The 114,094-nt window shown below is 70.4% G+C and carries 108 protein-coding genes, 3 tRNA genes and 1 pseudogene (2 of these 112 cut by a window edge); 52 read left to right on the top strand and 60 right to left on the bottom strand.

All coding sequences use genetic code 11. The features are described 5' to 3' along the window. From OG490_RS19050 to OG490_RS19025, 6 genes are all read left to right on the top strand, one after another. Positions 1-171 carry the final stretch of an ABC transporter permease gene (locus OG490_RS19050; RefSeq protein ID WP_330297493.1) on the top strand. Its footprint begins 2,676 nt before the window's first position, so only the last 171 of its 2,847 coding nucleotides appear in the window; its start codon lies off the left edge, out of view; it ends in the stop codon at positions 169-171. Between the two features lie 118 nt (positions 172-289). Then, positions 290-829, top strand: a complete 540-nt coding sequence (locus OG490_RS19045; protein ID WP_330297492.1) for a bacterial proteasome activator family protein — start codon at positions 290-292, stop codon at positions 827-829. 183 nt (positions 830-1,012) lie between these two features. After that, on the top strand, positions 1,013-1,912 hold the full coding sequence (locus OG490_RS19040; protein WP_330297491.1) for an NTP transferase domain-containing protein: 900 nt from the start codon (positions 1,013-1,015) through the stop codon (positions 1,910-1,912). Then, positions 1,909-3,279, top strand: a complete 1,371-nt coding sequence (locus tag OG490_RS19035) for a molybdopterin molybdotransferase MoeA (protein WP_330297490.1) — start codon at positions 1,909-1,911, stop codon at positions 3,277-3,279. The genes OG490_RS19040 and OG490_RS19035 overlap by 4 nt, the downstream gene beginning before the upstream one ends. Then, positions 3,267-4,367 carry a potassium channel family protein gene (locus tag OG490_RS19030; protein ID WP_330297489.1) on the top strand — a complete coding sequence of 367 codons (1,101 nt, stop codon included), beginning with the start codon at positions 3,267-3,269 and terminating at the stop codon, positions 4,365-4,367. Before OG490_RS19035 ends, OG490_RS19030 begins: the two co-directional genes overlap by 13 nt. A 54-nt stretch (positions 4,368-4,421) precedes the next feature. Further along, on the top strand, positions 4,422-5,399 hold the full coding sequence (locus OG490_RS19025; RefSeq protein ID WP_330297488.1) for an NAD(P)H-quinone oxidoreductase: 978 nt from the start codon (positions 4,422-4,424) through the stop codon (positions 5,397-5,399). A gap of 37 nt (positions 5,400-5,436) precedes the next feature. On the opposite strand, the gene OG490_RS19020 is transcribed toward OG490_RS19025, so the two are convergent. The 3 genes from OG490_RS19020 to pdhA are packed head-to-tail and all read right to left on the bottom strand — an operon-like array spanning position 5,437 to position 8,995. Then, positions 5,437-6,819: a dihydrolipoamide acetyltransferase family protein gene (locus OG490_RS19020; RefSeq protein WP_330297487.1), complete on the bottom strand. Its 1,383-nt coding sequence runs from the start codon at positions 6,817-6,819 to the stop codon at positions 5,437-5,439. Further along, on the bottom strand, positions 6,819-7,832 hold the full coding sequence (locus OG490_RS19015; protein WP_330297486.1) for an alpha-ketoacid dehydrogenase subunit beta: 1,014 nt from the start codon (positions 7,830-7,832) through the stop codon (positions 6,819-6,821). The genes OG490_RS19020 and OG490_RS19015 overlap by 1 nt, the downstream gene beginning before the upstream one ends. Then, positions 7,829-8,995: a pyruvate dehydrogenase (acetyl-transferring) E1 component subunit alpha gene (gene pdhA / locus OG490_RS19010; protein ID WP_330297485.1), complete on the bottom strand. Its 1,167-nt coding sequence runs from the start codon at positions 8,993-8,995 to the stop codon at positions 7,829-7,831. Before pdhA ends, OG490_RS19015 begins: the two co-directional genes overlap by 4 nt. 310 nt (positions 8,996-9,305) lie before the next feature. Here pdhA and OG490_RS19005 point away from each other — a divergent pair, with 310 nt between their 5' ends. Both OG490_RS19005 and OG490_RS19000 read left to right on the top strand, forming a co-directional pair. Then, a complete protein-coding gene (locus tag OG490_RS19005) occupies positions 9,306-9,749 on the top strand; it encodes an Lrp/AsnC family transcriptional regulator (RefSeq protein WP_443065839.1) in 444 nt (147 codons plus the stop codon). 120 nt (positions 9,750-9,869) lie between these two features. Beyond that, on the top strand, positions 9,870-10,289 hold the full coding sequence (locus OG490_RS19000) for a hypothetical protein (protein ID WP_330297484.1): 420 nt from the start codon (positions 9,870-9,872) through the stop codon (positions 10,287-10,289). A gap of 3 nt (positions 10,290-10,292) precedes the next feature. Here the strand turns inward: OG490_RS19000 and OG490_RS18995 are convergent, their stop codons facing one another. Both OG490_RS18995 and OG490_RS18990 read right to left on the bottom strand, forming a co-directional pair. Beyond that, entirely contained in the window at positions 10,293-10,880 is a 588-nt protein-coding gene (locus tag OG490_RS18995; RefSeq protein WP_330297483.1) for a TetR/AcrR family transcriptional regulator, read from the bottom strand. Then, positions 10,877-12,448: a 3-hydroxyacyl-CoA dehydrogenase gene (locus OG490_RS18990; RefSeq protein WP_330297482.1), complete on the bottom strand. Its 1,572-nt coding sequence runs from the start codon at positions 12,446-12,448 to the stop codon at positions 10,877-10,879. The genes OG490_RS18995 and OG490_RS18990 overlap by 4 nt, the downstream gene beginning before the upstream one ends. Before the next feature lie 157 nt (positions 12,449-12,605). Here OG490_RS18990 and paaN point away from each other — a divergent pair, with 157 nt between their 5' ends. Next, on the top strand, positions 12,606-14,288 hold the full coding sequence (paaN, locus tag OG490_RS18985) for a phenylacetic acid degradation protein PaaN (protein ID WP_330297481.1): 1,683 nt from the start codon (positions 12,606-12,608) through the stop codon (positions 14,286-14,288). Positions 14,289-14,381: 93 nt separating this feature from the next. Then, positions 14,382-15,443 carry a DNA polymerase III subunit beta family protein gene (locus OG490_RS18980; protein ID WP_330297480.1) on the top strand — a complete coding sequence of 354 codons (1,062 nt, stop codon included), beginning with the start codon at positions 14,382-14,384 and terminating at the stop codon, positions 15,441-15,443. A gap of 8 nt (positions 15,444-15,451) precedes the next feature. Here the strand turns inward: OG490_RS18980 and OG490_RS18975 are convergent, their stop codons facing one another. From OG490_RS18975 to OG490_RS18965, 3 genes are read right to left on the bottom strand one after another with little or no spacing between them, the layout of a single operon-like run. Beyond that, positions 15,452-16,240, bottom strand: coding sequence for a TrmH family RNA methyltransferase (locus OG490_RS18975; RefSeq protein WP_330297479.1), 789 nt, complete (start codon positions 16,238-16,240; stop codon positions 15,452-15,454). Continuing rightward, on the bottom strand, positions 16,237-17,514 hold the full coding sequence (locus OG490_RS18970) for an HTTM domain-containing protein (protein WP_443065838.1): 1,278 nt from the start codon (positions 17,512-17,514) through the stop codon (positions 16,237-16,239). The genes OG490_RS18975 and OG490_RS18970 overlap by 4 nt, the downstream gene beginning before the upstream one ends. Further along, complete coding sequence (locus OG490_RS18965; protein ID WP_330297478.1) at positions 17,511-18,209, bottom strand: DUF5819 family protein; 699 nt, start codon at positions 18,207-18,209, stop codon at positions 17,511-17,513. Before OG490_RS18965 ends, OG490_RS18970 begins: the two co-directional genes overlap by 4 nt. Positions 18,210-18,353: 144 nt before the next feature. Here OG490_RS18965 and paaA point away from each other — a divergent pair, with 144 nt between their 5' ends. From paaA to OG490_RS18935, 6 genes are all read left to right on the top strand, one after another. After that, complete coding sequence (gene paaA / locus OG490_RS18960; RefSeq protein ID WP_330297477.1) at positions 18,354-19,376, top strand: 1,2-phenylacetyl-CoA epoxidase subunit PaaA; 1,023 nt, start codon at positions 18,354-18,356, stop codon at positions 19,374-19,376. After that, a complete protein-coding gene (gene paaB / locus OG490_RS18955) occupies positions 19,373-19,657 on the top strand; it encodes a 1,2-phenylacetyl-CoA epoxidase subunit PaaB (RefSeq protein ID WP_030153111.1) in 285 nt (94 codons plus the stop codon). The genes paaA and paaB overlap by 4 nt, the downstream gene beginning before the upstream one ends. Continuing rightward, positions 19,654-20,397: a 1,2-phenylacetyl-CoA epoxidase subunit PaaC gene (gene paaC, locus OG490_RS18950; protein WP_330297476.1), complete on the top strand. Its 744-nt coding sequence runs from the start codon at positions 19,654-19,656 to the stop codon at positions 20,395-20,397. The genes paaB and paaC overlap by 4 nt, the downstream gene beginning before the upstream one ends. After that, entirely contained in the window at positions 20,388-20,918 is a 531-nt protein-coding gene (gene paaD, locus OG490_RS18945) for a 1,2-phenylacetyl-CoA epoxidase subunit PaaD (RefSeq protein ID WP_443065961.1), read from the top strand. Before paaC ends, paaD begins: the two co-directional genes overlap by 10 nt. Continuing rightward, entirely contained in the window at positions 20,919-22,070 is a 1,152-nt protein-coding gene (locus OG490_RS18940; protein ID WP_330297474.1) for a 2Fe-2S iron-sulfur cluster-binding protein, read from the top strand. It begins immediately after the preceding gene. Positions 22,071-22,203: 133 nt separating this feature from the next. Beyond that, positions 22,204-23,346 (top strand): acyl-CoA dehydrogenase family protein, encoded by a 1,143-nt coding sequence (locus OG490_RS18935; RefSeq protein ID WP_330297473.1) that lies wholly within the window; start codon positions 22,204-22,206, stop codon positions 23,344-23,346. Between the two features lie 21 nt (positions 23,347-23,367). Here the strand turns inward: OG490_RS18935 and OG490_RS18930 are convergent, their stop codons facing one another. From OG490_RS18930 to OG490_RS18905, 6 genes are all read right to left on the bottom strand, one after another. Continuing rightward, positions 23,368-23,712, bottom strand: coding sequence for a rhodanese-like domain-containing protein (locus tag OG490_RS18930; RefSeq protein WP_330297472.1), 345 nt, complete (start codon positions 23,710-23,712; stop codon positions 23,368-23,370). 65 nt (positions 23,713-23,777) lie between these two features. Then, a complete protein-coding gene (locus OG490_RS18925) occupies positions 23,778-24,626 on the bottom strand; it encodes a hypothetical protein (RefSeq protein WP_330297471.1) in 849 nt (282 codons plus the stop codon). 96 nt (positions 24,627-24,722) lie between these two features. Next, positions 24,723-26,162 (bottom strand): DUF2252 domain-containing protein, encoded by a 1,440-nt coding sequence (locus OG490_RS18920; protein ID WP_330297470.1) that lies wholly within the window; start codon positions 26,160-26,162, stop codon positions 24,723-24,725. 42 nt (positions 26,163-26,204) lie between these two features. Next, on the bottom strand, positions 26,205-26,864 hold the full coding sequence (locus OG490_RS18915) for a response regulator transcription factor (protein ID WP_330300976.1): 660 nt from the start codon (positions 26,862-26,864) through the stop codon (positions 26,205-26,207). Positions 26,865-26,887: 23 nt separating this feature from the next. After that, the gene (locus OG490_RS18910; protein WP_330300975.1) at positions 26,888-28,588 is read right to left on the bottom strand and encodes a sensor histidine kinase; all 1,701 of its coding nucleotides are present in this window, start codon (positions 28,586-28,588) and stop codon (positions 26,888-26,890) included. Positions 28,589-28,814: 226 nt separating this feature from the next. Next, positions 28,815-28,897, bottom strand: a tRNA-Leu gene (locus OG490_RS18905). Between the two features lie 293 nt (positions 28,898-29,190). Here OG490_RS18905 and OG490_RS18900 point away from each other — a divergent pair. From OG490_RS18900 to pknB, 6 genes are all read left to right on the top strand, one after another. Continuing rightward, complete coding sequence (locus OG490_RS18900; RefSeq protein WP_330297469.1) at positions 29,191-30,054, top strand: DUF3662 and FHA domain-containing protein; 864 nt, start codon at positions 29,191-29,193, stop codon at positions 30,052-30,054. Positions 30,055-30,064: 10 nt separating this feature from the next. Continuing rightward, positions 30,065-30,571, top strand: a complete 507-nt coding sequence (locus OG490_RS18895; RefSeq protein ID WP_330297468.1) for an FHA domain-containing protein FhaB/FipA — start codon at positions 30,065-30,067, stop codon at positions 30,569-30,571. 141 nt (positions 30,572-30,712) lie between these two features. After that, positions 30,713-32,191, top strand: a complete 1,479-nt coding sequence (locus OG490_RS18890) for a PP2C family protein-serine/threonine phosphatase (protein ID WP_330297467.1) — start codon at positions 30,713-30,715, stop codon at positions 32,189-32,191. A gap of 31 nt (positions 32,192-32,222) precedes the next feature. Next, a complete protein-coding gene (locus OG490_RS18885) occupies positions 32,223-33,647 on the top strand; it encodes an FtsW/RodA/SpoVE family cell cycle protein (protein ID WP_330297466.1) in 1,425 nt (474 codons plus the stop codon). Beyond that, on the top strand, positions 33,644-35,110 hold the full coding sequence (locus OG490_RS18880) for a peptidoglycan D,D-transpeptidase FtsI family protein (RefSeq protein ID WP_330297465.1): 1,467 nt from the start codon (positions 33,644-33,646) through the stop codon (positions 35,108-35,110). Before OG490_RS18885 ends, OG490_RS18880 begins: the two co-directional genes overlap by 4 nt. 215 nt (positions 35,111-35,325) lie before the next feature. Continuing rightward, positions 35,326-37,350, top strand: a complete 2,025-nt coding sequence (gene pknB, locus OG490_RS18875; protein ID WP_330297464.1) for a Stk1 family PASTA domain-containing Ser/Thr kinase — start codon at positions 35,326-35,328, stop codon at positions 37,348-37,350. Between the two features lie 113 nt (positions 37,351-37,463). On the opposite strand, the gene OG490_RS18870 is transcribed toward pknB, so the two are convergent. From OG490_RS18870 to OG490_RS18845, 6 genes and pseudogenes are all read right to left on the bottom strand, one after another. After that, a complete protein-coding gene (locus tag OG490_RS18870; RefSeq protein ID WP_330297463.1) occupies positions 37,464-38,180 on the bottom strand; it encodes a class E sortase in 717 nt (238 codons plus the stop codon). 10 nt (positions 38,181-38,190) lie between these two features. Beyond that, positions 38,191-39,051: pseudogene (locus OG490_RS18865) on the bottom strand (class E sortase); the annotation flags it as partial. After that, positions 39,006-39,644 (bottom strand): aminodeoxychorismate/anthranilate synthase component II, encoded by a 639-nt coding sequence (locus tag OG490_RS18860; protein ID WP_330297462.1) that lies wholly within the window; start codon positions 39,642-39,644, stop codon positions 39,006-39,008. The gene OG490_RS18860 and the pseudogene OG490_RS18865, both read right to left, overlap by 46 nt. Further along, positions 39,641-39,769 (bottom strand): hypothetical protein, encoded by a 129-nt coding sequence (locus OG490_RS18855; RefSeq protein WP_330301201.1) that lies wholly within the window; start codon positions 39,767-39,769, stop codon positions 39,641-39,643. The genes OG490_RS18860 and OG490_RS18855 overlap by 4 nt, the downstream gene beginning before the upstream one ends. Before the next feature lie 137 nt (positions 39,770-39,906). Further along, the gene (locus tag OG490_RS18850) at positions 39,907-40,653 is read right to left on the bottom strand and encodes a class E sortase (protein WP_330297461.1); all 747 of its coding nucleotides are present in this window, start codon (positions 40,651-40,653) and stop codon (positions 39,907-39,909) included. Beyond that, positions 40,622-41,398 (bottom strand): DUF881 domain-containing protein, encoded by a 777-nt coding sequence (locus OG490_RS18845; protein ID WP_330297460.1) that lies wholly within the window; start codon positions 41,396-41,398, stop codon positions 40,622-40,624. Before OG490_RS18845 ends, OG490_RS18850 begins: the two co-directional genes overlap by 32 nt. A gap of 91 nt (positions 41,399-41,489) precedes the next feature. Here OG490_RS18845 and crgA point away from each other — a divergent pair, with 91 nt between their 5' ends. Next, positions 41,490-41,744, top strand: a complete 255-nt coding sequence (gene crgA / locus OG490_RS18840) for a cell division protein CrgA (RefSeq protein ID WP_330297459.1) — start codon at positions 41,490-41,492, stop codon at positions 41,742-41,744. 129 nt (positions 41,745-41,873) lie between these two features. Here crgA and OG490_RS18835 read toward each other — a convergent pair whose 3' ends face one another. Both OG490_RS18835 and OG490_RS18830 read right to left on the bottom strand, forming a co-directional pair. Continuing rightward, on the bottom strand, positions 41,874-42,770 hold the full coding sequence (locus OG490_RS18835; RefSeq protein ID WP_330297458.1) for a rhomboid family intramembrane serine protease: 897 nt from the start codon (positions 42,768-42,770) through the stop codon (positions 41,874-41,876). A gap of 152 nt (positions 42,771-42,922) precedes the next feature. Beyond that, positions 42,923-43,450: a peptidylprolyl isomerase gene (locus OG490_RS18830; protein ID WP_330300974.1), complete on the bottom strand. Its 528-nt coding sequence runs from the start codon at positions 43,448-43,450 to the stop codon at positions 42,923-42,925. Positions 43,451-43,625: 175 nt separating this feature from the next. Between OG490_RS18830 and OG490_RS18825 the strand changes: the two genes are divergently transcribed. Beyond that, positions 43,626-44,393 carry a DUF5324 family protein gene (locus OG490_RS18825; RefSeq protein ID WP_330297457.1) on the top strand — a complete coding sequence of 256 codons (768 nt, stop codon included), beginning with the start codon at positions 43,626-43,628 and terminating at the stop codon, positions 44,391-44,393. Between the two features lie 103 nt (positions 44,394-44,496). Here OG490_RS18825 and OG490_RS18820 read toward each other — a convergent pair whose 3' ends face one another. Next, positions 44,497-44,973: a LysM peptidoglycan-binding domain-containing protein gene (locus tag OG490_RS18820; RefSeq protein ID WP_330297456.1), complete on the bottom strand. Its 477-nt coding sequence runs from the start codon at positions 44,971-44,973 to the stop codon at positions 44,497-44,499. 111 nt (positions 44,974-45,084) lie between these two features. Next, the gene (locus OG490_RS18815; RefSeq protein ID WP_330297455.1) at positions 45,085-45,564 is read right to left on the bottom strand and encodes a MarR family winged helix-turn-helix transcriptional regulator; all 480 of its coding nucleotides are present in this window, start codon (positions 45,562-45,564) and stop codon (positions 45,085-45,087) included. Between the two features lie 101 nt (positions 45,565-45,665). Between OG490_RS18815 and OG490_RS18810 the strand changes: the two genes are divergently transcribed. Further along, the gene (locus tag OG490_RS18810; protein ID WP_443065837.1) at positions 45,666-47,195 is read left to right on the top strand and encodes an MFS transporter; all 1,530 of its coding nucleotides are present in this window, start codon (positions 45,666-45,668) and stop codon (positions 47,193-47,195) included. A 155-nt stretch (positions 47,196-47,350) separates the two neighbouring features. Here the strand turns inward: OG490_RS18810 and OG490_RS18805 are convergent, their stop codons facing one another. Further along, positions 47,351-48,169: an isocitrate lyase/PEP mutase family protein gene (locus tag OG490_RS18805; RefSeq protein WP_330297454.1), complete on the bottom strand. Its 819-nt coding sequence runs from the start codon at positions 48,167-48,169 to the stop codon at positions 47,351-47,353. 462 nt (positions 48,170-48,631) lie between these two features. Then, a tRNA-Ala gene (locus OG490_RS18800) sits at positions 48,632-48,707 on the bottom strand. A gap of 160 nt (positions 48,708-48,867) precedes the next feature. Between OG490_RS18800 and OG490_RS18795 the strand changes: the two genes are divergently transcribed. Continuing rightward, a complete protein-coding gene (locus OG490_RS18795; protein WP_330297453.1) occupies positions 48,868-49,419 on the top strand; it encodes a helix-turn-helix domain-containing protein in 552 nt (183 codons plus the stop codon). Positions 49,420-49,451: 32 nt separating this feature from the next. Then, positions 49,452-50,714 (top strand): serine/threonine-protein kinase, encoded by a 1,263-nt coding sequence (locus OG490_RS18790; protein WP_330297452.1) that lies wholly within the window; start codon positions 49,452-49,454, stop codon positions 50,712-50,714. Between the two features lie 220 nt (positions 50,715-50,934). Here the strand turns inward: OG490_RS18790 and OG490_RS18785 are convergent, their stop codons facing one another. From OG490_RS18785 to dnaA, 11 genes are all read right to left on the bottom strand, one after another. Continuing rightward, positions 50,935-52,221, bottom strand: coding sequence for a hypothetical protein (locus OG490_RS18785; RefSeq protein WP_330297451.1), 1,287 nt, complete (start codon positions 52,219-52,221; stop codon positions 50,935-50,937). Between the two features lie 226 nt (positions 52,222-52,447). Then, positions 52,448-52,582 carry a DLW-39 family protein gene (locus tag OG490_RS18780; RefSeq protein ID WP_208809277.1) on the bottom strand — a complete coding sequence of 45 codons (135 nt, stop codon included), beginning with the start codon at positions 52,580-52,582 and terminating at the stop codon, positions 52,448-52,450. Between the two features lie 145 nt (positions 52,583-52,727). Beyond that, positions 52,728-52,801 (bottom strand) — tRNA-Ile (locus OG490_RS18775). A gap of 107 nt (positions 52,802-52,908) precedes the next feature. Then, the gene (locus OG490_RS18770) at positions 52,909-53,556 is read right to left on the bottom strand and encodes a DUF3566 domain-containing protein (protein WP_330297450.1); all 648 of its coding nucleotides are present in this window, start codon (positions 53,554-53,556) and stop codon (positions 52,909-52,911) included. Positions 53,557-53,558: 2 nt separating this feature from the next. Next, positions 53,559-56,192, bottom strand: coding sequence for a DNA gyrase subunit A (gene gyrA / locus OG490_RS18765; protein ID WP_330297449.1), 2,634 nt, complete (start codon positions 56,190-56,192; stop codon positions 53,559-53,561). 40 nt (positions 56,193-56,232) lie between these two features. Continuing rightward, on the bottom strand, positions 56,233-58,287 hold the full coding sequence (gyrB, locus tag OG490_RS18760; protein WP_330297448.1) for a DNA topoisomerase (ATP-hydrolyzing) subunit B: 2,055 nt from the start codon (positions 58,285-58,287) through the stop codon (positions 56,233-56,235). A 398-nt stretch (positions 58,288-58,685) separates the two neighbouring features. After that, on the bottom strand, positions 58,686-59,183 hold the full coding sequence (locus OG490_RS18755) for a DUF721 domain-containing protein (RefSeq protein ID WP_330300972.1): 498 nt from the start codon (positions 59,181-59,183) through the stop codon (positions 58,686-58,688). Positions 59,184-59,326: 143 nt separating this feature from the next. Continuing rightward, positions 59,327-60,475 (bottom strand): DNA replication/repair protein RecF, encoded by a 1,149-nt coding sequence (recF, locus tag OG490_RS18750; RefSeq protein WP_330297447.1) that lies wholly within the window; start codon positions 60,473-60,475, stop codon positions 59,327-59,329. A gap of 104 nt (positions 60,476-60,579) precedes the next feature. After that, on the bottom strand, positions 60,580-61,455 hold the full coding sequence (gene gnd, locus OG490_RS18745; protein ID WP_330297446.1) for a phosphogluconate dehydrogenase (NAD(+)-dependent, decarboxylating): 876 nt from the start codon (positions 61,453-61,455) through the stop codon (positions 60,580-60,582). Positions 61,456-61,751: 296 nt separating this feature from the next. Next, entirely contained in the window at positions 61,752-62,882 is a 1,131-nt protein-coding gene (dnaN, locus tag OG490_RS18740; RefSeq protein ID WP_330297445.1) for a DNA polymerase III subunit beta, read from the bottom strand. A gap of 889 nt (positions 62,883-63,771) precedes the next feature. Next, positions 63,772-65,556, bottom strand: a complete 1,785-nt coding sequence (gene dnaA, locus OG490_RS18735; protein WP_443065836.1) for a chromosomal replication initiator protein DnaA — start codon at positions 65,554-65,556, stop codon at positions 63,772-63,774. A 400-nt stretch (positions 65,557-65,956) separates the two neighbouring features. Between dnaA and rpmH the strand changes: the two genes are divergently transcribed. The 9 genes from rpmH to OG490_RS18690 all read left to right on the top strand — a co-directional run bounded on the left by rpmH (position 65,957) and on the right by OG490_RS18690 (position 72,383). Next, entirely contained in the window at positions 65,957-66,094 is a 138-nt protein-coding gene (gene rpmH / locus OG490_RS18730; RefSeq protein WP_100597229.1) for a 50S ribosomal protein L34, read from the top strand. Between the two features lie 22 nt (positions 66,095-66,116). Beyond that, positions 66,117-66,491, top strand: coding sequence for a ribonuclease P protein component (gene rnpA / locus OG490_RS18725; protein WP_330297443.1), 375 nt, complete (start codon positions 66,117-66,119; stop codon positions 66,489-66,491). Beyond that, a complete protein-coding gene (gene yidD, locus OG490_RS18720) occupies positions 66,488-66,769 on the top strand; it encodes a membrane protein insertion efficiency factor YidD (protein WP_075970728.1) in 282 nt (93 codons plus the stop codon). The genes rnpA and yidD overlap by 4 nt, the downstream gene beginning before the upstream one ends. A gap of 3 nt (positions 66,770-66,772) precedes the next feature. Beyond that, positions 66,773-67,879, top strand: coding sequence for a membrane protein insertase YidC (gene yidC / locus OG490_RS18715; RefSeq protein WP_330297442.1), 1,107 nt, complete (start codon positions 66,773-66,775; stop codon positions 67,877-67,879). A 15-nt stretch (positions 67,880-67,894) separates the two neighbouring features. Next, positions 67,895-68,404 (top strand): Jag family protein, encoded by a 510-nt coding sequence (locus OG490_RS18710; protein ID WP_330297441.1) that lies wholly within the window; start codon positions 67,895-67,897, stop codon positions 68,402-68,404. A 135-nt stretch (positions 68,405-68,539) separates the two neighbouring features. After that, positions 68,540-69,250, top strand: a complete 711-nt coding sequence (gene rsmG, locus OG490_RS18705) for a 16S rRNA (guanine(527)-N(7))-methyltransferase RsmG (RefSeq protein ID WP_330297440.1) — start codon at positions 68,540-68,542, stop codon at positions 69,248-69,250. Positions 69,251-69,481: 231 nt separating this feature from the next. Continuing rightward, the gene (locus OG490_RS18700) at positions 69,482-70,573 is read left to right on the top strand and encodes a ParA family protein (RefSeq protein WP_330297439.1); all 1,092 of its coding nucleotides are present in this window, start codon (positions 69,482-69,484) and stop codon (positions 70,571-70,573) included. Continuing rightward, a complete protein-coding gene (locus OG490_RS18695; protein WP_330297438.1) occupies positions 70,570-71,664 on the top strand; it encodes a ParB/RepB/Spo0J family partition protein in 1,095 nt (364 codons plus the stop codon). Before OG490_RS18700 ends, OG490_RS18695 begins: the two co-directional genes overlap by 4 nt. A gap of 101 nt (positions 71,665-71,765) precedes the next feature. Then, positions 71,766-72,383: a GNAT family N-acetyltransferase gene (locus OG490_RS18690; RefSeq protein ID WP_330297437.1), complete on the top strand. Its 618-nt coding sequence runs from the start codon at positions 71,766-71,768 to the stop codon at positions 72,381-72,383. 74 nt (positions 72,384-72,457) lie between these two features. On the opposite strand, the gene trxA is transcribed toward OG490_RS18690, so the two are convergent. From trxA to OG490_RS18655, 7 genes are all read right to left on the bottom strand, one after another. Beyond that, positions 72,458-72,799, bottom strand: coding sequence for a thioredoxin (trxA, locus tag OG490_RS18685; RefSeq protein ID WP_330297436.1), 342 nt, complete (start codon positions 72,797-72,799; stop codon positions 72,458-72,460). A 54-nt stretch (positions 72,800-72,853) separates the two neighbouring features. Next, on the bottom strand, positions 72,854-73,813 hold the full coding sequence (gene trxB / locus OG490_RS18680; protein ID WP_330297435.1) for a thioredoxin-disulfide reductase: 960 nt from the start codon (positions 73,811-73,813) through the stop codon (positions 72,854-72,856). Between the two features lie 125 nt (positions 73,814-73,938). Beyond that, positions 73,939-74,889, bottom strand: a complete 951-nt coding sequence (locus OG490_RS18675; protein WP_330297434.1) for a hypothetical protein — start codon at positions 74,887-74,889, stop codon at positions 73,939-73,941. After that, a complete protein-coding gene (sigM, locus tag OG490_RS18670; protein WP_330297433.1) occupies positions 74,886-75,587 on the bottom strand; it encodes an RNA polymerase sigma factor SigM in 702 nt (233 codons plus the stop codon). The genes OG490_RS18675 and sigM overlap by 4 nt, the downstream gene beginning before the upstream one ends. Before the next feature lie 25 nt (positions 75,588-75,612). Further along, positions 75,613-77,337, bottom strand: coding sequence for a protein kinase family protein (locus OG490_RS18665; protein ID WP_330297432.1), 1,725 nt, complete (start codon positions 77,335-77,337; stop codon positions 75,613-75,615). A gap of 117 nt (positions 77,338-77,454) precedes the next feature. After that, positions 77,455-79,632 (bottom strand): murein biosynthesis integral membrane protein MurJ, encoded by a 2,178-nt coding sequence (murJ, locus tag OG490_RS18660; protein ID WP_330297431.1) that lies wholly within the window; start codon positions 79,630-79,632, stop codon positions 77,455-77,457. Positions 79,633-79,678: 46 nt separating this feature from the next. Beyond that, complete coding sequence (locus tag OG490_RS18655; protein ID WP_330297430.1) at positions 79,679-81,958, bottom strand: DUF6049 family protein; 2,280 nt, start codon at positions 81,956-81,958, stop codon at positions 79,679-79,681. 185 nt (positions 81,959-82,143) lie between these two features. Between OG490_RS18655 and OG490_RS18650 the strand changes: the two genes are divergently transcribed. Continuing rightward, positions 82,144-83,610, top strand: coding sequence for a CCA tRNA nucleotidyltransferase (locus OG490_RS18650; RefSeq protein ID WP_330297429.1), 1,467 nt, complete (start codon positions 82,144-82,146; stop codon positions 83,608-83,610). 65 nt (positions 83,611-83,675) lie between these two features. Here the strand turns inward: OG490_RS18650 and OG490_RS18645 are convergent, their stop codons facing one another. From OG490_RS18645 to OG490_RS18635, 3 genes are all read right to left on the bottom strand, one after another. Beyond that, the gene (locus OG490_RS18645) at positions 83,676-84,956 is read right to left on the bottom strand and encodes an MFS transporter (RefSeq protein WP_330297428.1); all 1,281 of its coding nucleotides are present in this window, start codon (positions 84,954-84,956) and stop codon (positions 83,676-83,678) included. 106 nt (positions 84,957-85,062) lie between these two features. After that, entirely contained in the window at positions 85,063-86,145 is a 1,083-nt protein-coding gene (locus OG490_RS18640; RefSeq protein ID WP_330297427.1) for an inositol-3-phosphate synthase, read from the bottom strand. A 49-nt stretch (positions 86,146-86,194) separates the two neighbouring features. Next, positions 86,195-86,797 carry a PadR family transcriptional regulator gene (locus OG490_RS18635; RefSeq protein ID WP_327253820.1) on the bottom strand — a complete coding sequence of 201 codons (603 nt, stop codon included), beginning with the start codon at positions 86,795-86,797 and terminating at the stop codon, positions 86,195-86,197. 273 nt (positions 86,798-87,070) lie between these two features. Here OG490_RS18635 and OG490_RS18630 point away from each other — a divergent pair, with 273 nt between their 5' ends. Both OG490_RS18630 and OG490_RS18625 read left to right on the top strand, forming a co-directional pair. Then, complete coding sequence (locus tag OG490_RS18630; RefSeq protein ID WP_330297426.1) at positions 87,071-89,623, top strand: transglycosylase domain-containing protein; 2,553 nt, start codon at positions 87,071-87,073, stop codon at positions 89,621-89,623. Positions 89,624-89,714: 91 nt separating this feature from the next. Continuing rightward, positions 89,715-91,175 (top strand): glycosyltransferase family 87 protein, encoded by a 1,461-nt coding sequence (locus tag OG490_RS18625; RefSeq protein WP_330297425.1) that lies wholly within the window; start codon positions 89,715-89,717, stop codon positions 91,173-91,175. Between the two features lies 1 nt (position 91,176). On the opposite strand, the gene OG490_RS18620 is transcribed toward OG490_RS18625, so the two are convergent. The 3 genes from OG490_RS18620 to OG490_RS18610 all read right to left on the bottom strand — a co-directional run bounded on the left by OG490_RS18620 (position 91,177) and on the right by OG490_RS18610 (position 93,849). After that, on the bottom strand, positions 91,177-92,208 hold the full coding sequence (locus OG490_RS18620) for an alanine racemase (RefSeq protein WP_330297424.1): 1,032 nt from the start codon (positions 92,206-92,208) through the stop codon (positions 91,177-91,179). A gap of 67 nt (positions 92,209-92,275) precedes the next feature. Beyond that, a complete protein-coding gene (locus OG490_RS18615) occupies positions 92,276-93,394 on the bottom strand; it encodes a lipid II:glycine glycyltransferase FemX (protein WP_330297423.1) in 1,119 nt (372 codons plus the stop codon). Between the two features lie 131 nt (positions 93,395-93,525). Next, complete coding sequence (locus OG490_RS18610) at positions 93,526-93,849, bottom strand: hypothetical protein (protein ID WP_330297422.1); 324 nt, start codon at positions 93,847-93,849, stop codon at positions 93,526-93,528. Between the two features lie 249 nt (positions 93,850-94,098). Here OG490_RS18610 and rpsF point away from each other — a divergent pair, with 249 nt between their 5' ends. The 4 genes from rpsF (at position 94,099) to rplI (ending at position 95,811) form a co-directional block, all read left to right on the top strand. Then, complete coding sequence (rpsF, locus tag OG490_RS18605) at positions 94,099-94,389, top strand: 30S ribosomal protein S6 (protein WP_004950685.1); 291 nt, start codon at positions 94,099-94,101, stop codon at positions 94,387-94,389. Positions 94,390-94,462: 73 nt separating this feature from the next. Further along, a complete protein-coding gene (locus OG490_RS18600) occupies positions 94,463-95,065 on the top strand; it encodes a single-stranded DNA-binding protein (RefSeq protein ID WP_330297421.1) in 603 nt (200 codons plus the stop codon). A gap of 44 nt (positions 95,066-95,109) precedes the next feature. Further along, positions 95,110-95,346, top strand: coding sequence for a 30S ribosomal protein S18 (gene rpsR, locus OG490_RS18595; protein WP_005315025.1), 237 nt, complete (start codon positions 95,110-95,112; stop codon positions 95,344-95,346). A gap of 18 nt (positions 95,347-95,364) precedes the next feature. Next, entirely contained in the window at positions 95,365-95,811 is a 447-nt protein-coding gene (rplI, locus tag OG490_RS18590) for a 50S ribosomal protein L9 (RefSeq protein WP_330297420.1), read from the top strand. Positions 95,812-95,896: 85 nt separating this feature from the next. Here the strand turns inward: rplI and OG490_RS18585 are convergent, their stop codons facing one another. Continuing rightward, positions 95,897-97,234 (bottom strand): MATE family efflux transporter, encoded by a 1,338-nt coding sequence (locus tag OG490_RS18585; RefSeq protein ID WP_330297419.1) that lies wholly within the window; start codon positions 97,232-97,234, stop codon positions 95,897-95,899. A 452-nt stretch (positions 97,235-97,686) separates the two neighbouring features. Here OG490_RS18585 and dnaB point away from each other — a divergent pair, with 452 nt between their 5' ends. Then, a complete protein-coding gene (gene dnaB, locus OG490_RS18580; protein WP_330300971.1) occupies positions 97,687-99,150 on the top strand; it encodes a replicative DNA helicase in 1,464 nt (487 codons plus the stop codon). A gap of 10 nt (positions 99,151-99,160) precedes the next feature. Then, positions 99,161-100,558 (top strand): serine hydrolase domain-containing protein, encoded by a 1,398-nt coding sequence (locus OG490_RS18575; RefSeq protein ID WP_330297418.1) that lies wholly within the window; start codon positions 99,161-99,163, stop codon positions 100,556-100,558. 9 nt (positions 100,559-100,567) lie between these two features. Here OG490_RS18575 and OG490_RS18570 read toward each other — a convergent pair whose 3' ends face one another. Genes OG490_RS18570 through OG490_RS18560 form a run of 3 tightly spaced genes read right to left on the bottom strand, consistent with a single transcriptional unit; the run spans position 100,568 to position 103,188 of the window. Further along, entirely contained in the window at positions 100,568-101,740 is a 1,173-nt protein-coding gene (locus OG490_RS18570) for a winged helix DNA-binding domain-containing protein (protein ID WP_330297417.1), read from the bottom strand. A 57-nt stretch (positions 101,741-101,797) separates the two neighbouring features. Further along, a complete protein-coding gene (locus OG490_RS18565; protein ID WP_330297416.1) occupies positions 101,798-102,262 on the bottom strand; it encodes a GNAT family N-acetyltransferase in 465 nt (154 codons plus the stop codon). A gap of 17 nt (positions 102,263-102,279) precedes the next feature. Further along, positions 102,280-103,188: a GNAT family N-acetyltransferase gene (locus tag OG490_RS18560; protein ID WP_330297415.1), complete on the bottom strand. Its 909-nt coding sequence runs from the start codon at positions 103,186-103,188 to the stop codon at positions 102,280-102,282. Positions 103,189-103,322: 134 nt separating this feature from the next. Here OG490_RS18560 and OG490_RS18555 point away from each other — a divergent pair, with 134 nt between their 5' ends. Then, the gene (locus OG490_RS18555; protein ID WP_330297414.1) at positions 103,323-103,973 is read left to right on the top strand and encodes an HAD family hydrolase; all 651 of its coding nucleotides are present in this window, start codon (positions 103,323-103,325) and stop codon (positions 103,971-103,973) included. 58 nt (positions 103,974-104,031) lie between these two features. Then, the gene (locus OG490_RS18550) at positions 104,032-105,318 is read left to right on the top strand and encodes a globin domain-containing protein (protein WP_443065960.1); all 1,287 of its coding nucleotides are present in this window, start codon (positions 104,032-104,034) and stop codon (positions 105,316-105,318) included. 32 nt (positions 105,319-105,350) lie between these two features. Here the strand turns inward: OG490_RS18550 and OG490_RS18545 are convergent, their stop codons facing one another. The 4 genes from OG490_RS18545 to OG490_RS18530 all read right to left on the bottom strand — a co-directional run bounded on the left by OG490_RS18545 (position 105,351) and on the right by OG490_RS18530 (position 108,005). Continuing rightward, complete coding sequence (locus OG490_RS18545) at positions 105,351-105,830, bottom strand: NUDIX hydrolase (protein ID WP_330297412.1); 480 nt, start codon at positions 105,828-105,830, stop codon at positions 105,351-105,353. A 119-nt stretch (positions 105,831-105,949) separates the two neighbouring features. Then, entirely contained in the window at positions 105,950-107,125 is a 1,176-nt protein-coding gene (locus tag OG490_RS18540) for a cystathionine gamma-lyase (RefSeq protein WP_330297411.1), read from the bottom strand. Further along, complete coding sequence (locus OG490_RS18535; protein WP_330297410.1) at positions 107,122-107,613, bottom strand: low molecular weight protein-tyrosine-phosphatase; 492 nt, start codon at positions 107,611-107,613, stop codon at positions 107,122-107,124. Before OG490_RS18535 ends, OG490_RS18540 begins: the two co-directional genes overlap by 4 nt. Before the next feature lie 11 nt (positions 107,614-107,624). Further along, complete coding sequence (locus OG490_RS18530; protein WP_330297409.1) at positions 107,625-108,005, bottom strand: phage holin family protein; 381 nt, start codon at positions 108,003-108,005, stop codon at positions 107,625-107,627. A 90-nt stretch (positions 108,006-108,095) separates the two neighbouring features. On the opposite strand from OG490_RS18530, the gene OG490_RS18525 reads away from it, so the two are divergent. The 4 genes from OG490_RS18525 to OG490_RS18510 all read left to right on the top strand — a co-directional run bounded on the left by OG490_RS18525 (position 108,096) and on the right by OG490_RS18510 (position 110,371). Beyond that, positions 108,096-108,413 carry a cupin domain-containing protein gene (locus tag OG490_RS18525; RefSeq protein WP_330297408.1) on the top strand — a complete coding sequence of 106 codons (318 nt, stop codon included), beginning with the start codon at positions 108,096-108,098 and terminating at the stop codon, positions 108,411-108,413. Between the two features lie 163 nt (positions 108,414-108,576). Further along, complete coding sequence (locus OG490_RS18520; RefSeq protein ID WP_330300970.1) at positions 108,577-108,795, top strand: DUF5326 family protein; 219 nt, start codon at positions 108,577-108,579, stop codon at positions 108,793-108,795. A 258-nt stretch (positions 108,796-109,053) separates the two neighbouring features. Continuing rightward, entirely contained in the window at positions 109,054-109,824 is a 771-nt protein-coding gene (locus tag OG490_RS18515; protein ID WP_443065835.1) for an IclR family transcriptional regulator, read from the top strand. Between the two features lie 97 nt (positions 109,825-109,921). Further along, positions 109,922-110,371 (top strand): SsgA family sporulation/cell division regulator, encoded by a 450-nt coding sequence (locus OG490_RS18510; protein ID WP_330297406.1) that lies wholly within the window; start codon positions 109,922-109,924, stop codon positions 110,369-110,371. Positions 110,372-110,542: 171 nt separating this feature from the next. Here OG490_RS18510 and OG490_RS18505 read toward each other — a convergent pair whose 3' ends face one another. Then, positions 110,543-112,042 carry a YibE/F family protein gene (locus OG490_RS18505; protein ID WP_443065834.1) on the bottom strand — a complete coding sequence of 500 codons (1,500 nt, stop codon included), beginning with the start codon at positions 112,040-112,042 and terminating at the stop codon, positions 110,543-110,545. A 178-nt stretch (positions 112,043-112,220) separates the two neighbouring features. Between OG490_RS18505 and thiC the strand changes: the two genes are divergently transcribed. Next, positions 112,221-114,008, top strand: coding sequence for a phosphomethylpyrimidine synthase ThiC (thiC, locus tag OG490_RS18500; protein ID WP_330297404.1), 1,788 nt, complete (start codon positions 112,221-112,223; stop codon positions 114,006-114,008). A 63-nt stretch (positions 114,009-114,071) separates the two neighbouring features. Here the strand turns inward: thiC and OG490_RS18495 are convergent, their stop codons facing one another. Further along, positions 114,072-114,094 carry the end of an FkbM family methyltransferase gene (locus tag OG490_RS18495; protein WP_330297403.1) on the bottom strand. Its footprint extends 886 nt past the window's final position, so only the last 23 of its 909 coding nucleotides appear in the window; its start codon lies off the right edge, out of view — the gene reads right to left on this strand; the stop codon is at positions 114,072-114,074.

Here is a 114,094-nt window from a genome sequence, read left to right as displayed (position 1 = left end):
ATGGTCCGCAGCAGTATCGAGCACGGCTACGCGGAGACCGTGCCCTACATGCCCATCGCGGTGCCGTGGGCCACGCTGGGCGGGCTGCTGATCGTGGTCCCGGTGGGCGCGGCGCTGCTGGCGGCCCTGGTCACGCGTTCGAGCGGAGCGCTCGCCCGCCGCGAAGCCTGACCGCTGCCGGACGGCACCGCGACGGCGACCGGCGGATGTTGGTGCCCCCGCACAGGGTGGATCACGCCTGTGCGGGGGCACACCGTGTGAAAGCGAAGGTGTGCGAGAGAATGACGGCATGGAGATGCCGAGGAGTGAACGGTCGCAGGACAGCCCCCCGCCCGGCCTGATCGTGGGGCAGGACGGGATGCCGGTCGGCGGCGCCGATGACGAGTCGCGCGAGGTCCCGGTGACGGAGATGGTCGAACAGCCCGCCAAGGTCATGCGGATCGGCAGCATGATCAAGCAACTCCTGGAAGAGGTCCGTGCCGCGCCTCTGGACGAGGCCAGCCGGGTCCGTCTCAAGGACATCCATGCCGCGTCCGTGAAGGAGCTGGAGGACGGTCTGGCTCCCGAGCTGGTGGAGGAACTGGAGCGCCTGTCCCTCCCCTTCACCGAGGAGGCCATCCCCTCCGAGGCGGAACTGCGGATCGCCCAGGCCCAGTTGGTGGGCTGGCTGGAAGGCCTGTTCCACGGCATCCAGACGGCCCTGTTCGCGCAGCAGATGGCCGCGCGGGCCCAGCTGGAACAGATGCGCCGCGCCCTCCCGCCGGGGTCCTCCCACGAGGACGACGACGAAGGCCCCCACGGCGCCATCCGCTCGGGCCCGTACCTCTAGGTCCCAGCCCTGTCCCCCTTCCGGGGCCGGCCACTCCCCTCGGGGTACGGCCGGCCCCGGAGTCGTTTCCCGACCCCGTCGACGCCCGCCCATGGAGCGGAGCGCCCGACCTCACCTCCGGTCCGTAAGGACCCGGTAAGCGCCGGAACCCGCCGGCAACACAACCCCCGCATACTCGGAACCATGACCTACGACGCCCTCGTCCTGGCCGGCGGCGCCGCGCGGCGACTCGGCGGGGCCGACAAACCCGGCCTCCTCGTCGGCGGCCGCCCCCTCCTCGACCGCGTCCTCGACGCCTGCGCCGACGCCCGGACCACCGTCGTCGTCGGCGGCCGCAGGCCGACGGCCCGGCCCGTCCACTGGGCCCAGGAGGATCCCCCCGGCGGCGGACCCGTCGCCGCCCTGGACGCCGGACTGCGCCACACCACGGCCGCGCGGGTCCTCGTACTCTCCGCCGACCTGCCGTTCCTGGACCGGGAAACGGTCCGGGCCCTGCTCGACGCGCCCGGCGGCGACGGAGCGATGCTCCGGGATCCCGGCGGCCGCGACCAGCCCCTGGTCGCCGCCTACCGGGCGGAGCCCCTGCGCAGGGAAATCGCCCTGCTGGCCGCCGAGCACGGCACCTTGACCGGTCTGCCGCTCCGCGCCGTCACCGCCGAACTCGACCTCATCCCCGTCACCGCGGCAGCGCCACTCGCCTCCTTCGACTGCGACACCTGGGACGATCTCGCCGCTGCTCGCGCCCGGATCAGAGAGCATGGAACCGTGCTGGAGCAATGGATCACCGCCGTCAAGAACGAGCTGGGCATCGACATCGCCGTCGACACCAAGACCCTGCTCGACCTCGCCCGTGACGCCGCCCACGGCGTCGCCCGGCCCGCCGCCCCGCTGACGACCTTCCTCGTCGGCTACGCGGCAGCCCACGCCGAAGCCACCGGCGCCGACCCCGCCCGGGCCGTCGCCGAGGCCTCGCGCAAGGCCGCCGACCTGGCCTTGCGCTGGGCCGCCGAAGCGGCCGAAACGGCCGGCTCCGAAGGCCCCGGCTCGCAGGGCCCCGGCACCGAAAAGACCGGCTCCGGATGACCGCCGACGCCCAAGCCAGGGACACGGCCGGGGACACGGCCGGGGACACGGCCGGGGACACCGCCAGGGACACCGCCGCGGCCGACGCCCGTAGCGCCGCCGACCGGGACCTCGACCAGGCCCTCGCCCTGGTCACCCGCAACCCTGACGGCGGCGGCCACCGGGCCGCCCCCTGGCTCCGCGCAAGGGAGGCCGCCACCCGCGCCGGTTCCGGCGTCCGGGGCCGCACCCACCGGGTCCCCCTGGCCGCCGCCCTCGGCGAAGTGCTCGCCGAGCCGCTCGACGCCCTCAGCGACCTGCCCTCCTTCGACACCTCGGCCATGGACGGCTGGGCCGTCGCCGGGCCCGGCCCCTGGAGCATCCGCCCCGGCCAGGACGCACTGGCCGGCTGCGAACGTCCCGCGCCCCTCGCGGACGGCGAGGCCGTACGGATCGCCACCGGCGCCCGGATCCCCGCCGACACCACCGCCGTCATCCGCAGCGAGCACTCCCGTGCGTCCGGCACCCTCCTCTACTCCGACCGGCCCGTCTCCACCGGCCAGGACATCCGCCCCCGCGGCCAGGAATGCCGCTCCGGCGACCTGCTGCTGCCCAGCGGATCCCTGGTCACCCCCGCCGTCCTCGGCCTCGCCGCGGCCGCCGGGTACGACGAGCTCACCACCCGGACCCGGCCGCGCGTGGAGATCCTCGTCCTCGGGGACGAACTCCTCACCGAAGGCCGCCCCCACGACGGCCTCATCCGCGACGCCCTCAGCCCCATGCTCGGCCCCTGGCTGACCCGGCTCGGCGCCGAGGTCGTCGCCACCCGCAGGCTCGGCGACGACCCCGCCGGAGCCGAAGCCCTCCTCAAGGCCGTCACCGGCTCCGCCGCCGACGTGGTCATCACCACCGGCGGCACCGCCTCCGGCCCCGTCGACCACGTCCACCCCGTACTCGCCCGGGCCGGCGCCGAACTCCTCGTCGACGGGGTCGCCGTGCGCCCCGGGCATCCGATGCTGCTCGCCCGCCTCGGCGACCGCGGCGACGGCCGCCACCTCGTCGGCCTGCCCGGCAACCCCCTCGCCGCCGTCTCCGGGCTGCTCACCCTCGCCGAACCGCTGCTCCGGGCCCTGGCCGGGCGCAGCGTCCGCCCCCGGTACACCGCCCCCGTGCGGGGCGACGTACCCGGACACCCCCACGACACCCGCCTCGTGCCGGTCCTGCTGACCGACGAGCACGCCGTACCGCTGCGCTACAACGGCCCGGCGATGCTGCGCGGGGTCGCCGCCGCGGACGCGCTGGCCGTCGTACCGCCGCACGGTGCGCGCTCCGGGCAGGAAGTGGAGATCCTCGACCTGCCGTGGGCCTCGGGGGGATGTTTCACGTGAAACTTCACGGCTCCGACGCGATGGCGCGCGGCGCCGACGAGAAACTCGTCTCGCGCCGCATCAAGCTGCCCAGGCGGGTCGTCGAGAAACCGCTGCGGCAGGTCACCCGGCGGCTGCTGATGGCGCTCTTCGTAATGTGCCTGACGGTCCTGATCGTGTGGATCGACCGCGAGGGCTATCACGACAACGCCAACGACAAGGTCGACTTCCTCGACTGCGTCTACTACGCGACCGTCACCCTGTCGACGACCGGCTACGGCGACATCGTCCCGTACAGCGACAGCGCGCGGCTGGTGAACGTCCTGCTCATCACGCCGCTACGGGTCCTGTTCCTGATCATCCTGGTCGGAACCACCCTGGAGGTCCTCACCACACGGACCCGGGAAGAGTGGCGGCTGAGCCGCTGGAGGAAGAACTTGCGTGACCACACGGTCGTCGTCGGCTTCGGCACGAAGGGCCGCTCGGCCCTCCAGACCCTGCTGGCCACCGGACTCCAGAAGGAGCAGGTCGTCATCGTCGACCCCAGCGCCAAGGTGATCGACATCGCCAACGCGGAAGGGTTCACAGGGGTCGTCGGCGATGCCACGCGCTCCGAAGTCCTTTTGCGCGCAGAGCTGCAGAAGGCCCGTCAGGTGGTCATCGCCACGCAGCGGGACGACACGGCGGTCCTGGTCACCCTGACGGCGCGCCAGCTCAATCGCGGCGCGAAGATCGTGGCGGCCGTCCGGGAAGAGGAGAACGCCCCGCTGCTGCGCCAGTCGGGCGCCGACGCGGTCATCACGAGCGCGAGCGCGGCGGGCCGGCTGCTCGGGCTGTCGGTACTGAGCCCGAGCGCGGGCACCGTAATGGAGGACCTGATCCAGCAGGGCAGCGGTCTCGACCTGATCGAGCGGCCGGTCAACCGGTCGGAGGTCGGCAAATCGGTCCGGGACACCGACGACCTGGTCGTCAGCGTCCTGCGCGGCCACCGCCTGCTCCCGTACGACGACCCGCACGCGAGCCCGCTCCAGCTGACGGACCGTCTCATCACCATTGTCCGGGCGAGGCCCTCGGCGACCCCACCGGTGGTCCTGGGCCCCGTGGAGTAACTCGCCCGCCCCGGAGGGCCGCACACCGGCGCACGGCCCGGTAGCCTCCGGGCCATGCATGCGATCACCATCGAACAGCCCGGCGGCCCCGAAGCCCTGGTGTGGGCCGAGGTACCCGACCCGGTGGCCGGCGAGGGCGAGGTCCTCGTCGACGTCGCGGCCAGCGCCGTGAACCGCGCCGACGTCCTGCAGCGGCAGGGCTTCTACGATCCTCCGCCGGGCGCTTCGCGCCACCCCGGCCTGGAGTGTTCCGGACGGATCTCCGCCGTCGGCCCCGGGGTCTCCGGCTGGTCGGTGGGCGACGAGGTGTGCGCGCTGCTCGCCGGCGGCGGGTACGCCGAGCGGGTCGCCGTTCCGGCGGGCCAGCTGCTGCCGGTACCGGCAGGCCTGGACCTGGTGACGGCGGCGGCGCTGCCCGAGGTGGTCTCCACGGTCTGGTCCAACGTGTTCATGGTGGCCGGTCTGCGCCCCGGCGAGACCCTGCTCGTGCACGGCGGATCGAGCGGCATCGGGACGATGGCCATCCAGCTGGCGAAGGCGGTCGGCGCTCGGGTGGCGGTGACGGCGGGCGGCAAGGAGAAGCTGGCCCGCTGCGCGGAGCTGGGCGCGGACATCCTGATCGACTACCGCGAGCAGGACTTCGTGGCGGAGGTCCGGGCGGCCACGGGCGGGGCCGGGGCGGACGTGATCCTGGACATCATGGGAGCGAAGTACCTCTCCCGGAACGTGGACGCGCTGGCCGTGAACGGCCGCCTCGCGGTGATCGGGCTCCAGGGCGGCGCCAAGGCGGAGCTCAACCTCGGCGCACTGCTGGCGAAGCGGGCGGCGATCACGGCGACCTCCCTGCGGGCACGGCCGCTGGAGGAGAAGGCGGCCATCATCGCGGCGGTACGGGAGCACGTGTGGCCCCTGATCGCCACGGGCCGCGTCCACCCGGTGGTCCACGGCTCCTTCCCGATGCGGGAAGCCGCCGAGGCGCACCGGGTGCTGGAGTCGAGCGCACACGTGGGCAAGCTGCTGCTGACCACCTGAGCGCGGCGGTGGCGGATCCCGCCACCGCCGCCAGGACCTAAAGGCTGCGCAGCAGTACCGCCGGGGACTCGACGCAGTCGGCCACGTACCGCAGGAAGCCGCCCGCCGTACCGCCGTCGCAGACCCGGTGGTCGAAGGTCAGGGACAGTTGGACGACCTGGCGGACCGCCAGCTCGCCCTGGTGCACCCACGGCTTGGGGATGATCCGGCCGACGCCGAGCATGGCCGCCTCCGGGTGGTTGATGATCGGCGTCGAGCCGTCCACCCCGAAGACCCCGTAGTTGTTCAGCGTGAAGGTGCCGCCGGTGAGGTTCGCCGGGGCCAACTTGCCCGTGCGGGCCAGCTCCGTCAGCCTGCCGAACTCCGCCGACAGCGACTCGGCGCTGCGCCCCTGCGCGTCCCGGACCACCGGGACCATCAGGCCGCGCTCCGTCTGCGCCGCGAAGCCGAGGTGCACGGCGGGGAGCCGGACGATCTCCTTGGCCGCCAGGTCCACCGTGGAGTTGAGCTCCGGGTAGCGCGCCAGCGCCGCCGTGCAGATCCGGGCCAGCAGCGCGAGCACCGAGATCTTGGGGCCTCCGGCGGCGTTCATCGCCGCCCGCGAAGCCATCAGTTCGGTGGCGTCCGCGTCCACCCAGCAGGTGGCGTCCGGGATCTCCCGCCGGCTGCGCGACAGCTTGTCCGCGACCGCACCGCGTACGCCCTTGAGCGGGATCCGCGTGGCGCCTTCCGGCGCGCCGGACGGGGCCGGTGCGACGGCGGCGGCTGTCGCGACCGGCTCCGGCGCGCGCAGGGCCGCCTCGACGTCGGAGCGCAGGATCAGCCCCTCGGGGCCGGAGCCCGCCAGTGCGCGCAGGTCCACGCCGTGGTCCCGTGCCAGCTTGCGGACCAGCGGTGAGATGACCGGTACGGGCCCACCGCCCACCAGCAGCGCAGCCGGGGCCGCGGCCGCGGCCGGGACGGGTACCGGGGCCGGGGCGGAGATCGGGGCGGAGACCGCAGCCGGGGCCGCGGCCGCAGCCGCGGGGACCGGTACCGGCGCGGCGGAGCCAGGTCGCACCCGCCTCCGACGCGCCGGACGCGAGTGGTCCGAGCCGTAACCGATCAAGGGCCGGGGCGCGGTCGCGGAGTCCGGGGACCCCTCGGGGGCCACGGCATCGCCCGGCACACTCTGCGTCCCCACCGCCACGGTGATCAGCGGTGCGCCGACCGGCAGTTCCGTCCCCTCCTCGCCGAACCGGGCGGTGACGACACCGCCGTAGGGGCACGGCACCTCCACCATCGCCTTGGCCGTCTCGACCTCGACGACCGGCTGGTCGATGGCGACGACGTCGCCGACCGCCACCAGCCAGCGGACGATCTCCGCCTCGGTGAGCCCTTCCCCGAGGTCCGGCAGTTTGAACTCCATCACCTGCGGCATCAGTTCTCCCACTGCAAACGGGCCACGGTGTCCAGGATCCGGTCCACGCCGGGGAGGTGGTACTTCTCCAGCATCGGCGGCGGATACGGGATGTCGAATCCGGTCACGCGCAGCACCGGCGCCTCCAAGTGGTGGAAGCACCGCTCCGTGACGCGGGCGGCGATCTCCGCGCCGGGTCCGCCGAAGCCGCCCGACTCGTGGACCACCACCGCGCGCCCGGTCCGGCGTACGGAGGCCACGACGGTCTCCTCGTCGAAGGGGACGAGCGAGCGCAGGTCCACGACCTCCAGGTCCCAGCCCTCCTCGCGCGCCGCTTCGGCCGCCTCCAGGCACACCGGCAGCGAGGGCCCGTAGGTGATCAGCGTCGCGCTCGTGCCGGCGCGCCGGACGAGGGCCTTGCCGATGCCGGGCACCACCGCGGGCGCCTGCGGCGACCAGTCGGCCTTGGACCAGTACAGCCGCTTCGGCTCCAGGAAGATCACCGGGTCGTCGCTGGCTATCGAGGCGCGCAGCAGTCCGTACGCGTCCTCGACCGTCGCCGGAGTCACGACGGTGAGCCCGGGGGTGGCCACGTAGTACGCCTCGGAGGAGTCGCAGTGGTGCTCCACGCCGCCGATCCCGCCGCCGTACGGCACCCGGATGGTGATCGGGAGCGGCATCGCGCCGCGCGTGCGGTTGCGCATCTTCGCCACGTGCGAGATCAGCTGCTCGAAGGCCGGGTACGCGAACGCGTCGAACTGCATCTCCACGACCGGCCGCAGCCCGTACATGGCCATGCCCACCGCCGCGCCGAGGATGCCGGCCTCCGCGAGCGGGGTGTCCGTACAGCGGTCCTCGCCGAACTCCTTCGCGAGCCCGTCCGTGATCCGGAAGACCCCGCCGAGCGCCCCGACGTCCTCGCCCATGACGTGGACGGTCGGGTCCTCGGCCATCGCGTCGCGCATCGCCCGGTTCAGGGCCTGCGCCATGGTCGCCGGCTTCGTGGTCACCGGCTTCGCCGCCACCGTGGTCATGACGGGTCTCCCTCTTCCAGCTCTGCCGCTTCCTGCTCGGCCGCGTCCAGCTCGGCACGGAGCATGGCCGCCTGTTCGCGCAGTCGGCCGGTCTGCTCCGCGTAGACGTGTGCGAAGAGGTCCATCGGATCGACCACCGGCTCCGCGTTCATCCCGTCCCGCAGTGCCGCCGCCATCTCCTCGGCCGCGTCCTTGGCGGCCTGGATGCCCGCCTCGTCCAGCAGCCCGCGGGCGGTCAGCTCGCGCTCCAGCAGCTCGATCGGGTCATGTGCCTTCCAGGCCTCGACCTCGGCGTCGCCCCGGTAGCGGGTCGCGTCGTCGGCGTTGGTGTGGGCCTCGATCCGGTACGTGACGGCCTCGATCATGGTCGGTCCGCCACCGGACCGGGCCCGCCGGACCGCCTCGGACAGCACCTCGTGCATGGCGGCGATGTCGTTGCCGTCGACGAGGCGGCCGGGCATCCCGTACCCCACGGCCTTGTGGGCCAGGGTCGGGGCGGCGGTCTGCTTGGCGAGCGGGACGGATATCGCGAAGCCGTTGTTCTGGACGAGGAAGACCACCGGCGCCTGCCAGACGGCGGCGAAGTTCATGGCCTCGTGGAAGTCGCCCTCGCTGGTTCCGCCGTCGCCGACCATGGCGAGGGCGACCACGTCGTCGCCGCGCAGTCGGGCGGCGTGCGCCAGGCCGACCGCGTGCGGCAGCTGGGTGGCGAGGGGGGTCGACAGCGGGGCTATCCGGTGCTCGCGCGGGTCGTACCCGGTGTGCCAGTCGCCCCGCAGGAGGGTCAGCGCCTGTACGGGGTCCAGGCCGCGGGCCACGGCCGCGAGGGTGTCGCGGTAGCTCGGGAAGAGCCAGTCCTGGTCCTCCAGGACGAGGGCCGCGGCGATCTCGCAGGCTTCCTGTCCGACGGTGGACGGATACACGGCCAGTCGGCCCTGCCGGGTGAGGGCGGTGGCCTGGGCGTTGTAGCGGCGGCCGCGCACCAGCTCGGCGTAGCACCGGCGCATCAGCTCGGGGTCGAGCCGGTCGGCAGCCGGGGTGCCCAGCACCCGGTACGGCTCGGGGTCCGGGAGCAGCGGGGCGGCATCCGTACGGGGCCTCCAGGCGGGCGGCTGGGTGGAGCGGTGGGACGCACCGGCACCGGGCAGCTCTTGGACCGTCATGGCGGTGTACACCTCCTCGTGGGAAGCGGGCAGAGAGGGCCCCGGGTGTGAGGCCCCTCACCTACCGATTGTTCGGTTGTCCGCGCAATTTGGCTACAGGCGGCTCCAGGCTGTGGACAAACTGGCGACGACGCCCTGGTATGGGTGCAGGACGTCCAGGAGAGGCAGGCAGCGGGCGATGGCGGATGAACAAATGGCCGGAGCGGGATCCGGGACAGGCCCCGGACCGATACCCCCGGTAAGTGCTCCCGGGGTCCCGCAGGTCCCTCAGGTCCCGCCGCGCCCCCTGGATCCGATCGACCGTTCGATCGTGCGCCTGCTCCAGGCGGACGGCCGCGCGTCGATACGTTCCGTGGCGGAGCAGGTCCACGTCTCCCGGGCCAATGCCTACGCCCGCATCAACCGGCTCATCGACGACGGGGTGATCCGGGGCTTCACCGCCCGCGTCAACCACGAGCGGGCGGGCCAGGGCGCCTCCGCCTACATCACCCTGAAGATCGTCCAGAATTCCTGGCGCACGGTCCGCGAGCAGCTCCGCGAGCTTCCGGGCGCCGCCCACATCGCCCTGGTGAGCGGAGATTTCGACGTCCTGCTCCTGGTCCACACCCCGGACAACCGCACCCTGCGCGAGCTGGTCCTGACCCGCCTCCAGTCCATCCCGGAGGTGCTGTCCACCCGCACCCTGCTGGTCTTCGAGGAGACGGACCTGCTGGCCCGCGACCCGGCGGCGGGCCCGACGATCACGGAGGACTGAAGGATCACGGAGGACTGGAGGACCGAGGTCCTCCGTCGCGGGGCCCTCTAGCCCTTCCGGCCGAGGGCCTTCCTCCTCGCGTATGACAACCGCAGGTCCCGGGGCCCCGTCTGCACCGGTATGAGCACCAGCCCGCCCCCCGACCCCGCCGTGACGTCCTCGCGGCGCCCGTCCGAGCCCCTGCGCTCCCTCTGCTGGGCCGCGGCCATGACCGCCGTCGTCGTGGCCGCGGGTTACGCCGCCCACCGCTGGGCGGGGGCCGGCATGCCCCTGGAGCCCCTGCCGGGCTCTCCGTGGCCCTACCTCACCGCGTGGGGCGTCCTCGGCTTCGGGGCGTTCCTGCTCGTGCGGTGGGCGACGTACGGCCTGGAGTGGGACGGCCTGCTCTCCGCGGCGCCCGTCTTCATGGGGATCCGCGCGGGCCTGAGATACCGCCCGGACCTCACGCTCCTGTACGGGTACGGCGCGCTGACCCTGGCCGCGGCGGCCTGCGCCGTCCTGCTGTGGCGGCTGCGGAGCCGCCGCCCGGCCTCGTCCTGAGGGTCAGTGCTGGGTGCGCAGGCCGTCCAGGGCCATGCTGACCACCGCGTCGGCGAGCTGGTCGGAGGTGGTGCCCGGGTGCGGGCGGTACCACTCGACCAGGGAGTTGACCATGCCGAAGAGGAGCCGGGTGGCGAGGCGGATGTCGACGTCCGCCCGCAGGTCCCCCTCGGCGGCGGCGGCCTTGAGCAGGTCCGCGACCTGGTGGTCGAACTCGCGGCGGCGCTCCAGCGCCCAGCGCTCGGTACGGGTGTTGCCGCGCACGCGCAGCAGGAGCGTCACGTAGGGGAGCTCCGAGACGAGGACCTCGACGGTGCGGCGCGTGACGTATTCGACCCGCTCGACCGCGCGGCCCCGTATCGCCCCGGACTCGCCCAGGACCGCGAAGAGCTCGTCCAGCGCCCGGCTGACGGCGCGGTGGAGCAGCTCCTCCTTGCCGGCGACATGGTGGTAGATCGAGGACTTCGAGATGCCTGCGGCCTTGGAGAGGTGCTCCATCGAGGTGCCGTCGTAGCCCCGCTCGTTGAAGACCTGGACGGCGACCGAGAGGAGCGTCTCGGGCGTGTACGTGTCCCGTTTGGCCGTCGTCATTCGCTCTCCCCCTCGTCGTACGCGTCCGCCTCGTCCGTCTCGTCCCCGTCCGCGCCCTCGTCAGCGCCCTCGTCGTCTCCCGCCACGTAGCCCAGCTTGTACAGCGCCAGCGAAGGCGCGTACCGCCCGCCCGGGCAGCGCTCGTCGAGGTGGTGCAGCAGGTCGTACGCCCAGTCGCGGCCGAGCCGGTCGTGCCATTCTGCGGGGCCCGCGGGGTAGTTGACCCCGAGCCGCATCGCGGTGTCGATGTCCTCGGCGCCGGCCACCCCGCGCGCGACGGCGTCGGCGGTGAGGTCGATCAGCATCGCGACGGTCCGGGCGACGATCATGCCGGGGACGTCGCCGATGACGGAGACCTTCTTGCCGAGCTTCTGGAAGAGGCCGATGGCCTCGGACAGGGTCCGCTCGCTGGTGTCCTCGCTGGCGGAGAGCGCGATCCGGGTGGCGCCGCGGTAGTCGAAGGCGAGGTCGAAGTAGACGACGTCCGCGAACTCGATCGAGGTCTTCCCGTCGGCGAGCACGAGCTGCCCCTCGCCCGGGAGCTGGATGTACGGGCCCCCGTGCTCGGTGGAGGTGACCGCGATCCCGGCCTCCTCGACGAGGTCGACGAGGGCGGCCGCGGGCCCGAGGTCGCCGACGAAGGTGACCTTGGCGGGCGCCTCCTCGGGGCCCGCGGTGTGCGGGGCCGGGGCCTTCGCCTCCGGGCCGTACGGGTACCAGCCGTGGCCCGTCTTGCGGCCGAGGCGGCCGGACTGGACCAGGCGGCGCTGCGCGAGGGAGGGGGTGAACTTGGGGCTGCGGAAGAAGGACTCCCACACGGAGCGGGTGACGGCCTCGTTGACGTCCTGGCCGATCAGGTCGGTCAGCGCGAAGGGGCCCATCTTGAAGCCGCCGCTCTCGCGGAGCACGGCGTCGATGGTGGCCGGGTCGGCGCCCTGCTCCTCGTACACCGCGAAGGCCTCGGCGTAGAAGGGGCGGGCGATCCGGTTGACGATGAAGCCCGGGGTGTCGGCGCAGCGGACCGGGGTCTTGCCCCAGCCGAGGACGGTGCCGTACGCGCGGTCGGCGGCGGCCGGGTCGGTGGCGAATCCGGAGACCACCTCGACCAGCGGGAGCAACGGGGCCGGGTTGAAGAAGTGCAGGCCGAGGAAGCGGCCGGGGTGCGCGAGGCCGGCGGCGAGCTCGGTGACGGAGAGGGAAGAGGTGTTCGTTGCCAGCAGCGCGTCCGGCGAAACCACCTCTTCGAGGGCCGCGAACAGCGCGCGCTTGACGGCGACGTCCTCGACGACCGCCTCGACGACTAGGGCGGCCCCGGCGAGCCCGGCCAGCCCGGCCGCCGCATCGATCCGGCCGATCGCGTCCTCGGCCTCGGCCCGATCCAGCCGGCCCTTGGCGGCCATCCGCTCGACCCGGTCCTGCACGAAGCCGACCGCGTCGGCGGCGAGCGCTGCGTTGATGTCGTAGATCAGCACGCGGTGACCTGCGAGAAGGGCGACCTGGGCGATGCCCTGTCCCATGGTGCCGGCGCCGACGACCGCCACTGTGCGGGACCGCTCGATTGCTGTCATGCCCAGATCCTCCCGCACCGGCTTATCCACAGGCCTGCCGGGCCCTCTTGTCCCGACCGATCGTTCGGTTACTCTAACTCCAGTCTGCTCTTCTTCATCCCTTCCCGCCCGACCTGATCGCCTGATCCCGCCCGGCTCAACGAGGAGTTGGTCCCTGATGGCCGCCGAGCTCACCGTCCCCCAGCTGTCCGACAAGCACCGGCCGACCCTGGACCAGGCGCTGGCCACCATCCGCAGCCGCGCCTACTGGTCCCCGCATCCCGAGCACCCCAAGGCGTACGGGGAGAATGCCCCGGCCGACGGCCTCGCCGCCTTCGAGGCGCTGCGCGGCACCCGGATCGACCTCGGGCAGCCCGGCACCGACGGCTGGACGGGCTCCGAGGTGTCCCCGTACGGCCCGGAGCTCGGCGTCGAGTACCCGCACGTGGACCCGGACGTCCTGCTGCCCGCGATGCGGGCCGGCATGGGCGCCTGGCGCGACGCGGGGCCCGAGGCGCGCGCCCTGGTCTGCATCGAGATCCTGTCCCGGATCTCGGCCCGGACGCACGAGTTCGCGCACGCGGTCATGCACACCAGCGGCCAGGCCTTCATGATGGCCTTCCAGGCCGGCGGCCCGCACGCCCAGGACCGCGGCCTGGAGGCCGTGGCCTACGCGTACGAGGAGCAGACCCGGGTCCCGGGCCAGGCCGACTGGTCGAAGCCGCAGGGCAAGAAGGACCCGCTGGAGCTGGGCAAGACCTTCACGGCGGTCCCGCGCGGCATCTCCCTGATGATCGGCTGCAACACCTTCCCCACCTGGAACGGATACCCGGGGATCTTCGCCTCCCTCGCCACGGGCAACCCGGTCCTGGTCAAGCCGCACCCGCGCGCCGTGCTCCCGCTGGCGCTGACCGTCCAGGTGGCCCGCGAGGTCCTGGCACGGGCCGGTTTCGACCCGAACCTGGTGGCGCTGGCAGTGGAGCGGCCGGGCGAGGGCATCGCCAAGACCCTCGCCCTGCGCCCCGAGATCAAGCTCATCGACTACACGGGGTCCACGGAGTTCGGCGACTGGCTGGAGGCCAACGCCCGCCAGGCGCAGGTCTACACGGAGAAGGCGGGCGTCAACACCGTCGTCCTCGACTCCACCGACGACTACAAGGGCATGCTGTCCAACCTGGCCTTCTCCCTGTCCCTGTACAGCGGCCAGATGTGCACCACCCCGCAGAACCTGCTGATCCCGCGCGAGGGCATCGGCACGGACGCCGGGCACAAGACGTACGACGAGGTCGTCTCCGACCTCGCGCGCGCGGTCGGCGGCCTGCTCGGCGACGACGCGCGGGCCAACGCCCTGCTCGGCGCGCTGGTCAACCCGGACGTCAAGGCCCGCCTGGAGGCGGCCGCCGGACTCGGCGAGGTCGCGCTGGCCTCGCGCGAGGTGGTCAACCCGGAGTTCCCGGACGCCGTGGTCCGCACGCCGGTGATGGTGAAGCTGGACTCGGCCAAGCAGGACCCGCAGGCCCCGTACCTCTCGGAGTGCTTCGGCCCGGTCTCCTTCGCGGTGGCGGTCGACTCCACGGCCGACGCGCTCGACCTGCTGCGGCGCACCGTCCGGGAGAAGGGCGCCATGACGGTCGGGGCGTACACCACGTCCGCGGACACCGAGCGGGCCATCGAAGAGGTCTGCCTGGAGGAGTCGGCGCAGCTCTCGCTGAACCTCACGGGCGGGGTCTATGTGAACCAGACCTCGGCCTTCTCGGACTTCCACGGTTCGGGCGGCAACCCGGCGGCGAACGCCGCGCTGTGCGACGGGGCCTTCGTGTCCAACCGCTTCCGGGTGGTAGAGGTCCGACGCCAGGCCTGACGACGGTCGAAGGGCGGGCCCGGCCGTGGCGGCACGGGCCCGCTTGACCCTCGACCTGGTGCAGACCCCAGAGTCGTCGGTGTGGAGAGCGACATGCGCAGCATCGGCGAGATGGGGCAGAGCAGCGGACTGGGGGTCAGCGCCCTGCGGTTCTACGACCGCGCGGGCGTCCTGGTGCCCGCCTGGGTGGACCCGGTGACCGGGTACCGCTGGTACGCACCCGAGCAGCTGGACGAAGCCCGGCTGCTGGCCCGGCTGAGGCGCTCCAGCATGCCCCTCGCGGACATCCGGCTGGTGCTGGCGGCCTGGTCCGGCGGGGAGAGCGGCCTGGTGCCCCGGCTGCTGGACGGGCACCTGCGCCGGCTCGAACAGGGGCTGGCCGACGCGCGCAGCGAGTTCTCCACGGTACGAGCACTACTCGGACACAGGGAGACCGCCATGACCACCACGACCACCGCCGCCACCACCGACAGCGCTGCCGCCACCACTGCCGCCACCCGGCTGACCGTGCCGGGCGCCGAGATCGCCGCCGCGCTGGACGCCGTGCGCTTCGCCGCCGGAACCGACCCCGAACTGCCCGTCCTCGGCGGGGTCCACTTCGACATCGAGGGCGGGGACCTGCACCTGGTCGCCACGGACCGCTATCGGATGGCCGTCGCCCGCACCTCCACCACCGGCCACGCCGGCGAGCGGGTCCAGGTGACCGTGCCCACCCCGCTCGTGGACGCCATGCGCGCCCTGCTGGCCGACGGCGCCCCGGCCCACCTCACCGTGGACGGCGACAAGGTCGGGCTGGAGACCCAGGGCCGCCAGGTCGCCGGCCAGAGCCTCGGCGAAGGGTTCCCCGACTACCGCCGCCTGACCCGGCTGCCCGAGGGCCGCCGCCTCACGCTGGACGTACCGGCGCTGCGCCGCGCCCTCGGCGAGCAGGACACCGAGGTGTGCGTCCTCGTCCTGACGGACGGGGTGAGCGTCGGCGACGAGGACTCCGCCGGTGACCGGGTGGGGGTCAACCCCGCGCTCCTGCTCGACGCGCTCGCCGCCGGGGACGAGCTGCTGCTGGAGTACGTGGGCCCCAAGGCCCCCCTCGTCCTCCTGCGCCCCGACACCGAGGACGCCTTCTCGCTCCTGATGCCGGTCACGCTGGACGCCTGACGCCTGAGCTACAGGGCGTCGTGCAGGTCCGGGTGCGGGTCCGGATGCGGGCCGCCCCAGTGGAAGAGGGTCATGGCCACGCTGGTGGCCAGGTTGTAGCTGGAGACCTGCGGCCGCATCGGCAGGGACACCAGGTGATCGGCGCGGGCACGGAGCTCGGGCGAGATCCCGTGGCGTTCGGAGCCGAAGGCGAGCAGGGCATCGTCCGGGAGGGTGAGGGCACGGATGTCCTCGCCCTCCGGGTCGAGCGCGTAGAGCGGTCCGGGCGGCAGGGAGTCGAGGTCCACCCGGTCGACGGTGGTGGCGTAGTGCAGCCCCGCCCCGGCGCGGACCACGTTGGGGTGCCAGGGGTCGAGGTCGCCGCGGGTGACGACGCCGGTGGCGCCGAAGCCGGCGGCCAGGCGGACGACGGCGCCGACGTTGCCGAGGTTGCGGGGGTTGTCCAGCACGACCACCGGGGCCGTCCTGGGCATCGCCTCGAGCCGCGCCCGCCCTTCGCCCCGGTCCGGCCGGACCGCGAGGGCCGCCACCCCGGTGGGGTGGACCCGGCCCAGCAGCTCCTTGAGCGGAGCCCGGAGCACCAGCCGGGCCACCTCGTCCTCGACGTCCGCGGCCAGCTCGTGCGCGAGGCCCCGTACGGCGTCCGGATCGTCGGCGACGACGATCCGCACGTCCGCCCCGAAGCGCAGGGCGTGCTTCAGCGCGTGGAACCCGTCGAGGAGCACGAGGTCCTCCCGCGCCGCGGCCTCCCGCCACTGCTGTTCGGTGCCGTCGGACGTCTCGTGCTGCTCACTCATGCCACCGAGCCTACGGTCCTCTCCTCGGCCTCCGGTTCCGCCTCCGTCCCCCGGTCCGTCTCCGTCCCCGGGCCCGGACCGGGAATCGGCAGACCGCGGGCCGGCCGCGCGGAGACCCGTGAGGAGATCCGTGCGCCGAGCCAGACCAGGAACGCCGTCGGCAGGAACACCGAGTCGGCGGCGATCATCGCCAGCGAGAAGAACGGCAGGCCCAGCAGGAAAGCGATCCCCGCGTGCTCCAGCATCATCAGCGCCAGCAACACGTTCTTGATCCGACGGTTGAACAGCGTGAACGGGAAGGCCACCTGGACAGCGACCGTCCCGTACGTCAGCAGCATCACCAGCGTGCCGCTGCTCGCCAGGAGGCCCGACAGCTCGGGCCACGGGGTGAAGTAGTCCAGGCGCAGCGGGTAGTACAGGGCCGTGCCGTCCTGCCAGCGCGAGCCCTGGATCTTGTACCAGCCCGCCGTGGCGTAGATCAGGCAGACCTCCACCGCGATCACCAGCATCCCCGCGTTGTGCAGCAGGTTCGCCAGGACGTCCAGGACCGCCCGGCCGTCGCCCTCGGGCTCGTAGCGGTCGACCATCCACCACAGCGCCGCGACCACCCACAGCGCCGCGAAGGCCGTCAGCCAGAGCGTGCCGAACCCGCCGGTCACGCCCCCGTACGCGAACACGGCGCCGAGCACCGACCACAGCACCGGCCCCGCGCGTCCGGCCGTGGCCGTGCCGAGGCGGCGGGCGCGGGCGGCGTCGAGCGACCAGACCTGTGCGCAGCGGGTCAGCACGAGGTAGATCGCCATCAGGTGGATGACGTTGTCCCCGCCGTCGCCCATGAAGACGCTGCGGTTCTGCAGCGAGAGCACCCCGACCATGAACACCACGGAGGTCGCCCGGGTCCGCCAGCCCAGCATCAGGAGCGCGCTCGACAGCACGGACACGGCGTAGACGATCTCGAACCAGAGCGTCGAGTCCGACCACATCAGCACCGTGAAGGCGTGGTTCGAGGCGATCAGCCGTTCCGCGAGCCCCCAGCTCCAGGGCCCGTCCGGCCCGTACAGCTCGTGCCGGTTCGGGAACTCGCGCAGCAGGAAGAACAGCCAGGTGGCGGAGAAGCCGATGCGCACCACGGCGCTCTGGTACGGGGCCAGCGCCTGCCCGCTGACCTTGGCCAGCGCCCGGTCGGCGGCGGCGCGGGCGGCCCGGAGGCCGCTGGGACCGCTGGGACTGCTGGGACTGCTCGGACCGCTCGTGCCTCGGACCGTGTCGCTCACACCGTCCACCACGGCAGCTCCCGGTAGTAGGTCTGGGTGTCGGTCGTCTCCTCGGACCACTTCGGTGCGGCAACCGTCTTCGTCGCCCCCCGCAGCTGGATCCGTACGATCCGGCCCTCGGCCAGGTGCGCGCCCTTGCCCACGGAGGTGTCCGCGTCCGTCCTGACCTTCAGCCGCTCCAGCGCGATCCGCCGCAGGTACTGCTCCGCGAGCTCGCCGCGATCGCCGTTCGACTTGTTGTCGTCATCGTGGGAGGCGGTGAAGAAGTCCCAGGCGCGCCGGAGCTCGTTCTGCTCGGTGTGGCTCGGCAGCAGGCTGTGCCGGATGGCCTCGCCGTCCTCGCGGGACAGCCCGCGCCAGTTGCCGGTCACCAGCTGGCCGTCGCTGTTGCGGACCTCCACCCTCACCTCGACCGCGATGTTCTGCTGGAGGGGGTTGGGTGCGAAGAGCTTCCAGTTCTGTTCGAACTCGGGATAGATCCAGCCGTCGATCGTCCCGGCGTTCTGCTTGCTCAGCGTGTTGGACGGGGCCACGTGCAGGAAGACCAGCCCCAGGTGCAGGCAGGCGCCGATCGCCACGACCGCCAGGGCCAGGGAGGTGACGACCCGGTACGGGGTGGACAGACCGGCGATTCCGGGCGCCCTCGGGGGGCGCGGAGGGCCGTCTGCCGGGGGTTCGTGCCCGTTCGAATCCATCCCGCCCCGATCGTCCGGCGTCCACAGGGTTGACCACAGAGGTTGACACCCTACGGGCCGTCGTCCCACCATTGAAGAGCATGAACCGAACGATCGGTCGGTCGGGCGGGACGAGGCGCAAAAAGACCCTGACAGGGGGCCGTGATGGTGGCAGTGACCCCGGAAGCGGGGCAGGAAGCGGGTATCGGCGTGACGGACGACCTCGGCACGCAGCTCGCGGCGGCATTCGACGCGGCCGTCGCGGCCGACGAGCGCGTGGAGCCGCGCGACTGGATGCCCGACGAATACCGCGCCTCCCTGGTCCGCCAGATGGCCCAGCACGCCCACTCCGAGATCATCGGCATGCAGCCCGAGGCGAACTGGATCACCCGCGCGCCCTCCCTGCGCCGCAAGGCGATCCTGATGGCGAAGGTCCAGGACGAGGCCGGCCACGGCCTGTACCTGTACAGCGCCGCCGAGACGCTGGGCACCAGCCGCGACGAGCTGCTCGACAAGCTCCACGCCGGAAAGCAGAAGTACTCCTCGATCTTCAACTACCCCACGCTGACCTGGGCCGACGTCGGCGCGATCGGCTGGCTCGTGGACGGCGCGGCGATCACCAACCAGGTCCCGATCTGCCGCTGCTCCTACGGGCCGTACGCGCGGGCCATGGTCCGGATCTGCAAGGAGGAGTCCTTCCACCAGCGGCAGGGCTTCGAACTGCTCATGGCCCTCTCCAAGGGCACCGAGGCGCAGCACGCGATGGCGCAGGACGCCGTCGACCGGTGGTGGTGGCCCTCGCTGATGATGTTCGGCCCGCCGGACGGGGAGTCGGCGCACTCGGCTCAGTCGATGGCCTGGCGGATCAAGCGCCACTCCAACGACGAACTGCGCCAGCGCTTCGTGGACATAGCCGTCCCGCAGGCCGAGTCGCTGGGTTTGACCCTGCCCGACCCGGACCTGAAGTGGAACGAGGAGCGCGGGCACCACGACTTCGGCGCGATCGACTGGACCGAGTTCTGGGACGTGCTCAAGGGCAACGGCCCCTGCAACGAGGAGCGGATCGGGCAGCGCCGCGCGGCGCACGAGGAAGGCGCCTGGGTGCGCGACGCGGCCGCGGCGTACGCGAAGAAGCATTCATCGGCAATCGGATCCACCGCAAGCACCGGAAGCGAGGCTCGGGTATGACGCAGAACTGGCCCCTGTGGGAGGTGTTCGTCCGCTCGCGGCGCGGCCTCTCGCACACGCACGCGGGCAGCCTGCACGCCCCCGACGCGGAGATGGCCCTGCGCAACGCCCGCGATCTCTACACCCGGCGCGGCGAAGGCATCTCGATCTGGGTGGTGCCCTCCACGGAGATCACCGCCTCCTCCCCGGACGAGCGGGACCCGTTCTTCGCCCCGTCCGCCGACAAGCCGTACCGCCACCCCACCTTCTACGAGATCCCCGAGGGAGTGAACCACCTGTGACCAGCACCGACGTGGTCCACGCCGCCACCCTCTGCCTCGGCGACGACGCGCTGATCCTCTCCCACCGCCTCGGCGAGTGGGCGGGCCACGCCCCGGTCCTGGAGGAGGAGGTCGCGCTCGCCAACATCGCCCTCGACCTCCTCGGCCAGGCCCGCGTCCTGCTGTCGATGGCCGGAGACGAGGACGAGCTGGCGTACCTGCGCGAGGAGCGGTCCTTCCGCAACCTCCAGCTGGTCGAGCAGCCCAACGGCGACTTCGCCCACACCATCGCGCGCCAGCTCTACTTCTCGCTCTACCAGCACGAGCTCTACGGGGAACTGGCCCGCGGAGACGGCCCGTTCGCGCCTCTCGCCGCCAAGGCGGTCAAGGAGACGGCCTACCACCGCGACCACGCCGAGCAGTGGACGCTGCGGCTCGGCGACGGCACCGAGGAGAGCCGGGCCCGGATGCGGGCCGGGCTGGACGGGCTGTGGAAGTACACCGGCGAGATGTTCCAGCCCGTGCCCGGGCTCGACGTGTCCGACGGGGGCGACGGCATCGACTGGGCCGCCCTGGAGGGCCGCTGGCTGGCCGCGCTGGGCGACGTACTGGAGCGGGCCGGCCTGGCGCTGCCCGAGGGGCCCCGCAGTGGGGCCTGGGCCGCCGGAGCGGGACGTCAGGGACTGCACACCGAGTCGTTCGGTCGGCTGCTCGCCGAGATGCAGCACCTGCACCGCAGCCACCCGGGGGCATCGTGGTGACCGCCGCCGGGGCCGCCACCGGCACCCGGAGCGGGCAGACCCGGCTGGAGGTGGAGCTGGCCGAGCTGGCCGGCTCCGTCCCCGACCCCGAGCTGCCCGTGCTCACCCTCTCCGAGCTCGGCGTGATGCGCGGAGTGCGGATGCACGAGGACGGCCACGTCGAGGTCACCCTCACCCCCACCTACACCGGCTGCCCGGCCATCGAGGCCATGTCCGCGGACATCGAGCGGGTGCTGACCGACCACGGGATACCGGACGTCACCGTGCGGACCGTGCTCGCCCCCGCCTGGTCCACCGACGACATCAGCGCCGAAGGCCGCCGCAAACTGGCCGAGTTCGGCATCGCCCCGCCGCGGCCGCACGCCGCGGGCGGACCGGTTCCGCTCACCCTGTCGGTGCGCTGCCCCCACTGCGGGTCGACCGACACCGAGCTGCTCAGCCGGTTCTCCTCCACCGCGTGCAAGGCGCTGCGCCGCTGCATCGCCTGCCGTGAACCGTTCGACCACTTCAAGGAGCTGTAGATGGCCGCGTCCCCGCCGTCGCCCACCCCGGGGTCCGCGAGCCCGGCGCGCCCCGCGCGCCACGGCGCGTTCCACACCTTGACGGTGGCGGCGGTCGACCGGCTCACCGAGGACTCCGTCGCCCTGACCCTGGCCGTGCCGCCCGAGCTGCGCGCCGAGTACCGGCACGCCCCCGGCCAGCACCTCACCCTGCGCCGCGGCCCCCTGGACGGCTCCGGCAGGTCCGAGGTCCGCCGTACGTACTCGATCTGCTCCCCCGCCCCGGCGGCCGACGGGCCTGGCCCCTCGGCGCTGCGGGTCGGGGTGCGCCTGGTGGAGGGCGGGGAGTTCTCCTCGTTCGCGCACAAGGAGATCGCCGCCGGGGACGTCCTGGACGTGATGGTCCCGGCCGGCCGGTTCGTCCTGGATCCGGCCGCCGCGCCGGCCGCCGCGCACTACGCGGCGATCGTCGGCGGCAGCGGGATCACCCCGGTCCTGTCGATCGCCGCCACCCTGCTCGCGTCCCGCCCCGACGCCCGGTTCTGCCTGGTGCGCAGCGACCGCAGCGCCGCCTCGACGATGTTCCTGGACGAGGTGGCCGACCTCAAGGACCGTTATCCCGACCGGTTCCAGCTGGTCACCGTGCTCTCCCGGGAGGAGCAGGAGGCCGGACTGCCTTCGGGGCGGCTCGGCGAGGAGCGACTGACGGCGCTGCTGCCCGCGCTGCTCCCGGTCGCCGAGGTGACGGGCTGGTTCCTGTGCGGACCGTACGGGCTGGTGACCGGCGCGGAGCAGGCGCTGGCCGCGCTCGGCGTGGAGCGGACCCGGGTCCACGAGGAGATCTTCCACGTCGAGGACACCGCCCCGCCCGCGCCCGTCGCTTCGGCCGCCGCCACCCACGGCCGGGTCACGGCCCGGCTCGACGGCCGCTCGGGCACCTGGCCGGTCCGGGAGGGCGAGTCCCTGCTCGACGCGGTGCTCCGGGCCCGCGCGGACGCCCCGTACGCCTGCAAGGGCGGGGTGTGCGGCACCTGCCGGGCGTTCCTGGTGACCGGCGAGGTGCGGATGGACCGCAATTTCGCGCTGGAGGAGACGGAGACGGAGGCCGGGTTCGTGCTGGCCTGCCAGTCGCACCCGGTGTCGGAGGAAGTGGAGATCGACTTCGACCGCTGAGCGGCGGTCCGGCTGCCCGGCCCGGCCGGGCCCCTCACCGATTTCGGGAAGGTGCCTGTCCAATTTCAGGAACGTGTTCTATCTTGACGCACCGTCAGACAGAGCACGTTCCGGGCATGCGGGAGGACAGGCAGTGGACTTCACCTTCACCGAGGAACAGCAGGCCGCCGTCGAGGCGGCCAAGGCCGTGTTCGCGGACGTCGCCCCCGACAGCGTGCCCAGTCCCGCGCTCACCCCGCGGGCCGTCGCGGAGGAGTTCGACCGCCCCCTGTGGGCCAAGCTCGCCGCCTCCGACCTCCTGAGCCTGGTCCTCGCCGAGGAGCACGGCGGCGCCGGACTCGACGCCATCGCGCTGTGCCTGGTGCTGCGCGAGGCCGCGAAGGTACTGGCCCGGGTACCGCTCCTGGAACACTGCGCCACCGCCATGGCCGTCCAGGCCCACGGCAGCCCCGAACTGGCCGCCGCCCTGCTGCCCGGCGCCGGGGACGGCACGCTCGTCCTCACCGCTGCCGCGCACGGCCGCAGCGGCCACGATCCGGCCGAGCTGGCCGTCACCGCGCGCCGCGAAGGCGACACATGGACCCTGGAGGGCCTCCAGACGGCCGTCCCGTGGGCGCACAGCGCCGACTGGATCGCCGTACCGGCCCACACCGGGGAGGGCGAGGCCGTCCTCGCCCTCGTCCCCCGCGAGGCCGAGGGCCTGACCCTCGCCGAGCAGTACTCCACCAGCGGGGAACGGCTCGCCGAGCTCACCCTAGAAGGCGTACGGGTACCTGCCACGCACCTCGTCGAGGCGGCCGGGGCCTGGGACCACCTGCGGCAGCTGCTCGCCACCGGGACCTGCGCACTCGCGCTCGGGCTCGGCGAGAGCGTCCTCACCATGACCAGCCAGTACACCAGCAAGCGCGAGCAGTTCGGCTTCCCGGTGGCCACCTTCCAGGCGGTCGCCGTCCAGGCCGCCGACCGCTACATCGACCTGCGCGCCATGGAGGTCACCCTCTGGCAGGCCGCCTGGCGGCTCGACGCCTCGACGGGCGGAGCGGGCGGCCCGCTGCCGAGCGCCGGAGATGTCGCGGTGGCCAAGATCTGGGCCTCCGAAGGCGTACGGCGCGTCGTGCAGACCGCACAGCACCTGCACGGCGGCTTCGGCGCCGACACCGACTACCCGCTGCACCGCTATCACGCCTGGGCCAAGCAGCTGGAGCTCCAGCTGGGCCCGGCCGCCGCCCACGAGGAGGCGCTGGGCGACCTGCTGGCCGCCCACCCCCTCGCCTGACGGGCCAGCGCCGCTCTCTCGTCAGACGACGAAGCCCGGGGTGCCCGTGTCCGTGACGACCGGGCGCCCTGCGGCCTCCCAGTCCTGCATGCCGCCGTCGACGTTCACCGCGTCGATGTCCTGGCCGCGCAGGTACTGGGCGACCTGGGCGGAGCGCCCGCCGACCCGGCACATCACGTAGACCGGGCGGTCGTCCTCGATCTTCTCGGTCAGCTCACCGATGCGCGCCACGAATTCGCTCATCGGGATGTGCAGCGCACCCTCGGCGTGGCCGGCCGCCCATTCGTCGTTCTCGCGCACGTCGAGGACAAAGGCTTCGGAGGGCAGTGCGGAAGCGGCCACCGAAGGAAGCGGTCCGGAGTTCATAACTGTCGCCTTCTCTCGTCACGGATAGGTGAGCCAACCTATCCGACGGTCCTTACGTGGTGCCCCTACTGCTCTGCGGGCCGCCCCGAGGTGAGGTCCGCCAGCTCCGCCTCGCGCTTCGCGACATCGCCGAGCAGCTGCTCGGCGATCTCCTCCAGCAGCCGGTCCGGGTCCTCGGGGGCCATCCGGAGCATCGACCCGATCGCGCCGTCCTCGAGCTCCTTGGCGACCAGCGACAGGAGCTCCTTGCGCCGCGAGAGCCACTCGAGGCGCTCGTACAGCTCCTCGCTCTCGCTCAGCCGCGCCGCGGCCGGCACCGGGCCGGCCGCCCACTCCTGCGCGAGCTCGCGCAGCAGCTGCTCCTCGCCGCGTCCGTACGCCGCGTTCACCCGCACGATGAACTCCTCGCGCCGCGCGCGCTCGGTCTCGTCGCGGGCCAGGTCCGGATGCGCCTGGCGGACCAGCTCGCGGTAGAGGCGGCGCACCTCCTCCGACGGGCGGACCCGCTCCGGGGGCCGCACCGCGCGGTCGGTGAGCATCGCGGACGCGTCGTCGGAGATCCCGTCCGAGTCCAGCCAGTCGTGGAACAGCTCGTCCACCCCGGGCATCGGCATCACCAGCGAGCGGGCATCGCGCGCACGGCGCAGGTCCTCCGCATCCCCGGTGCGCGCCGCCTTCGCCTCGGCGATCAGCGCGTCCAGCTCGTCGAGCCGCGAGTACATCGGGCCGAGCTTCTGGTGGTGCAGGCGGGAGAAGTTCTCCACCTCCACCCGGAAGGTCTCCACCGCGATCTCGAACTCGATCAGCGCCTGCTCGGCGGCCCGCACGGCGCGCTCCAGGCGCGCCTCGGGACGCTCGTCGGCGGTGGGGCCGGGCTGCGGCTCGGACGCTTCGGGAACTGTCTGCTCGCTCACCCGGCCAGCCTAAGGCCCGGCCGCCCGGGTGTTTCACGTGAAACATCGCCCGGTTTCCAGACCGGCATGTTTCACGTGAAACATCGCCTTGCGGGGTCAGACCCCCATCTCTGCCGCGATCCGTCCGGACCGCACCGCCGCCACCAGGACCTCGTGGTCGGCCTCACTGCGGTCCGCGTAGGCCACGGCGAAGGCTGCCATCGCCTCGTCCAGCTCGTCGTTCTTTCCGCAGTACCCGGCCAGCAGCCGCGGATCCGCGCTGTGCGCGTGGGCGCGCGCCAGCAGGGCCCCGGTCATCCGCCCGTAGTCGTCGATCTGGTCGACGGCCAGCGCCGCCGGGTCCACGCTGCCCTTGCGGTTGCGGAACTGGCGGACCTGGAAGGGCCGCCCCTCCACCGTCGTCCAGCCCAGCAGGATGTCCGAGACCACCTGCATCTGCTTCTGGCCGGCCACCACCCGGCGGCCCTCGTGCTCCTCCGGAGGCGAGACGAAGCCGAGACCGGGCAGGTGCGGCAGCAGGGCCGAGGGCCGGGCCTCCTTCACCTGGAGGACCAGCGCATCGCCGCGGTGGTCCAGCAGCAGCACCACGTAGGAGCGGGTTCCGACGCTGCCGGTGCCCACCACCCGGAAGGCGACGTCGTGGATCGCGTACCGGGCCAGCAGCGGCTGCCGGTCCCCCTGCAGCGTCTCCAGGTACGGGCCCAGCGCGGCCGCCACGGCCGCCGCCTCCCCGTCCCCGACCCTGCGCAGCACCGGCAGCGCGTCCACGAAGGCCCGGCCACCGTCGGGGGTGGCTTCGGTGGACTTCGCGGCGAACCGTGCGGAGGTGTTGTTGCGGGCCTTCTCCGAGACCCGCTCCAGCGTGCCCAGCAGGTCCCGGGCGTCGGTGTGCGAGACCAGTTCCTCGTCCGCGATGGCGTTCCAGGCGTCCAGGGACGGCAGTTTGGCCAGCAGCCGCATGGTGCGGCGGTAGGCGCCGACCGAGTCCAGGGCGGCCGCCCGGCAGGTGTCCTCGTCCGCGCCGGCCACCCGGCCGGCCAGCACCAGCGAGGTGGCCAGCCGCTTGAGGTCCCACTCCCACGGGCCGAAGACGGTCTCGTCGAAGTCGTTGAGGTCGATGACGAGACGGCCGCGCGCGTCCCCGTACAGGCCGAAGTTGGCCGCGTGGGCGTCTCCGCAGATCTGTGCGCCGATCCCGGTGACCGGGCCGCCGGAGAGGTCGTGCGCCATCAGTCCGGCCGACCCGCGCAGGAAGGCGAAGGGGTTGGCGGCCATCCGTCCGACCCTTATCGGGGCCAGTTCGGCGACCCGGCCGACATTGGACTCCTCCACGGCCCGCACCGCGTCGGGCCGGTCGGCAGGAGCCTCGAAGTGCGCGTGCGCCGACCGCGGTACGCGGGTCCGCAGCGCCTTGCCGGCCTCCCTGGGCGATCCGGCCGCCCGTCCCGCGGTGAACCGCGGTGCGAAGCCCGCGACCTCCGGAACCCGCTCCTTCGACTCCGGTTCCACCACGCGCTGTTCCGGTACCGCCGTCATGCCGCCCGCCCCCTGATCACCATTGGTTCGGCCCGACCGTATCTACAGCCCGGCGTCCCTGGCCAGCAGGGCCGCCTGGACCCGGTTCTCGCACTCCAGCTTCGCCAGGATCCGGCTCACGTACGTCTTCACCGTGGCCTCGCTCATGTGGAGCCGCCGGCCCGCGTCCGCGTTCGACAGCCCTTCGCCCAGCAGGGCCAGTACCCCGCGCTCGCGCTCGCTCAGCCCGGCCACCTTGCGCCGCGCCTCCTCGGTGCGGCCCGCGGACTGCCCGGACGCCAGCTGGTCCACCACGTGCCGGGTCGCCGCCGGGGACAGGTAGGCGTCTCCGGCCGCCGCCGCGCGTACCGCGCCGATCAGCTCGCCGGGTGCCGAGTCCTTCAGCAGGAACCCGGCGCCGCCCCCGCTCAGCGCGCGCAGCACGTTCTCCTTCTCCCCGAAGGTGGTCAGGATCAGCGCCCGCACCTCCGGCGCCGAACGCCCCAGTTCGGCGAGGGCCGTCAGCCCGTCCATCACCGGCATCTGGATGTCGAGCAGCATCACGTCCGGCGCGTGCGCGCGGGCGAGTTCGACCGCTTCCCGGCCGTTCGCCGCTTCCGCGACCACCTCGATGTCGGCCGCCGAGGTCAGGATCATCCGGATCCCGGCCCGGATCAGCGGCTCGTCGTCGGCGATCACCACGCGGATCACCCTGGCCGTCACCCCTGTCACCCGTGCTCCTACTCCTACGACTTGGTCCGGTACGCCTGCTTCTCGACGAGCTTGCCGTCCTTGAAGCAGAACCGGAAAACGCTGGTGGTGGTCAACTCGGTGTCCTCGTCCTCCACCAGGGCCAGACACGTGGCCCCCTCCGGGCGGGGCGGTCCCTTGCGGTCCAGCCCCTGGGTCAGGATGCTGTCCCCGCTGGGCAACCGCGAACGCACCGCGCTCTCCGACTCGCCCACGCGGACGGCTTCGTAGTCGGCCCGGCTCATCGTCGCGTCGCCCACCGAGCCCACGAACAGTGCCACCGCGGCCCCGATCACGATCAGCAGGACCACCAGGGCCGCGACCGCGATCCCGCAGCCCAGTGCCGCACCTCCGAACCGGCTGCGTCCGCGCATCAGCTCCCGGTCGACGGACGCCCAGTCCATCGGCGCCCCGCCCCGGACCAGCATGTGCGCGCGCAGCTGCTGTCCGAAGTCGTCGGCCACCTCGCCGGCCCCAGCCGAATCCCCGCCGTTCTCCTGGGCCCCGGCCGGCTCGGTCCCGTACGGGAGCACCCCGGCCACCCGGAAGCCGCCGCCCTCCGCGGCCCCCGCGTAGACCATCCCGCCGACCAGCCGGGCCCGCTCGCGCAGCCCCGTCAGTCCCTGCCCGCCGGAGACCACCTCGCCGGGGCCCGGGGCGGCCGCCGGGCCGTTGGCGATCTCCACCACCAGCGAATCGTCCTCGTAGCGCAGTTCCACCGTGATCGAAGCGCCCGGAGCGTGCTTGTAGGCATTGGTCAGGGCCTCCTGCGCGATCCGGTACGCCGCGTGGTCGCACGCCGCGACCAGCGGCCTCGGGGTTCCCGCCGTGGTGAGCCGTACGTCGGTCCCCGCGCTGCGGGCCGCCTCCACGATCCCGGAGATGCCCGCCACCCCGCGTGCGGCCGGCTGCGCCTCCTCCACGGGCGCCGGCGCCTCCACCCCGTCGCGCAGGATGCCGACGACCTCGCGCAGTTCGTGCATGGCGGCGACCGAGGCCTGCCGCAGTACTCCCACCGCCTCGCGCTGCCGGTCGGTCAGCACCGGATCGACCTCCAGCGCACCGGTGTGCACCGAGATCAGGGCGAGCTGGTGGCCGAGGCTGTCGTGCATGTCCTGGGCGATGCGCTGGCGTTCGCGCAGCCGGGCCTGGCCGGCGACCATCGCCCGCTCGCGCATCAGCTGGGCGTTGCGCTCCTGGAGGGCGCGCAGCAGCGTACGGCGCTGGGACCAGTAGCGGCTGGCCAGACCGGGCATGACCACCATGGCCAGGAACATCAGCGTGCTGAAGACGACGATCAGGACGGGCCGTCCCTGCGTCCAGTCCTTGAGGACGCTGAGCACGACGGCCGCGACGAAGGCTCCGGTGAAGGCGCCGAGCGCCCGCCCGACCCCCACGATGCGGCGCCCGGCCGACCAGCCGAGCGGGATCGCCACCAGGAAGGCCCCGGGCAGGTAGACGCCCACCGCCGAGCCCACCACCAGCGTGACCACCGGGAGCCGGCGCCGCAGCAGGGTCAGCACCACTACGGCCGCCGTGCTGGCCAGCATCCGGGCGGCGGACCCGTTGTCGAGTTCCTCGACGCCCAGACCGAGCACCACCAGTACCCCGGCGAGCGCCAGGTCCCCGGCGAGCATCCGCCGGGTCCAGGGCTCGGGCCCCTTGAGCCAGTCCCATCCCGCACGCGTTACCGCCATCGCATCCACGCGCCCGACCCTAGACAGCACTCCCCGCCCGGGACCGCCCTCTTTAGTCGCGCCCCGCCCGACGAAAGTCTCCCGGCGCATCACACCGCGCCTCCCCGGGGCGCATCTCCCTCGAGAGGCACTTCCCTGAGACGGGCGCCACACCCGCACCCGAGAACCCGGGTACAACGAAGAACCCCCGCTCCGGATTTCTCCGGAGCGGGGGTTCTTCTGAATGTGCGCGAGGGGGGATTTGAACCCCCACGTCCCGAAGGACACTGGCACCTGAAGCCAGCGCGTCTGCCGTTCCGCCACTCGCGCAAAGTGACTACCAGCGGTTCTTCCCTTGCGGGCCGTTCCCCTGGCGACATCGGAACATTAGCACGTCGGACGGGGTGGATTCACATCGCTTTCTGTGCTCCCCCGACCCCTCCCGACGACGGCCCCTCCCGCTCCGGGCTCCGGGTGCGGGACACTGTCCCCGGGGCGCCCCTACGATCGCTTGTGAGGACCAACACTCCTCCCCTCGCGGCCGATGGGGAACCACCCGAATCCGCCGTGCGTGGATACGATCAGTAAGCAGTACAGGGCGACAACGACGGAGGAGGTGCCCCATGGGAGTCCTGAAGCGGTTCGAGCAGCGACTCGAAGGTCTGGTGAACGGCACCTTCGCCAAGGTGTTCAAGTCCGAGGTCCAGCCGGTGGAGATCGCAGGCGCGCTCCAGCGCGAGTGCGACAACAACGCCACCATCTGGAACCGGGAACGGACCGTTGTCCCCAACGACTTCATCGTGGAGCTCAGCGCCGGTGACTACGAGCGTCTGAGCCCCTACTCGGGCCAGCTCGGCGACGAGCTCGCGGGCCTGGTCCGCGACTACGCCAAGCAGCAGCGCTACAGCTTCATGGGCCCGATCAAGGTGCAACTGGAGAAGGCGGACGACCTGGACACCGGGCTCTACCGGGTCCGCAGCCGCACGCTCGCCTCCAGCACCTCCCAGGAACCGGGGCAGCAGGCACCGAGCCAGGGGCAGGGGGGCCACCAGGCTCCCCCGGCCCAGCCCGGTGGCTACGGCTACCCTCCGGTCTCCGCGCCGCCCATGCCCGCCGGACCGCCCCCGGGCGGCCCCGGTGGGCGCAGGCCGGCTCCCGGCAGACCGGCCGGGGCGGCTCCCGTACCGCCCGTACCCGGCGGCGCCGTCAGGCGCCACTGGATCGAGATCAACGGCACGCGCCACCAGATCTCGCGCCCGACGCTCGTACTCGGCCGAAGCACCGAAGCCGACGTGCGGATCGACGACCCCGGCGTATCGCGCCGGCACTGTGAGATCCGGACCGGAACGCCCTCGACGATCCAGGATCTAGGGTCCACCAACGGCATCGTGGTGGACGGGCAGCACACCACCCGCGCTACGCTCCGCGACGGTTCGCGGATCGTCGTGGGCAGTACCACCATCATTTATCGGCAAGCCGAAGGGTGAAGCGGGGGCAATGTCAGAGCTGACCCTGACGGTCATGCGGTTGGGTTTCCTGGCCGTTTTGTGGCTGTTCGTCATCGTGGCCGTCCAGGTCATCCGCAGCGACCTCTTCGGAACGAGAGTGACGCAGCGCGGTTCCCGCCGCGGCGCGGGTGCCACCGGCGCCCCGCAGCAGCAGGGCCGCCAGGCGGCCGCGGCGCCACCGCAGCAGCGCCAGCGCCGCGGAGCGCCCACCAAGCTCGTCGTGTCCGAAGGCACCCTCACGGGTACCACGGTGGCCCTCGCGGGCCAGACGATCACCCTGGGCCGCGCCCACGACTCCACGATCGTGCTGGACGACGACTACGCCTCCAGCAGGCATGCCAGGATCTACCCCGACCGTGACGGCCAGTGGATCGTCGAGGATCTCGGGTCCACCAACGGCACGTATCTCGACCGGACCCGGCTGACCACCCCGACGCCCATTCCGCCGGGCGCCCCGATCCGCATCGGCAAGACCGTCATCGAGCTGCGGAAGTAGTACGAGAATGAGCGAGCGGAGCGAGCGAGCCGCAGCGGTCCGTCCCACCGGGGATCCGGATCCGAGCGCGCTCCCGACCGGAGGGTGGGCAGTGTGGCTCGAGACCGGTTGTACCCCGAGGCGTCGACAGGGCAGGTGCGCATGAGTCTGTCCCTGCGGTTCGCCGCCGGATCGCACAAGGGCATGATCCGGGAGGGGAACGAGGACTCCGGCTACGCCGGTCCGCGCCTCCTCGCGATCGCCGACGGCATGGGCGGCCAGGCCGCCGGTGAAGTCGCCAGCTCCGAGGTGATCTCCACGCTCGTGCAGCTCGACGACGACGTCCCGGGCTCCGACATCCTCACCGCCCTCAGCACCGCCGTGCAGCGGGCCAACGACCAGCTGCGCGCCATGGTCGAGGAGGACCCCCAGCTCGAAGGCATGGGCACCACGCTCACCGCCCTCCTGTGGACGGGACAGCGCCTCGGCCTGGTCCACGTCGGGGACTCCCGCGCCTACCTGCTGCGCGACGGCGTCCTCACGCAGATCACCCAGGACCACACCTGGGTCCAGCGCCTCGTCGACGAGGGCCGGATCACCGAAGAGGAAGCCACCACCCACCCGCAGCGCTCCCTGCTGATGCGGGCGCTCGGCAGCGGCGACATCGTCGAGCCCGACCTCTCCATCCGCGAGGTCCGGGTCGGCGACCGCTACCTCATCTGCTCCGACGGGCTCTCCGGCGTCGTCTCCCACCAGACCCTGGAGGAGACCCTCGCCGACTACCACGGTCCCCGCGAGACCGTGGCCTCGCTCATCCAGCTCGCGCTGCGCGGCGGCGGCCCCGACAACATCACCTGCATCGTGGCCGACGTCCTCGACACCGACAGCGGCGACACGCTGGCCGCGCAGGTCAACGACACCCCGGTCGTGGTCGGCGCGGTCGCCGAGAACCAGCACAACCAGCTCTTCGACGGCGGCAACGCCATGCAGACGCCGGCCGGCCGCGCCTCCGGGCTCGGCCGCCAGGCCCCCCCGCCCGCCGGCGCCTTCGGCCCCCCCGGCAGCGGCGAGGCCCCCGGCTACGGCGGTTACGGTGCCCAGGGGCAGGGCTCCGGAGCCGGCGGCGGGTACGGCAGCTTCGGCGAAGCCGAGCCGTACGAAGGCGACGCGGGGTACGAGGACACGTACGACCACCCCCGCAGACGTCGCGGCAAGGGCCGCAAGTGGACCACGCGCACGCTGACGCTGCTCGTCGTCCTCGGCGTCCTCGGCGGCGGCCTGTACGCGGGCTACCGGTGGACGCAGACCCAGTACTACATCGGCGTCAAGGGCGAGCACGTCGCGCTCTTCCGCGGGATCAGCCAGAAGCTCGGGCCCCTGGACCTCTCCACGGTGGAGACCGACCGCCCCGAGATCGAACTGAAGTACCTGCCGACCTTCAAGCGCAAGCTCGTCGAGGCCACCATCAGCGAGACCAGCCTCGACGGCGCCCGCACCAAGATCGACGAGCTCGCCACCCAGTCCTCCGCGTGCAAGAAGGACGAGGCGCGCCGCGCCGCCGAAGCGCAGAACAACCAAACACCCGGCCCCGTCCTGACTGCCGATGAGCAGCAGGTCGTGAGCCAGTGCGAGAAGCAGTAGACATACGCGGGCACAGGGGGCCTGCCACACCATGAGCGTTGTCACCAACACGGCCACCATCGGCGCCATCGAGCTGCCGAGCCGGCGGAACACCGAGCTCCTGCTGCTCGCTTTCGCCGTGGCCATCCCGATCTTCGCGTACGCCAACGCGGGCCTGGCGATCCACGGGAAGCTGCCTCCGGGCATGCTCACCTACGGGCTCGGCCTCGGCGTCCTCGCGGGCATCGCCCACCTCGTCGTACGCCGCTACGCCAAGTACGCCGACCCGCTGCTGCTGCCGATCGCCACGCTGCTCAACGGGCTCGGCCTGGTGCTGATCTGGCGTCTCGACCAGTCGACGCGACTGCAGAACACGGCCAAGCGGATCTACGGGGCGTTCTCCGATTCCGCGCCCCGGCAGCTGATGTACACCGCGCTGGCGATCGCCCTGTTCGCCGGTGTGCTGGTGGTCCTCAAGGACCACCGCGTGCTCCAGCGGTTCACGTACATCTCGATGGCCGCCTCGCTCGTCCTGCTGATCCTGCCGGTCGTCCCGGGCCTGGGCGCCGACGTGTTCGGCGCCAAGATCTGGATCAGCGTCGGCGGGTTCTCCATCCAGCCCGGTGAGTTCGCGAAGATCGTGATCGCCGTCTTCTTCGCCGGCTACCTCATGGTCAAGCGCGACGCCCTGGCCCTGGCCAGCCGCCGCTTCATGGGCCTCTACCTGCCGCGCGGCCGCGACCTCGGCCCGATCCTGATGATCTGGGGCATGAGCCTGCTCGTCCTCGTCTTCGAGAACGACCTCGGCACCTCGCTGCTCTTCTTCGGCATGTTCGTGATCATGCTGTACGTGGCCACCGAGCGGACCAGCTGGATCGTGATCGGCCTGCTCATGAGCGTGGGCGGGGCCGCCGTGGTCGGCGCCACCGCCAGCCACGTCAAGGTCCGCGTCACCGCCTGGCTCGACCCCTTCGCCTGCTACGCCAAGTCGGGCGCCTGCGAGCAGGTCGGCCAGTCGATCATGAGCTTCGGCTCCGGCGGGGTCCTCGGCACCGGCTGGGGACAGGGCAACTCCGACCTCATCGGATTCGCCGCCAACTCCGACTTCATCTTCTCCACCGTCGGCGAAGAGCTCGGGCTCGCCGGGGTCATGGCCTTCCTCCTGCTCTACGGCCTGATCATCGAGCGGGGCGTGCGCACCGCCCTCGCCGCCCGCGACCCCTTCGGCAAGCTCTTCGCCATCGGGCTCTCCGGCGCCTTCGCCCTCCAGGTCTTCGTCGTCGCCGGCGGTGTCATGGGCCTCATCCCCCTGACCGGCATGACCATGCCGTTCCTCGCGTCCGGCGGCTCGTCCGTCCTCGCGAACTGGATCCTCATCGCCATCCTCATCCGGATCAGCGACACCGCACGCCGACCTGCCCCGGCTCCGGCACCGTCCCCCGACTCCGAGATGACCCAGGTGGTCCGCCCGTCATGAACAAGCCCCTGCGCCGCATCTCGATCTTCTGCGGGCTGCTCATCCTGGCGCTGCTCGTCCGGACCAACTGGCTCCAGTACGTCGAGGCCGCCGACCTGAGCACCCGCAAGGAGAACCGCCGGGTCCAGATCGCCCAGTACGCCACCGAACGCGGCAACATCATCGTCCAGGGCAACCCGATCACCGGGTCCGCGACCACCGACGGCAGCGACTACAAGTACAAGCGCACCTACGCCGACGGCCCCCTCTGGTCCCCGGTGACCGGCTACGCCTCGCAGGCCTTCGGCTCCACGCAGCTCGAATCCCTCGAAGACCAGATCCTGACCGGCAACGACGACCGGCTCTTCTTCGACCGCACCATCGGCATGTTCACCGGCGAGAAGAGGGCCGGCGGCAACGTCGTCACCACGCTCAACGCCGCCGCGCAGAAGGCCGCGTTCGAGAAGCTCGGCGAGAAGAAGGGCGCCGTCGCGGCGATCGACCCGCGCACCGGCGCGATCCTCGCCCTGGTCAGCACCCCCTCGTACGACCCCTCCGCCTTCGCCGGCAACTCCAAGGCCGACGAGAAGGCCTGGGTCGCGCTCAAGGACAGCGAGGACAAGAACCTCGTCAACCGCGCCCTGCGCGAGACCTATCCGCCCGGCTCCACCTTCAAGGTGGTCACCGCCGCCGCGGCGCTCGAGAACAACGTCGTCAGCGACATCAACGCGCCGACCGACACCCCCGAGCCCTACCTGCTGCCGGACACCAAGACCCCGATGGTCAACCACGCCAACGGGTGCGAGAAGGCCAGCCTCAACGAGGCCCTGCGCGTCTCCTGCAACTCCGTCTTCGCCAACATGGGCGCCAAGGTGGGGCGGGACAACATGGTGAAGACCGCGGAGAAGTTCGGCTTCAACAACGACAAGATCGACACTCCGGTCCGCGCGTTCGCCAGCGTCTACGACAAGACCATGGACAAGCCCGGCAACGCGCTGAGCTCGATCGGCCAGTTCAACACCGCGGCCACCCCGCTCCAGATGGCCATGGTCACCGCCGCCATCGCCAACGACGGCAAGCTGATGAAGCCGTACATGGTCGACCAGCTGGAATCGCCCAACCTCGACGTCATCGAGAAGCACGAGCCGCAGGAGATGAGCCGGCCGGTCTCCGCCGCCAACGCGCAGAAGATCCAGCAGATGATGGTCAACGTCGTCGAGAACGGCACCGGCACCACTGCCCGGATCAAGGGCACGGTCGTCGGCGGCAAGACCGGTACCGCCCAGCACGGCGAGGGCAACAAGAAGCGCCCCTACGCCTGGTTCATCTCCTACGCCGAGAACCCCGACGGCAGCTCGCCGATCGCCGTGGCCGTCGTCATCGAGGACAGCAGCGCCGACCGCGAGGACATCAGCGGCAGCGGCCTCGCGGCCCCCGTCGCGAAGGCCGTCATGGAAGCCGTCCTGAAGAGCAACAAGGGGTGACGGAAGGGACGGAGCACCACGTGGGAGCCGCAAGGGGCATACAGGTGTGATACGGATCACCGAACTCGTTCGGGTCCGAGCGTACGGTACCGGTCCGGTATCAGCCTGTGGTCACGAACCGATCACCGACGATCGGCCGGTAGCCTTTGCGCGAACAGCACACCGCCGGACCACACACGGGTGCGGTCGGGACTGACGGAGAGGGCTGCAACGTTATGGAAGAGCCGCGTCGCCTCGGCGGCCGGTACGAGCTGAGCCACGTGCTCGGCCGTGGTGGCATGGCCGAGGTCTACCTCGCCCACGACACCCGGCTCGGCCGTACCGTCGCCGTCAAGACCCTGCGCGCCGACCTCGCCCGCGACCCGTCCTTCCAGGCCCGGTTCCGCCGCGAGGCCCAGTCGGCCGCATCGCTCAACCACCCGGCGATCGTCGCGGTGTACGACACCGGCGAGGACTACGTCGACAACATCTCCATCCCGTACATCGTGATGGAGTACGTCGACGGCTCGACCCTGCGCGAGCTCCTGCACTCCGGACGCAAGCTGCTGCCCGAGCGGACGCTGGAGATGTGCATCGGCATCCTCCAGGCGCTGGAGTACTCGCACCGCGCCGGCATCGTGCACCGTGACATCAAGCCCGCCAACGTCATGCTCACCCGCACCGGCCAGGTCAAGGTCATGGACTTCGGCATCGCCCGTGCCATGGGCGACTCCGGCATGACCATGACGCAGACCGCCGCCGTCATCGGCACCGCCCAGTACCTCTCCCCGGAGCAGGCCAGGGGCGAGCAGGTCGACGCGCGCTCCGACCTCTACTCGGCCGGCTGCCTGCTGTACGAGCTGCTGGCCGTCCGGCCGCCGTTCATCGGCGACTCCCCGGTCGCGGTCGCCTACCAGCACGTACGGGAAGAGCCGCAGCCCCCGTCCAACTTCGACCCCGAGATCACGCCCGAGATGGACGCGATCGTGTTGAAGGCACTGGTCAAGGACGCCGACTACCGCTACCAGTCCGCCGACGAGATGCGCGCCGACATCGAGGCCTGCCTCGACGGCCAGCCCGTCGCCGCCGCCGCCTCCATGGGCACGGCCGGCTACGGCTACCCCGACCAGGGGCACGGCTACGGACACCAGGGCTACGACCAGCCCACCACCGCCCTGCGGACCGCCGACTCGGGCCAGACCTCCATGCTCCCCCCGATGCCCGCGGGCGACGGCCCGTACGGGTACGGGGACCAGGGCCACGGCGGCTACGACCAGGGCGGCCACGGCCGGCGTCCGCAGAAGAAGAGCAAGGCCTCCACGATCCTGCTGGTGACCGCCGGCATCCTCGTACTGGTCGGCGCGATCCTCATCGGCCGCTCCCTCTTCAGCAGCACCGCCGACAACCGGCCCGAAGTGCCCAAGCTCATCGGTCAGACCTTCGAGCAGGCGCAGAAGAGCGGCGACAACGTCGGCCTCACCGTCCAGAAGGACGGCGAGATGCCCTGCGACGCGCAGCCCAAGGGCAACGTGTGCGAGCAGGACCGCGCCGAGGGCACCAAGGTCGACAAGAAGTCCGTCGTCAAGGTGAAGATCTCCTCGGGCGCCTCCAAGATCGCCGTTCCGAACGTCATGAGGCTGGCGATCGCCGACGCGGAGAAGGCGCTCACGGAGAAGGGCTTCACGGTCGAGAAGAAGACCGTCGAGTCCGACCAGCCCGCCGGCACCGTCCTGGACCAGAATCCGAAGAGCGGCGAGGCCGACAAGGGCTCGGTCGTTTCGCTCCAGGTGGCCAAGGAGATCTCCAAGGCGACCGTCCCGGACCTGACGGGCAAGAACAAGAACGACGCGGCCAAGGCCCTCCAGGCGGTCAAGCTGAAGCTCGGCAGCGTCACGGAGGCCGACGCACCCGCGGGCACCCCGGCGGGAGCGGTGTTCCAGCAGGACCATCCCGCGGGCGACCAGGCCGACGTGGGCACCGTGGTCAACGTGACCATCGCCAAGGCGGTCCAGCAGATCCAGGTCCCGAACCTGTTCGGCAAGACCCTCCAGCAGGCCCAGCAGATGCTGGCCTCCAAGGGCCTGGTCCTCGGCTCGGTCACCGGACCGGCGGACGACAAGGCCAAGGTCCTGAGCTCGGACCCGGCGGTCGGCTCCGCGGCCACGCCGGGCCAGGTGATCAACGTGACCACCGTGGCCGGTGGCGGCGGGAACAACGGCGGCAACGGCGGCGGCTTCTTCGGAGGCCTCGGCGGACGCTGAGCCACGGCGACAGCGCGAAAAGGGTCCGGCCCCTCTCCTTCGAATCCTTGGAGAGGGGCCGGACCCTTTTTCCGTACGCGCGGACCCGGCAAGATCCGAAAGAGACGGCCTAGCTAGCGCAGCTCCGCCGGAGGGGTGCGCTTGTCGTCGACCTTCTCGGTGCGCACCAGCTCGCCCCAGACGATGTACCGGTACTTCGAGGTGTACACGGGCGTGCAGGTGGTCAGCGTGATGTACCGGCCCGGGGCGGTCCTTCCCGACTCCTTCGGGACCGGGCTGATCGCGTCCACGTTGTACTTCGTCGTCTGGGTCAGCTCGGCGAAGACCTTGTAGACGTACCAGGTGTCGCGCGTCTCGAAGACGACGGCGTCGCCGTTCTTCAGCTTGTCGATGTTGTGGAACTTGGCCCCGTGCCCGTCCCGGTGCGCCGCCAGCGCGAAGTTCCCCGCCGGGTCCGAGGGCAGCGCCGATTTGACCGGCTCCGTGTAGTACCCGGCGACCCCGTCGTTCAGGACGTCCGAGCCGGTGCCCTGCTTGACCAGCACCTCGCCGTTCTTCATCGCCGGCACGTGCAGGAAGCCGATGCCGCCCTGGGTGTCCAGCGCCCCCGGCGCGGCGGGGGTCGCGGGAGCCGTCCCCGGCTTGTTCCACTGCTCGCGGACCGCGTCGCCGCGCGCGGAGGCGTCCCGGTCCGCGAGGACGTTCGTCCACCACAGCGAGTACGCCACGAACAGGCCGAGCACCAGGCCCACCGTGATCAGGAGCTCGCCCAGCAGGCTCAGGAACCCCGCGAGGACACTGCGGCGCGGGGGCGGTGCGGAACGTGACACTGCGGATCCTCTACGGGCTGGTCAGTTCGGGCGGAGCGCCCTGACTGCGGGGGCGTTCACCGGTCATCCTGCCCCATACGATCATCCGATAGGTGCTGGTGAACTCCGGCGTGCAGGTCGTCAGCGTGATGTACCGGCCCGGGGAGGTGAACCCCGATCCCACGGGCACCGGCTGGATCACCGACACGTTGGCCGGCGGGGTCTGCGCCAGCTGCGAGGTCATCTCGTACGTGTAGTACGCGTCCCTCGTCTCGACCACGACCTTGTCCCCCGGCACCAGCCGGTTGATGAAGCGGAACGGCTCGCCGTGCGTATTGCGGTGGCCCGCCAGCGCGAAGTTCCCCTGGGGGTCGGCCGGCATCCCCGTCTTCAGCGACTTCTCGCCGCCGTCGTAGTGGCCGACCAGCCCCTTGTCGAGCACCTTCGCCTTGTTCGTCCCCTCGGCGATCGGGACCTTCACGTCCAGCTTGGGGATGTACAGGATCGCGAAGCCCTGACCCGGCTCGAACGCCGTCACCGGCGGGGCGGCGTCCCCGGCCGGGCTGCGGTCCCAGTTCTGCGTCAGCGAACCGGCGGCGTCCTTGGCCGTCCGGTCGGCCAGGAAGTTCGTGTACCAGAGCTGGTAGCCGACGAAGAGCAGCATCACCACGCCCGTCGTGATGAACAGCTCCCCCGCCAGGCGGCTGAGCACCACCACCGGGCCTCCCGAGGCGGGCCGTCTGCGCCGGCGGCCCCGGCCCCCCGCGCGCGGGCGCTTCGCGGCCTCCTGGGCGGCCCTGCGCCGCGCGGCCCGGCCCTCCGAGGGCGCGGACGGCGCGAGCGTGGTCACGCGAAGGCCTTGCCCACCACCGGGGCCAGCCCCACCGAGCGCTCCACCGCGCCCGCGTCACCGCAGCGCACCAGCCAGTTCGCGAGCATCCGGTGACCCCACTCGGTCAGCACCGACTCGGGGTGGAACTGCACTCCCTCGACGTCGTGCTCCCGGTGGCGCAGGCCCATGATGATCCCGTCCTCGGTCCGCGCCGTGACCTCCAGCGCGTCCGGGAGGGTCTGCGGTTCGGCGGCCAGGGAGTGGTAGCGGGTCGCGGTGAACGGCGAGGGCAGCCCCTCGAAGACTCCGAGGCCCTCGTGGAGGACCGGCGAGGTCTTGCCGTGCAGCAGTTCCGGAGCCCGGCCCACGACACCTCCGTAGGCCACGGCCATCGACTGCATGCCGAGGCAGACGCCGAAGACGGGTACGCCGGTGTCCGCGCAGTGGCGGACCATGTCGATGCAGACGCCCGCCTCTTCCGGGGTGCCCGGCCCGGGGGACAGCAGGACGCCGTCGAAGCCGTCCTGGGCGTGGGCGAGCTCGACCTCGTCGTTTCGCAGGACCTCGCACTCGGCACCGAGCTGGTAGAGGTACTGGACCAGATTGAAGACAAAGCTGTCGTAGTTGTCGACAACCAGAATGCGCGCGCTCACGGAGTGGCTCCCGATCCCTCGTCCACCGTCACATCGTTGAACGGGAGGAGCGGCTCCGCCCAGGGGAAGACGTACTGGAACAGCACGAACACCACCGCGAGCACCAGCACGAGTGAGATCGCCACGCGTACCCACGCGTTTCCCGGCAGATGCCGCCAGATCCAGCCGTACATGCCGTCTGTGTCCTTTTCTTCCACGCCCGTTCAACGCACCGCAGGGGCGGTACGTCCACAGCCTAAAGCCACCCGGCCGAGCCGGAGGGTCACCTCGGCAAACCCTCCGGCCTGCCCTGCGCGAGGGTCCGCGTCTGGGTCAGCTCGGCCCAGACCACCAGCCGGTGGCTGTGGCCCCATTCCGGGTCGCAGGTGGTCAGGGTCAGGTACCGGCCGGGGGCTCCGAAGGGCGAGCGGGCCGGCACCGGGTCGATCACGCCGACCTCCGTCGGAAGCGTGCGCAGCGGCTCGGCGCGGACCGTGTACGTGTACCAGCCGGTCGCGTCCTTGAGGACGACCGGATCCCCGGGGCGCAGCTCGGGGATGTCCTTGAAGGGGTCCCCGTAGGTGCGGCGGTGGCCGGCGACCGCGAAGTTCCCGGTGCCGCCGAGCCGGGCGGTGCCCGCGTAGTGCCCGAGGCCCTTCTTCAGGAGGTCCGTGCCCGTGCCCTCCAGGACCGGCTTGTTCCAGTCCGGACCGAAGCGCGGGATGTACATCTCGGCGAAGGGCTGGTCCGGCGGGTAGGGCGCGGGCTCCGGGGCCGATGCGGGTGCCGATGCGGATGCCGAGGGCTGCGGGGCGGGCGCGGGGGCGGCCGCGGGAGCCGCCGCCCAGCGGTCGCGCATCCGGGCCATCTCGCCGTCCATGGCCTGGTCGGCCTTGACCCCGGTCCACAGCAGGACGTAGGCCACGAAGAGCACGATGAGCGAGCCCGCGGTCAGGCACACCTCGCTGAACGTCCGTACCAGCAGGCGCAGTACGGCGTCACGGCGTGGCGGGCTCCAGCGGCTTCGCATAGTGGAGGTCCACTGTGCCGGAGTAACCCGGCAGTGTCAGCGCCTTGTGGTCCTCCACTTTCCAGCCCAGCCCGTACGCGTTCACGTAGAGCTGGTAGTTCTGCAGCGCCGGGGAAGCCGCGAGGGCCTTCTTCAGCGCGGCCGGGTCGCCGACGGCCGTCATCTTGTACGGGGGCGAGTAGACCCGGCCCTGGAGGATCAGGGTGTTGCCCACGCAGCGCACGGCGCTGGTGGAGATGAGCCGCTGGTCCATGACCTGGATGCCCTGGGCGCCGCCCTGCCAGAGGGCGTTCACGACGGCCTGGAGGTCCTGCTGGTGGATCACCAGGTCGTTGGGCTGGGGCTCGGGGACGTTGGGGATGCGGGCCGTGGCGTTGGGCGGTGCGTCGTTCAGGGTGACGGTCACGGCCTTGCCGGTGAGGTCCTCGGTGCCCGAGGCGGCGCGCAGGGCGGACAGCTTGGCGTCCTCGGCCTTGGTGCTGCCGTCGTCGCGGTCGGCGAGGGCGTCGACCTGGCCGCGCACCATCGCGGTGGTCTTCTCCAGCTCCAGATTGCTCTGGCTGCGCTCGTGGATCAGGTCCGACAGCTTCAGGAGCGAGGCATCCGTCCGGATGTTCGTACCCTTGGAGGTGTTGAAGCTGGTGACGAAGATCAAGCCGGCCAGGGCGAAAACGGCGGCCGTGAGCAGCCGGACCGGTCTGGCACGGCGACGGGGACCCGCGGAGGAGTCGTCGGAATTGCTCAACGTACCCTTCTCCTTCAACGCCACAGGTCCACTACGCTAACGGACGCCCGGGGCAGGCAAGGTCCCCAGCCCATCGACAGGAGAGCCCCTCGTGCCGAAGTCACGTATCCGCAAGAAGGACGACTACACCCCGCCGCCCACGCGGACGCCACAGGCCATCAAGCTGACGAACCGCAACTGGGTCGCCCCGGTCATGCTGGCCTTCTTCATCATCGGCCTGGTGTGGATCGTCGTCTTCTATCTGTCCGACACCCAGCTGCCGATCGAAGCCCTGGGCAATTGGAACATTGTGGTCGGTTTCGGCTTCATTGCGGCGGGATTCGGCGTCTCCACGCAGTGGAAGTAGCCCCCCGATAGTCACGCGGTACTACCGGCTCCGCAAGCTCTCCCCATGAGTTATCCACAGCGTCATCCACACCTGAGGAAAAGACAGAAGATCTGTGGATAACTCTGTGGAGAGTTGACGCCGGTGTGATCAGGTGAGTGCGGAAAGTTCGGCCGTCCGGACCGCGATCACGGCCGCTGCCAGCAGGAACACCGCCACACAGGTGCCCCACTGGACGAGTTTGCGATTCCGGGCGCCGTTACCGTTTCCCCGCCCGGCGCCGGGCCACAACAGGCCCAGCGCGAGCAGGACACCGGTGACAAGCCCGCCGATATGGGCCTGCCACGACACGTTCAGCCCCGGTACGAACGTCAGCACCAGCATGAACACCGCCATGGTGATCAGCGGGCGCATCTCGTACCCCATGCGGCGGGCCAGCACGACGGTGGCGCCGAGCAGGCCGAAGATGGCCCCGGAGGCCCCGAGCGTGGCCGTGTTCGGCGGGGTCAGCAGATAGACGAGGGCGCTGCCGCCCAGGCCCGACAGCAGGTACACCGTGAGGTAGCGGGCCCGGCCCAGCGCCTGCTCCAGCGGGGCCCCGATGAACCACAGGCCGAGCATGTTGCCGAAGATGTGCCACATCTGGACGTGCAGGAACGCCGAGGTCATGAGGCGGTAGTACTCGCCCGTGGAGACGCCTTCGATGGGTCCCCCCGTCTGCACCCGGTAACGGCCGAGGAGCTCCAGCTGGAGCTCCAGCCCGGCAAAGACGTGGATCGCGAGGAAGACGGCCACGTTGATCCCGATCAGGATCTTGGTGACCAAGTGGGGATCTGCGGCCACCACCCCGCCCGCGATGGTGCGCGGGGCGTTGGCGGCGGCCCCGTGGCCCGTACCGGAGCCCTCACGGACGCATGTGGGGCACTGGAAGCCGACCGAGGCGTTGATCATGCACTCGGGGCAGATCGGCCGCTCACAGCGCGTACAGCGGATTCCGGTCTCGCGGTCCGGGTGGCGGTAGCAGCCCGGAAGACGGTCGGTGTCCATCGGTCCCCTCGGTCGGCGGCGGGGCGGCGGAGCGGAGCGGCTGATCCGCCGCGCCCGTCCGGTACGTATCGAGGACGGACGGGCGGTGGCGAAAGGTTCCCGGACGGGGGCCGGTCCCGGCGGTCGCGGGGTCGGCGGGCGGCAGCCTGCGGTCAGCGCCTCTCGATGACCACGGACTGGATGATCACGTCGTCGACGGGCCGCTCGGTGCGCGGGTTGGTCGCGCCGCCGGCGATCGCGTCCACGACCTTCTGGCTGGCCTTGTCGGTGACCTCGCCGAAGATGCTGTGCTTGCGCGTCAGCCAGGCGGTGGGGGCGACGGTGATGAAGAACTGCGAGCCGTTGGTGCCCGGGCCCGCGTTGGCCATGGCGAGCAGGTAGGGCTTGGTGAAGGCCAGGTCGGGGTGGAACTCGTCGGCGAACTGGTAGCCCGGGCCGCCGGTGCCGTTTCCGAGCGGGTCGCCGCCCTGGATCATGAATCCGCTGATGATCCGGTGGAAGACGGTGCCGTCGTAGAGCGGGTCCGTGGTCTTCTGCCCGTCCGTGGGACGCGTCCATTCGCGGGCGCCCGTGGCGAGCTCCACGAAGTTGCGCACGGTCTTGGGGGCGAAGTTCTCCAGCAGCTCGATCTCGATGTCGCCGTGGTTGGTCTTCAGGGTGGCGTAGAGCTTCTCGGCCACGGATCTGCCTTCCATAGTCATCACTGTCGGTTCCAGATCCTCGCACGGAGGGCCACGCCGGGCAGAAATCGTCCACCCATATGCCCTGTCGCGCATGCCGGTCAGCGATATGGGAGGCATGATCCGACAAAGGGTGGAAAGGTGAACTGTGTCCGCCACCGAGGAGGAGGATCCCGTGACCCGCAAGGAAAGCGTGCGCCTGGCAGCGACAAGTGCCAGGGATACGGTGCGGCACGCAGCGGAAGTGGTGGCGCCGTACGCGGAATCCGCCAAGCACACCGCGGTGCATTACGCCCAAGAGGCGAATGAACGGCTCGCGCCGAAGGTTTCGTATGCGGCGGGCGAGGCTGCCAAACAGGCCCGCTCGACGTACGACTCCCATGTACATCCCCGGATCCTGTCGGCGCGCGCCCATGTGCCGCCGCATGTGGACCGGGCCGCGGTCAATGCCGTGAAGCAGACCCGTCTGGCGGCCCGGCACGCGGCGGACTACACGCAGCCGCGCCTGGAGAGCGCCCTCGCGGCGGCCCAGCCGGTCGCAGAGGAGGCCGCGTCCCGGTCCACGGCGGCGCTGGCGGCGCTGCGCGGCCAGGTCTCGGCGAAGGAGGTGCAGGGGCTGGTACGGCGCCACGAGCGGCGGGCGCGCTGCGGCCGGCTGTTCAAGGGCGTCGCGGTGGTCGGCGTACTGGCGGGCGGCGCCTTCGCCGCGTGGAAGTGGTGGGACCAGCAGTCGAACCCGGACTGGCTCGTCGAGCCGCCGGCGGCCACCGAGCTGTCGGCGCGCGACGAGGAGGCCCCGGCCGGCTTCGACGACGTGCTGGCGGCCAAGGAGCGCGAAGCGGAGGGCGGGGGCAGCGCCCTCGACGACGAGGGCGTCCAGGCCGAGGCCGAGGCCATCGAGGCCCGCATCGACGCGGAGGACGCGAAGCGCAAGCACCGCTGACGGCCGCGGCGGCGGGTCGGAGCAGCTGACACGCAGACCTGATCACGCACAGGGGCCCGGATCCTTTTCAGGATCCGGGCCCCTGTGCGTGCGCCTTGCCCCGCTATTGGGGAAGGGTGAGGACCATGCCCGGGTGGATCATGTCGGGGTTGGACCCGATGACGCCCTTGTTCATGGCGTAGAGCTCGCGCCAGCGGCCCTCGTTGCCGAGCTCGCGGCGGGCGATCGCCGAAAGCGAGTCACCGGAGCGGACCGTGTACTTGCGCTGCAGCTTGGGTGCCATGGGCGCCGCGGGCACCGCCTTGTGCGCGGCCGAGGACATGGTGGGCGTGTGCGGCGCGGGAGGTGCGGCGGGCGGCGCCGCCGGGGGCGCGGGCGCGGGCTTCGGCGCCGCGGCCGCCATGCGCTCGGCGGCCTCCTTGGTGGCCGTCGCCGAGTCGGTGTACCTGATGCCCGCGTCGGACGGCATCGCGGACGGCGCCGCCGGAGCGTCCGCGGCCTGCTGTTGCACCTGCTCAGCGGCCTTCTCGGCCGCGTGTTCCTTCTTCTTGTCGGACTTCAGGAAGTCGAAGAGTCCCATGTGTGTACGCCTCCGGCATGGTGTTGCCCCCCTGGGCTGAGTGCCTTTCCCCACTCTCTGCCAGAAGGCGCCGGACGGCCCTGTGACTGGGCCATCCGGGGGACGGGGCGGCTACTGCCGGGCGCGCCGCGCCGGGCGCGGACCGTCCGAAGGGATCTCCAGATCGCCCTGGGCCAGCAGCTTCAGACCGCGCAGCAGAGCCGTGCGCTCGGTGTCCGCGAGGGAGGCGAGGGCATCGGCGTGCACCCGGTCGACGATGCGGCTGCTCTGCTCGGCGACGGCCGCGCCCTTCTCGGTCACGAAGATGACCCGGGCCCGGCGGTCCTTGACGGACGGGCGCCGCTCGGCCAGACCGGCGCGCTCCAGGGCGTCCACGGTCACGACCATCGTCGTCTTGTCCATGTCGCCGATCTCGGCGAGCTGGATCTGGGTCCGCTCCTCCGTCAGCGCGTGCACGAGGACGCAGTGCATGCGGGCGGTGAGCCCGATCTCGCCGAGGGCAGCCGCCATCCGGGTGCGCAGGACATGGCTGGTGTGGTCCAGAAGGAAGGAGAGGTCCGGCTCGGTCTGGGTGGGTGCCATGGCAGTCATGTCACCACCCTAGCAATTCGATCCGAAGAAAATAGTCTGCAACGAAACTATCTGCTACGGTCATACCAGTCGCCCTCGCTGCTCACCGACTGGAGAGACAGATGCCTGCCGCTTCCGCTCCCGCCCCCACCTCCGCTCCGGCGGTTCCCACCACGCCGCCCACCGGCCCGACCACCCCTGCTGCCCCGGCCGCCCCGGGCAAGCCCGCCGCTCCGGCCGCCCCGCGTGGGCTGCGGTCCCGGTGGACCGCCCTCGCGGTGCTCTCCACCGGCGTCCTGATGACCGTCCTCGACGGCAGCATCGTCACCGTCGCGATGCCCGCCATCCAGAAGGACCTCGGCTTCACCCCCGCCGGACTCAGCTGGGTCGTCAACGCCTACCTGATCGCCTTCGGCAGCCTGCTGCTCCTCGCCGGCCGGCTCGGCGACCTGATCGGCCGCAAGCGGATGTTCCTCGCCGGAACAGGCGTCTTCACCGGAGCCTCGCTGCTCGCCGGATTCGCCGGCTCCCCCGAGGTGCTGATCGCCGCCCGCTTCCTCCAGGGACTGGGCAGCGCGATGGCCGCGGCCGTCAGCCTCGGCATCCTGATCACCCTGTTCACCGAGCCGCGTGAGCGGGCCAAGGCCATCGCCGTCTTCTCCTTCACCGGCGCGGCCGGGGCCTCCCTGGGCCAGGTGCTCGGCGGAGTACTGACCGACGCCCTCGACTGGCACTGGATCTTCTTCATCAACCTGCCCATCGGGCTCGCCGCCCTGGCACTGGCCCTGCCGGCCCTCCCCAAGGACGGCGTCCAGGCCGGATCCGGCCTGCGGGCCGGGGCCGACGTACTCGGCGCGGCCCTGGTCACCGCCGGTCTGATGCTGGGCATCTACACCGTCGTCGAGGTCGAGCAGTACGGCTGGCTCTCCGCTCACACCCTCGGCCTCGGCGCCCTCTCCCTGGCCCTGCTGGCCGGCTTCACCCTCCGCCAGGCCAAGGCCCGGACCCCGCTGGTACCGCTGCGGATCTTCCGCAACCGGACCGTGGTCGGCGCCAACTTGGTCCAGATGCTGATGGTGGCCGCGCTGTTCTCCTTCCAGATCCTGGTCGCCCTCTACCTCCAGAACGTGCTCGGCTACGGAGCCGCCGAGACCGGCCTCGCGATGCTTCCGGCAGCCGTGGTCATCGGTGCGATCTCGCTCGGCGCCTCCGCCCCGCTGAACTCCCGCTTCGGTGAGCGCAACGTGCTCCTGACCGGCCTCGCCCTGCTGGTGGCTGCCCTCGGCCTGCTGACCCGGCTCCCGGTCCAGGCCGACTACGTCACCGACCTGCTGCCCGTGATGCTGCTGGCCGCGGGGTTCGGTCTGGCACTGCCCGCCCTGACCGCGCTCGGCATGTCCGGCGCCGACGAGCAGGACGCGGGGCTCGCCTCGGGCCTGTTCAACACCACCCAGCAGATCGGCATGGCCCTGGGCGTGGCCGTCCTGTCCACCCTGGCCGCCTCCCGCACCGACTCCCTGCTCTCCACCGGCCACAGCCGCGCCGAAGCCCTCACCTCCGGCTACCACCTGGCCTTCGGGATCGGCGCCGGACTGCTGGTCACGGCGCTCGCGGTGACCACGGTCCTGCTGCGGAGCACGCGGCGCCGCTGAGGACCGCGTATCCGGGCCGATGTTTCACGTGAAACCGATGTTTCACGTGAAACATCGGCGGCAGGAAAGACCAAGAGGGCGCAGACATGACGATGGGCCGCCGCTCCGCACACGCGGAGCGGCGGCCCACCGCCGTATCGGTCACCTCGAAGGCACTACTTCACGAAGAGCCCGTTGAGCGTCCCGTAGTCCAGCGGCCCACCGAGCGAGCCGTACGTGCCCTCGCCCAGCAGTTCCCGCGTGGCGTTGTGGGCCGCCGCGTACGCCGCCTGCGCGACGGCGGTGCCCACGCTGACCCGGCGCACCCCGGCCTTGGTCAGCTCGGCGATGGAGGGAGCGCCCGGCCCCGCCATGGCGTTGACCGGCAGCGGGCCCCGGGCGATCTCGCCCAGGGCCTCCAGGTCCAGCAGGCCCGGTACGAAGATCCCGTCGGCGCCGGCGGCCGCGTACGCCTCGATGCGGGCGAGCACCTCGCCCAGCCGGCCGGACTCCTCCCCGATCCCGAACAGGAACACGTCCGTACGGGCGTTGACCACCAGCTCCGGCAGCCCGGCCCCGGCCGCCGCCGCACGGGCGGCACGGATCCGCTCGCACTGCTCCTCGACGGTGTGGAGCGGGCCGCCCGCGGCCTTGGAGTCCTCCAGGTTGATGCCGACCCCACCCATCGCGACGACCCCGCGCACGGTGGCCGCGACGTCCCCGTAGCCGCCCTCGACGTCCACGGTGACCGGCAGGTCGACGGCCGCGACGATCCGGGCGGCCGCGGCCAGCATCTCCTCCCGCTCCGCGTGCTGACCGTCCCCGCGCCCGATCCCCCAGGCCACCCCGCCGCTGGTCGTTGCGATCGCCGACGCCCCGGCGGCCTCGATCACCGCCGCACTTCCCGCGTCCCAGGCATTGGGCAGCACGAGCACCCCTTCGCCCAACGCCCGCAGCCGCAGCGCCTTCTCGGTGGTCTTCACGTCCACAGTCATCCGAATCTCCTCAGCCTTGCCCTAGCCGAACGATCGCCATATGGAGCCAATCGGCGAGTCCTTGTCGGCCCTCCCCGCTCAAGTGTCCACAACAACCGACCCATTGGACGACGGGACATGAGCCAGCCGGGCCACCGGGGACGCCGAGGCACCGCCGGGGAGGAAACCTCGCGGGAGCGCGGGCCGTGCCGGGTCGGCGGATCGACGGGACCGACGGATCGACGGATCGACGGATCGACGGATCGACGGATCGACGGGATCACAGAATCCGGAATCACGGCCCGCCGGAGGACCCGGTTCTCTGTGGGCACCTCCCCACACGCCCCAAAGCCCCCGCCCGCACACGGACCGGGCGACAGGATCCCGACCCGAAGGCCGCTCGGGCCGCTCGGGCCGCTCGGCCCGAGCAATGAAAAAGACCCCCTCGATCTGCGTTCCAGCAGGTCAAGGGGGTCTTCGAGGTGGTGGAGCCTAGGAGATTCGAACTCCTGACATCTGCCTTGCAAAGGCAGCGCTCTACCAACTGAGCTAAGGCCCCTCGATACGGACGCACCACTCCCCCGGGAGGGAGCGACCGTTCCGCAGAACAGAGTACCGGGTGTACCCCCTCATCTCGCAAAATGATAGGGACTCCCGCCCTGCGACCACTCTCCGTAAGATGCTCGCGAGGTTCGCACCAGCGAAGGGGAGTAGTAAGAGTGGACGCAGTACAGCAAGAGGCTACGGCCAGAGCCAGGGAACTTCAGCGGAGTTGGTACGGGGAGCCGCTCGGAGCGCTCTTCCGCCGGCTCATAGATGACCTCGGCTTGAACCAGGCCCGCCTCGCTGCCGTCCTCGGGCTGTCGGCGCCGATGCTGTCCCAGCTGATGAGCGGGCAGCGGGCGAAGATCGGCAACCCGGCCGTGGTCCAGCGGGTCCAGGCTCTCCAGGATCTCGCCGGCCAGGTGGCGGACGGAAGCGTCAGCGCGGCAGAGGCAACCGACCGGATGGACGAGATCAAGAAGACCCAGGGAGGCTCCGTCCTCAGCAACAGCACCGGCCAGACCGCAGGCGGCTCCGGCGCGCCCACCGTCAAGCGCGTGGTCCGGGAGATCCAGTCGCTGCTGCGCTCGGTCTCCGCGGCCGGCGACATCATCGACGCGGCGAACACCCTCGCCCCCAGCCACCCGGAACTGGCAGAGTTCCTCCGGGTCTACGGAGCGGGTCGCACGTCCGACGCGGTCGCCCACTACGAGGCACACCAGAACTGACGGGCTGCTGACGACGGGGGACGAGCGCAGCGATGGGTGAGATCTTCGCGGGCCGGTACGAGCTGATCGATCCGATCGGGCGTGGCGGCGCCGGCGCCGTATGGCGGGCCTGGGATCACAGGCGCCGCCGGTACGTCGCGGCGAAGGTCCTCCTGCAGAGCGATGCCCACACCCTGCTGAGGTTCGTCCGCGAGCAGGCGCTGCGCATCGATCACCCGCACGTGCTGGCCCCGGCCAGCTGGGCGGCGGACGACGACAAGGTCCTGTTCACCATGGACCTCGTCGCCGGCGGTTCCCTCGCCCACGTGATCGGCGACTACGGGGCCCTGCCGCCCCGGTTCGTGTGCACGCTGCTCGACCAGCTCCTGTCGGGGCTGGCGGCGGTGCACGCGGAAGGCGTGGTCCACCGCGACATCAAACCGGCCAACATCCTGATGGAGGCCACTGGAACCGGGCGGCCGCACCTGCGGCTGTCCGACTTCGGCATCGCCATGCGCAAGGGCGAGCCCCGGCTGACCGAGACCGCCTTCGTGGTCGGCACCCCGGGCTACCTCTCGCCCGAACAACTCCTCGGGTCCGAACCTGATTTCACCGCCGACCTGTTCGCCGTCGGTCTGGTCGGCCTGTATCTGCTGCACGGGCGCAAGCCCGACTCCCAGGCGCTCGTGGGGCATTTCCTCACCCACGGGACCCCCGAGGCCCCGGAGGGCGTTCCCGCGCCGCTGTGGGGCGTGCTGGCCGCCCTGCTTCAGCCGGACCCCCAGAACCGGTTCAAGACCGCCACGGGGGCGCGCAAGGCCCTTGCCGAGGCCGTGGAGCTGCTGCCCGCGCCCGCCGACGACGAGGACCCGGTGGAGGTCTTCGACCAACTCGGCCCGGTCCCGGCCGGTTTCACTCCCCGGACTCCGCAGGAGATGCTCCTCACGCCCGGCGCGGACCTCACCCCCGCGGCCGACACCTCCCTCGCGCCCGCAGCGCCCACCGTGCCCACGCAGGCCCCGCAGCAGGCACCCCAACCGGTGCCGCAGCCCACCCGGGCCACCGCTCCCACCCCCGCCTACGGGCCTTCGGAGACGGGCAGTTTCCACCTCCAGCCGCCCCTCCCCCGGCCGCCGGACCCCGCCCGGCCGCTCCTCCAGCCGCAGCCCTTCCCCGCCCCGGCCGCCCATCCGCAGCCGCCCGCGCAGCCCCGTACCGGCTCCCTTGCTCCGCCGTCCGCGAAGGTCTCCGCCGGGATCCTGTTGGCCGCACTGCTCTGCTTCGCCGTCGGCATCTGGGCCCTGACCCGGATCTAGTGCCGCGTCAGGCAACGTTCGCCCCGTCGCAACGCCCGGCACGCACTCTCGCCGCACCGGCCGAAAGCCAAGTACGTCCAGTACGAGCGCTTCCGGCCGGCGCACCGAGAGCACGCACCGGACGCCGCTCCTCAACGGGCAAACGTTGCCTGACGCGGCACTAGGGTCTGCCCCCGGATCCAGACCCGGCCCCTGACCCGGATCCGGGGCCCGGCCGGGCTCAGGTCCGACGTCGGGACAGCAGGATCCAGCCGCCGAGTACGAGCAGCAGCAGCGTCCCGGCTCCGAAGCCGGCGCCCGCGACCGTGCGCATCACCGACCGGTTCGCCGCGGCGTCCGCGGCCTCCACGGCCGTGGTGCCCTCCTTGGCGGCGGTCCGGTCCTCGGCGCCGATCCCGAACCCGCCGGCCGCGAGGCTCTCCGCGTAGGCGGGGGACTTGCCCGCCCCGCCGATCAGGTCCAGGCGCAGGGTCAGCGGCACGGGCACCGCGTCCTCGGTGAACTCCCCCACCTTTCCGGCCATGGTCACCGCGACGTAGTACCAGCCGGCCATCCGGACGGGCTCCACGTTCCGGGCGCTCGAGAAGCGGTTCTCGTACGCCACCGGCGCCGTCCTCGGCAGGGAGACGCTCGCCTGCTTGCCGTCGTAGGAGGTGTCCTTGTAGTCCACCAGGGCCCGGTAGGGGCTGTAGAGCGAGACGGTGAGCCCGTCCGAGGCCGAGCCGTACTCCTTCGTCCGCCGGGCGGCGGAGAGTTCGGCCCCGAGGCCGAGCTGCTGTCCCCAGTCGAGCGGCACCCGGTAGTAGCGGGTCTGGCCGGGCCGCAGGGTGTCGCTCCACACCCCGCCGCTCAGGGCGCGCGCGTCGTTGAACCCGGTGCCGCCGGCCCGCGGCGCCGGATCGGTGCCCGGCAGGGTCGGGGAGGCCGAGGGCCAGACGCTGGGCGCGGTGGTGGGCGCGCTGCCCGAGGCGAGGCCCGGTTCGCGCTGGACCCGGAGCTCCAGCGGCCAGGCGGCCGGGTTCCCGTCCTTGGGCGCCGTACGGGTCACCTTGGCGTAGTAGACCCCGGCCCCCTGGCAGTCGGCGTCCTCCTGCAGCTTGCGGGCCCCCACCGCGCTGATGGGGACGGGGTCGTAGCCGAAGGCGGCCCGGCCGGTCCCCCCGCACGCGCGGTTGTCCGGGGAGATGATCTCCACCTCGACCCCGTCGCTGTAGCCGATCTTGGCGTTCCGGTCGGGCCGCAGGACGGCGGAGACGTACACGGAGGAGCGGTCGTCGAGGTTGAGCCGGTAGAAGCGCTCTCCGGGCGCGAGCGAGTCCTCGTAGGTCGATCCGGCCTCCAGCAGCGGGGCGCCGGCGGTGGAGGGCTTCCCCTCGACGGCCTTCGCCCCGTCAGCGCTCCGGTACATCGGCACCGGGCCGGCCCCGGCCGCTGTCCCGGACCCCGTCCCGGCCCCCGGCGAGGGCGCGGCCACGGCAACGGGCGCGGCCACCAGCCCGAGGAGCACCACTCCGATCGAGAACCCCGCAGAAACCCCGGCCGGAAGCCCAGCCGAAGGCCCCGCCGACACCCCCGCCGGCCTCGGCAGAAGTCTCCGTACCCGCCCCATCACGCCCACCCACCCCGACTTTGCCAGCGCAAGCCACAATTTTGCATACCGCAACTTTTCGTCACAGAGCAGCACAAAGCCCCGACCGCAGCGGCAGTCGGGGCTCTGGGATCAACCTTGGGTCTCACACACCGGAACCAGAAGGCACGGAGTCAGTTGCCTCCGTCCACAGGTCCTGCTCGGCGCGGTCCGCCTGGATCTGGCGGTACACGAGGAGCCCGCCGATGGCGGCCAGTGCGACCAGGAGCAGCTTCTTCACCGCGCGACCTCGTCTTTCGTTGACGTAGGAGACTTCTGGCGCCCAACAATACACACCGACCGATACCGATCGGTGACCTGCCAGGAACCCAACTGGCCCTACGACAAAGACCCCCAGGCCATGGGCCTGGGGGTCTTCGACACTGTGGGGCTAACAGGATTTGAACCTGTGGCCTCATCCTTATCAGGGATGCGCTCTAACCAACTGAGCTATAGCCCCATCCGCGCTGCGCGCTGACTTCTGAAGGTTAGCGCACAGACCCGGTGACTCCAAAATCGATGGCGGCGACCCGTCTGCGCAGGTCATCCGCCTCCTCTTCAAAAGCTCTACTCGTCCTCGGCGAGCGTCAGCTCCACACCGCCGACGAACCCCGCCGACAGGTTGTAGATGAACGAGCCGAGCGTCGCCAGCGCCGTCATGAGCACCACGTCGATGACCGAGATCACCGAGGTGAAGATCAGAACGCGCGGCAGCGACAGGAAGGACTGGAGGTCGAAGCCGTTGCTCTCGTTCGAGCCGGTGGCCTCGCTGATCGTGCCGCCGACGCTGGAGAAGATGCCCATGGCGTCCATGACCATCCACAGCACCACCGACGCGACGACCGTGCAGACGCCCAGCGCGATGGACAGCAGGAAGCTGACCTTCATCACCGACCACGGGTCGGCCTTGGCCACCCTGAGCCGCGCCTTGCGCGTCCTGGGCGCCGTACGGGTCCCCGGGCGCGGCTTGCGCTGCGCCCCCGGGTCACCGGCGCCGCGCGGCGCTGCGGCGCCCGCGGGCGCCGAGTAGGCCTGCGGCGGGTGGTACGGCTGCTGGGACTGCTGGCCGGCCTGCGGCTGCGCCTGAGTCTGCGGCGACTGAGGCGGCTGCGGTCCTCGGGTGTCCGTCACGGTTCCCCCCTGGGAGTCCGCGGCAGGGCCACGGGCACCGTTGGCTCCAGTCTTGGACGGTCCGGCGCCCGTGGCTCCACTCACGCTTACTCCTCGTGCTCCCCAGCCGAGGGCTCCGTGCCCTCGGCGGCCTCGACGGCCTGTCCTTCGACGGCCGCCTCGGTCCCGATCTCGGTCTCGTTCTCGCTGTCGTTCTCGCTGTCGTCGACCTCGTCAGCATCCTGACCGGCCTCCGCGTTGCGGGCGATACCTACAACGGCATCCCGCTTGCCCAGGTTGATCAGCTGGACGCCCATGGTGTCACGGCCGGTCTCCCGTACTTCGTTGACGCGCGTACGAATCACACCACCGCCGAGGGTGATGGCGAGAATCTCGTCCGTTTCGTCGACCACGAGGGCACCGACGAGCGATCCGCGGTCCTCCACGATCTTCGCGGCCTTGATGCCCAGGCCGCCACGGCCCTGGACGCGGTACTCGTTCACCGGTGTCCGCTTGGCGTAGCCGCCATTGGTCGCGGTGAAGACGAACGTACCGGGCCGGACCACGCTCATGGAGAGCAGTTCGTCACCCTCCCGGAAACTCATGCCCTTCACGCCCGAGGTGGCGCGGCCCATCGGGCGCAGCGAGTCGTCGGTCGCCGTGAAGCGGATCGACTGCGCCTTCTTGCTGATGAGCAGCAGGTCGTCATCGGCGGACACCAGCTCGGCGCCGATCAGCTCGTCGTCGCTGCCGTCCTCCGTCTCCCGGAGGTTGATGGCGATGACACCACCCGAACGGGGCGAGTCGTAGTCCTTGAGCGCCGTCTTCTTCACCAGGCCGCCCTTGGTGGCCAGGATCAGGTAGGGCGCGGCCTCGTAGTCGCGGATCGCGAGGATCTGGGCGATCTTCTCGTCCGGCTGGAAGGCCAGCAGGTTCGCGACGTGCTGCCCGCGGGCGTCGCGGCCGGCGTCCGGGAGCTCGTACGCCTTGGACCGGTAGACGCGGCCCTTGTTCGTGAAGAACAGCAGCCAGTGGTGTGTGGTGGACACGAAGAAGTGGTCGACGAGGTCGTCCTGCTTCAGCTTCGTGCCGCGCACGCCCTTGCCGCCGCGCTTCTGCGAGCGGTAGTCCTCGGTCTTGGTGCGCTTGACGTACCCGCCGTGGGTGATCGTGACGACGATGTCCTCTTCGGCGATCAGGTCCTCGATGGACATGTCACCGTCGAAGGGCACCAGCTTGGAGCGCCGGTCGTCGCCGAACTTCTCGACGATGGCCGCCAGTTCCTCACTGACGATCTGCCGCTGGCGCTCTTCCGAGGCCAGGATGGCGTTGTACTCGTTGATCTTGGCCTGGAGCTCGTCGTGCTCGGCGACGATCTTCTGCCGCTCCAGGGCCGCCAGGCGGCGGAGCTGCATCTCCAGGATCGCGTTCGCCTGGATCTCGTCGATCGACAGCAGGCCCATCAGGCCCTCGCGGGCGATCTCGACCGTGTTGCTGCGCCGGATGAGGGCGATGACCTCGTCGATCGCGTCCAGCGCCTTGAGCAGACCGCGCAGGATGTGGGCGCGCTCCTCCGCCTTGCGCAGGCGGAACTTCGTGCGCCGGACGATGACCTCGATCTGGTGCTGCACCCAGTGGCGGATGAACGCGTCGATCGACAGCGTGCGCGGCACGCCGTCCACCAGCGCCAGCATGTTCGCGCCGAAGTTCGTCTGCAGGTCGGTGTGCTTGTAGAGGTTGTTCAGCACGACCTTGGCGACGGCGTCGCGCTTGAGGACGATCACCAGGCGCTGGCCGGTGCGCGAAGAGGTCTCGTCGCGGACGTCGGCGATGCCGCCGACCTTGCCGTCCTTGACCAGGTCGGCGATCTTCTGCGCGAGGTTGTCGGGGTTGGTCTGGTACGGGAGCTCCGTGACCACCAGGCACTGGCGGTTCTGGATCTCCTCGACCTCCACCACCGCGCGCATGGTGATCGAGCCGCGCCCGGTCCGGTACGCCTCCTCGATGCCCTTGCGGCCCACGACCAGGGCGCCCGACGGGAAGTCCGGGCCCTTGATCCGCTCGATGAGCGCGTCCTGGAGCTCCTCGTGCGAGGCCTCCGGGTGCTCCAGCGCCCACTGGGCGCCGGCCGCGACCTCGCGCAGGTTGTGCGGCGGGATGTTGGTGGCCATGCCGACCGCGATACCGGCGGAGCCGTTGATCAGCAGGTTGGGGAAGCGCGCCGGCAGGACCGTCGGCTCCTGGTTGCGGCCGTCGTAGTTGTCCGTGAAGTCGACGGTCTCCTCGTCGATGTCACGGAGCATCTCCATGGCCAGCGGCATGAGCTTGCACTCGGTGTAGCGCATGGCGGCGGCCGGGTCGTTGCCCGGGGAGCCGAAGTTGCCGTTGGAGTCCACCAGCGGCATGCGCAGCGACCACGGCTGGGCCAGGCGGACCAGGGCGTCGTAGATCGAGCTGTCACCGTGCGGGTGGTACGTGCCCATGACGTCACCGACGACGCGGGCACACTTGTAGAAGCCCTTCTCGGGCCGGTAGCCGCCGTCGTACATCGCGTACAGCACACGGCGGTGGACCGGCTTGAGGCCGTCCCGTACGTCGGGCAGCGCGCGGGAGACGATGACGGACATCGCGTAGTCGAGATAGGAGCGCTGCATCTCGGTCTCGAGCCCGACGGGCTCGATGCGCTGGACGGGCTGCTCCTCCGCGGGGTTCTCCGCAGTGGGGGTGATTTCGTCGGCCATTGCTGGTCAGAAGTCCTTTCAGGCGGTCAGCTGAGCCGACTCAGATGTCGAGGAAGCGAACGTCCTTGGCGTTGCGCTGGATGAAGGAGCGCCGGGCTTCGACGTCCTCACCCATGAGCACCGAGAACAGGTCGTCGGCCTGTGCGGCGTCGTCCAGGGTGACCTGGCCGAGCACGCGGTGGTCCACGTCCATGGTGGTGACGCGCAGCTCCTCGGCGTTCATCTCGCCCAGACCCTTGAAGCGCTGGATCGAGTCTTCCTTGATCCGCTTGCCCTGCCCCTTGCCGAGCTCGACCAGGGCGTCGCGCTCGCGGTCCGAGTACGCGTACTCGAAGTCGTCGCGGCCCCACTTGATCTTGTACAGCGGCGGGCGCGAGAGGTAGACGTGCCCGGCCTCGACCAGCGGCCGCATGAAGCGGAACAGGAAGGTCAGCAGCAGGGTGTTGATGTGCTGGCCGTCGACGTCGGCGTCGGCCATCAGGATGATCTTGTGATAGCGGAGCTTCGCGATGTCGAAGTCCTCGTGCACACCGGTGCCGAAGGCGCTGATCAGCGCCTGGACCTCGGTGTTCTGGAGGATCTTGTCGATCCGCGCCTTCTCGACGTTCAGGATCTTGCCGCGGATGGGCAGGATGGCCTGGTACATGGGGTTGCGGCCGGACTTCGCGCTGCCACCGGCCGAGTCGCCCTCGACGATGAAGATCTCGCACTTGGTCGGGTCGTTCGACTGGCAGTCGGACAGCTTGCCCGGCAGCGAGGCGCTCTCCAGAAGACCCTTGCGGCGGGTCAGGTCGCGGGCCTTGCGGGCCGCGACGCGCGCCGTGGCCGCGTTGATCGACTTGCGGATGATGTCCGCGGCCTCGTTCGGGTTGCGGTCGAACCAGTCGTTGAGGTGCTCGTGGACGACCTTCTGCACGAAGGTCTTGGCCTCCGTGTTGCCCAGCTTGGTCTTCGTCTGGCCCTCGAACTGCGGCTCGCCCAGCTTGATCGAGATGATCGCGGTCAGACCCTCGCGGATGTCCTCGCCGGCGAGGTTGTCGTCCTTCTCGCGAAGGAACTTCTTCTCGCGCGCGTAGCGGTTCACCAGACCCGTCATCGCGGCGCGGAAGCCCTCTTCGTGGGTTCCGCCCTCGTGCGTGTGGATCGTGTTCGCGAAGGAGTAGACGCCCTCGGTGTACTGCGAGTTCCACTGCATCGCGATCTCGACCGAGAGCAGGCGCTCCTTGTCCTCGGCCTCCACGTCGATGACGGTCGGGTGGATCAGCTCGCCCTTGCGCGCGTTCAGGTGCTTCACGAAGTCGACGATGCCGCCCTCGTAGTAGTACTTGACCGTGCGCGCCTGGTCGTCGTCGGTGACCTCGGCCGTGTCCGAGCCCACCGTCGCCTTGGCCGACTCGCGCTCGTCCGTCAGCGTGAGGGTCAGGCCCTTGTTGAGGAAGGCCATCTCCTGGAAGCGGCGCGCGAGCGTCTCGAAGGAGTACTCGGTCGTCTCGAAGATGTCGGGGTCGGCCCAGAACGTCACCGAAGTGCCGGTCTCGGACGTCTCCTCGTTCTTGGCGAGGGGCGCGGTCGGGACACCGAGCTTGTAGTCCTGGGTCCAGCGGTAGCCGTCGGTCTTGACCTCGACCGCGACCTTCGTCGACAGGGCGTTCACGACGGAGACGCCGACGCCGTGCAGACCTCCGGAGACGGCGTAGCCGCCGCCGCCGAACTTGCCGCCCGCGTGCAGGACCGTGAGCACGACCTCGACGGCCGGCTTGCCCTCGGACTTCACGATGCCGACCGGGATGCCACGGCCGTTGTCGATGACGCGCACGCCGCCGTCCGGCAGGATCGTCACGTCGATGGTGTCCGCGTGCCCGGCCATCGCCTCGTCGACGGAGTTGTCGACGACCTCTTGCACCAGGTGGTGCAGGCCGCGCTCACCGGTCGAGCCGATGTACATGCCGGGCCGCTTGCGGACCGCGTCCAGGCCCTCCAGAACCTGGATGGCACCTGCGTCGTATGCCTTGTCCTCACCGTTCCCGGCTACGGAGGTGTTCTTCTCGTTGGGGTTGCCCGAATCGGCCACGAAGCGCCCTTTCTGGCACAGCACAGGCCGGACTCCGGGGCGAGCAGGCATGCAAGCAGGAGCGGCTGCGTCGATCTGCGTTGTCAGCGGTGGTCAGCTTTACTCGACTGAATCCCGCGCGAGCGCGAGATTCTTGTTCAGTCTACCGGTACCACTGACACGAATGGGGGTTTGCCGGTACCTGAGTCCTCATGTGCCGCCCCGAAACTCCTCTCTCCGACTCCCCATATCAGGGGAGGGGCTCTAAGAGGCTCACACGGGCATTGAGCGCTTCGGGCTGTCAACCTCCCACTACCGTGAGGGACACCACCCGCGCAGGCGTACGGAGCAGGCCCGCGCACACCACCGCCGACCGCCGTACGGGGCCTCGCGCGGGCACTCGTACGCCCGCTCGCGCTCCATCCGTACGGGGCCTCGCGGGCTCACTCGTAGGTGTCGCCCGGGCCCTTGCTGCCCGGCGCCCGCCACAGCCCGTACCGCTTCGGTGCGCCGCCCGGACCGTGGACCTTGATCAGCCGGACCGTGCCCTGCCCCAGGTCCTGGTTGAGCCGCGCCACCAACTGCGGAGCCAGCAGCTTCAGCTGCGCCGCCCACGCCGAGGAGTCGCAGCGGACCACCAGCTCGCGGTCCTCGTAGCGGTCCGGGACGCAGTGCGCCGCGATGTCCCGGCCGACGATCTCCGGCCAGCGCTCCATCACGCCCGCCACCGCCATCGGCATCTCCCAGCCGCGCTCGGTCCGCAGCCGGTCCAGCGCCGCCATCAGCGGCATCGGGTCCCGGCCGTCGGCGCGGGCGCCGGAGCGCAGGCCCTGCTGGTACGGGCGCTTCTTGCCCGTCGCCGCGTTGCCCCGGGCCCGCGCCTGCTCCCGGGCCGCCGCCAGCGCCTGGCGCGCCAGGTCCACGCCGGAGGGCTCGGGCACCTTGCGCGCGGGCTCCGGGCCGTCCTGCGACCCGCCGCCGGGCCTGCCGGCGCCGAGACCTGCTGCGCCCGGCTTTCCTGCGCCGGGCTTGCTTGCACCGGGCCTGCCCGCGCCCGGCCCGCCTTCGCTGCGCCTGTCCTCGCTCACAGCCGGGTCACCTCACCGCCGGAGACCGCGAACCGCGTGCCGACCAGCACCCCCGGGACGTCGTCGTCGACCGCCGCCGTCACCAGAACCTGCTCGCCCGGCGCCACCAGCTCCGCCAGCCGTTCCCGGCGCCGGGTGTCCAGCTCGGCGAACACGTCGTCGAGGATCAGCACCGGCTCGCTGCCCTCGGAGCGCAGCAGCTCGTAGGAGGCCAGCCGCAGCGCCAGCGCGTACGACCAGGACTCGCCGTGGCTCGCGTACCCCTTGGCCGGCAGCTCGCCCAGGCGCAGCAGCACGTCGTCGCGGTGCGGGCCGACCAGGGTCACGCCGCGTTCGATCTCCTGCTTGCGGACGTCCGCCATCGCGGCGAGCAGCACCTCGTAGAGGGCCTCGCGGGTGCGGGCCCCGCCGCCGTCCACGGCCTCGCCCGCCTCGCCGGCCGCCGAGGACTTGTACGTCAGGCCGATCGGGCCGCCGCCGGGCGCGAGCTGCTCGTAGGCCTTGTCGGCCAGCGGCAGCAGGGTCGCGATCAGGTCGAGGCGCTGGGCCAGCAGTTCCGCGCCGGTGCGCGCGAGGTGCTGGTCCCAGACGTCGAGGGTGGACAGGTCCATAGAGCGGCCGCCGTGCCGGCGGGCCATCGCCGCGGACTTCAGCAGGGTGTTGCGCTGCTTGAGCACCCGCTCGTAGTCCGAGCGCACCGCCGCCATGCGCGGCGAGCGGGCCGTCACGAGCTCGTCGAGGAAGCGGCGCCGCTCCCCCGGATCGCCCTTGACCAGGGCCAGGTCCTCGGGGGCGAACAGCACCGTGCGGACGATGCCGAGCACGTCCCGGGGCTTGACCTGCGAGGACCTGTTGATCCGGGCCCGGTTCGCGCGGCCCGGGTTCAGCTCCAGTTCGACGAGCTGCTGGCGCTCGCCCTGGGTGACCGCGGCCCGGACGACGGCCCGCTCCGCGCCCATCCGCACCAGCGGGGCGTCGGCGGAGACGCGGTGGCTGCCGAGGGTCGCGAGGTAGCCGATGGCTTCGACGAGGTTGGTCTTGCCCTGGCCGTTGGGGCCCACGAAAGCCGTGACGCCCGGGTCGAGGGGAACCTCGGCCCGGACGTACGAACGGAAGTCGGCCAACGAGAGATGCGAAACATGCATACGGCGCCGACCTCCCCCGGCTTCCTGCTGCTCTGCTCTGTGGAGCTGTGAAATCTGTAGAACCGGATCCACAGCACCCACGTGTGCTGTGGATCCCTTGTGGATTACTTCTTCTCGACCGCGTGGCCGCCGAACTGGTTGCGCAGCGCGGCGATCATCTTCATCTGCGGGGAGTCGTCCTGGCGGGACGCGAAGCGCGCGAAGAGCGAGGCGGTGATCGCCGGCAGCGGCACCGCGTTGTCGATCGCGGCCTCGACCGTCCAGCGGCCCTCGCCCGAGTCCTGCGCGAAGCCGCGCAGCTGCTGCAGGTGCTCGTCCTCGTCCAGCGCGTTCACGGCCAGGTCCAGCAGCCAGGAACGGATGACCGTGCCCTCCTGCCAGGACCGGAACACCTCGCGGACGTCGGTGACCGAGTCGACCTTCTCCAGGAGCTCCCAGCCCTCGGCGTAGGCCTGCATCATGGCGTACTCGATGCCGTTGTGGACCATCTTCGCGAAGTGGCCGGCGCCGATCTTGCCCGCGTGCACGGCCCCGAACTCACCCTCGGGCTTGAGGGCGTCGAAGACGGGCTGGACGGCCGCGACGTGCTCCTTGTCGCCGCCGTACATCAGCGCGTAGCCGTTCTCCAGGCCCCAGACACCGCCCGAGACGCCGCAGTCGACGAAGCCGATGCCCTTGGCGGCCAGCTCGGCGCCGTGCTTCTCGTCGTCGGTCCAGCGCGAGTTGCCGCCGTCGACGACGATGTCGCCGGGCGAGAGCAGGCCCGCGAGCTCGTCGACGGTGGACTGGGTCGCCGCGCCCGCCGGGACCATCACCCACACCACGCGGGGGGCCTGGAGGCTGTCCACAAGCTCCGCGAGGCTGTGGACATCGGCGAGGTCCGGGTTGCGGTCGTATCCGATGACGGTGTGGCCGGCGCGGCGGATGCGCTCGCGCATGTTGCCGCCCATCTTGCCGAGACCGACGAGACCAAGCTCCATCAGGTGGTTCCTTAAGCGTTGTGGCCGTCTGTGCCGGGGTTCCCCGCTGCCCGGGGACATCCCCCGTGCCGAGCCTACGCCGGGCGGCGTGACCCGGCTCCACGGGCACTCCGGGTGGCGGGGCGAGGGCCCCGCGCGAGGCCCCGTACGGGCCGTCCACGAGGCCCCGTACGGGGCTGCGTGCCGGACCGGCGGCCCGGACGGGCGCACCCGGGGCCCGGGAACGCCGTCGGGCCCGGTCCCGCGGGAAGCGAGACCGGGCCCGACTGTGTGCTCGATCGTCCGCGTCCGCGGACTCAGCCGGAGAGGCGGACCGGCATGATCAGGTACTTGTACGCCTCGTCGGCCTCGGCGTCCACGGCCGGGCGGCCGCTGAGCAGCGCCGGCTTGGTGGACGTGGTGAAGCTGAGCTGCGCGGCCGGCGAGTCGATCGCGCTCAGGCCGTCCAGCAGGAAGGTCGGGTTGAAGGCGATCGAGATGTCGTCGCCCTCCAGCTTCGCGTCGACGCGCTCCACAGCCTGTGCGTCGTCGGAGGAGCCTGCCTCCAGGATCAGCACGCCCTGCTCGAAGCTGAGGCGGACCGGGGTGTTGCGCTCGGCGACCAGGGCGACGCGCTTGACGGCCTCGACGAACGGGGCGGTCTCGATCACGGCGACGGAGTTGAACTCGGTCGGGAAGAGCGTGCGGTACTTCGGCAGGTCGCCTTCGAGGAGGCGGGTGGTGGTGCGGCGGCCGGCGCCCTCGAAGCCGATGAGGCCCTCGCCCTTGCCGGAACCCGACAGCGCGATGGTGACCGTGTCGCCGCTGGTGAGCGACTTGGCGGTGTCCAGGAGCGTCTTGGCGGGCACCAGGGCCACGGCCGAGGCCTCCGGGTCCTCGGGCTTCCACAGGAACTCGCGGACCGCGAAGCGGTAGCGGTCGGTGGAGGCCAGGGTGACGCGGTCGCCCTCGATCTCGATGCGGACACCGGTCAGCACGGGCAGCGTGTCGTCGCGGCCGGCCGCGATGGCGACCTGCGCGGCGGCGGAGGCGAAGACCTCACCGGGCACGGTGCCGGTCGCGGTGGGCATCACCGGCAGGGCCGGGTATTCCTCCACAGGCAGGGTGTGGAGTGTGAATCGCGAGGAGCCACAGACCACGGTCGCCCGTACACCGTCTGTGGAAATCTCCACCGGGCGGTTGGGGAGGGCGCGGCAGATGTCGGCGAGCAGTCGGCCGGAGACCAGGACCGTGCCGTCCTCCTCGACGTCCGCCTCGACGGAGACGCGGGCCGAGACCTCGTAGTCGAAGCCGGAGAGGGACAGCTTGCCCTCCTCGGCCTTCAGCAGCAGGCCCGCGAGAACGGGCACCGGCGGCCGGGCCGGGAGGCTACGAGCAGCCCAGGCCACCGCCTCCGCGAGTACGTCGCGCTCCACCCGGATCTTCACCGGAAACCGCCTCCTGCTGTTGCTCGCTTGTCTGCCGGCCTTCGTCGTCGGCTCGTCGATGCCTCGACCGATGCCGGGGACCAGTCTGACGTACGGCGCCGACAGTCGTCGCTGTCGGCGGTCAAGTCGGGAGCGAGGTGTCGGGGAGGGCGATCCACCGAGTTGTGCACAGGACCTGCTTGAAAACCGAAACCGGGCTAACTCTCTATGGGGGTAGTAGTAGGGCCTGTGGAAACGGTGGATAAGCCTGTTTTCGCAGGTCAGACCGCGTTTTTTATCCCCACACCCTGTGGGTGGCACCGGTGGACAACCAGGTGTCTCTGTGGAGAACGAAAACTTCTGCACAGGCCATCCCCAGATGACCCCTACTACTCCACAGGTGTGTCCCCAGGTTTCCCCCAGTACTCCACAACCCAAACGTCGACTTCGGTGTGACCGCTTTCACTCGGGGCGGTGAGAGTGGGTGGTTCGTTGCCGAACAGTGGACAACGGTGTGGGGAAGTCGTCTGATCCTGTGCACAGGACCCGGGAAGCTGTGGACTGTCGGTGGACAACGCGGTGGACGGACCTGTGGACGAAATTTCTGTCCACACCCTGTGGATAGTTGTTGCGCACAATTCCACAGGGGTCTGACCAGCCCTGATGGTGCCTCACAGCTGGGCCCTGTGGACAGTCTTGTGGGTGGAGAACCCCGTCCCCAGGGTGTGGACGGAAGAAAGTCGCCCAATCTGTGGATGAGTTGCTCCATTGGGGGCGTATTCGAACAGATTGGGGGCGCACGCACGACGAAGGGCGCCCCCGAAGTGACCCGGGAGCGCCCTCAGAAAGCGTTTTAAGAGGCCTCAGCAGCCCTCGGCGACGCCCGTACGGCCCGTCCACGGGGCCCGCGTCAGCCGTTCTTGATGCGGTTGGTGAGCTCCGTGACCTGGTTGTAGATGGAGCGGCGTTCCGCCATCAGAGCGCGGATCTTGCGGTCCGCGTGCATCACGGTGGTGTGGTCGCGGCCGCCGAACTGCGCCCCGATCTTGGGCAGCGAGAGGTCCGTGAGCTCCCGGCACAGGTACATGGAGATCTGCCGGGCGGTGACCAGGACCCGGCTGCGCGAGGAGCCGCACAGGTCGTCCACGGTCAGCCCGAAGTAGTCGGCGGTGGCCGCCATGATGTCGGTGGCGGTGATCTCGGGCGAGCTGTCCTCGCCGCCCGGGATCAGGTTCTTCAGGACGTCCTCGGTCAGGCCCAGGTCGACCGGCTGCCGGTTCAGGCTCGCGAAGGCCGTGACCCGGATCAGCGCCCCCTCCAGCTCGCGGATGTTGCGCGAGATGCGGGAGGCGATGAACTCGAGGACCTCCGGCGGTGCGTTGAGGTGCTCCTGGACGGCCTTCTTGCGCAGGATCGCGATACGGGTCTCCAGCTCGGGCGGCTGGACGTCGGTGATCAGGCCCCACTCGAAGCGGTTGCGGAGCCGGTCCTCCAGGGTGGCGAGCTGCTTGGGCGGCCGGTCGGAGGAGAGCACGATCTGCTTGTTGGCGTTGTGGAGCGTATTGAAGGTGTGGAAGAACTCCTCCTGCGTCGACTCCTTGCTCGCGAGGAACTGGATGTCGTCGACGAGCAGGATGTCCATCTCGCGGTAGCGCTTGCGGAACGCGTCGCCCTTGCCGTCGCGGATCGAGTTGATGAACTCGTTGGTGAACTCCTCGGAGCTCACGTACCGCACCCGGGTGCCGGGGTAGAGGCTCCGCGCGTAGTGCCCGATGGCGTGCAGCAGGTGCGTCTTGCCCAGACCCGACTCCCCATAGATGAAGAGGGGGTTGTACGCCTTCGCCGGCGCCTCGGCGACGGCCACCGCGGCGGCGTGCGCGAAGCGGTTGGAGGCGCCGATGACGAAGGTGTCGAAGAGGTACTTGGGATTCAGCCGGGCCGTCGGCTCCAGCGGGCCGGAGGTCGAGCCGCCGGACGGGGCCGAGGGCGCGGGCCGGCTGGGCGCCGGACGCGGGGCCGGCTGCTCGTACTGCTGCTGCTCGTACTGATGGGACTGGCGTTGCTGCTGCTGGCCCTCGTACTGCTGGCGCGACTGCTGCTCGTACTGCTGCTGCTCGTACTTCTGGGGTTCGTAGGAGCCCTGGTCGTAGGAGGAGGGCTCGGACTGCTGGAGGTAGCCCGGCTGCGGGGAGGCGTACGGGTCGCGCTCGGGGAAGCCGCCGAGGCGGGGCTGCTGCCAGCCGTAGTCGTCCTGCTGGCCGCCGCGGGGCCAGGCGCCGGGCTCGGGGCGCGGCTGCTGGTAGTCCGGGTAGGCGGGGCGGGCCGTGGGCAGCCGCTCGTCGTCGGAGGAGCCGGGGCCGGTGTGGCCTCCGGGTCCGGTGTGACCGCCGGAGCGCTGGCCGCCGTAGGGCTCGTAGCCGTCGTGCCCGGACGGCCCGCTCGGGGTCTGGGGCGCGGGCTCGCCGGCCGAGTCGTCCACGGTGATGGCGATCCGGATCGGACGCCCGCACTCACGGCTGAGGGCATCGCTGATGAGCGGGGCGAGGCGGCCTTCGAGGACGCGCTTGCCGTACTCGTTGGGGACGGCGAGCAGGGCGGTGTCGGCCACGAGTGCCAGGGGCTGGCACCGTTCCACCCACTGCTTGTCCTTGGGCTCGATGCTGTTCTGACCCTCCCCGAGGAGCTTTTCGAGCACCCTTGGCCACACTGCGGCAAGATCGGCAGGTACGTCAGCCACAGAGCACGCTCTCTCACAGGGGTCCCACGAATGTGTGGTTCTTTGGGACGGTCGGGACAAAAAAACCGGGGTCGGGCAACGGTAGTCAGGCCGACGGGTACGGTTCAAGTCGTTGTCCACAGCCTGTGCACAGTGTGGGCCCTCGACGGCTCGGTTTGACCGGATGGCGTAGCCGCGCGTACCGTAACGAGGTCGAGTTGTCGATGGCTGCTGCCGCCTGCCTACCGATGGGCGAAGATCACTGACTGTGATCGTTTTGCGGTGCCACTCGGGCGAACACGCGAGTTTTCTCCTCGTGGGCGCACGGTGACAGCCAGGCGATGTCCCGCCTAAACGATTAATTCTCTGGAGCCCCCGAGTGAGCAAGCGCACCTTCCAGCCGAACAACCGCCGTCGCGCCAAGACCCACGGCTTCCGCCTGCGGATGCGTACCCGTGCCGGTCGCGCCATCCTCGCGAACCGTCGTGGCAAGGGCCGCGCCGAACTCTCCGCGTAACTGACGGGCGGATCGTGACGTCGTGCTGTCTCCCGACAATCGGCTGAGGCGGCGCGAGGACTTCGCGAGCGCGGTACGTCGAGGCCGCCGGGCTGGTCGCCCGCTCCTCGTCGTCCACCTACGTACAAGCGGTGCAACGGACCCGCACGAGTCGGGGGAGATTCATCCCTCGGCGCGTGCGGGTTTCGTCGTCAGCAAGGCTGTCGGCGGCGCCGTCGTACGCAACCGGGTCAAGCGCCGTTTGCGCCATCTCGTCCGCGAGCGGCTGTCTCAGCTGCCCGCAGGTAGCCTGATGGTGGTACGGGCTCTGCCCGGAGCGGGTGATGCCGGTCTCGACGAGCTGGCCCGGGACCTTGATGCCGCGCTGCTGCGGCTCTTGGGAGGCGTGGCTCGATGAAGTACCCGCTGCTCGCATTGATCAAGCTGTACCAGTGGACGATCAGTCCGCTGCTCGGGCCGGTGTGCCGCTACTACCCCTCGTGTTCGCACTACGGGTACACGGCCATCGACCGGCATGGTGCGGTGAAGGGGACGGTTCTGACCGCCTGGCGGATCCTGCGGTGCAATCCGTGGTCCCCGGGTGGCGTGGATCACGTCCCACCCCGGAAACGCCCGCGTTGGCACGAGCAGCTGCGCAGTGCGTTGCGTCGATCTCGCAATGCTCAAGGAGCCTGATTAGTGGACACGATTGCCAGTCTGTTCAGCTTTATTACCACGCCCGTCTCGTGGATCATCGTTCAGTTCCACAAGGTGTACGGGGCGATGTTCGGCGCGGACAGTGGTTGGGCCTGGGGCCTCTCCATCGTCTCCCTGGTGATCTTGATCCGCATCTGTCTGATCCCGCTCTTCGTGAAGCAGATCAAGGCGACGCGGGGCATGCAGGCGATCCAGCCGAAGATGAAGGCGATCCAGGAGCGCTACAAGAACGACAAGCAGCGCCAGTCCGAAGAGATGATGAAGCTGTACAAGGAGACGGGTACCAACCCGCTCTCCTCGTGCCTTCCCATCCTGGCGCAGTCCCCGTTCTTCTTCGCGCTCTACCACGTGCTCGCCGGCATCGCGAACGGAACGCCGATCGGCCAGATCGACGGCCCGCTCCTGGAGAGTGCCCGTAACGCGCACATCTTCGGCGCTCCGCTGGCTTCCAAGTTCACGGACAGCGCGGACAAGGTCGCCGCTCTCGGCGCCTCGGTCACCGACGTGCGGATCGTCACCGCCATCATGATCGTCCTGATGTCGCTGTCGCAGTTCTACACGCAGCGCCAGCTGATGCAGAAGAACGTCGACCTCTCGGTCAAGACCCCCTTCATGCAGCAGCAGAAGATGCTGATGTACGTCTTCCCCCTGATCTTCGCGGTCATGGGTATCAACTTCCCCGTCGGTGTCCTCGTCTACTGGATGACCACGAACCTGTGGACCATGGGTCAGCAGATGTACGTGATCAACCAGAACCCGACCCCGGGATCCAAGGCCCAGGACCAGTACCTGACCCGCCTGCTGAAGCACGTCAGCACGCACGGCGAGCTCAAGGGCCGGGGCAAGAAGAAGATCGTCGCGGCGATCGTGGCCAAGGGCCCGGACCGCAACGACAACGAGCGCAAGTTCATCACGGCCCTGACCAAGCAGGGCATGGCCGCTCAGGACGACGGCTCCGTGATCAAGAGTGTCGAGGCCACCGCCGACGCCGACGCCGCCGGCAACCCGCTCCAGAAGCGGCAGCAGCCCAAGCGCCAGTCGAAGTCGCAGCGCCAGACGCCCCCCAGCAAGCCCTCTCCCAAGAAGTAAGAAGGAGTCCCTCCCGTGACGGAAGGCACCACCACCGCCGCCGCTGAGAGTGGCGACACCCTGACCCGCCTCGAGCAGGAGGGTGAGATCGCGGCCGACTACCTTGAGGGTCTGCTGGACATCGCCGACCTGGACGGCGACATCGACATGGACGTCGAGGCGGACCGCGCCTCGGTCTCCATCGTCAGCGAATCCGCACGCGACCTGCAGAAGCTCGTGGGCCGCGACGGTGAGGTGCTGGAGGCTCTGCAGGAGCTGACCCGTCTCGCGGTGCACCGCGAGACCGGGGACCGCAGCCGGCTGATGCTGGACATCGGCGGGTTCCGCGCGAAGAAGCGCGAGGAGCTGGCCGTGCTCGGCGCCAAGGCGGCCGAGGACGTCAAGGCTTCGGGTGAGCCCCTGAAGCTGGCTCCGATGACCCCCTTCGAGCGGAAGGTCGTCCACGACGCCGTGGCGGCCGCCGGTCTGCGGAGCGAGTCCGAGGGCGAGGAGCCGCAGCGCTTCGTCGTTGTGCTCCCGGCCTGATCGGAAGCTATGAGTGTTCGGCCCCGCCTGTCTCGCAGGCGGGGCCGAAGTTTGTCAGCCTGGCAGTGAAGCGGTTTTGACACCATGCAGTACGGAAGGACGGTCCCCGTGACGGAGGCAGCTGAGCTTCCCCCGATGCCTGAAGAAGCGCCCCCGGCACCCGAGGTGGCGCACAAGGTGTTCGGTGAGTTTTTGCCGCAGGCCGTGCGCTATGCGGAGCTGCTCGCGGACCTGGGGGTCACACGGGGCCTGATCGGGCCGCGCGAGGTATCGCGACTGTGGGAGCGGCACCTGCTGAACTGCGCCGTGCTCTCCGAGGTGGTGCCCGAGGGCGTCACCGTGTGCGACGTGGGCTCGGGCGCCGGTCTCCCCGGCATCCCGCTGGCCCTGGTCCGCCGCGACTTGAAGATCACGCTGCTGGAGCCGCTGCTGCGCCGTACCAACTTCCTCCAGGAAGCCGTGGAGCTGCTGGGCCTGGACCATGTGACGGTGGTGCGCGGGCGGGCCGAGGAAGTCCTCGGCAAGCTGCAGCCCGTGCACGTGGTGACGGCACGGGCCGTGGCCCCGCTGGAACGGCTCGCCGGCTGGGGCGTTCCCCTGCTGCGTCCGTACGGCGAGATGCTGGCGCTCAAGGGCGACACCGCCGACGAGGAACTGGCGGCGGCGAAGGCTGCGCTGACGAAGCTCGGTGTGGTGAAGACCTCGGTGCTGCACGTCGGCGAGGGGATCGTGGACCCGATGTCGACCGTGGTGCGGGTCGAGGTCGGCGAGAGCCCCGGCGGGGTGAGGTTCGCCGCGAAGCGGGCCAAGGCCGCCAGGACCAGCCGTACGCGCCGCCGCCGCTGATCCTGCTTTGCGCCCTATAGGTATGGATTTCGGAGTGTCGTAGCGGCCGGATGACTCCGTCCGGGCATCGTGTTTCACGTGAAACGTCGCTCTCTGCTGCACGGAATCATCAGCCGCGGTCGTGCGGCTACGTCCCCCCGTCACCGCAAGGATGAAGGGGGGACGGAGTTGTCCACAACGGTGGATTCATCCACAGGAGTACGGGCCCCGCTGGTTCGCGACCCCGGTGACATGGCAGGCTCTGTTCATCGCGAGCCTGATGCCGAGGAGAGTGACACCGTGCGGTCAGACGCCAACCTCGCGGGGCCGATGGCCGATCCGGTCCCCGGTCCCCGCTCTGAATCGCCGGGCGAAGATGTTTCACGTGAAACATCGGCCCCGCCGCTTGTAGACAACGAAGACACACCCATCGGCCGAGCCGCGCAGATCGCGGTCGAGGCCCTGGGCCGTGCGAGTGAGGGCCTGCCCAGACCCGCACAGACCCGGATCATGGTCGTGGCCAACCAGAAGGGCGGCGTGGGCAAGACCACGTCGACCGTGAACCTGGCCGCTTCCCTGGCCCTGCACGGGGCGCGGGTCCTGGTCGTGGACCTCGACCCGCAGGGCAACGCCTCCACGGCGCTGGGCATCGACCACCACGCGGATGTGCCGTCCATCTACGACGTGCTCGTGGACAGCCGCCCGCTGATGGAGGTCGTCCAGCCGGTGGTCGATGTGGAGGGGCTGTTCTGTGCTCCCGCCACCATCGACCTGGCGGGTGCGGAGATCGAGCTGGTTTCCCTGGTGGCGCGTGAGAGCCGCCTCCAGCGGGCCATCCAGGCGTACGAGCAGCCGCTCGACTACATCCTGATCGACTGCCCGCCCTCGCTGGGCCTGCTGACGGTGAACGCCCTGGTTGCCGGGGCGGAGGTGCTGATCCCGATCCAGTGCGAGTACTACGCGCTGGAGGGGCTGGGTCAGCTGCTGCGCAACGTCGACCTGGTGCGGGCCCACCTGAACCCCACTCTGCACGTGTCCACGATCCTGCTGACGATGTACGACGGCAGGACCCGGCTGGCCTCGCAGGTGGCGGAGGAGGTGCGCACCCACTTCGGCAAGGAGGTGCTGCGCACGAGCATCCCGCGATCGGTCCGCATCTCGGAGGCCCCGAGCTACGGGCAGACGGTGCTGACCTACGACCCGGGTTCCAGCGGTTCCCTCTCCTACCTGGAGGCGGCACGGGAGATCGCGCTGCGCGGGGCCGGAATCCAGTACGACGCCCAGCACCCCCATCTGGGTGCGGGCATGAACAACACGCAGAGCATGGCGGAGGGGATCCAGTGAGTGAGCGACGTAGGGGTCTGGGGCGGGGGCTCGGCGCGCTGATTCCCGCGGCTCCCCAGGAGAAGACGCCGCCGGTGATCGGTGCGGCGGGGTCGACGTCTCCGTCGGCCCTGCCGGTACTGACCGCGGAGCGTGGGATCGCGGCGGCGAGGCTGGCTTCGCTGGCGCAGGCCGATGTTTCACGTGAAACATCGGCGGCGATCGCGGCCGCCGAGCCGGAGCCGGCCGCGGCCCCGGAGGTCGAGGAGGTGGCGGGAGCGACGTTCGCGGAGCTTCCGATGGACTCGATCACGCCGAACCCGCGCCAGCCTCGCGAGGTGTTCGACGAGGACGCGCTGGCCGAGCTGGTGACCTCCATCCAGGAGGTGGGCCTGCTCCAGCCGGTGGTGGTGCGGCAGTCGGCCCCGGGCCGCTACGAACTGATCATGGGCGAGCGCCGTTGGCGTGCCTGCCGGGAGGCAGGGCTCCAGCGCATCCCGGCGATCATCCGCGCCACGGACGACGAGAAGCTGCTCCTGGACGCGCTGCTGGAGAACCTGCACCGGGCCCAGCTGAACCCGCTGGAAGAGGCCGCCGCCTACGACCAGCTCCTCCAGGACTTCAACTGCACGCACGACCAGCTGGCGGACCGGATCGGGCGTTCGCGTCCGCAGGTCTCCAACACGCTGCGGCTGCTGAAGCTGTCGCCTTCCGTGCAGCGGCGGGTGGCGGCGGGAGTGCTCTCGGCCGGCCACGCGCGGGCGCTGCTCTCGGTGGACGACTCCGAGACCCAGGACCGGCTGGCGCACCGGATCGTGGCCGAGGGGCTGTCGGTGCGTGCGGTCGAGGAGATCGTGGCGCTGATGGGCTCGGAGTCCTCGAGCGCGGTGAAGCCGAAGGGCCCGCGGGCGGGTGCCCGGGTCTCTCCGGCGCTCAACGAGCTGGCGACGCGGCTGTCGGACCGGTTCGAGACGCGGGTGAAGGTGGATCTGGGTCAGAAGAAGGGCAAGATCACCGTCGAGTTCGCCTCGATGGAGGATCTGGAACGGATCCTGGGGACGCTGGCGCCGGGCGAGGGCCGGGTCTTGGACCAGGGAACTTCCGCGGAGTAGCCCACCGTCCGGGGGCGGTTCGTGCCGGCGTGAGCCGGCGCGGGCCGCCCCTTTGCCTTGCTGCGGTTTCGGGTGATTCGAGCTGTGGATACGATGCGGTCATGGGTCGTCGGCTGGTACCGCTCACGCTGGACAACCTTCAGGATCTGCCGAGGCGTTGCCGGTCCTGTGTCTTCTGGGAGCTGGATCCGGTCAGCGGTGAGGCCGCCGTGAAGGCGGGCACCCCTGCCCAGGAGAAAGAGGCGTGGATCTCCGCCGTTCTTCTGGAGTGGGGCTCCTGCGGCCGCGTGGTCTATGTGGACGAGGTCCCCGTGGGGTTCATGCTCTACGCGCCGCCCGCGTACGTGGCCCGTGCGACCGCCTTCCCGACCAGCCCGGTGTCGCCGGACGCCGTACAGCTGATCACGGCATGGATCATGCCGGGGTATCAGGGGCAGGGCCTGGGGCGGGTGATGGTGCAGACGATGGCGAAGGACCTGCTGCGCAGGGGGTTCCGGGCGATCGAGGCATTCGGGGACGCGCGGTGGGAGGGTCCGGCCTGTCTGCTGCCGGCGGACCATCTGCTGGCCGTGGGCTTCAAGACCGTGCGGCCGCATCCGGTCCATCCCCGGCTGAGGCTGGAGCTGCGCTCCACGCTGTCGTGGAAGGAAGACGTGGAACTGGCCCTGGACCGCCTGCTGGGTGCGGCCCGGAAGGAACCGGCGCTGCGTCCGCTGTGAAGAGACGTCACCGATACGCCAAACGGGGCCGCTCCCGAGAGGAGCGGCCCCGTTTCACGTGAAACGTTGGTCCGTCAGACGGTCTTGGCCGTGATGAACGGGTCCAGGTCACGCAGGATGGCGGCCTTCGGCTTGGCACCGACGATGGTCTTGACGACCTCGCCGCCCTGGTAGACGTTCAGGGTCGGGATGGACATGACGCCGTACTTGGCGGCCGTTCCCGGGTTCTCGTCGATGTTCAGCTTGACGATCTCGATCTCGTCGCCGTACTCGGCGGCGATGGCCTCGAGGGAGGGCGCGATCTGGCGGCACGGACCGCACCAGGCGGCCCAGAAGTCCACCAGGACCGGCTTGTCGCTGCTGAGGACCTCGGTGTCGAAGTCTGCGTCGGTCACGTTCTTGAGGGTGCCGGCCACAACGGCCTCCTTCTTTTCCTGCGGGGAAATGGGGTGTGGTGCTGCTTGCGGGGGTCAGACCGCCGCGGTCGCCTTCTCGACGTCCGCGAGGGCGGCGAGGAAGCGCTCGGCGTCGAGGGCAGCGGAACAACCGGTGCCCGCGGCCGTGATGGCCTGACGGTAGGTGTGGTCGACGACGTCGCCGGCACCGAACACACCGGTGAGGCTGGTGCGGGTGGAGGGGGCGTCGACCTTGAGGTAGCCCTCCGCGTCGAGGTCCAGCTGGTCCTGGAACAGCTCGGTGCGCGGGTCGTGGCCGACGGCGATGAAGAGGCCGGTCACGGGCAGCTCGGAGGTCTCGCCGGTCTTGGTGTTGCGCAGGGTCAGCCCGGAGAGCTTCTGCTCGCCGTGGATCTCGGCGACCTCGCTGTCCCAGGCGAAGCTGATCTTCGGGTCGGCGAAGGCGCGGTCCTGCATGGCCTTGGAGGCGCGCAGGGAGTCACGGCGGTGGACGATCGTGACGGACTTGGCGAACCGGGAGAGGAAGGTGGCTTCCTCGATCGCGGTGTCGCCGCCGCCGACCACGGCGATGTCGTGGTCCTTGAAGAAGAAGCCGTCGCAGGTGGCGCACCAGGAGACACCGCGGCCGGAGAGTGCGTCCTCGTTGGGCAGGCCCAGCTTGCGGTGCTGCGAGCCGGTGGTCACGATCACGGCCTTGGCGCGGTGCACGGTACCGGCGGTGTCGGTGACGGTCTTGATCTCACCGGTGAGGTCCACGGCCACGATGTCGTCAGGAACCAGCTCGGCACCGAAGCGCTCGGCCTGACCGCGCATGTTGTCCATGAGGTCCGGCCCCATGATCCCGTCCTGGAAGCCGGGGAAGTTCTCGACCTCCGTGGTGTTCATCAGGGCGCCACCGGCCGTGACGGCACCTTCGAAGACCAGGGGCTTGAGCGAAGCGCGTGCGGTGTACAGGGCGGCGGTGTAACCGGCCGGCCCGGAACCGATGATGATCACGTTTCGTACGTCGCTCACGGGTTACTTCCTCGTCTCTGCGGACTGCCTGCTGCCTACCGGGGGGCCGGTGTGGACTCTCACCCCACCCAACGGATCCTACGGCGCCCGCATTCCCGAGCCGTCCACCCGGGCTTCAGAGCGGCTCAACCCCGGGGGTAGGTGCTCTTCAGCAGGGGCTCTCCGGCAGGGGCCGAGGGGGCGGTGAGGCAGGCGGCGCTGACGAGGTAGGCGTCCACGGAAGCGGAGTCGCCGGGGTGCGGAAGGACGAGGAGGAAGACGTCGGTGCCCTCGTAGCTGCCGCGCTCGGAGGCCAGGGGCTCCTCGGAGCGGCCGGTGGCCTTCTGGACACAGGCCGGGACCGGGGGTGCCGCACGGTCGGCGGGGGCCAGTCCCGGAGCGGCCGGAGAGTTGTTCTCCACCCCGTAGGTGTTGCTCTGGTCCCCCGGCACCTTCTTCACCTGGTCCGCGGAGGCGAGGAGTCCCTGCACGTTGTCCTGGAGGCCCTGGGCCGTGTACGCGTGCCCGCCGGGCTGGGCCTGGGAGCTGGCGGAGTTCGTGCGGGCCGACATGTCCCCACTCCGGGGGCCGGAGAGGAAGTTGGTCAGGAGAACCCCGACAGCACAGGCGGTGAGCAGACCGCCGACGACGGCGATCCGGCGGCGGGCGCGACGCCGACCGGGGCCCGTTGGGCCGGCCGGGTGACCGGAGGGCCGCAGAGGACCGGATTCCGTGAGTGGGGCGGGCGATGTTTCACGTGAAACATCGGGGGCCGCTCCCCCGTCGGCCGGACCGGTCCGGCCGACGGGCACGGCTTCGGCGCGCGGGGTGGTGGAGTCGAGAAGGGCTTCGGCGGCGAGGGCCGCGTCGATCCGGCCGGAGATGTCGGAGGGCATCCGGGAAGGGCCGGGGAGCGTGCCGAGCAGGGCCCGGATCTCGTCGAGGGAGGCGCGGACGTCGGTGCACAGGGCGCAGTCGGCCAGATGGCTGCGGACTTCGGTGGTGCGGGACGGGGAGAGGAGGCCTTCCGTCAGCTCGGAGATCTCCGAGACATCGGGGTGCCGGATCGTGCCGGTCGTACCGGTCGTGGGGTTCACGCTCGTCCACCTCCGCCCTTCACTGCGTTGGGATCCGGGGTTGCTTCCCCGCGGTCTGCCGTCGGTGGGACGGTTGTCCCCGGTGTCCGGTTCCTTCCCCGCTCGCTGTCGGTGTTATCCCCGGTATGCGTGCGCAGATGAGTGAGGAGCGGGACGAGTTTTGCCCGGCCGCGGGCACAGCGGCTCTTCACGGTGCCGACGGGGACGTCGAGGATGCGGGCGGCTTCCGCGACGGGGTAGCCCTGCATGTCGACGAGGACGAGCGCCGCCCGTTGTTCGGCCGGGAGGGTGCTCAGGGCGGCCAGGAGCTGGCGGTGGAGGTCCTGGCGCTCCGCGGGGGCCTCGGCGGACTCGTGGGGCTCCAGGAGGCGCTCCAGGCGTTCCGTGTCATCGAGGGGGGCGGTCCGGCGGGAGGCGGCCTTGCGGGCCCGGTCCAGGCAGGCGTTCACGGTGATGCGGTGCAGCCAGGTGGTGACGGCTGATTCACCGCGGAAGGTGTGCGCGGCCCGGTAGGCCGAGACGAGTGCGTCCTGCACGGCGTCGGCGGCTTCCTCGCGGTCGCCGAGGGTGCGCAGGGCCACGGCCCACAGCCGGTCCCGGTGACGGCGCACGAGCTCACCGAAGGCGTCCGGATCTCCGGCGGCGTGCAGCGACAGGAGTTCCTGGTCGCTGCGGCCTCCGGGTGTGGCTTCGTCCAACGGTGAGCCCCTCCCCTGCCGTGCGTCAGCCCGTGAACTTCACGTCCGTGATGGCCTGCTTGAAACCCGCCTGGCTGTACGCGTCGGCGGGCGCCTTGGGCATCGCGGTGATCCAGATGAGCACGTAGCGGGCCTTGACCGGTGTGTCGGTGGCCAGCTTGAGGGTGCTGTCCGAAGTGCTGCCGGTGGCGATCTTCGGCATGGAGCGGACCTGGCCCGACGGGGACAGGGCGCCGGCGTCGTAGAGCGTGGCGGTGGTGTGGTTGCCGGCGAACTTCAGCGCTATCGAGGCACCGTTGACCTCGTGCTCGGACCCGAGGTCGTAGACGACGCCGACACCGGCCTTGTACTCCTCGCTCATCTCGGGACCCTCGACGTAGGACTTGGTGCGCCAGAAGGTCGTGGCGTCCCCGTCGAAGGTGTTCGTGACGCTGTCGGGGTCCTGGTCCTTGCCGTCCGGGGAGAACTCACGGGCGCCCGTGACGGCGAGGAGAACCGGCTCCTTCTTCTCCGGGGCGTCGTCGCCCTTGGGGTGCTGGTTCTGGTTGCTGCCGTTGTTGCCCTGATTGCCGCGGCCCAGCAGGTTGTCGGCGAGCTGCCAGCTGCCCAGACCGAGGGCCGCGATCAGGAGGGCGGCGACGCCCCACTTCAGGGCCCGGCCGGTGCGGCTCTGCAGCGGCGGCGGGGGGACGACGCCGAGCGTCTGCGGGGCGGGCATGCCGGAAGGCATGGGCCTGCCGTAGCTGCCCTGCTGGTAGGTGGTGTGCTGGTACTCCGGAGGCGCGGTGAAGGTGGGCTCCGGCGGTCGGATGCGGGGCATCGCGGCCACGGCCTTCGACAGCTCTTCCGGGGTGGTGCAGGCGGGTTCCTGACGGGAGGCGGTGGCTCCGTCGTTGGCGAGGGCACGCATGGCCAGTTCGCCCAGGCCCCGGTGCACGCCCGCGCGGACCTGGTCGGGAGCGATCAGCCCGACGCCCTTGGGCAGGCCGGTGAGGCCGTAGGCGTCGTTCTCGTACGGCCAGCGCTGGGTGAGGGCGGCGTACAGGAGGGCGCCGATGGCCTCGGTGTCCGCACGCTGCGGGGTGTCGCTGGTGATACCGCGCAGCGCGGCGTTCACGGCGAGGCCCCTGATGCGGTACTGGCCCGTGGAAGTGCGCAGTATCGCGCTGGGGGTCAGCCGCAGGTGCGCCAGGCCCTCGCGGTGCGCGGCGGTCATGGCCTGGGAGATCTGGCTGACGAGCTGGTAGGCCTCGTGCGGCTCCAGGGGGCCGGCGGCGAGTACCGCGGTGAGCTCGGTGGCGTCGGGCAGCCACTCGTGGACCACGTAGACGAGGTCGTTCTCCTCCACGGCGTCGAGGACCTGGACGAACCGGGGGTCGCCGAGCAGGGCGGAGGAACGGGCCGCGGCCAGTACGGCACGGGCCCGCGCGTGGTCGGCGGGCAGCAAGTGGACGCCCACGGCGCGGCGGAGCTTCTCGTCCATCGCACGCCAGCTGCTGAATCCGTCCAGACGGGTGACGCACTCCTCCAGGCGGTAGCGCCTGGCGAGCTTGTGGCCGCTGTGGAGTTCGGGCGAGGCCGCAGGTGCCGCGTTTCTGCGCTCGCCGTCCTTTTCGGGCATGAGTCCGTCCGCGGCCTGTCCGTTCTGGGTGTCCACCCCGTCGGCCGTGGCCTGAGCCGCCTCAGCGGCCGGCGGCTCGTTGCCGCCGTTGTCGGCCACGTCGACGGCAGCCGTGCTACGTTCCGCCACCGTCGTCCCTGCCTCCCCATCCGTTACGCGCTGTCGGCCAGTCTGCGAAGCCATGCCAATTGTGCCCACAGTCCGGCCCTCTGCACGACACGCTAAAGAAGGGGATGGATGTGCGCATCAGCGCCCCAGGCGTCCGCGGACCATCCCGACCATGGCGTTGAGTTCTTCGATGCGCATCCGCTTGGCGGCGACGAGGAACACCGCCGCCAGGGCGATACCGCCGGCCACCAGCGCGGCGAGCGATCCGAGGGCCCCACTGCCCATGAAGTGCAGGACCGCGAAGGCGACGGCACCGGCCACCACCGCGGCGGGAAGGCAGGCCCCGATGAGCCGGGTGTAGGTGCGCATCACGTGCGCCCCGTCGAGGTCGCCACCGAGGCGGGTGCGCAGCCGGCGCCAGGCGACACCCACGCCGACGGCGTAGCCCAGGCCGTAGGCGGCGGCCATGCCGACGACGGCCCATCGGGCCGGGAGGACGAGGAAGGCGATCGCGGAGAAGCCTGCGTTGACGGCGGCCACGATGACCGTGTTGTAGAAGGGGGTCCGGGTGTCCTCGTAGGCGTAGAAGCCGCGCAGGACGACGTACTGGACCGAGTACGGGATCAGTCCGAGGCCGAAGGCCATCAGGATGAAGCCGATGTTCTGCGCGCTCTGCGCGCCGGAGCCGGCGTAGAGCAGGCCGGCCATCGGGACGCCCAGGGCGAGGAACGCGAAGGCGCAGGGCACGATCGCGACCGCCGAGGTGCGCAGACCGTAGGAGATGTCGTCGCGGACGGCGGCCGCGTCGCCGTCGTGGGCGGAGCGGGAGATGCGCGGCAGGACGGCGGTCATGACGGAGACGGTGATGATGGCCTGCGGCATCTGCCAGAGCAGCAGGGCGTAGTTGTAGCCGGTGATGCCGGTACCGCCGTGGCCCTGCTTGTCGGCGACCTCGCCCGCCCAGGTGGCGAGCTGGGTGACGACGATCAGGCCGAGCTGGTTGGCGAGGACGAAGAAGAACGTCCACTTGGCCAGGCCGGCGGCCTTGCCGAGGCCGTGGCCCTTCCAGTCGAACCGCAGGCGCGGCTTGAAGCCGGCGTCGCGAAGGTAGGGAACCATCGACAGGGACTGGACGACCAGGCCGAGCAGGGTGCCCAGGCCCAGCAGGCGCACGCCTTCGGGGGTGATGCCGGCCTCGGTGACCCCGGTGGTGGTGAAGCCGCCGAACGCCCAGATGAAGGCCCCGAAGGTGGCGATGACGACGATGTTGTTGAGGACGGGGGTCCACATCATCGCGCCGAACCGGCCGCGGGCGTTGAGGATCTGACCGAGGACCACGTGCACGCCCATGAAGAACATGGTGGGCAGGCAGTAGTGGGCGAAGGCGACGGCCACGTCCAGCCGCTGCGGATCGTCGGCGATCTTCTGCGACATCATGCCGATGAACAGCGGGGCCGCGAGCACGCAGATGGTGGTGACGGCGCCGAGCAGGACCATGACGAGGGTGAGCAGCCGGTTGGCGTAGGCCTCTCCCCCGTCCTCGTCGTTCTTCATCGCGCGGACCAACTGCGGGATGAAGACCGCGTTGAGGGCGCCGCCGCCGACCAGGACGTAGATCATCGTCGGCAGGGTGTTGGCGACCTGGTAGCTGTCGTTGAGGGTGGCGACACCGATGGCACCGGCGATCACCAGGGTCCGCATGAAGCCGGTGATGCGGGAGACGATCGTGCCGGCGGCCATCAGGGCGCTGGACTTGAGCAGGCTGGAGGCGCGACCCGACGGCTTGCTCGGTGCCGGGGCGGCCACGGGGGCGTCCTCGGCGGGGGTGCGGGGAGCCGCGTCCTGATCCCGGTAGAGGTGCGCGAAGGCGTCCGGCCGGGGCTCCTGGTCGGCGGCCTTGGTGACCAGCGAGTCCACGCCCACGAACTGCGTGGTGGTGGCGTGGTCGCCGTAGGGCAGGTGCCGGGAGGGGCCGTCCGGCTCGGGCGGCGGGGTCTGGGCCCAGACCCGCGGGTCCGGGGCGTACGCGGGGGCCGGCGGGGCGGCGTAGAGCGGGCCGGGCTCCTGGTAGGTACCGGGTGGCGGCGGGGGGTGCGAGGCCCGGTCGTAGAGGACCTCCGCGACCGGGTCCTGGGCGGACAGGTCCTGCGACCGGTAGGGGTCGTAGGCGTAGGCGTCCTGGACATAAGGGTCGTGGTCCGGTGCGGGCGCGGGTGCGGGAACCTGCCCCGGCACCGGGGTGCCGGGGGCAGTGCCCTGGGAGGGCGCGGGCCCGCCGGCGCCCTGCGCGCGGTCACCTTCGTACGGCGCGTTCATCGAAACCCCACCTCATCGTCCCCAGGCCGACCGGCCACGGCATCGCTCAACGGTCCACTGTCTCACCCGTGCCGGACGCGTCCGTGCTTTGCGGTCCGGTGTCCGGGGACTCGTCACTCTGCTGCGTGTTCTCCTCTTCGGCTTCCGCGGCGGCACGCGCCGCGACGCGCTTGCGGCTGGCGTACATCTTGATGCCTGCCAGGACGAGGAGGAGAACGCCGCCCGCGATGACGAGCATGACGGTGGGGGTGACCTCGGTGGCCTCGACGGTGAACTTGCGTTCCTTGCCGTAGGGGACGCCATCGGTCGTGTAGAGCTGCGCGGTCACTTCGACCGGGCCGCTTGCAGTGGCATTCGCGGGGAACTTTACGGTCTGGCTGTGACCACCTTGGACAGCGACCTCCTGCTGGGCCTCACCGCTGTCGCCGAACATCAGCCGGGTGGGGTTGGCGGACTTCAAGCGCAGGACCAGATTGTGGGTGTCCTGGACGAGGCTGTTCTGGATGCTGACCGGGATGGTGGCGCTGTGTCCGGAGAGGGTGGCATCCGACTTGGAGATGACCTTGACCTTCTCGGTGAGGCCGATCAGGTACTGCTGCACCTGGTCCCGGTAGTCCCGCGCTTCGTCGGGGCGGCCGCGCCAGGAGGTGGACATCTCCCGGTTGGTGGCGTTGCCGAAGGGGATCTCGACGCGGTCGGGCGCGGTCAGGATGACCTTGAAGTGGTCCAGGGTGCTCTGGGTGGTACGGATCTGCTCGAAGGCGGAGACGGGCAGTTCCTGCTTGCTCAGCGCCTCCGGGTACTGGCCGGCCCCCGGGACCTGGGTGGCGGCCCGCGGGTCGGGCGTGGCGGCGGCCGCGGCTTCCAGGTCGGCGGGCTGGGTCCAGCGCCCGGACTGCAGCTCGCGGATGGCGGTGGCCATCGTCTGGGCCTGGCTGGAACTCGGAGTCCGCTGCGGGGCCACGACGAAGCTGCGCTGGTTGTCGGGCGCCTGCAGGTTCAGGGCGAGCGTGTGGGCGAGGAACTCCTGCACCGCGAGGGTGGAGTCCCCGGCGCCGAGCATGCTGCCCTGGAAGGCGGTGGAGAGTTCGGCGTCGGCGACGATGGCGGTGGTGCCCGCACCGATGGGCCGCGCGGCCGAGGGGGTGTAGCCGAGGGAGCCGGTCTCCTGGAGGCTGTCGCTGCGGGTGAGGACGTTGTGGGCGCCCGCCGAAGTGGCCACGTTGACGATCGACGGGTCGATCGCTCCGTCCACGGGCCAGGAGAAGTCGGTGGTCGCGGGGACGTGCAGGACCGTCTCGACGGCCTGCTTCGCCTTGTCGGTGGCGGGCCGGAGCTGGCCCAGCGTCCCGGAGACGTCCTTGCCGTGGTGGGCGAGCGAGGCGATGTCGGGGTCCGCGAAGGGCAGTGCGACGACCTTCTTGCCCTGGACGGCGCTCTCCAGCGAGCTCAGCCACTGCTCGGCGATCGCCTTGTTCTTGCCCTGGACGGTCCGGCCGTCGGGGGTGCGGATCCGGTAGCCCTTGGTCATCGCGTCGACCGTGTAGAGCAGGTCGGGGTCGATGAGCCAGGCAATGGGCAGGTCCTTGCCGAGCGAGACCATCTGCTCCAGGCGGCCGCCGGGCCGCAGCTCGTCGGCGAGGCTCTCGTCGAGGAAGACGGGGGTCTGCAGCTCGTCCGAGCCGGTCTCCGCGGTCAGGTGCGTGGTGGAGATCAGCGGCCACACGTACGTGAGCTGCGAGCGCTTGGCGGCGGCCTCCGGCTGCCAGGGCAGGAAGGTCCGCTTGATGCCGAGGATCTGCTCGGAGGCACGGCTCTCGGTCTCCCCGGACAGGGAGACGCCGAGCTGGTAGACGCCGTCCTTGTCCAGCTCCAGCTTGTTCACGGGGACCTTGAGCGTGAAGGGCTGGGCGACCTTCGGGAGCAGCGTGTCGATCTTCACCGCGAATTCGGCGCTGATCTCGGCGGGGTCGGTGCCCGCCCTGAAGGCACCGCGGTCCGCGGTCTCGTCGATGGAGCTGCGGTCCCCCAGCACGGGCCCGACCCGCAGACCCACGTGCGCGGCGGTGATCTTCTCGCGGCTGTTGTTGACCACGGTGCCGGAGATCGTGAGGGTGTCGCCCTTGACCGGGGCGCTGGGCGCCAGGCCGTCGAGCTGGACGTCCACGGCGGAGGCCGCGGACTCGGCGGCATCGGCCTTGGGGGCGGGAGAGTAGATCAGGGCGGCGAGCACCGGAGTGCCGGCGAGCAGGACGACTGCGCGCCGCAGCCAGCGTCGCCGGGCAGGAGCGGGGGCCGCCCCTTGGATGTCTGCCGCCTCGGCCACGCGCTCGCCCGTCCCTCGAAGTGTCAGTGGTCGTCGTTTGTGCGTCCACGCATGGTAACGAGGCCCGCTGTGCGCGAGTGCCGCGCCTTGCTCCACATGATCGGGCCCGGCCCGGAGCGCTTGTGGGCCGGGGTGGCCACAAACAGGGAAGCTCCTGGCGGGCCGGGCACGTACCCTTTTCTGTTGTGCCGAACGCCAACGAAGAGAACTCCAGTGTCCTGAGTCAGGGACAGGTCCGCGCGGTGAGTGAACTGCTCCGGATCGCCCCTGTCGCCGACGAGCTCGGCCGCCGTTTCCAGGAGGCGGGATTCCGCCTCGCCCTGGTCGGCGGGTCCGTCCGCGACGCGCTGCTCGGGCGCCTCGGCAACGACCTCGACTTCACCACCGATGCCCGTCCCGAGGACGTCCTCAAGATCATCAGGCCGTGGGCCGACTCGGTGTGGGACGTCGGCATCGCCTTCGGCACGGTCGGTGCGCAGAAGCTGGCCCGTGTCGAGGGCGCCGAACGGAACTTCGAGATCGAGGTGACCACGTACCGCTCGGAGTCCTACGACAGGACCTCGCGCAAGCCGGAGGTCTCCTATGGGGACTCGATCGAGGAAGACCTCGTCCGTCGTGACTTCACGGTGAACGCGATGGCCGTCGCGCTTCCCGAGCAGGAGTTCGTGGACCCGTACGGCGGTCTGGAGGACCTCCGGGCGGGCGTCCTGCGGACCCCCGGCACCCCGGAGGACTCCTTCTCCGACGATCCGCTGCGGATGCTGCGGGCGGCGCGGTTCGCCGCGCAGCTCGACTTCGAGGTCGCCCCCGAGGTGGTGGCGGCCATGACGGAGATGTCCGGCCGGATCGAGATCGTCTCGGCGGAGCGGGTTCAGGCCGAGCTGAACAAACTGCTGCTGTCCGCGCACCCGCGCAAGGGCCTGGGCCTCCTCGTGGACACCGGGCTGGCCGACCACGTGATGCCCGAGCTTCCGGCACTGCGCCTGGAGAGCGATGAGCACCACCGCCACAAGGACGTCTACGACCACTCGCTGATCGTCCTGGAACAGGCGATCGCCCTGGAGGAGGACGGCCCGGACCTGGTACTGCGGCTCGCGGCCCTGCTGCACGACATCGGCAAGCCCCGCACCCGCCGGTTCGAGAGCGATGGCCGGGTCTCCTTCCACCACCACGAGATGGTGGGCGCGAAGATGACCAAGAAGCGCATGACCTCGCTGAAGTACTCCAACGACATGGTCAAGGACGTGTCGCGGCTGGTGGAGCTGCACCTGCGCTTCCACGGCTACGGGGACGGGGAGTGGACCGACTCGGCGGTGCGGCGCTACGTCCGCGACGCCGGCCCGCTGCTGGAGCGCCTGCACAAGCTGACCCGTTCCGACTGCACCACGCGCAACAAGCGCAAGGCGAACGCGCTCTCCCGCACCTATGACGGGCTGGAGGAGCGCATCGCCCAGCTGCAGGAGCAGGAGGAGCTGGACGCGATCCGGCCCGACCTGGACGGCAACGAGATCATGCAGGTCCTGGACGTCAGTCCCGGTCCGGTGATCGGCAAGGCCTACGCGTTCCTGCTGGAGCTGCGGCTGGAGAACGGTCCGATGGGGCGTGATGCGGCGATCGCAGCCCTCAAGGAGTGGTGGGCGGCGCAGGACTGAGCCGGATCGGCCCGGCCGCCGCCCGTCGATGTTTCACGTGAAACATCGACGGGCGGCGACGGGGTTCAGGGCGATGTTTCACGTGAAACATCGCCCTGTCGCATGAGGAAGGCGGCGGTCAGGGCATAGAGCGTGGCCACGCCGAGGATCAGTGGGACGGACTGCCCGTCGAGCGGGAGCACGAGCGCGGCCACCGCGGCGGCGCCGACGAAGGCGGCGTTGAAGAGCACGTCGTAGACGGAGAAGACGCGTCCGCGGAAGGCATCGTCCACCCGGGACTGCACGACGGTATCGGTGGAGATCTTGGCGCCCTGGGTGGCGAGGCCGAGCACGAAGGCGGCGGCCAGCATCGGGCCGGGGGCGAAGAACAGCCCGAGCGCGGGGACCAGCACGGCGGATCCGGCGGCGCAGGCGGTCATCCATCCCCGGGTGCCCAGCCGGCCCACGAGCCAGGGGGTGACCACGGCGGCCGCGAAGAATCCGGCCCCCGAGACACCGACCGTGACTCCGAGCAGGGCCAGTCCGTCGGACTCGTTGTCCGACCAGGCGTAGCGGCACAGCATGAGCAGCGTGACGAACAGGGCCCCGTAGCAGAACCGCATCAGGGTCATGGCGGTCAGCGCCCGGGCCGCCTCGCGCCGGGAGGACAGGTGGCGCAGGCCGTCGGCCATGCCCCGTACGGCGAGGGCGACGCCCTCCCGCACCGTCGGGTTGATCCCTCCGGGAGGGTGATCGGGCCCGAGGAGACCCACGGCGAGGCCCAGGGAGACCAGGGCGGCGCACAGGTAGAGCCCGGCTGCCAGGAGCACGACGAGGGCGTCGGAGTCGGAGGCCAGTACGCGGACGAGGAAGGCCAGTCCCCCGCCGGCCACGGCCGCGAGGGTTCCGGCGGTGGGGGAGAGTGCGTTCGCGGTGACCAGCTCGCCGGGCCCGACGACACGTGGCAGGGAGGCTGCCAGCCCGGCCAGGACGAACCGGTTGACGGCGGTCACGGACAGGGCCGAGGCGTAGAAGAGCCAGTCGGGGACGTGCGCGACGATCAGCATGCCGGTGACACAGGCGAGGAAGGCCCGCAGCAGGTTGCCGTAGAGGAAGACCTGGCGGCGCGGCCAGCGGTCGAGCAGTACGCCGGCGAAGGGCCCGATCACCGAATAGGGCAGCAGGAGCACGGCCATGGCCGAGGCGATGGCCGCGGGCGAGGCCTGCTTCTCCGGGGAGAAGACGACGTAAGTGGCCAGTGCGACTTGGTACACGCCGTCCGCGGCCTGGCAGAGCAGCCGCACGGCGAGCAGGTTGCGGAAGTCCCGCAGACGCAGGAGTACGCGCAGATCACGTACGACAGCCATGTGGGCAAGGGTCACATACGCGGAGGGTCCCCGGGCACATTGCCCGGGGACCCTCCGCGTAAGAACAGCCGAAGTCCAGGTGTCGTTGCCGACCCTTGGGATCCGACTAGCGGTCGACCTCGCCCTTGATGAACTTCTCGACGTTGGCCTGGGCCTCGTCGTCGAAGTACTGCACCGGCGGGGACTTCATGAAGTAGCTCGACGCAGAGAGGATCGGGCCGCCGATACCGCGGTCCTTGGCGATCTTCGCGGCGCGCAGGGCGTCGATGATGACACCGGCGGAGTTCGGGGAGTCCCACACCTCGAGCTTGTACTCGAGGTTCAGGGGGACGTCGCCGAACGCGCGGCCCTCGAGGCGGACGTAGGCCCACTTGCGGTCGTCGAGCCACTGGACGTAGTCCGACGGGCCGATGTGGACGTTCTTCTCACCGAGCTCGCGGTCGGGGATCTGCGAGGTGACGGCCTGCGTCTTGGAGATCTTCTTCGACTCGAGGCGGTCGCGCTCGAGCATGTTCTTGAAGTCCATGTTGCCGCCGACGTTGAGCTGCATGGTGCGCTCAAGACGGACGCCGCGGTCCTCGAACAGTCGCGCCATCACGCGGTGCGTGATGGTGGCGCCGACCTGGGACTTGATGTCGTCGCCGACGATCGGGACACCGGCCTCGGTGAACTTGTCCGCCCACTCCTTGGTGCCGGCGATGAAGACCGGGAGGGCGTTGACGAAGGCGACCTTGGCGTCGATGGCGCACTGGGCGTAGAACTTCGCCGCGTCCTCGGAACCGACGGGGAGGTAGCAGATCAGGACGTCGACCTGACGGTCCTTGAGGACCTGGACGACGTCGACCGGGGTCTCGGCCGACTCCTCGATGGTCATGCGGTAGTACTTGCCCAGGCCGTCCAGGGTGTGGCCGCGCTGAACGGTCACGCCCGCACTCGGGACGTCGCAGATCTTGATGGTGTTGTTTTCGCTGGCGCCGATGGCGTCCGAAAGGTCGAGGCCGACCTTCTTCGCGTCGACGTCGAACGCGGCGACGAACTCGATGTCGCTGACGTGGTAGTCGCCGAACTGGACGTGCATCAGACCGGGGACCTTGGCCGCCGGGTCGGCGTCCTTGTAGTACTCGACGCCCTGCACCAGCGAGGCGGCGCAGTTGCCTACGCCGACGATGGCTACGCGAACCGAACCCATTCCGGTTGCTCCCTGTTTGTTCTCGGACGAGGCCTGCGAGATGCAGGCCTCATTTAGCAGTTTCGTCGGACGGACCGGGTCGTCTCTGATCCCGTCCCGCCCGCTCACTCTCGATGAGCTCGTTCAGCCAGCGCACTTCGCGCTCCACGGACTCCATGCCGTGGCGCTGCAGCTCGAGCGTGTAATCGTCGAGCCGCTCGCGAGTGCGGGCGAGCGAGGCGCTCATCTTCTCCAGGCGCTCTTCAAGCCGGCTGCGACGGCCTTCCAGGACCCGCATGCGCACTTCTCGTTCGGTCTGGCCGAAGAAAGCGAAGCGTGCGGCGAAAGACTCGTCCTCCCAGGCATCGGGGCCCGTGTGGGAGAGGAGCTCCTCGAAGTGCTCCTTGCCTGCCGCCGTCAACCGGTAGACGATCTTGGCGCGGCGCCCTGCGAGTGAAGCGGCGAGAGCGTCTTCCGGGGCATTGCCCGGTTCTTCGATCAACCAGCCGTTGGTGACGAGCGTCTTGAGGCAGGGATAGAGCGTTCCGTAACTGAACGCCCTGAACACCCCCAGTGAGGTGTTGAGCCGCTTGCGCAGCTCATAGCCGTGCATGGGGGATTCGCGAAGCAGGCCGAGTACGGCGAACTCGAGGATGCCTGAGCGCCTGCTCATCCGCCTGCCTTCCTCCGCCTCGGAGTGTTTATGTCGAGCTGATGTATCGGCTCGATACATCCAGACGATAGAACGGGCTGCTCCCGGCTACAAGTCACGACACGGTGACCGGCGTCACATCCTCAATTCACACAGGGCAAGTTGCCTGGTTTGGGATGAACTTCGGCACTGAGGGGCTTTTGGGCGTGCGTAGTCTGTGCGCCATGACACCGGGGGGACCGGAACTCACCTGCCGCTTCCAGGCCACTCGCCTGCCCGAGGAGTAGTCGTTCGATGAGCGAGCACCGCCGCAAACCGCAACAGCCCCAGGGTGGCGGCCGCGCCGCGGCCCGCAAGGCTGCCCAAGCGCGCCCCGGACGGGGCGCCGGGTCCGGACACGACGTCCCCACCTCGTCACCGAGCGGGCCGTATCCGGAGGAGCCGGGCCGTGGAGGCAGAGCCGGCAACCGGAGATCCGCAGGACGGGAACCGGCGGGACGGGGCCGGGGCGCCAAGGCCGGACGCGGCACGGGCCGCCCGGACAAGCGGTTCATCAACTACCCGCGCTCGGACAAGGCGGGATGGAAGCGCTTCATCCCGTCGTGGAAGCTCGTCGGAGGCACGGCCTTCGGCTTCTTCGCGATCATCATCGCGGGCGCCGGAATCGGCATCGCCTCGGTGAACACCCCTGACCCGAACAAGACGGCAGAGGCGCAGAACAACGTCTTCTACTGGGCCGACGGCACCCAGATGGTCGCGACCGGTGGATCCGTGAACCGCCAGATCGTGCCCATCGGGAGCATCCCCCGGTCCATGCAGAACGCCGTGATCGCGGCGGAGAACGAGTCCTTCGAGTCGGACAAGGGCGTGGACCCGATGGGTATCGCCCGCGCCGTGTGGAACATGGCCAAGGGCGGATCCACCCAGGGCGGCTCGACGATCACCCAGCAGTACGTGAAGAACACGTACCTGGACTCCGACCAGACGCTCAAGCGCAAGGTCACCGAGCTCTTCATCTCGATAAAGCTGGGCGTGAGCGAGGAGAAGAACACGATCCTCGCGGGCTACCTGAACACGGCCTACTACGGACGCGACGCCTACGGGATCCAGGCCGCCGCCCGCGCCTACTTCGGCAAGGACTGCGACAAGCTGACCCCGTCCGAGAGCGCCTTCCTCGCCTCCGTGCTCAAGGGCCCGAACCTCTACAACCCGGACGGCGGCATCGGCACCGCGGCCACCACCCAGGCCAACACCGAACGCGCCAAGCAGCGCTGGGCCTGGGTGCTGGACCGCGAGGTCACGGTGGGCCGCATGCAGCAGTCCGAGCGGGACCAGTTCAAGGAGTTCCCCCAGCTCGTCGAATCCGCTCAGGCCAAGGGCATGGCGGGACAGATCGGCTATCTGGTCGAGACGGCCAAGGCCTACATGACGAAGAAGGGCATCACGGTCGACGAGCTGGCCAAGGGCGGCTACCAGATCTACACCACCTTCCAGAAGCCGAAGGTGGACGCCCTGGTCAAGGCCGTCGAGGAGACCCGCGACGGGCTGATCGACGAGAAGAAGCGGCCCGACACCGACACCTTCGTCCAGTTCGGCGCTTCCTCGGTGGACGTGAAGACCGGAGCCATCGTCGCCCTGTACGGCGGGCCGGGCATGGACAAGAAGTACTTCAACAACAACGCCAACACCTCCGGTGTCCAGGTCGGCTCGACCTGGAAGCCGTTCGTGCTGGCGGCGGCGATGGAGTACGGCACACAGAACTCCAACGGCGCGGGGATCTCGGCCGACAGCAAGTACATGGCCAACGACCTCACGGTGATCAACAACCGTGACGGCAAGCCCCTGCGCGACGGCTCGGGCAAGCCGTTCAAGCAGAAGAACGAGAGCCCGACCGCCTACGGGTACGTGACCCTGAACGAGGCGATGGAGAAGTCCATCAACGTTCCGTTCGCCCAGCTCGTCTTCGACGTGGGCCACACCAAGGTCCGGGACGTCGCCAAGGCCTCGGGCATCCTCCCGGAGACGATGGACCCGAACGACAACGCCTCCTTCGCGCTCGGCACCTCGACGCCCAGCGCCATCCGGATGGCCGACTCGTATGCCACCTTCGCCGGCTCCGGCACCCACCACGAGCCGTACTCCGTGACCAAGGTGAGGAAGAACGGCGAGGACCTGGCCGGCTTCGAGGCGCCCAAGGCGCAGCAGGCCATGGACAACTCGATCGCGGACAACGTCACCAAGGTCCTGCGCAACGTCGTCGAGAACGGCACCGGTACCAAGGCGAAGAAGCTGGGCCGGCCCGCCGCGGGCAAGACCGGTACCACCGATGACAACATGTCGGCCTGGTTCGTCGGCTACACGCCCCAGCTGTCCACCTCCGTGACCCTGTTCCGCTCGGACCCCAACGCGCCGAAGAAGGAACTGATCTCGATGAAGGGCGTGGGCAACATCCCGTCCCTCCACGGTGGTGACATCCCCGCCGAGATCTGGGTCAAGTACATGAAGGAAGCGCTGAACGGCGTTCCGGAGACTGAGTTCCCGGAGCCGGACAAGCTCGGCGTCGTCGCGGACGCCTCCGGTGCTCCCACGCCCTCGCCCTCGATTGCCCCGTCCATGTCCCCCTCTCCGTCCCCGAGCCCCTCGATGGAGCCTTCGCCGTCCCCGTCGCCTTCCAAGGGCGGGAAGCCCTCCTGCAAGCCGTGGGAGATCTGCGACCCGGGGGCGAGCCCCAGCGCAACCGTCTCGCCCTCGCCCTCGCCCAGCAAGACGGGCGGCGGCAGGCCGGGTGGAGCGACGAACGGCGGCGGTACCGGCGGCTTCCCGATAGGGGGGGCCACGGGCGGCTGATCCCGCCGCCACGAAGCAGGGCCGTAGAGGGCCGTCGCACCAAGTGCGACGGCCCTCTCCCATGTCCGGCGCCGTACGGCAGGATGTGCGCATGACGAAGGTGCACGAGGACAGCCCCGTACTGCCCACCCAGCAGGACGAGGTGGCCGCCGCCGGGAGCGAGCTCATCGGCGGCCCGCTGGGCCGCTACGCCCGGCTGGGAGGCCACTGGCTGACCCCGGTGCGCGTCGTGGTGCTCGTGGCCCTGGGGATGTTCGCGCTCGGCATGGTGCAGAAGCTGCCCTGCTACGACTGGGCGTGGTTCCGAGGGGCCGGGTCCCAGTACACCCACGCCTGCTACTCGGACATCCCGCACCTCTACGTCGTACGCGGCTTCGCGGACGGCCTCACGCCGTACTTCGACCGGCTCCCCGGCGACATGCAGTTCCTGGAGTACCCGGTGCTCACCGGGGTCTTCATGGAAGTCGCCTCCTGGCTGACCCCGAGCAGCGGCTCGATGCAGCACCGGGAGCAGATGTACTGGATGGTCAACGCGGGCATGCTGATGGCCTGCGCCGCCGTGATCGCCGTGTGCGTGGCCCGTACGCACCGCCGGCGGCCGTGGGACGCCCTGCTCTTCGCCCTCGCGCCCGCCTTCGCGCTCACCGCGACCATCAACTGGGACCTGCTGGCGATCGCCCTGACGGCCGCCGCGATGCTCATGTGGTCGCGGGGCCGGACACTGGCCTTCGGCATCCTGATCGGCCTGGCCACCGCGGCCAAGCTCTACCCCGTACTGCTGCTCGGGGCCGTGTTCATGCTCTGCTGGCGGGCCGGGAAGTGGCGCGCCTTCGGTGCGGCGGTCGGCGGCGCGGTCGCCTCGTGGGTCGTGGTGAACCTGCCCGTCATGCTCTTCGCCTGGGAAGGCTGGACGAAGTTCTACACCTTCAGCCAGGAGCGGCCCATCGACTTCGGCTCCGTGTGGCTGCTGATCTCCCAGCGCTCCGGGAACCCGCTGGAGGGCGCCAACACCTACGCCACGGGCCTGACGCTGCTGCTGTGCGCGGGCATCGGCTTCCTCACGCTGACCGCACCGCGCCGCCCCCGCTTCGCGCAGCTGGCCTTCCTGCTCGTGGCCGCCTTCATCCTGGTCAACAAGGTCTACTCGCCGCAGTACGTGCTGTGGCTGATCCCGCTCGCCGCGCTGGCCCGGCCGCGCTGGCGGGACTTCCTCATCTGGCAGGCCGGCGAGGTCGTCTACTTCCTGGGGATCTGGTTCTACCTGGCCTACACGACCAGCGGTGAGAAGCACCAGGGCCTGCCGCTGGAGGGCTACCAGCTGGCGATCGCGGCCCATCTGCTGTGCACGCTCTACCTGTGCGCCGTGGTCGTGCGCGACATCATGCTGCCCGAGCGCGACGTGGTGCGGCGCGACGGGTCGGACGACCCCTCCGGCGGCGTCCTGGACGGCGCCGAGGACGTGTTCACCCTGTCGCACACGGCGAAGGCGCCGCAGTACGCGGCGCCTTCGGACGGACGGCGGGTCGAATGGGGCGCGGGCCCCGAGGACTGACTCAGGCCTCGATCGCCCGGTCGAACTGCGTTGTGGTGTGACGCAGGTGCGCCACCAGTTCGTCGCCGACCTTCGGCTCGGGAGAGTCGGAGGGCACGAACAGGATGGACACCTGCATGTGCGGCGGCTCGGCGAACCAGCGCTGCTTGCCCGCCCACACGAACGGCGACAGGTTGCGGTTGACGGTGGCCAGCCCCGCCCGGGCCACGCCCTTGGCACGCGGCATCACCCCGTGCAGGGCCTTGGGGGCCTCCAGGCCCACACCGTGCGAGGTGCCGCCGGCGACCACGACCAGCCAGCCGTCGGAGGCGGCCTTCTGCTGGCGGTAGCCGAACCGGTCGCCCTTGGAGACGCGGGTGACGTCGAGGACCGCACCGCGGTACTCGGTCGCCTCGTGGTCGCCCAGCCAGAGCCGGGTGCCGATCCGGGCCCGGAAGCGGGTCTGCGGGAACTGCTGCTGGAGGCGCGCCAGCTCCGCGGCCTTCAGGTGGCTGACGAACATGGTGTGGAGCGGCAGCCGGGCCGCGCGCAGCCGGTCCATCCAGCCGATGACCTCCTCGACGGCGTCCGAGCCGTCCGGGCGGTCCAGCGGCAGGTGCAGGGCGAAGCCCTCCAGCCGGACGTCCTCGATCGCGGTGTGCAGCTGGCCGAGGTCCTGCTCGGAGATGCCGTGCCGGCGCATGGAGCTCATGCACTCGATGACCACGCGGGCGCCGACGAGACCCCGGACCCCGTCCAGCGAGGACACCGAGCGGATGACCCGGTCCGGCAGCGGCACCGGCTCCTCACCGCGCCGGAACGGGGTCAGGACGAGCAGGTCCCCGCCGAACCAGTCCTTGATGCTCGCGGCTTCGTACGTCGTCCCGACGGCCAGGACGTCGGCGCCCATCCGGGTCGCCTCCTCGCAGAGCCGCTCGTGGCCGAAGCCGTAGCCGTTGCCCTTGCAGACCGGGATCAGGCCGGGGAACTGGTCCTGGATCTGCTTCTGGTGCGCACGCCAGCGCGCGGTGTCGACGTAGAGCGTGAGCGCCATGCCCGTCCGGAGCCTCTCTCGAAAAGCTGCGTGGTGCAGCGGTGCGGTGTGTGGATGGGGCGGTGGATCAGCGGCGGGACATGTAGATGTCGAGCGCCTTGTGGAGCAGCTTGTTGAGCGGGAAGTCCCACTCGCCGACGTACTCGACGGCCTCGCCGCCCGTGCCGACCTTGAACTGGATCAGACCGAACAGGTGGTCGTTCTCGTCCAGGGTGTCACTGATGCCGCGCAGGTCGTAGACGCTTGCGCCGAGCGCGTACGAATCGCGCAGCATGCGCCACTGCATGGCGTTCGAGGGGCGGACCTCGCGCTTGTGGTTGGCGGAGGCGCCGTACGAGTACCAGACGTGCTGGCCGACGGTGAGCATCGTGGCGGCGGCCAGCGGCTCCCCCTCGTGCTTGGCGATGTACAGCCGCATGCGGTTGGGGTCCTCGGCGTTGAGGGCCTTCCACTGGCGCTGGAAGTAGACGAGCGGGCGCGGGCGGAACTTGTCGCGCTCGGCCGTGATCTCGTACAGGTGCTGCCAGGTCGCCAGGTCCTCGTAGCCGCCCTGGACCACCTCGACGCCGGCCTTCTCGGCCTTCTTGATGTTGCGGCGCCACAGCTGGTTGAAGCCCTTGAGGACGTCGTCCAGCGAGCGGTTGGCCAGCGGCACCTGGAAGACGTAGCGGGGCTGGACGTCGCCGAAGCCGGCGCCGCCGTCCTCGCCCTGCTGCCAGCCCATGCGGCGCAGCTTGTCGGAGACCTCGAAGGCGCGGGGCTCGATGTGCGAAGCCTCCACGTCACGCAGGCGCTTGACCTCCGGGTCCTGGATTCCGGCCTTGATGGCGGCGGAGTTCCAGCGGCGGATGACGACGGGCGGACCCATCTTCACGGTGAAGGCGCCCTGCTGCTTGAGGTGGGCCAGCATCGGCTGGAGCCATTCCTCGAGATTGGGGGCGTACCAGTTGATGACGGGGCCCTCGGGAAGGTACGCGAGGTACCTCTTCACCTTGGGGAGCTGGCGGTACAACACAAGGGCGGCGCCGACGAGTTCGCCGGACGAGTCGAACCATCCGAGGTTCTCGGAACGCCACTCGTTCTTCACGTCGGCCCACGCCGGGACCTGGCAGTGGCTAGCCGAGGGCAGGCTCTGGAGGTAGCCCAGATGCTGCTCTCGGCTGATGGTCCTCAGGGACAGGCTCATGCGGGGCGTCTCCTCCGGCGGCTTCGCTGGCTATGGCGCGAAGCCTACTGCGACAAGGGCGCCACCCATCTGGGGGACGGGCCGGGCCCGGGCCGGTGGGAGGCCGGCGCCCTGTCGCGGAGGTACGCCGGTCAGCCCAGCCAGCCGCCGAAGAGCCCGCCGTGTGCCATGCCGAGGAAGAAGCCGATGCCAGCAGCACCAAGGCCGACGATCAGTGCGAAGCGCTCGCGTGTCGTCTCCGAGATGAACTGTCCGTAGGCGCCGGTGAGGATCCCGACCAGCCCGGTCCACGAGCTGAGCAGGTGCAGATTGTGGAAGAACGCCGTGATGAACGCCACGGCGCCGAGGATCAGAGTGACCGCGACCAGGGTGTCCTGGACCGGATGGGGCTTGCCGTCCGTCGCGAAGAGCGAGATCGACGGGGGCGTGGACTGGCGTCGCATTGCCTGTGCCATCGGAAGGCACCTCCTGGCTGCAGCAGAGCGGTGCTGCGGGCCTGCTCCGGCAGGGGCCGGGGCATAGCACCGAGCACACCCGATGGATACAGATTGTGGCCTCCTGGTGCCGGATTTCAACCGGAAGGAGTCGAGCAGGTAGTCTGTACGGTCTGCGCGGTGTCTGCTTGCGGACGCCGTGCGTACGCATCACGACCCTCCTGCCACGGAACGACCGTGGCCGCTGAGTCCAAAGGAGGTGGGTTCCACATGCGTCACTACGAAGTGATGGTCATCCTCGACCCCGATCTCGAGGAGCGCGCTGTCTCCCCGCTGATCGAGAACTTCCTTTCTGTCGTCCGTGAGGGCAACGGAAAGGTCGAGAAGGTCGACACCTGGGGCCGTCGTCGTCTCGCTTACGAGATCAAGAAGAAGCCCGAGGGCATCTACTCGGTCATCGACCTCCAGGCCGAGCCTGCGGTCGTCAAGGAGCTTGACCGACAGATGAACCTGAACGAGTCGGTTCTCCGGACCAAGGTCCTCCGCCCCGAGACCCACTGAACTTCGGTTCAGCGGTAATCGGGACCGAGTAGCAACAGCAGCCCAGCAGCAATCCCCGCCGAGAGGTTCATCCATGGCAGGCGAGACCGTCATCACGGTCGTCGGCAATCTCGTCGACGACCCCGAGCTGCGCTTCACCCCCTCGGGTGCGGCGGTCGCGAAGTTCCGTGTCGCGTCCACTCCCCGCACCTTCGACAAGCAGACCAATGAGTGGAAGGACGGCGAGAGCCTGTTCCTGACCTGCTCGGTCTGGCGTCAGGCGGCTGAGAACGTCGCCGAGTCCCTTCAGCGGGGCATGCGCGTCATCGTGCAGGGCCGGCTGAAGCAGCGGTCGTACGAAGACCGTGAGGGTGTCAAGCGCACGGTCTACGAGCTGGACGTCGAGGAAGTCGGCCCCAGCTTGAAGAGCGCCACGGCCAAGGTCGCCAAGACCAGCGGTCGCGGTGGCCAGGGTGGATACGGCGGCGGCGGTCAGCAGCAGGGTGGCGGCGGTGGCAACTGGGGCGGAGCCCCCAGTGGCGGCGCTCCCCAGGGCGGCGGAGCTCCCTCCGACGACCCGTGGGCGTCCAGCGCGCCTGCCGGCGGCTCGCAGCAGGGTGGCGGCGGTGGCTGGGGCGGAAGCTCTGGTAACACCGGCGGTTCCGGCGGCGGCTACTCGGACGAGCCTCCCTTCTAAGGGCAGCTCGAACCCCCACTTCTTGATTTCACAGGAGAGACACAATGGCGAAGCCGCCTGTGCGCAAGCCTAAGAAGAAGGTCTGCGCGTTCTGCAAGGACAAGACCGCGTACGTGGACTACAAGGACACGAACATGCTGCGGAAGTTCATTTCCGACCGTGGCAAGATCCGTGCCCGCCGCGTCACCGGCAACTGCACGCAGCACCAGCGTGACGTCGCCACGGCTGTGAAGAACAGCCGTGAGATGGCGCTGCTGCCCTACACGTCCACCGCGCGATAAGGAAAGGGTGACCGAATAATGAAGATCATCCTGACCCACGAGGTCTCTGGCCTCGGCACCGCCGGCGATGTCGTCGACGTCAAGGACGGTTACGCTCGCAACTACCTGGTCCCGCGTGGTTTCGCGATCCGCTGGACCAAGGGTGGCGAGAAGGACGTGGCGCAGATCCGCCGCGCCCGCAAGATCCACGAGATCGCGACCATCGAGCAGGCCAACGAGTTCAAGGCCAAGCTCGAGGCCGTGAAGGTCCGTCTGGCCACCCGTGCGGGTGACGCCGGTCGTCTCTTCGGTTCCGTCACGCCGGCCGACATCGCCACGGCGGTCGAGGCTTCCGGTGGCCCCAAGGTCGACAAGCGTCGCGTCGAGCTGGGCTCCCCGATCAAGACCCTCGGTTCCTACCAGGTCTCCGTGCGTCTGCACGCCGACGTGGTCGCGAACGTGGGCGTCGAGGTCGTCGCCGCCTAAGGGCTGCGCAATGAAGGGCCGCACCCCCTCGGGGGTGCGGCCCTTCGTCGTTCTCGCGATGTTTCACGTGAAACATCGGCGCGGTCTAGCGGGTCGCCCCCGCGATCAGCCAGCGGCCCGAGCGGGTGCGCAGCTGGAGGGTGACCATGCGGACCAGCATCATCAGCGCCATGGCGCACCAGAGGGCCGTCAGCCCCCCTCCGAGGGCCGGTACGAGCAGGGCGGCCGGGGCGAACACGGCGAGGGTCAGCAGCATGGCCCAGGCCAGGTAGCGGCCGTCGCCGGCGCCCATCAGGACCCCGTCGAGGATGAAGACGATGCCGCAGACGGGCTGGCAGGCGGCCGCCACGAGCAGGGCGGGCAGCAGCGCGTCCTCGACGGCGGGGTCGCTGGTGAAGAGCGGGACGAACACGGGACGGGCCGCGATCACCAGGAGGCCCAGGACGATGCCGGAGACGATCCCCCACTGCACCATGCGACGGCAGGCGGCCTTGGCTCCCTCGGTGTCCCCCGCGCCGAGGTAGCGCCCGATGATGGCCTGCCCGGCGATCGCGATCGCGTCGAGGGCGAAGGCGAGCAGGGTCCACAGGGAGAGCAGGATCTGGTGGGCCGCGATGTCGGCGTCGCCCAGGCGCGCGGCGACGGCGGTGGCGATCAGCAGGATGGCGCGCAGGGACAGGGTCCGCACCAGCAACGGTACGCCCGCCTGGGCGCAGGCCCGGATCCCCGCCGCATCGGGGCGCAGGGAGGCGCCGTGCCGGCGGGCGCCGCGGACGACCACGGTCAGGTAGGCGGCGGCCATGGCGCACTGGGCGATCACGGTGCCCCAGGCGGAGCCGGCGATGCCGAGGCCCGCGCCGTAGACGAGGGCGAGGTTCAGGGCCGCGTTGAGGGTGAAGCCGCCGATGGCGACGTAGAGCGGGGTCCGGGTGTCCTGGAGGCCGCGGATCACTCCGATGGCGGCGAGCACCACGAGCATCGCGGGGATGCCGAGGGCGGAGATCCGCAGATAGGTGATCGCGTACGGGGCGACGGTGTCGGAGGCACCGAAGAAGGAGACCAGGGAGGGCGCCGCGGGCAGGACGACGGCGATGACGGCCGCGCCGAGCAGGAGGGCGAGCCAGATGCCGTCCATGCCCTGCCGGATGGCGGCCGGGAGGTCGCCGGCACCGACGCGGCGGGCCACGGCCGAGGTGGTGGCGTAGGCGAGGAAGACGAAGAGGCTCACGGCGGTGGTGAGCAGGGCTGCCGCGATGCCGAGACCGGCCAGCTGGGGGGTGCCGAGGTGCCCCACGATGGCGCTGTCGGCCATCACGAAGAGGGGTTCGGCGACGAGCGCGCCGAAGGCGGGGAGGGCGAGCGCGAAGATCTCGCGGTCGTGTCGTCCAGAGGCAGCCTTCGGTGCTGCGGGGGCCTGTCTCATGTGCTCAATCTAATCTTCCACAGGTAATAGACGCAAAGCTCTTTAGAACCTTACCTCCGCGCCGATTCGCGCGTTCGTCCCACCTCATTGGAGGCGATCTTGAGACAGTGGCGAATATTTTTCTCACCCACAGTCAGTGGAGGGAGAATTTGCAGGTCAGGTGGGGTGGCGGGGTGGGTCTGGTGATTTTGTCCACAGCACCGTCCCCCGGTCCGTGCACAGCTTCGGGGGAGTTACCCACAGCATTGGCGCCGTCATCCACATCTCATCCACACAGCCTGTGGATAACAAGATTGGCTGACGCCGCTCCCGGCCCTACCGTGGATCGTTGTCCGACTCGCCGAGAGCCGATTCGGGTGCCCCAAATGTCAGAGCCGTGTCGTAGAAAGAGTGGCACGGCAATGTCCGCGTTGCGGACGGGAGGAGGTGGCCCGGTGAGCATGCCCGAGCCCATGGACGACCCCTGGGCCGACAGCGGTCCAGGTGACCGTCTGCCCGCCCGTTCGCGCCGTAACGGCGAAGGCCGCGGCCGCGGGGACGAGGACCAGGACCGAGGGCGCGAGTCGGGCTCCTGGGACGGCGGAGGGGGCGGCTTCGAGCGCGTCCCGCCGCAGGACCTCGATGCCGAGCAGTCCGTCCTGGGCGGCATGCTGCTGTCCAAGGACGCCATCGCCGATGTGGTCGAGGTGCTCAAGGGCCACGACTTCTACCGCCCGTCGCACGAGACCATCTACCAGGCCATCCTCGACCTGTACGCCAAGGGCGAGCCGGCCGACCCGATCACCGTCAGCGCCGAACTGACCCGGCGCGGCGAGATCACCAAGGTCGGCGGGGCTCCGTACCTGCACACGCTGGTCCAGTCCGTCCCGACCGCGGCGAACGCCGAGTACTACGCCGAGATCGTCCACGAGCGGGCCGTCCTGCGAAGGCTGGTCGCGGCCGGTACGAAGATCACGCAGATGGGTTATGCCGCCGACGGGGACGTCGACGAGATCGTCAACAGTGCCCAGGCCGAGATCTACGCCGTCACCGAGCAGCGGACCTCCGAGGACTACCTGCCGCTGGGCGACATCATGGAAGGCGCCCTCGACGAGATCGAGGCGATCGGCTCGCGCAGCGGCCAGATGTCGGGCGTCCCGACCGGCTTCACGGACCTGGATTCGCTGACCAACGGTCTGCACCCCGGCCAGATGATCGTCATCGCGGCCCGCCCCGCCATGGGTAAGTCCACCCTCGCGCTGGACTTCGCCCGTGCCTGCTCCATCAAGGCCAACCTGCCCAGCGTCATCTTCTCCCTCGAAATGGGGCGCAACGAGATCGCGATGCGCCTGCTCTCGGCGGAGGCCCGGGTGGCCCTGCACCACATGCGCTCGGGCACCATGACGGACGACGACTGGACCCGGCTGGCCCGCCGGATGCCGGACGTCTCCGCCGCCCCCCTCTACATCGACGACTCCCCGAACCTGTCGATGATGGAGATCCGCGCCAAGTGCCGCCGGCTCAAGCAGCGCAACGACCTCTCGCTCGTCGTCATCGACTACCTCCAGCTGATGCAGTCGGGTGGCTCGCGCCGTCCCGAGAGCCGCCAGCAGGAGGTCTCGGACATGTCCCGAAACCTCAAGCTGCTGGCCAAGGAGCTGGAGGTGCCGGTGATCGCGCTGTCCCAGCTGAACCGTGGTCCCGAGCAGCGCACCGACAAGAAGCCGATGGTCTCCGACCTGCGTGAATCCGGCTCGATCGAGCAGGACGCCGACATGGTGATCCTGCTCCACCGCGAGGACGCGTACGAGAAGGAGTCCCCCCGTGCGGGTGAGGCGGACCTGATCGTGGCCAAGCACCGTAACGGTCCGACGGCCACCATCACCGTCGCCTTCCAGGGTCATTATTCGCGGTTCGTGGACATGGCCAACACGTAGCATCCGCCCCATGGATGCCGTATCTGAAGATCTTGTCCTGCTTCCCGCGACCCGGCGCGCGCTCCTGAGGCGGATCGCCGTCGCCCAGCGCGAAGGCCGGGCGCCGTCCCTGGTGGCGGCCGTGGTGCGGGGCGGAGAGGTGGTCTGGGAGGGCTCCCGGACCATGGTCGAGGGACACGGGCCCGACGGGAACGTCCAGTACCGGATCGGGTCGATCACCAAGACGTTCACCGCCGTTCTGGTGATGCGCCTGCGCGACGAGGGACTGCTGGCGCTCGGTGATCCGGTGGAGAAGTTCCTGCCGGGCACGGGTGCGGCCACGGGCGTCGGAGAGGTGACCATCGGCCAGCTGCTCTCCCACACGGGCGGGTTGGCGGCCGAGACGCCGGGCGAGTGGTGGGAGCGGACGCCGGGCGCGATGCGGCCGGAGCTCTCGGACGTGCTCGGCGAGCAGCCCTTCCGTTTCGAGCCGGGCCGGCGCCACCACTACTCCAACCCGGGCTACACGCTGCTGGGTTCGGTCGTGGAGGCGGTACGCGGCAAGCCGTGGGAAGAGGTGCTCCGGGCCGAGGTGCTGGAACCGCTGGGGCTGGCGCGCACGACGGCGCAGCCGCAGGCCCCGGCCGCGGGCGGCTGGGCGGTGCACCCGTGGGCGGACGTGATGATGCCCGAACCGGCGGAGGACCTGGGGCTCATGGCCCCGGCCGGCCAGCTGTGGTCCACCACCGGTGACCTGGCGCGGTTCGCGGCCTTCCTCGTACGGGGCGACGAGCGCGTGCTGAGCGCCGAGTCGGTCCGGGAGATGCGGACGTCGGCCACTCCGCCGGAGCCGGGTCTCGCCGACCTCGGCTACGGGCTCGGAATGCAGCTGACGCAGTACGGCGAGCACAGGCTCGCGGGGCACACCGGCTCGCTCCCGGGCTTCGTGGCCTGCCTGTGGCTGAGCGAGGCGGAGGACGTGGCCGCGGTGGTGCTGGCCAACTGCACCTCGGGGCTGCCCGTCTCCACGCTGGCCGCCGATCTGGTGGCGATCGTCGCGCAGGCCGAGCCGCGCCTGCCCGAGCCCTGGCGGCCGCTCCGGGAGGCCGATCCGGTCGCCCTGGAGCTGTGCGGCCCCTGGTACTGGGGTACATCGGCTCAGGCCGTACGGCTGACCTACGACGGGTTCCTCGAGCTGGGCCCGGTGGCCGCCAATGGGCGCTCCGCCCGCTTCCGGGCGGAGCCGGACGGCAGCTGGACGGGCCTGAACGGCTACTACGCGGGCGAGTCGCTGCGGGCCGTGCGACGGCCGGACGGGTCGGTGAGCCACCTCGACCTCGGCTCGTTCGTGTTCACCCGCGAGCCGTACGACACCCACGCGCCGGTACCCGGCGGGGTGGACCCGCAGGGTTGGCGGGGCATCGGCTAGGCCCCGCCTTCATCCCGCTACGAGTTCACGCTCCAGCGGGGTGCGGAAGCGCGGGGTGATCCGGGCCTCCCCGAGCCAGGAGCCCAGCCGCTCGGCTTCCGCCGCGATCGCCTTCCCGGCGGGGCGGCCCGGATCCGCGAGCAGCCGGTGGACGATCCGGCCGTCGGGGAGCTGGGCCCAACCGCCGACGATCTCGCCGTTCCACCACACGGTGGGGCCGATGTTGCCGGAGGAGTCGAAGAGGGCCGCCCGGTGCGCCGGGTCCAGGTGGAAGCCGCGGTCGGCCCAGCCCATTGCGCTGGGGTCCAGGGCGGGCAGCAGGGCGGCCCAGGGCTCCAGGGCGGGCTCGGGTCCGAAGTCGCCGGGACCGACGAGTGCGGTGGAGCCGTCCTCCAGCCGGACCTCCTCGGGGCCGACGGCCGCGAGGGCCTTGCGGGTGTCGGTGAGGGTCCAGCCGGTCCACCACTTGAGGTCGGCTTCGGTGGCCGGGCCGTAGGAGTGCAGCCACCGGCGGGCGAGTTCGGCGCGGGCCTCGGCCGGGGGCATGGCGGGCCAGGGCTCGGTGTGCACCCAGCGGTACTGGCTGGAGGTCCACGATCCCCGGGGCCGGTCGCGGCGGATGCGGCCGTCGGCGGCGAGCAGCCGGATGACGCGGCTGGCGACACCCGTCTCGGTCTCGTACTTCTTGCCCCGGAAGACGGTGATCTTCTGTCGGAGGACGGGTACGGCGGCGGAGAGCTGGCTCCCGGTGGACGGCCCCCGGGAGTCGAGCGCGTCCAGCGTGGCGCTCTCGGCCCGTGCCAGCCAGTCGGCGTCGAGACCCTGGCCGTCCTCCTGGAGGTGCTTGAGGAGCGTGCGGCGCTCCTTGGTGGCGATGGCCCGCGCCGTGGAGGAGTCCACGTACGGCGCGAGTTCGGTGGAGACGGCGAAGAGCGTGTTGCGCATGCTGAGCAGCCGCACGAGGCTCACGTCCTCGTAGAGGGCCCGCTCGATCACGGAGGGCTCGCCCTCGCGCAGCCGGGCGCGGGCCGAGAGGAAGACCGTCGAGGCGTCGGTGGCGTGCAGGGCGATGACGGCGTCCGCGACCTGAGGCACATCGGTGGCGCGGGCGGACGGCGCGAGCCGGTGCCGGCGGCCGAGCCGGTTCCTGCGCTCGGCGTCAGTGACGAGGGGAAGGCTCATCTTCCCGATCGTAGGCCGGACCGCCGACAGGAGGGGCCCGGCCTACGCGGGGCGGGTTCAGAGCTGGAGCTTGAACCCGAGGTGGGAGCCGGTGAAGCCGAGCCGCTCGTAGAAGCGGTGGGCGTCGGTGCGGGCCATGTCCGAGGTGAGCTGGACGAGGTTGCAGTCCTCGGCACGGGACTGTTCGATCGCCCATTCGATGAACCGGGTGCCGAGACCGCTGCCCCGCTCGTCCGCATGGACGCGTACGCCTTCGATGATCGAACGCGTGGCTCCCTTGCGGGAGAGTCCGGGGACGATCGTCAGCTGGAGGGTGCCGACGACGCGGCCCGCGCGGACGGCGACGACCACGTGCTGGTGCGGATCGCCCGCCAGCCGTTCGAAGGCCGCCCGGTAGGGGGACAGATCGTCCGGTGACTCCCGGGTCATGCCGAGCGGATCGTCGGCCAGCATCGCGACGATCGCGGGCAGATCCTCCTCGACGGCCGGGCGAATGATCAGGTCGGAGTCTTCTCCGGTCATGGTGCGATGCTCCTCGCTCACCCTGCCGCCACGGTGATCGGGGCCCATCGGCGGGTCCAGTCACCGGGCAGGCCGGGGATGTTCCGGGTCATGACGGCATTGAAGGCAATGGAGCCGAGGCCCCGCTCCTTGAGCCAGCCGAGCAGCTCTTCGTGGCGCACGTCGACATCGGTGCGCAGGGGGCGGTCGGTCGCGGCGGCCAGGGCGGTGACCAGAGCCTGAGCCGTGCCGGTGTCCCGGGCGACCAGCGGCCCGATGACATGGGTCTCCATGTTGGGCCAGATGGCGCCGTAGCCGATCAGCTCGCCGGCAGCGTCCTCGGCGACGAGGAGCCGGTCCGTGAAGGCGGGCAGCCGGGTGATCAGGTGCGTCCGGTCGGTGCCGAAGACCTCGCCGTCCAGCCGGAGGATCCTCTGGATGTCCTCGGCGGTGGCCGGCCGGACCGGGACGGTGCCCGGCGTGGGCGCACCGGCATCCGGGCGGAAGGCACCCCGGAGCATCTCGGCGCGCCCCGTGGTGTCGAAGCCGAGCTCCTCGTAGAGGGGGCGGCCGTACGGGGTGGCGTGCAGGGTGAGGGGGATGCCCTTGAGGACGTCGTCGCAGATGTAGGCCATCAGGTGTCTGCCCAGACCCCGGCGGGCGTAGCGGTCGGCGACCAGGACCATGCCGATGGCGGCGAGTTCGGGCTCCGCCTGGTCGGGCCCGTACAGGGTGACCACGCAGACCGCGGCAAGCCCCTGTCCGTCCGGGGCTTCGATGCCGTAGCCGTGGCCGGAGGCGAGCAGGAGCCCCCACTTGTGATCCTCGCGGGGCCAACCGCGGTCTTCGGAGAGATCGGCGCAGTGGGGGAGGTCGTCCACAGTCAGTGCGCGGATCGGCAGGGCGGTGAGAAGGGGTGGTGGTGTCACAGCCCCAGACTGGTTCATCGGCCGGGGCCCGGTCCAGGGAATTTGGGCTGGATGTTTCACGTGAAACATCCAGGTGGGGAAGGTGGAACCGGCCGATGTTTCACGTGAAACACGCTGTTTCACGTGAAACGGAGCCACTAGCCTCGACGGTTATGACCCTCCTGCACCTGTTCGACCTCGACGGAACGCTGATGTACGGATCGGCGGCCCCCGTCGAGATCTCCCGTCAGCTCGGACTGGCGGACGAGATCGCCCAACTGGAGCGTGCCTTCGTGGCGCAGGAGATCGGGCCGCACGAGTTCGCGCTGGCCGCCCAGAAGCTCTGGACGGACCTGACCCCGGCACATGTGCGGGCCGCGTTCGACGAGGCGCCCTGGATTTCAGGCATCCGCGAGGTGTGGCAGGAGATCCGGGAACGCGGGGACTACTGCGCGGTGATCTCGCTGTCGCCCTCGTTCTTCGTGGAGCTCCTGCTGGAGTGGGGCGCGCATGCCGCGCACGGTTCGGTCTTCCCGGAGGTTCCGTTCACACGGCCCGTGGACATGGCCGGAATCCTGACGCCGGAGGGCAAGGTGACCGTCGCCGACCGGCTGTGCGCGCAGTTCGGGCTGGAGCGGAGCGACTGTGTCGCGTACGGGGATTCCAGTACCGACGTGGCGCTCTTCGAGGCCGTCCCGCGCTCGGTCGCGGTGAACGCCCGGCCGTACCTCGTGGAGAAGGCGACACACGTCTACGAGGGCCGTGACCTGCGGGAGGCATACCAGCTGGCAGGGGTGGCGCGCACGGGAGTTGAGGCATCTTAAGGGGAAAGTGGGTTCGAAACGCGGATTTCCCGCATTTCCCCGCAAGCTCTGGGGCGGACTGGCACGCTGTGGAACCCGGAACCACGGATTCGAAGGCCGTGGCGCGTGCAGACCTACCGAGATGCTCGAAGCGAGGCACCGCATGGACGCTCCGCCCACCAGATCGGCAAGACGGAGGACCGCCCGGATACCGTCCGGGGGCAGTGCGCCAGAGGCCTCTCCCGCGCCCTCCCCCGATGCCGTGCTCATCCGCCGGACCCTCGCGGAAATCGCACCCGTCGCCGACAAGGTGACTTCCTACTTCTACGCCCTGGTGTTCACGGCGCACCCGGATCTGCGGGGGATGTTCCCCGCCGCCATGGACACCCAACGGGACCGGCTGCTGAAGGCGCTGCTGACCGCCGCCGAGCACATCGACCATCCCGAAGTGCTCACCGCGTACCTGAGCCGACTCGGCAGCGGGCACCGCAAGTACGGCACCCAGCCCGCCCACTATCCACCGGTGGGCGAGGCCCTGATCGGGGCACTGGCCCGCTACGCCCACGACAGCTGGGGGCCGGAGACCGAAGCCGCCTGGGCACGGGCGTACACCGCGATCTCCCAGATCATGATCGACGCGGCGGCCGAGGCCGACACCAAGGCGCCGCCGTGGTGGCACGCCGAAGTGGTCTCCCACGATCTGCGCACCTCGGACATCGCGGTGCTCACCGTCCGCCCCGACCAGCCGTACCCGTTCCTCGCGGGCCAGTACACGAGCCTGGAGACCCCGTGGTGGCCACGGGTCTGGCGGCACTACTCCTTCGCCTCGGCCCCCCGCGCGGACGGACTGCTGTCCTTCCACGTCAAGGCGGTCCCGGCGGGATGGGTCTCCAACGCGCTGGTGCGCCACGCCCGGCCCGGTGACGTACTGCGGCTCGGGCCGCCGGCCGGTTCCATGGTGGTCGACCACAGCACCGACAACGGCATGATCTGCCTGGGCGGCGGCACGGGCATAGCCCCGATCAAAGCGCTGATCGAGGACGTGGCCGAGCACGGGGAACGGCGCCCGGTAGAGGTGTTCTTCGGAGCGCGCAGCGACCACGACCTCTACGACAAGGACACCCTGCTGGGTCTGCAGCGCTCGCATCCGTGGCTGTCGGTGCGCCCGGTGGTGTGCGCGGACGGACTGGCCGGACAGCTGCCGGAGGCCATCGGCGAGCACGGGCCCTGGAGTTCGTACGACGCGTTCGTCTCGGGGCCGGCCGCGATGATCCGCAGCGGGGTGGACGCGCTGAAGAGGATCGGGATCCCCGGGGAGCGCATCCGCCACGACGAGGTGGAGGAACTGGCGGGCGTCGCCGGCTGATTCCGGCGGGCGCCCGCGATCGGTTCGGAGGGTCAGCCCAGGTCGGGGGCGTGCATGGCGCGCACGCCCTCGATGTTGCCGTCGAGGTAGTGGCGCAGGGACAGCGGGACGAGGTGGACGGCGGCGATGCCCATGCGGCTGAAGGGCACGCGGACGATCTCGTACTCGCCCTCCGGCTCCTCGATCTCGGGCCCGTGGCGCTGGCTGGGATCCATGGATTCGAGATGACAGACGAAGAAGTGCTGCACCTTGACGCCGGTCACCCCCCGGTCGGCGATGTGCTCGACGGTGTCGACGAAGCAGGGCACCACATCGGTGATCTTCGCGCCGAGTTCCTCGTGGATCTCTCGGTGGAGGGCGTCGACGACGGTCAGGTCCGAGGGCTCCACGCCCCCGCCGGGGGTGAGCCAGTAGGGGTCGACGCCGGGCTTGGTGCGCTTGATGAGGATCAGGTCGTCACCGTCGAGCAGGATCGCGCGGGCGGTGCGTTTGACCACGGGACGTTCGGTCATGGGAGAAGAGTGGCCCAGACTTCCGCTTCTGAAACGCATGGCGGCGAAATGCGCCGGGGCGCGAGCCGGGCGGTCCGGGTCACCGGGCGGCAGACCCGGACCGCCTTCCGACAGGCCGATCAGGCCGTGGATCCCGCCACGTCGAGGGCCCGCAGCACGTCCGCGACCAGGTCCTCGGTGTCCTCGGCCCCGGCGGAGAAGCGGATGAACCCCTCCGGCACGGCGTCGCCGCCCCAGCGCCCGCGCCGCTCCGCGGTGGACCGCACCCCGCCGAAGCTCGTGGCGTCCTCCACGAGACGCGTGGCGGCCATGAACCGTTCCGCATGCGCGCGGTCGGCCAGGGTGAAGGAGACCACCGACCCGAAGCCCCGCATCTGGCCCGCGGCCGTCTTGTGGGACGGATCCGAGGCCAGTCCCGGGTAGCGCAGCCCCGAGACGTCCGCACGGCCGGAGAGGGCCTCGGCGACGGCGAGCGCGTTGGTCCACTGGCGCTCGCAGCGCAACTGGATGGTGGACAGGGAGCGGTGGGCGAGCCAGGCCTCCATGGGGCCCGGGATCGCTCCGACCACCTTGCGCCAGCGGCGGATCCCCGCGGCGAGTTCGGCGTCGCGGCAGACGACGTAGCCGAGCAGCAGGTCGCCGTGGCCGGTGAGGCCCTTGGTGCCGCTGGCCACCGAGAAGTCGGCGCCGAGCTCCAAGGGGCGCTGGCCGAGCGGAGTCGCGAGGGTGTTGTCGACAGCGACCAGGGTGCCGCCCGCGTGTGCCGCGTCCACGAGGCGCCGGATGTCGCAGACGTCGAGCCCGGGGTTGGACGGGGTTTCCAGCCACAGCAGCCGGGCTCCGTCGAGGACCGCGAGCTGGGCGTCCCCGCCGGTGGGGGCGGTGCGCACGTGGACCCCGTAGGCCTCCAACTGCTCCCGCACGAGGGGCAGGGCCTGGTAGCCGTCGTCGGGCAGGACCACGGTGTCGCCGGCCCGCGCCTGGGAGAGCAGGACGGCGCTGACCGCGGCCATGCCGGAAGCGAAGACGACGGTGTCCACGCCCTCCTGGCCGGGGGCTTCCAGTTCCCCGATGGCCCGCTCCAGCAGGGTCCAGGTGGGGTTGGTGTCGCGCCCGTAGGTGTACGGGCCTTCGACCTCGCCGGGGAGGTGGAAGTGGGCGGCGAAGACCGGACCGGGCAGCGTCGGCTCGTTCTTGGCCGGCTCGGGAAGACCGGCGCGGACGGCGACGGTGCCGTCCCCGAGCCGCTCCGCCCGGGCGTGAGCGCTGTCGGGAGCGCTGTCGGGTGTGCTCATGGGGTGTGCTCCTTCACGGCTTCGCGTACGGCGTCCAGCAGGCCGGGGCCGGCCGCCTCGACCAGTTCCAGGCACTCTTCGAATCCGCCGAAGGGCCCGTAGTAGGGATCGGGTACGTCGCTCCGGGAGGCCGTGGCCGCAGGGTCGTAGGACCGCAGCAGCCGGACCTTGGCGGCATCCTCCGGCGTGGGAGCCAGCGCCCTGAGGTCCCGCAGGTGCCCGGCGTCGAGCGCGATGACGAGGTCCAGACCGGCGAACCAGGAGCTGCGGAACTGCCGGGCCCGGTGGGCCTGCTCGTACCCGGCGGCCTTCAGGACCGCGACGGTGCGCGGATCGGCGTCGCCCCCCTCGTGCCAGCCGCCGGTGCCCGCGCTGTCGACCTCGACCAGGTCCGCGAGCCCGGCGTCGGCGACGAGGGAGCGGAAGACGGACTCGGCCATGGGCGAGCGGCAGATGTTGCCGGTGCAGACGAAGCACACGCGGTACATGGGCGCCCGCTTCAGTTCTTGTCGGGCAGGACCATGTTCACGGCCCAGGAGACGATGGAGATGATGAGGGCGCCGATCACCGCGGTCCAGAAGTTGTCCACGTGGAAGCTGAGGTCGAACTGCTTGGCCAGCCACGAGGTCAGCATCAGCATCAGCGCGTTCACCACGAGGGTGAACAGGCCGAGGGTGAGGATGAAGAGCGGCAGCGAGAACAGCTTCACCACGGGCTTGACGATGACGTTGACCACGCCGAAGATCAGCGCGACCAGGATCAGGGTGAGGGTGCGGCGGCCCATGCTGCTGCCGTCGTCGAGGGTGATGCCTGCGAGGAGCCAGATGGCGACGGCGAGGGCCGCGGCGTTGGCCACTGTCTTGACTACGAAATTCGTCATGTGTCCGATCGTTGCAGAGATGATCCCCGTGGAACATCAGCTGATCTGCGGATGGTCACGGCACGAGAGAGCACAAGGGGTACAAAGACGATGAAGGCCTTCCGGCTGACCGAGCTCGAGGCCGAGCGGGCCGCGAACGAGGGCGCCTATCTCCAGTTCCTGCGCGAGCGGAACATGTCGGTGGGGCTCTACGCGCTGGACGCCGGTGAGAGCGACCCGCAGCAGCCGCACGGTCAGGACGAGGTGTACTTCGTCGTGAGCGGCCGGGCCTCCATCACCGTCGGGGAGGAGACGACGACGGTGGCGAACGGGAGCGTGGTCTACGTGCCGGCCGGAGTGCCGCACAAGTTCCACCACATCACCGAGAACCTCAAAGTGATGGTGGTCTTCTCTCCGCCAGAAGGGTGAACGGACCCCGGAACTGAGGGTCGGGAGCCCGGTCCCCCTAGGGGGCGGATCAGGGGACTCCGAGGGCTCGCGGGCCCCCGCCGGGAGCCGTGGCCTCCTAGCATCGAGAGCAGGAAGTCACGGACAAGGACGCGGACAGGAAGAGGTTGGGGACATGGAAGGCATCCGAGGGATATTCGAGGGCATGCCCTGGTGGGTCAAGTGGGTCGCCGTTCCGCTGCTGGTGCTGTTCGTCTTCGGCGGTGTGATCACCACGGTCCTGGGCGCACTGATCAGCTTCGTGTTCAAGGCGCTCCTCTTCGTGGCCCTCGTCGGCGGCCTGATCTTCATCGTCAAGAAGTTCACCGGCAGCGGCACGAAGTCCTCCTCCGGAGACTGGTAGAACTTGGGCAACCCGGGCAACACCGTGATTAACCCAGGTGAGGGAACGTGAAGCCCTAAACCGCTCACAGCCCGGGAATCGGCGGATAGAGTGGCAATCTGTGCCGTTCCCTGGGCACCGAAAGCCGGTACTGCCGCCCTGACCTGCGGTTCTTTCAAACAGCCGCCGAGCACGACCCCCAGGAGTCACGGCACACGCGGGGGCGGCCCCCGCAGGGCGGGCCCCCCACGGCCCGCCGCCACGCCTGGGGGTGAGCTCTTGTCTTCGGTTCACAGTGCCGGTGTGCCGACTCTGATCGGTTCGGTGCAGAGGGCATTGAGGCTGCTCGAAGCGGTCGGCTCCCATAGCGAGGGAGCCCCGGCGAAACAACTGGCGCGCGAGGCCGGGCTCCCGCTTCCCACCGCGTACCACCTGCTGCGCACCCTGACCCACGAGGGCTATCTGCGCCGGGAGAGCGGGGTCTTCGTCCTGGGTGACGCCGCGGGCCGACTGGCCGGTGGCGGGCTCCAGCAGAAACGTCGCAGCATGATCCTCGACTCCCTCGCGCACTTCCGCGACGCGGTCGGGGCCCCCGTCTACTTCGCGGTCTACCGCGAGGGTGAAATCGAGGTCGTGGGTGTATCGGACACCCCGGCCAATCCGGCCTGCGAGGAGTGGGCCGATTTCCGCGAGACCGGCCACGCGCACGCCATCGGGCAGTGCCTGCTCGGCCAGCTCGACGAGAAGGCGCGCAAGGACTACTACGACCGCCACCCGGTCGAGGCCATCACCCCTTACACCGTGGCCGACATGCGGGCTCTGGAGCAGCGGATCGGCTCCATGGAGCGGATGCAGCCGGTGACCGAGCGGCAGGAATACGCCCTGGGAACGGTGTGCGCGGCCATCCCCATCACCGCCGGAGACACGGCGGCGACCATGGCGATTTCTCTCCCTCTGCACCAGGAACATCGATTGCTGTGTGCGGTCGATCGGCTACGGAGTGAAGTAGGCGCGCTGTTGAGCACCCTCTCGTTCTCTATCAGTATCTGAAAACTCACTCCTTGTGATCTGCTAGCGCTTCCACCACTCTTGTCAAGAGGGCCTTGGGGGATCATTCCTGGCCACTTCCACTACAGCGGGGTAGGCAATGCGCGAGTCGGTACAGGCAGAGGTCATGATGAGTTTCCTCGTTTCCGAGGAGCTCTCGTTCCGGATCCCGGTCGAGCTCCGGTACGAGGCGCGTGATCCGTACGCAGTCCGTCTGACCTTCCACCTTCCCGGAGACGCGCCCGTGACCTGGGCGTTCGGCCGGGAGCTGCTTCTCGATGGGATCAACAAGCCGTGCGGTGACGGTGATGTCCACATCGCTCCCACGGATCCGGAGGAGCTGTCCGATGTCCACATCCGGCTGCAGGTGGGCGCGGACCGGGCTCTCTTCCGTGCGAGCGCGGCGCCGCTCGTCGCGTTCCTCGACCGCACCGACCGGATCGTTCCGCTCGGACAGGAGCGCAACCTCGGGGACTTCGAGGAGAACCTCGACGAGGCGCTCGACAAGATCCTGGCGGAGTCGCGGCAGAACGAGCAGAACGCCGGCTGACCGGTAGCCGGTGGCGACGCGGGCTGACCAGAGCCTGCCGACCGACCGGAATGACCATCACGCACCACCGCACGTACGCACCGCGGCTCAGCGTGCCGACGCGCTGAGCACACCACCTTGCCGTTGCCCTTGACCGGCCGCGCGCGCGAACTGACCAGCCGCGCCCGCCGGTCAGCGCTTGCGGCGCCGGCCCCGGCCGCCGCGCAGTGGCCCCGAGGCCGCCGTGCCCGCCGGGGCAGCCGTGCCCGCCGTGGATCCCGCGCGGTCGGCGGACACCACCAGCGCGGCCAGCGCCGTCGTCACGGGTACCGAGGCGACCAGTCCGATCGAGCCCACGAGGGTCCGTACGATCTCCTCCGCCACCAGCTCGCTGTTGGCCACCGAGCCCATGCTGCTGTTCGCGATCGAGAACAGCAGGAGCAGTGGCAACGCGGCGCCCGCGTAGGCCAGTACCAGTGTGTTGACCACCGAGGCGATGTGGTCCCGACCGATCCGGATTCCCGCCCTGTACAGCTCGCGCGGGCCCATCGAGGGGTCTGCCTGGTGGAGTTCCCAGACGGCCGACGTCTGGGTGACCGTCACATCGTCGAGTACGCCGAGCGATCCGATGATGACACCCGCAAGCAGCAAACCGCTCATGTCGATGTGCGGATAGAGCCCGTGGATCAGCCCGGTGTTGTCGTCGGTGTTGCCGCTCAGGAACGCCCAGCCGATGAACAGCGAGCCCAGCAGGCCGATCAGCACCAGCGACACGATGGTGCCGAGGACGGCCACCGAGGTACGGGCCGTCAGGCCGTGGCACATGTAGAGCGCGATCAGCATGATGGCGCTGGCCCCGACCACCGCCACCACCAGGGGGTTCGAGCCCTGGAGGATCGCGGGGAGGATGAACAGGGTCAGTACGCCGAAACTGACGACGAGGGCGATGAGCGCGTACACCCCGCGCATCCGCCCGACGACGACGACCGCGAGGGCGAAGATGCCCGCCAGCAGGGCCATCGGGAACTTGCGGTTCACGTCGATGACGGAGTACTGGAGGTCGCGCGGCGCGTCCGGCGCGTAGGCGACCACCACTTCCTGGCCGTTCGTCAACTGCCTTGGTGCGCCGGGCTGGATGACCTCGATGAACTCGCGGCCCTTGTCGGCGCCGGTGGAGACCTGGACGGTGGCCTTCTTGCAGTCGCCGGTCTGCTCGGCGACCGCCTCGCGGCCCGACGGGGTGGAGGTGTCGCCGGTGGCCGGCACCTGCGCGGCGTTCACGGATTTGCAGTCGACCTGTGCGAGCGCGACGACCTTCCCCTGCTGGGTCTGGCGGTCGAAGCCGACCCCGGACCGCTCGTGCGCCGGGGCTCCGCCCGGCCAGAGCACGACCATGCCGACCACAACGGCGGCGGCGAAGGGGATCAGCACGGCGGCGATCACCTTGCGCAGGTGCTTCGATACGGGGGCCGCCGGACCGTGGCTGTGCGAGTGGCCGTGGGAATGTCCGGACGGCGAGTGCGAGGACGGCGAGTGCCCGGACGAGTGCCCGGGCGCGTGTCCCGGCGAGTGCTCTGGCTCCGCATGCGCGTGGCCGGCGTGGTCGGTGTGACCAGCGGGATCTGTGGGCTCGATGGGGGGCTGCGGCGAGGACGTCACCGGCAGATCATCGCAACAGATGAGGGGGCCCACTGTTCAGCACGCCACACATGACGCTAGCGTGGGGGCTACTTTGCACAACGCGGGAGCTCGGAGCACCGGGCTGAGAGGGCGCTGATCACCGTTCGCATTCGAATATGCGTACGGGAGGAGGCTGCGTCGACCGCCGAACCTGTTACCGGGTAATGCCGGCGTAGGGAGATTAGGTCTCATGACCATTCAGGACGCACGCACGCCTGCCGTCAGCCAGGACGCCGACGGCCAGACCGAGCGCCAGCCCGGCTGGCACAAGGGGTACGTGGCGGGCTCCCGCCCCGACATCCGGGTGCCGGTTCGCCAGGTCCACCTCACCAACGGCAAGGACGTGACGCTCTACGACACGTCCGGTCCGTACACCGACCCGCAGATCGAGACCGACGTCCGCCGGGGCCTGCCGCCCCTGCGCGAAAACTGGATCATCAGCCGCGGTGACACCGAGGAGTACGCGGGCCGCCCCGCGCGCCCCGAGGACGACGGCATCAAGCACACCTCCCCGCGCGGCGGCCTCAAGAACCTCGACGCGGTCTTCCCGGGCCGTCCGCGCCTGCCCCGCCGGGGCCGTGGCGGCGCCGCCGTCACGCAGCTCGCGTACGCCCGCCGGGGCGAGATCACCCCGGAGATGGAGTACGTCGCGATCCGCGAGAACGTCTCCCCCGAGGTCGTCCGCGAGGAGATCGCCGCAGGTCGCGCGGTCATGCCGGTGAACGTGAACCACCCCGAGATCGAGCCGATGATCATCGGCAAGCGGTTCCTGGTGAAGGTCAACGCCAACATCGGGAACTCCGCGGTCACCTCCTCGATCGAGGAGGAGGTCGACAAGATGACCTGGGCGACCAAGTGGGGCGCCGACACGGTCATGGACCTCTCGACCGGCCGCAACATCCACACCACCCGCGAATGGGTGCTGCGCAACTCCCCCGTCCCGATCGGCACCGTGCCGCTGTACCAGGCGCTGGAGAAGGTCGACGGCCGCGCCGAGGACCTGACCTGGGAGATCTACAAGGACACGGTCATCGAGCAGGCCGAGCAGGGCGTCGACTACATGACGGTGCACGCCGGCGTGCTGCTGTCGTACGTCCCGCTGACCGCGCGCCGCAAGACCGGCATCGTCTCGCGCGGTGGCTCGATCATGGCCGCGTGGTGCCTGGCGCACCACAAGGAGAACTTCCTCTACACGAACTTCGAGGAGCTCTGCGAGATCCTCGCGACGTACGACGTCACGTACTCGCTGGGTGACGGCCTGCGTCCCGGTTCCATCGCGGACGCCAACGACGCGGCGCAGTTCGCGGAGCTGAAGACCCTGGGCGAGCTGAACACGATCGCCAAGCGGTACAACGTGCAGACGATGATCGAGGGCCCCGGGCACGTCCCGATGCACAAGATCAAGGAGAACATCGACCTCCAGCAGGAGATCTGCGAAGAGGCGCCGTTCTACACGCTCGGCCCGCTGACCACGGACGTCGCGCCCGCGTACGACCACATCACCTCGGGCATCGGCGCCGCGATGATCGCCTGGTGGGGCACCGCGATGCTCTGCTACGTCACGCCCAAGGAGCACCTGGGCCTGCCGAACCGCGACGACGTCAAGACCGGCGTCATCACGTACAAGATCGCTGCTCACGCGGCGGACCTGGCCAAGGGCCACCCGGGTGCCCAGGAGTGGGACGACGCCCTGTCGGACGCGCGGTTCGAGTTCCGGTGGGAGGACCAGTTCAACCTGGCCCTCGACCCGGACACGGCCCGTTCGTTCCACGACGAGACCCTCCCGGCCGAGCCGGCCAAGACCGCGCACTTCTGCTCCATGTGCGGTCCGAAGTTCTGCTCGATGAAGATCTCGCAGGACATCCGCCGTGAGCACGGCGGAGACCTGAAGGCCGAGGAGATCCAGGCCGGCATGGCGGAGAAGTCCGCCGAGTTCGCGGCCTCGGGCAACCGCGTGTACCTGCCGCTGGCGGACTGACGCACGGCCGGGGCGGCCCCGCGACCCAATGGGGGGAGTCGCGGGGCCGCCCACGGCCGGGTTTCAGCGCAGTGCGGTGAGGTAGC

Origin of the sequence: Streptomyces sp. NBC_00503 (genome assembly GCF_036346895.1) — a bacterium.
Taxonomy (GTDB): Bacteria; Actinomycetota; Actinomycetes; order Streptomycetales; family Streptomycetaceae; genus Streptomyces.
Note: the sequence above shows the minus strand (reverse complement) of the source record. Positions and strands in the feature narration are given on the sequence as shown.

Bases quoted from the DNA above. Each gene is read 5' to 3' on its own strand.
- OG490_RS19045 (WP_330297492.1), top strand. From the start codon at position 290: ATGGAGATGCCGAGGAGTGAACGGTCGCAGGACAGCCCCCCGCCCGGC.
- OG490_RS19040 (WP_330297491.1), top strand. From the start codon at position 1,013: ATGACCTACGACGCCCTCGTCCTGGCCGGCGGCGCCGCGCGGCGACTC.
- OG490_RS19035 (WP_330297490.1), top strand. From the start codon at position 1,909: ATGACCGCCGACGCCCAAGCCAGGGACACGGCCGGGGACACGGCCGGG.
- OG490_RS19030 (WP_330297489.1), top strand. From the start codon at position 3,267: ATGTTTCACGTGAAACTTCACGGCTCCGACGCGATGGCGCGCGGCGCC.
- OG490_RS19025 (WP_330297488.1), top strand. From the start codon at position 4,422: ATGCATGCGATCACCATCGAACAGCCCGGCGGCCCCGAAGCCCTGGTG.
- OG490_RS19020 (WP_330297487.1), bottom strand. From the start codon at position 6,819: ATGCCGCAGGTGATGGAGTTCAAACTGCCGGACCTCGGGGAAGGGCTC.
- OG490_RS19015 (WP_330297486.1), bottom strand. From the start codon at position 7,832: ATGACCACGGTGGCGGCGAAGCCGGTGACCACGAAGCCGGCGACCATG.
- pdhA (WP_330297485.1), bottom strand. From the start codon at position 8,995: ATGACGGTCCAAGAGCTGCCCGGTGCCGGTGCGTCCCACCGCTCCACC.
- OG490_RS19000 (WP_330297484.1), top strand. From the start codon at position 9,870: ATGAGCACCAGCCCGCCCCCCGACCCCGCCGTGACGTCCTCGCGGCGC.
- OG490_RS18995 (WP_330297483.1), bottom strand. From the start codon at position 10,880: ATGACGACGGCCAAACGGGACACGTACACGCCCGAGACGCTCCTCTCG.
- OG490_RS18990 (WP_330297482.1), bottom strand. From the start codon at position 12,448: ATGACAGCAATCGAGCGGTCCCGCACAGTGGCGGTCGTCGGCGCCGGC.
- paaN (WP_330297481.1), top strand. From the start codon at position 12,606: ATGGCCGCCGAGCTCACCGTCCCCCAGCTGTCCGACAAGCACCGGCCG.
- OG490_RS18980 (WP_330297480.1), top strand. From the start codon at position 14,382: ATGCGCAGCATCGGCGAGATGGGGCAGAGCAGCGGACTGGGGGTCAGC.
- OG490_RS18975 (WP_330297479.1), bottom strand. From the start codon at position 16,240: ATGAGTGAGCAGCACGAGACGTCCGACGGCACCGAACAGCAGTGGCGG.
- OG490_RS18965 (WP_330297478.1), bottom strand. From the start codon at position 18,209: ATGGATTCGAACGGGCACGAACCCCCGGCAGACGGCCCTCCGCGCCCC.
- paaA (WP_330297477.1), top strand. From the start codon at position 18,354: ATGGTGGCAGTGACCCCGGAAGCGGGGCAGGAAGCGGGTATCGGCGTG.
- paaB (WP_030153111.1), top strand. From the start codon at position 19,373: ATGACGCAGAACTGGCCCCTGTGGGAGGTGTTCGTCCGCTCGCGGCGC.
- OG490_RS18940 (WP_330297474.1), top strand. From the start codon at position 20,919: ATGGCCGCGTCCCCGCCGTCGCCCACCCCGGGGTCCGCGAGCCCGGCG.
- OG490_RS18930 (WP_330297472.1), bottom strand. From the start codon at position 23,712: ATGAACTCCGGACCGCTTCCTTCGGTGGCCGCTTCCGCACTGCCCTCC.
- OG490_RS18920 (WP_330297470.1), bottom strand. From the start codon at position 26,162: ATGACGGCGGTACCGGAACAGCGCGTGGTGGAACCGGAGTCGAAGGAG.
- OG490_RS18910 (WP_330300975.1), bottom strand. From the start codon at position 28,588: ATGGCGGTAACGCGTGCGGGATGGGACTGGCTCAAGGGGCCCGAGCCC.
- OG490_RS18900 (WP_330297469.1), top strand. From the start codon at position 29,191: ATGGGAGTCCTGAAGCGGTTCGAGCAGCGACTCGAAGGTCTGGTGAAC.
- OG490_RS18895 (WP_330297468.1), top strand. From the start codon at position 30,065: ATGTCAGAGCTGACCCTGACGGTCATGCGGTTGGGTTTCCTGGCCGTT.
- OG490_RS18890 (WP_330297467.1), top strand. From the start codon at position 30,713: ATGAGTCTGTCCCTGCGGTTCGCCGCCGGATCGCACAAGGGCATGATC.
- OG490_RS18885 (WP_330297466.1), top strand. From the start codon at position 32,223: ATGAGCGTTGTCACCAACACGGCCACCATCGGCGCCATCGAGCTGCCG.
- OG490_RS18880 (WP_330297465.1), top strand. From the start codon at position 33,644: ATGAACAAGCCCCTGCGCCGCATCTCGATCTTCTGCGGGCTGCTCATC.
- pknB (WP_330297464.1), top strand. From the start codon at position 35,326: ATGGAAGAGCCGCGTCGCCTCGGCGGCCGGTACGAGCTGAGCCACGTG.
- OG490_RS18850 (WP_330297461.1), bottom strand. From the start codon at position 40,653: ATGCGAAGCCGCTGGAGCCCGCCACGCCGTGACGCCGTACTGCGCCTG.
- OG490_RS18835 (WP_330297458.1), bottom strand. From the start codon at position 42,770: ATGGACACCGACCGTCTTCCGGGCTGCTACCGCCACCCGGACCGCGAG.
- OG490_RS18820 (WP_330297456.1), bottom strand. From the start codon at position 44,973: ATGGGACTCTTCGACTTCCTGAAGTCCGACAAGAAGAAGGAACACGCG.
- OG490_RS18815 (WP_330297455.1), bottom strand. From the start codon at position 45,564: ATGACTGCCATGGCACCCACCCAGACCGAGCCGGACCTCTCCTTCCTT.
- OG490_RS18810 (WP_443065837.1), top strand. From the start codon at position 45,666: ATGCCTGCCGCTTCCGCTCCCGCCCCCACCTCCGCTCCGGCGGTTCCC.
- OG490_RS18805 (WP_330297454.1), bottom strand. From the start codon at position 48,169: ATGACTGTGGACGTGAAGACCACCGAGAAGGCGCTGCGGCTGCGGGCG.
- OG490_RS18790 (WP_330297452.1), top strand. From the start codon at position 49,452: ATGGGTGAGATCTTCGCGGGCCGGTACGAGCTGATCGATCCGATCGGG.
- gyrA (WP_330297449.1), bottom strand. From the start codon at position 56,192: ATGGCCGACGAAATCACCCCCACTGCGGAGAACCCCGCGGAGGAGCAG.
- recF (WP_330297447.1), bottom strand. From the start codon at position 60,475: ATGCATGTTTCGCATCTCTCGTTGGCCGACTTCCGTTCGTACGTCCGG.
- gnd (WP_330297446.1), bottom strand. From the start codon at position 61,455: ATGGAGCTTGGTCTCGTCGGTCTCGGCAAGATGGGCGGCAACATGCGC.
- yidD (WP_075970728.1), top strand. From the start codon at position 66,488: ATGAAGTACCCGCTGCTCGCATTGATCAAGCTGTACCAGTGGACGATC.
- rsmG (WP_330297440.1), top strand. From the start codon at position 68,540: ATGCCTGAAGAAGCGCCCCCGGCACCCGAGGTGGCGCACAAGGTGTTC.
- OG490_RS18700 (WP_330297439.1), top strand. From the start codon at position 69,482: ATGGCAGGCTCTGTTCATCGCGAGCCTGATGCCGAGGAGAGTGACACC.
- OG490_RS18690 (WP_330297437.1), top strand. From the start codon at position 71,766: ATGGGTCGTCGGCTGGTACCGCTCACGCTGGACAACCTTCAGGATCTG.
- murJ (WP_330297431.1), bottom strand. From the start codon at position 79,632: ATGAACGCGCCGTACGAAGGTGACCGCGCGCAGGGCGCCGGCGGGCCC.
- OG490_RS18645 (WP_330297428.1), bottom strand. From the start codon at position 84,956: ATGGCTGTCGTACGTGATCTGCGCGTACTCCTGCGTCTGCGGGACTTC.
- OG490_RS18640 (WP_330297427.1), bottom strand. From the start codon at position 86,145: ATGGGTTCGGTTCGCGTAGCCATCGTCGGCGTAGGCAACTGCGCCGCC.
- OG490_RS18635 (WP_327253820.1), bottom strand. From the start codon at position 86,797: ATGAGCAGGCGCTCAGGCATCCTCGAGTTCGCCGTACTCGGCCTGCTT.
- OG490_RS18630 (WP_330297426.1), top strand. From the start codon at position 87,071: ATGAGCGAGCACCGCCGCAAACCGCAACAGCCCCAGGGTGGCGGCCGC.
- OG490_RS18625 (WP_330297425.1), top strand. From the start codon at position 89,715: ATGACGAAGGTGCACGAGGACAGCCCCGTACTGCCCACCCAGCAGGAC.
- OG490_RS18620 (WP_330297424.1), bottom strand. From the start codon at position 92,208: ATGGCGCTCACGCTCTACGTCGACACCGCGCGCTGGCGTGCGCACCAG.
- OG490_RS18615 (WP_330297423.1), bottom strand. From the start codon at position 93,394: ATGAGCCTGTCCCTGAGGACCATCAGCCGAGAGCAGCATCTGGGCTAC.
- OG490_RS18610 (WP_330297422.1), bottom strand. From the start codon at position 93,849: ATGGCACAGGCAATGCGACGCCAGTCCACGCCCCCGTCGATCTCGCTC.
- rpsF (WP_004950685.1), top strand. From the start codon at position 94,099: ATGCGTCACTACGAAGTGATGGTCATCCTCGACCCCGATCTCGAGGAG.
- OG490_RS18600 (WP_330297421.1), top strand. From the start codon at position 94,463: ATGGCAGGCGAGACCGTCATCACGGTCGTCGGCAATCTCGTCGACGAC.
- rpsR (WP_005315025.1), top strand. From the start codon at position 95,110: ATGGCGAAGCCGCCTGTGCGCAAGCCTAAGAAGAAGGTCTGCGCGTTC.
- rplI (WP_330297420.1), top strand. From the start codon at position 95,365: ATGAAGATCATCCTGACCCACGAGGTCTCTGGCCTCGGCACCGCCGGC.
- OG490_RS18585 (WP_330297419.1), bottom strand. From the start codon at position 97,234: ATGAGACAGGCCCCCGCAGCACCGAAGGCTGCCTCTGGACGACACGAC.
- dnaB (WP_330300971.1), top strand. From the start codon at position 97,687: ATGGACGACCCCTGGGCCGACAGCGGTCCAGGTGACCGTCTGCCCGCC.
- OG490_RS18575 (WP_330297418.1), top strand. From the start codon at position 99,161: ATGGATGCCGTATCTGAAGATCTTGTCCTGCTTCCCGCGACCCGGCGC.
- OG490_RS18570 (WP_330297417.1), bottom strand. From the start codon at position 101,740: ATGAGCCTTCCCCTCGTCACTGACGCCGAGCGCAGGAACCGGCTCGGC.
- OG490_RS18565 (WP_330297416.1), bottom strand. From the start codon at position 102,262: ATGACCGGAGAAGACTCCGACCTGATCATTCGCCCGGCCGTCGAGGAG.
- OG490_RS18560 (WP_330297415.1), bottom strand. From the start codon at position 103,188: ATGAACCAGTCTGGGGCTGTGACACCACCACCCCTTCTCACCGCCCTG.
- OG490_RS18555 (WP_330297414.1), top strand. From the start codon at position 103,323: ATGACCCTCCTGCACCTGTTCGACCTCGACGGAACGCTGATGTACGGA.
- OG490_RS18545 (WP_330297412.1), bottom strand. From the start codon at position 105,830: ATGACCGAACGTCCCGTGGTCAAACGCACCGCCCGCGCGATCCTGCTC.
- OG490_RS18540 (WP_330297411.1), bottom strand. From the start codon at position 107,125: ATGAGCACACCCGACAGCGCTCCCGACAGCGCTCACGCCCGGGCGGAG.
- OG490_RS18535 (WP_330297410.1), bottom strand. From the start codon at position 107,613: ATGTACCGCGTGTGCTTCGTCTGCACCGGCAACATCTGCCGCTCGCCC.
- OG490_RS18530 (WP_330297409.1), bottom strand. From the start codon at position 108,005: ATGACGAATTTCGTAGTCAAGACAGTGGCCAACGCCGCGGCCCTCGCC.
- OG490_RS18525 (WP_330297408.1), top strand. From the start codon at position 108,096: ATGAAGGCCTTCCGGCTGACCGAGCTCGAGGCCGAGCGGGCCGCGAAC.
- OG490_RS18510 (WP_330297406.1), top strand. From the start codon at position 109,922: ATGCGCGAGTCGGTACAGGCAGAGGTCATGATGAGTTTCCTCGTTTCC.
- thiC (WP_330297404.1), top strand. From the start codon at position 112,221: ATGACCATTCAGGACGCACGCACGCCTGCCGTCAGCCAGGACGCCGAC.